This window comes from Arthrobacter sp. NPDC090010, from assembly GCF_044748305.1.
Lineage (GTDB): Bacteria > Actinomycetota > Actinomycetes > Actinomycetales > Micrococcaceae > Arthrobacter_E.
The window spans coordinates 1-111,962 of record NZ_JBIVFT010000010.1 but is presented as its reverse complement, the minus strand read 5'-3'; the positions used below and the strand labels follow the sequence as shown (position 1 = coordinate 111,962).

106 protein-coding genes, 1 tRNA gene, 1 other RNA gene and 1 pseudogene (1 of these 109 running past the window's edge) are annotated in these 111,962 nt (G+C 66.9%); 50 read left to right on the top strand and 59 right to left on the bottom strand.

The window, feature by feature from the left end:
* On the bottom strand, positions 1-954 hold the 5' portion of the coding sequence (locus ACIPXZ_RS14700) for an amidohydrolase (protein WP_400595595.1). It extends 678 nt beyond the left edge of the window; only the first 954 of its 1,632 coding nucleotides appear in the window; it begins with the start codon at positions 952-954; its stop codon lies beyond the left edge, outside the window.
* Positions 955-1,037: 83 nt separating this feature from the next.
* On the opposite strand from ACIPXZ_RS14700, the gene ACIPXZ_RS14695 reads away from it, so the two are divergent.
* The 3 genes from ACIPXZ_RS14695 to ACIPXZ_RS14685 all read left to right on the top strand — a co-directional run bounded on the left by ACIPXZ_RS14695 (position 1,038) and on the right by ACIPXZ_RS14685 (position 3,296).
* Positions 1,038-1,760: a TetR/AcrR family transcriptional regulator C-terminal domain-containing protein gene (locus ACIPXZ_RS14695; RefSeq protein WP_400595593.1), complete on the top strand. Its 723-nt coding sequence runs from the start codon at positions 1,038-1,040 to the stop codon at positions 1,758-1,760.
* 58 nt (positions 1,761-1,818) lie between these two features.
* Positions 1,819-2,508 carry a hypothetical protein gene (locus ACIPXZ_RS14690; protein ID WP_400595591.1) on the top strand — a complete coding sequence of 230 codons (690 nt, stop codon included), beginning with the start codon at positions 1,819-1,821 and terminating at the stop codon, positions 2,506-2,508.
* An 83-nt stretch (positions 2,509-2,591) separates the two neighbouring features.
* Positions 2,592-3,296, top strand: coding sequence for a YcnI family protein (locus tag ACIPXZ_RS14685; RefSeq protein ID WP_400595589.1), 705 nt, complete (start codon positions 2,592-2,594; stop codon positions 3,294-3,296).
* Positions 3,297-3,393: 97 nt separating this feature from the next.
* Here the strand turns inward: ACIPXZ_RS14685 and ACIPXZ_RS14680 are convergent, their stop codons facing one another.
* Positions 3,394-3,723, bottom strand: a complete 330-nt coding sequence (locus ACIPXZ_RS14680) for a hypothetical protein (protein ID WP_400595587.1) — start codon at positions 3,721-3,723, stop codon at positions 3,394-3,396.
* On the opposite strand from ACIPXZ_RS14680, the gene ACIPXZ_RS14675 reads away from it, so the two are divergent.
* From ACIPXZ_RS14675 to ACIPXZ_RS14650, 6 genes are all read left to right on the top strand, one after another.
* Positions 3,704-4,099: a DUF4232 domain-containing protein gene (locus ACIPXZ_RS14675; RefSeq protein WP_400595585.1), complete on the top strand. Its 396-nt coding sequence runs from the start codon at positions 3,704-3,706 to the stop codon at positions 4,097-4,099. The genes ACIPXZ_RS14680 and ACIPXZ_RS14675 overlap by 20 nt on opposite strands.
* A gap of 67 nt (positions 4,100-4,166) precedes the next feature.
* The gene (locus ACIPXZ_RS14670; RefSeq protein WP_400595581.1) at positions 4,167-9,137 is read left to right on the top strand and encodes an ATP-dependent helicase; all 4,971 of its coding nucleotides are present in this window, start codon (positions 4,167-4,169) and stop codon (positions 9,135-9,137) included.
* Positions 9,130-10,017, top strand: coding sequence for an Fpg/Nei family DNA glycosylase (locus ACIPXZ_RS14665; protein ID WP_400595579.1), 888 nt, complete (start codon positions 9,130-9,132; stop codon positions 10,015-10,017). The genes ACIPXZ_RS14670 and ACIPXZ_RS14665 overlap by 8 nt, the downstream gene beginning before the upstream one ends.
* 5 nt (positions 10,018-10,022) lie before the next feature.
* A complete protein-coding gene (locus ACIPXZ_RS14660) occupies positions 10,023-10,547 on the top strand; it encodes a tetratricopeptide repeat protein (protein WP_400595577.1) in 525 nt (174 codons plus the stop codon).
* A gap of 37 nt (positions 10,548-10,584) precedes the next feature.
* Positions 10,585-11,697: an S-(hydroxymethyl)mycothiol dehydrogenase gene (locus ACIPXZ_RS14655; RefSeq protein ID WP_400595575.1), complete on the top strand. Its 1,113-nt coding sequence runs from the start codon at positions 10,585-10,587 to the stop codon at positions 11,695-11,697.
* Positions 11,697-12,326, top strand: coding sequence for an MBL fold metallo-hydrolase (locus ACIPXZ_RS14650; RefSeq protein ID WP_400595573.1), 630 nt, complete (start codon positions 11,697-11,699; stop codon positions 12,324-12,326). Before ACIPXZ_RS14655 ends, ACIPXZ_RS14650 begins: the two co-directional genes overlap by 1 nt.
* 59 nt (positions 12,327-12,385) lie before the next feature.
* Here the strand turns inward: ACIPXZ_RS14650 and ACIPXZ_RS14645 are convergent, their stop codons facing one another.
* Positions 12,386-13,027: a YitT family protein gene (locus tag ACIPXZ_RS14645; protein ID WP_400595571.1), complete on the bottom strand. Its 642-nt coding sequence runs from the start codon at positions 13,025-13,027 to the stop codon at positions 12,386-12,388.
* Between the two features lie 60 nt (positions 13,028-13,087).
* On the opposite strand from ACIPXZ_RS14645, the gene ACIPXZ_RS14640 reads away from it, so the two are divergent.
* Positions 13,088-14,578: a PLP-dependent aminotransferase family protein gene (locus ACIPXZ_RS14640; protein WP_400595569.1), complete on the top strand. Its 1,491-nt coding sequence runs from the start codon at positions 13,088-13,090 to the stop codon at positions 14,576-14,578.
* Positions 14,579-14,616: 38 nt separating this feature from the next.
* Here the strand turns inward: ACIPXZ_RS14640 and ACIPXZ_RS14635 are convergent, their stop codons facing one another.
* The gene (locus ACIPXZ_RS14635; protein WP_400595567.1) at positions 14,617-15,111 is read right to left on the bottom strand and encodes a DUF4188 domain-containing protein; all 495 of its coding nucleotides are present in this window, start codon (positions 15,109-15,111) and stop codon (positions 14,617-14,619) included.
* A 55-nt stretch (positions 15,112-15,166) separates the two neighbouring features.
* Between ACIPXZ_RS14635 and ACIPXZ_RS14630 the strand changes: the two genes are divergently transcribed.
* On the top strand, positions 15,167-15,742 hold the full coding sequence (locus ACIPXZ_RS14630; protein WP_400595565.1) for a TetR/AcrR family transcriptional regulator: 576 nt from the start codon (positions 15,167-15,169) through the stop codon (positions 15,740-15,742).
* 45 nt (positions 15,743-15,787) lie between these two features.
* Here the strand turns inward: ACIPXZ_RS14630 and ACIPXZ_RS14625 are convergent, their stop codons facing one another.
* From ACIPXZ_RS14625 to ACIPXZ_RS14615, 3 genes are all read right to left on the bottom strand, one after another.
* Positions 15,788-16,480 carry an SRPBCC domain-containing protein gene (locus ACIPXZ_RS14625; protein ID WP_400595563.1) on the bottom strand — a complete coding sequence of 231 codons (693 nt, stop codon included), beginning with the start codon at positions 16,478-16,480 and terminating at the stop codon, positions 15,788-15,790.
* Positions 16,473-17,099, bottom strand: a complete 627-nt coding sequence (locus tag ACIPXZ_RS14620) for an ArsR/SmtB family transcription factor (RefSeq protein WP_400595561.1) — start codon at positions 17,097-17,099, stop codon at positions 16,473-16,475. The genes ACIPXZ_RS14625 and ACIPXZ_RS14620 overlap by 8 nt, the downstream gene beginning before the upstream one ends.
* Before the next feature lie 121 nt (positions 17,100-17,220).
* Positions 17,221-17,658, bottom strand: coding sequence for a VOC family protein (locus ACIPXZ_RS14615; protein ID WP_400595559.1), 438 nt, complete (start codon positions 17,656-17,658; stop codon positions 17,221-17,223).
* 154 nt (positions 17,659-17,812) lie between these two features.
* Here ACIPXZ_RS14615 and ACIPXZ_RS14610 point away from each other — a divergent pair, with 154 nt between their 5' ends.
* Positions 17,813-18,766 (top strand): RluA family pseudouridine synthase, encoded by a 954-nt coding sequence (locus tag ACIPXZ_RS14610; protein WP_400595703.1) that lies wholly within the window; start codon positions 17,813-17,815, stop codon positions 18,764-18,766.
* A 38-nt stretch (positions 18,767-18,804) separates the two neighbouring features.
* On the opposite strand, the gene ACIPXZ_RS14605 is transcribed toward ACIPXZ_RS14610, so the two are convergent.
* The 6 genes from ACIPXZ_RS14605 to ACIPXZ_RS14580 all read right to left on the bottom strand — a co-directional run bounded on the left by ACIPXZ_RS14605 (position 18,805) and on the right by ACIPXZ_RS14580 (position 26,058).
* Complete coding sequence (locus ACIPXZ_RS14605) at positions 18,805-20,127, bottom strand: hypothetical protein (protein ID WP_400595557.1); 1,323 nt, start codon at positions 20,125-20,127, stop codon at positions 18,805-18,807.
* Positions 20,128-20,261: 134 nt separating this feature from the next.
* Positions 20,262-20,666 (bottom strand): hypothetical protein, encoded by a 405-nt coding sequence (locus ACIPXZ_RS14600; protein WP_400595555.1) that lies wholly within the window; start codon positions 20,664-20,666, stop codon positions 20,262-20,264.
* 110 nt (positions 20,667-20,776) lie between these two features.
* Positions 20,777-22,078, bottom strand: coding sequence for a cytosine permease (locus tag ACIPXZ_RS14595; RefSeq protein ID WP_400595553.1), 1,302 nt, complete (start codon positions 22,076-22,078; stop codon positions 20,777-20,779).
* Positions 22,079-22,100: 22 nt separating this feature from the next.
* A complete protein-coding gene (locus tag ACIPXZ_RS14590; RefSeq protein WP_400595551.1) occupies positions 22,101-23,528 on the bottom strand; it encodes a DUF1116 domain-containing protein in 1,428 nt (475 codons plus the stop codon).
* On the bottom strand, positions 23,525-25,099 hold the full coding sequence (gene fdrA / locus ACIPXZ_RS14585; RefSeq protein ID WP_400595549.1) for an acyl-CoA synthetase FdrA: 1,575 nt from the start codon (positions 25,097-25,099) through the stop codon (positions 23,525-23,527). Before fdrA ends, ACIPXZ_RS14590 begins: the two co-directional genes overlap by 4 nt.
* Complete coding sequence (locus tag ACIPXZ_RS14580; protein WP_400595547.1) at positions 25,096-26,058, bottom strand: DUF2877 domain-containing protein; 963 nt, start codon at positions 26,056-26,058, stop codon at positions 25,096-25,098. The genes fdrA and ACIPXZ_RS14580 overlap by 4 nt, the downstream gene beginning before the upstream one ends.
* Before the next feature lie 109 nt (positions 26,059-26,167).
* On the opposite strand from ACIPXZ_RS14580, the gene ACIPXZ_RS14575 reads away from it, so the two are divergent.
* Together ACIPXZ_RS14575 and ACIPXZ_RS14570 are read left to right on the top strand one after the other, a co-directional pair.
* The gene (locus tag ACIPXZ_RS14575; RefSeq protein ID WP_400595545.1) at positions 26,168-27,112 is read left to right on the top strand and encodes a carbamate kinase; all 945 of its coding nucleotides are present in this window, start codon (positions 26,168-26,170) and stop codon (positions 27,110-27,112) included.
* 62 nt (positions 27,113-27,174) lie between these two features.
* A complete protein-coding gene (locus tag ACIPXZ_RS14570) occupies positions 27,175-28,047 on the top strand; it encodes a VTT domain-containing protein (protein ID WP_400595543.1) in 873 nt (290 codons plus the stop codon).
* A 461-nt stretch (positions 28,048-28,508) separates the two neighbouring features.
* Here the strand turns inward: ACIPXZ_RS14570 and ppc are convergent, their stop codons facing one another.
* Positions 28,509-31,358 (bottom strand): phosphoenolpyruvate carboxylase, encoded by a 2,850-nt coding sequence (ppc, locus tag ACIPXZ_RS14565; protein WP_400595541.1) that lies wholly within the window; start codon positions 31,356-31,358, stop codon positions 28,509-28,511.
* A 140-nt stretch (positions 31,359-31,498) separates the two neighbouring features.
* Entirely contained in the window at positions 31,499-33,031 is a 1,533-nt protein-coding gene (locus ACIPXZ_RS14560) for a sigma-70 family RNA polymerase sigma factor (RefSeq protein WP_400595539.1), read from the bottom strand.
* A 221-nt stretch (positions 33,032-33,252) separates the two neighbouring features.
* Between ACIPXZ_RS14560 and ACIPXZ_RS14555 the strand changes: the two genes are divergently transcribed.
* Positions 33,253-34,002, top strand: a complete 750-nt coding sequence (locus ACIPXZ_RS14555) for a hypothetical protein (protein WP_400595537.1) — start codon at positions 33,253-33,255, stop codon at positions 34,000-34,002.
* 210 nt (positions 34,003-34,212) lie between these two features.
* Positions 34,213-35,067, top strand: a complete 855-nt coding sequence (locus ACIPXZ_RS14550; protein ID WP_400595535.1) for a DUF1684 domain-containing protein — start codon at positions 34,213-34,215, stop codon at positions 35,065-35,067.
* A 12-nt stretch (positions 35,068-35,079) separates the two neighbouring features.
* Here ACIPXZ_RS14550 and ACIPXZ_RS14545 read toward each other — a convergent pair whose 3' ends face one another.
* Entirely contained in the window at positions 35,080-36,261 is a 1,182-nt protein-coding gene (locus ACIPXZ_RS14545; RefSeq protein WP_400595701.1) for an acyl-CoA dehydrogenase family protein, read from the bottom strand.
* 154 nt (positions 36,262-36,415) lie between these two features.
* On the opposite strand from ACIPXZ_RS14545, the gene ACIPXZ_RS14540 reads away from it, so the two are divergent.
* From ACIPXZ_RS14540 to ACIPXZ_RS14525, 4 genes are all read left to right on the top strand, one after another.
* Positions 36,416-37,471 (top strand): glycoside hydrolase family 76 protein, encoded by a 1,056-nt coding sequence (locus ACIPXZ_RS14540; protein WP_400595533.1) that lies wholly within the window; start codon positions 36,416-36,418, stop codon positions 37,469-37,471.
* Positions 37,472-37,606: 135 nt separating this feature from the next.
* On the top strand, positions 37,607-38,656 hold the full coding sequence (locus ACIPXZ_RS14535) for an iron ABC transporter substrate-binding protein (RefSeq protein ID WP_400595531.1): 1,050 nt from the start codon (positions 37,607-37,609) through the stop codon (positions 38,654-38,656).
* A 127-nt stretch (positions 38,657-38,783) separates the two neighbouring features.
* Positions 38,784-40,244 (top strand): ABC transporter permease, encoded by a 1,461-nt coding sequence (locus tag ACIPXZ_RS14530; protein WP_400595699.1) that lies wholly within the window; start codon positions 38,784-38,786, stop codon positions 40,242-40,244.
* Entirely contained in the window at positions 40,241-41,341 is a 1,101-nt protein-coding gene (locus tag ACIPXZ_RS14525; RefSeq protein ID WP_400595529.1) for an ABC transporter ATP-binding protein, read from the top strand. The genes ACIPXZ_RS14530 and ACIPXZ_RS14525 overlap by 4 nt, the downstream gene beginning before the upstream one ends.
* A gap of 64 nt (positions 41,342-41,405) precedes the next feature.
* On the opposite strand, the gene ACIPXZ_RS14520 is transcribed toward ACIPXZ_RS14525, so the two are convergent.
* Positions 41,406-42,080 (bottom strand): phosphatase PAP2 family protein, encoded by a 675-nt coding sequence (locus tag ACIPXZ_RS14520; protein ID WP_400595527.1) that lies wholly within the window; start codon positions 42,078-42,080, stop codon positions 41,406-41,408.
* A gap of 29 nt (positions 42,081-42,109) precedes the next feature.
* Positions 42,110-42,934, bottom strand: a complete 825-nt coding sequence (locus tag ACIPXZ_RS14515) for a helix-turn-helix domain-containing protein (RefSeq protein ID WP_400595525.1) — start codon at positions 42,932-42,934, stop codon at positions 42,110-42,112.
* A gap of 152 nt (positions 42,935-43,086) precedes the next feature.
* Here ACIPXZ_RS14515 and ACIPXZ_RS14510 point away from each other — a divergent pair, with 152 nt between their 5' ends.
* From ACIPXZ_RS14510 to ACIPXZ_RS14495, 4 genes are all read left to right on the top strand, one after another.
* Entirely contained in the window at positions 43,087-45,147 is a 2,061-nt protein-coding gene (locus tag ACIPXZ_RS14510) for an MDR family MFS transporter (protein ID WP_400595523.1), read from the top strand.
* A gap of 67 nt (positions 45,148-45,214) precedes the next feature.
* A complete protein-coding gene (locus ACIPXZ_RS14505) occupies positions 45,215-45,811 on the top strand; it encodes a TetR/AcrR family transcriptional regulator (RefSeq protein WP_400595521.1) in 597 nt (198 codons plus the stop codon).
* 131 nt (positions 45,812-45,942) lie between these two features.
* A complete protein-coding gene (locus ACIPXZ_RS14500; RefSeq protein ID WP_400595519.1) occupies positions 45,943-46,455 on the top strand; it encodes a VOC family protein in 513 nt (170 codons plus the stop codon).
* Positions 46,456-46,495: 40 nt separating this feature from the next.
* Complete coding sequence (locus ACIPXZ_RS14495) at positions 46,496-47,038, top strand: DUF4916 domain-containing protein (protein ID WP_400595517.1); 543 nt, start codon at positions 46,496-46,498, stop codon at positions 47,036-47,038.
* Between the two features lie 13 nt (positions 47,039-47,051).
* On the opposite strand, the gene ACIPXZ_RS14490 is transcribed toward ACIPXZ_RS14495, so the two are convergent.
* Both ACIPXZ_RS14490 and ACIPXZ_RS14485 read right to left on the bottom strand, forming a co-directional pair.
* Entirely contained in the window at positions 47,052-48,002 is a 951-nt protein-coding gene (locus ACIPXZ_RS14490) for a trypsin-like serine peptidase (protein ID WP_400595515.1), read from the bottom strand.
* Between the two features lie 68 nt (positions 48,003-48,070).
* Positions 48,071-49,555 (bottom strand): aminopeptidase P family protein, encoded by a 1,485-nt coding sequence (locus tag ACIPXZ_RS14485; protein ID WP_400595697.1) that lies wholly within the window; start codon positions 49,553-49,555, stop codon positions 48,071-48,073.
* A gap of 174 nt (positions 49,556-49,729) precedes the next feature.
* Between ACIPXZ_RS14485 and ACIPXZ_RS14480 the strand changes: the two genes are divergently transcribed.
* From ACIPXZ_RS14480 to tgt, 3 genes are all read left to right on the top strand, one after another.
* Positions 49,730-50,710, top strand: coding sequence for a LysR family transcriptional regulator (locus tag ACIPXZ_RS14480; protein ID WP_400595513.1), 981 nt, complete (start codon positions 49,730-49,732; stop codon positions 50,708-50,710).
* An 87-nt stretch (positions 50,711-50,797) separates the two neighbouring features.
* The gene (locus tag ACIPXZ_RS14475; protein ID WP_400595511.1) at positions 50,798-51,811 is read left to right on the top strand and encodes a DUF6707 family protein; all 1,014 of its coding nucleotides are present in this window, start codon (positions 50,798-50,800) and stop codon (positions 51,809-51,811) included.
* Between the two features lie 204 nt (positions 51,812-52,015).
* The gene (gene tgt / locus ACIPXZ_RS14470; RefSeq protein WP_400595695.1) at positions 52,016-53,182 is read left to right on the top strand and encodes a tRNA guanosine(34) transglycosylase Tgt; all 1,167 of its coding nucleotides are present in this window, start codon (positions 52,016-52,018) and stop codon (positions 53,180-53,182) included.
* A gap of 409 nt (positions 53,183-53,591) precedes the next feature.
* Here tgt and ACIPXZ_RS14465 read toward each other — a convergent pair whose 3' ends face one another.
* A complete protein-coding gene (locus tag ACIPXZ_RS14465; protein WP_400595509.1) occupies positions 53,592-54,905 on the bottom strand; it encodes an MFS transporter in 1,314 nt (437 codons plus the stop codon).
* Between the two features lie 325 nt (positions 54,906-55,230).
* Between ACIPXZ_RS14465 and ACIPXZ_RS14460 the strand changes: the two genes are divergently transcribed.
* Genes ACIPXZ_RS14460 through ACIPXZ_RS14450 form a run of 3 tightly spaced genes read left to right on the top strand, consistent with a single transcriptional unit; the run spans position 55,231 to position 58,535 of the window.
* Positions 55,231-56,667, top strand: a complete 1,437-nt coding sequence (locus ACIPXZ_RS14460) for an MFS transporter (protein ID WP_400595507.1) — start codon at positions 55,231-55,233, stop codon at positions 56,665-56,667.
* A gap of 1 nt (position 56,668) precedes the next feature.
* Positions 56,669-57,865, top strand: coding sequence for an amidohydrolase family protein (locus ACIPXZ_RS14455; protein ID WP_400595505.1), 1,197 nt, complete (start codon positions 56,669-56,671; stop codon positions 57,863-57,865).
* 37 nt (positions 57,866-57,902) lie between these two features.
* Positions 57,903-58,535: a hypothetical protein gene (locus ACIPXZ_RS14450; RefSeq protein WP_400595709.1), complete on the top strand. Its 633-nt coding sequence runs from the start codon at positions 57,903-57,905 to the stop codon at positions 58,533-58,535.
* Here ACIPXZ_RS14450 and ACIPXZ_RS14445 read toward each other — a convergent pair.
* Positions 58,503-58,718, bottom strand: a pseudogene (locus tag ACIPXZ_RS14445) (cation transporter); the annotation flags it as partial. The gene ACIPXZ_RS14450 and the pseudogene ACIPXZ_RS14445 overlap by 33 nt on opposite strands.
* Before the next feature lie 168 nt (positions 58,719-58,886).
* Between ACIPXZ_RS14445 and ACIPXZ_RS14440 the strand changes: the two are divergent.
* A complete protein-coding gene (locus tag ACIPXZ_RS14440) occupies positions 58,887-59,294 on the top strand; it encodes a DUF6264 family protein (protein ID WP_400595503.1) in 408 nt (135 codons plus the stop codon).
* 78 nt (positions 59,295-59,372) lie between these two features.
* On the opposite strand, the gene ACIPXZ_RS14435 is transcribed toward ACIPXZ_RS14440, so the two are convergent.
* A complete protein-coding gene (locus tag ACIPXZ_RS14435; RefSeq protein WP_400595501.1) occupies positions 59,373-59,978 on the bottom strand; it encodes a flavin reductase family protein in 606 nt (201 codons plus the stop codon).
* A 66-nt stretch (positions 59,979-60,044) separates the two neighbouring features.
* Here ACIPXZ_RS14435 and ACIPXZ_RS14430 point away from each other — a divergent pair, with 66 nt between their 5' ends.
* Positions 60,045-60,731 (top strand): ArsR/SmtB family transcription factor, encoded by a 687-nt coding sequence (locus tag ACIPXZ_RS14430; RefSeq protein WP_400595499.1) that lies wholly within the window; start codon positions 60,045-60,047, stop codon positions 60,729-60,731.
* 84 nt (positions 60,732-60,815) lie between these two features.
* On the opposite strand, the gene ACIPXZ_RS14425 is transcribed toward ACIPXZ_RS14430, so the two are convergent.
* The 4 genes from ACIPXZ_RS14425 to ACIPXZ_RS14410 form a co-directional block, all read right to left on the bottom strand.
* Positions 60,816-61,241, bottom strand: a complete 426-nt coding sequence (locus ACIPXZ_RS14425) for a hypothetical protein (protein WP_400595497.1) — start codon at positions 61,239-61,241, stop codon at positions 60,816-60,818.
* A 146-nt stretch (positions 61,242-61,387) separates the two neighbouring features.
* Complete coding sequence (locus ACIPXZ_RS14420) at positions 61,388-61,720, bottom strand: transcriptional regulator (protein WP_400595495.1); 333 nt, start codon at positions 61,718-61,720, stop codon at positions 61,388-61,390.
* Positions 61,713-62,150 (bottom strand): hypothetical protein, encoded by a 438-nt coding sequence (locus ACIPXZ_RS14415; RefSeq protein WP_400595493.1) that lies wholly within the window; start codon positions 62,148-62,150, stop codon positions 61,713-61,715. The genes ACIPXZ_RS14420 and ACIPXZ_RS14415 overlap by 8 nt, the downstream gene beginning before the upstream one ends.
* 207 nt (positions 62,151-62,357) lie before the next feature.
* Positions 62,358-63,056 (bottom strand): queuosine precursor transporter, encoded by a 699-nt coding sequence (locus ACIPXZ_RS14410; RefSeq protein WP_400595491.1) that lies wholly within the window; start codon positions 63,054-63,056, stop codon positions 62,358-62,360.
* A 220-nt stretch (positions 63,057-63,276) separates the two neighbouring features.
* On the opposite strand from ACIPXZ_RS14410, the gene ACIPXZ_RS14405 reads away from it, so the two are divergent.
* The 3 genes from ACIPXZ_RS14405 (at position 63,277) to ACIPXZ_RS14395 (ending at position 66,624) form a co-directional block, all read left to right on the top strand.
* Positions 63,277-64,071, top strand: a complete 795-nt coding sequence (locus tag ACIPXZ_RS14405) for a hypothetical protein (RefSeq protein WP_400595489.1) — start codon at positions 63,277-63,279, stop codon at positions 64,069-64,071.
* An 11-nt stretch (positions 64,072-64,082) separates the two neighbouring features.
* Positions 64,083-65,684 carry a hypothetical protein gene (locus ACIPXZ_RS14400; protein ID WP_400595487.1) on the top strand — a complete coding sequence of 534 codons (1,602 nt, stop codon included), beginning with the start codon at positions 64,083-64,085 and terminating at the stop codon, positions 65,682-65,684.
* Between the two features lie 88 nt (positions 65,685-65,772).
* The gene (locus ACIPXZ_RS14395; protein WP_400595485.1) at positions 65,773-66,624 is read left to right on the top strand and encodes a hydroxymethylpyrimidine/phosphomethylpyrimidine kinase; all 852 of its coding nucleotides are present in this window, start codon (positions 65,773-65,775) and stop codon (positions 66,622-66,624) included.
* 76 nt (positions 66,625-66,700) lie between these two features.
* Here the strand turns inward: ACIPXZ_RS14395 and ACIPXZ_RS14390 are convergent, their stop codons facing one another.
* The 3 genes from ACIPXZ_RS14390 to ACIPXZ_RS14380 form a co-directional block, all read right to left on the bottom strand.
* Positions 66,701-67,183, bottom strand: a complete 483-nt coding sequence (locus ACIPXZ_RS14390) for an SRPBCC family protein (RefSeq protein WP_400595483.1) — start codon at positions 67,181-67,183, stop codon at positions 66,701-66,703.
* 66 nt (positions 67,184-67,249) lie between these two features.
* Complete coding sequence (locus ACIPXZ_RS14385) at positions 67,250-68,236, bottom strand: TIGR03086 family metal-binding protein (protein ID WP_400595481.1); 987 nt, start codon at positions 68,234-68,236, stop codon at positions 67,250-67,252.
* A complete protein-coding gene (locus tag ACIPXZ_RS14380) occupies positions 68,233-68,577 on the bottom strand; it encodes an ArsR/SmtB family transcription factor (protein WP_400595479.1) in 345 nt (114 codons plus the stop codon). Before ACIPXZ_RS14380 ends, ACIPXZ_RS14385 begins: the two co-directional genes overlap by 4 nt.
* A 240-nt stretch (positions 68,578-68,817) precedes the next feature.
* Here ACIPXZ_RS14380 and ACIPXZ_RS14375 point away from each other — a divergent pair, with 240 nt between their 5' ends.
* A complete protein-coding gene (locus ACIPXZ_RS14375; RefSeq protein WP_400595477.1) occupies positions 68,818-69,090 on the top strand; it encodes a helix-turn-helix domain-containing protein in 273 nt (90 codons plus the stop codon).
* A gap of 101 nt (positions 69,091-69,191) precedes the next feature.
* Here the strand turns inward: ACIPXZ_RS14375 and ACIPXZ_RS14370 are convergent, their stop codons facing one another.
* The 14 genes from ACIPXZ_RS14370 to ACIPXZ_RS14305 form a co-directional block, all read right to left on the bottom strand.
* Positions 69,192-70,679, bottom strand: coding sequence for an aldehyde dehydrogenase (NADP(+)) (locus ACIPXZ_RS14370; protein ID WP_400595475.1), 1,488 nt, complete (start codon positions 70,677-70,679; stop codon positions 69,192-69,194).
* Positions 70,680-70,748: 69 nt separating this feature from the next.
* Positions 70,749-72,182, bottom strand: a complete 1,434-nt coding sequence (locus ACIPXZ_RS14365) for an NAD(P)/FAD-dependent oxidoreductase (RefSeq protein ID WP_400595473.1) — start codon at positions 72,180-72,182, stop codon at positions 70,749-70,751.
* Entirely contained in the window at positions 72,179-72,466 is a 288-nt protein-coding gene (locus ACIPXZ_RS14360; protein ID WP_400595471.1) for a (2Fe-2S)-binding protein, read from the bottom strand. Before ACIPXZ_RS14360 ends, ACIPXZ_RS14365 begins: the two co-directional genes overlap by 4 nt.
* Positions 72,463-73,644 (bottom strand): NAD(P)/FAD-dependent oxidoreductase, encoded by a 1,182-nt coding sequence (locus tag ACIPXZ_RS14355; RefSeq protein WP_400595469.1) that lies wholly within the window; start codon positions 73,642-73,644, stop codon positions 72,463-72,465. The genes ACIPXZ_RS14360 and ACIPXZ_RS14355 overlap by 4 nt, the downstream gene beginning before the upstream one ends.
* Before the next feature lie 8 nt (positions 73,645-73,652).
* Positions 73,653-74,339, bottom strand: a complete 687-nt coding sequence (locus ACIPXZ_RS14350) for a GntR family transcriptional regulator (protein ID WP_400595467.1) — start codon at positions 74,337-74,339, stop codon at positions 73,653-73,655.
* Positions 74,340-74,359: 20 nt separating this feature from the next.
* On the bottom strand, positions 74,360-75,304 hold the full coding sequence (locus ACIPXZ_RS14345; protein WP_400595465.1) for an ornithine cyclodeaminase family protein: 945 nt from the start codon (positions 75,302-75,304) through the stop codon (positions 74,360-74,362).
* Entirely contained in the window at positions 75,301-76,302 is a 1,002-nt protein-coding gene (locus ACIPXZ_RS14340; protein WP_400595463.1) for a proline racemase family protein, read from the bottom strand. The genes ACIPXZ_RS14345 and ACIPXZ_RS14340 overlap by 4 nt, the downstream gene beginning before the upstream one ends.
* A gap of 86 nt (positions 76,303-76,388) precedes the next feature.
* The gene (locus ACIPXZ_RS14335) at positions 76,389-77,294 is read right to left on the bottom strand and encodes a dihydrodipicolinate synthase family protein (RefSeq protein WP_400595461.1); all 906 of its coding nucleotides are present in this window, start codon (positions 77,292-77,294) and stop codon (positions 76,389-76,391) included.
* A 146-nt stretch (positions 77,295-77,440) separates the two neighbouring features.
* Complete coding sequence (locus ACIPXZ_RS14330) at positions 77,441-78,316, bottom strand: substrate-binding periplasmic protein (RefSeq protein WP_400595459.1); 876 nt, start codon at positions 78,314-78,316, stop codon at positions 77,441-77,443.
* A 48-nt stretch (positions 78,317-78,364) separates the two neighbouring features.
* A complete protein-coding gene (locus ACIPXZ_RS14325) occupies positions 78,365-79,018 on the bottom strand; it encodes an amino acid ABC transporter permease (protein ID WP_400595457.1) in 654 nt (217 codons plus the stop codon).
* Positions 79,015-79,659, bottom strand: a complete 645-nt coding sequence (locus ACIPXZ_RS14320; protein ID WP_400595455.1) for an amino acid ABC transporter permease — start codon at positions 79,657-79,659, stop codon at positions 79,015-79,017. The genes ACIPXZ_RS14325 and ACIPXZ_RS14320 overlap by 4 nt, the downstream gene beginning before the upstream one ends.
* 1 nt (position 79,660) lies before the next feature.
* The gene (locus tag ACIPXZ_RS14315) at positions 79,661-80,446 is read right to left on the bottom strand and encodes an amino acid ABC transporter ATP-binding protein (RefSeq protein WP_400595453.1); all 786 of its coding nucleotides are present in this window, start codon (positions 80,444-80,446) and stop codon (positions 79,661-79,663) included.
* Positions 80,447-80,721: 275 nt separating this feature from the next.
* Entirely contained in the window at positions 80,722-82,146 is a 1,425-nt protein-coding gene (locus ACIPXZ_RS14310) for an amino acid permease (RefSeq protein ID WP_400595452.1), read from the bottom strand.
* Between the two features lie 536 nt (positions 82,147-82,682).
* A complete protein-coding gene (locus tag ACIPXZ_RS14305; protein ID WP_400595450.1) occupies positions 82,683-84,185 on the bottom strand; it encodes a helix-turn-helix domain-containing protein in 1,503 nt (500 codons plus the stop codon).
* A 144-nt stretch (positions 84,186-84,329) separates the two neighbouring features.
* Here ACIPXZ_RS14305 and aceA point away from each other — a divergent pair, with 144 nt between their 5' ends.
* Both aceA and aceB read left to right on the top strand, forming a co-directional pair.
* On the top strand, positions 84,330-85,646 hold the full coding sequence (aceA, locus tag ACIPXZ_RS14300; protein WP_400595448.1) for an isocitrate lyase: 1,317 nt from the start codon (positions 84,330-84,332) through the stop codon (positions 85,644-85,646).
* 30 nt (positions 85,647-85,676) lie between these two features.
* Positions 85,677-87,302: a malate synthase A gene (aceB, locus tag ACIPXZ_RS14295; protein ID WP_400595446.1), complete on the top strand. Its 1,626-nt coding sequence runs from the start codon at positions 85,677-85,679 to the stop codon at positions 87,300-87,302.
* Positions 87,303-87,498: 196 nt separating this feature from the next.
* Here aceB and ACIPXZ_RS14290 read toward each other — a convergent pair whose 3' ends face one another.
* Both ACIPXZ_RS14290 and ACIPXZ_RS14285 read right to left on the bottom strand, forming a co-directional pair.
* Positions 87,499-88,821: an MFS transporter gene (locus ACIPXZ_RS14290; RefSeq protein WP_400595444.1), complete on the bottom strand. Its 1,323-nt coding sequence runs from the start codon at positions 88,819-88,821 to the stop codon at positions 87,499-87,501.
* 27 nt (positions 88,822-88,848) lie between these two features.
* Positions 88,849-90,264: a M20 family metallopeptidase gene (locus tag ACIPXZ_RS14285; RefSeq protein ID WP_400595442.1), complete on the bottom strand. Its 1,416-nt coding sequence runs from the start codon at positions 90,262-90,264 to the stop codon at positions 88,849-88,851.
* 112 nt (positions 90,265-90,376) lie between these two features.
* Between ACIPXZ_RS14285 and ACIPXZ_RS14280 the strand changes: the two genes are divergently transcribed.
* On the top strand, positions 90,377-91,273 hold the full coding sequence (locus tag ACIPXZ_RS14280) for a LysR family transcriptional regulator (RefSeq protein ID WP_400595440.1): 897 nt from the start codon (positions 90,377-90,379) through the stop codon (positions 91,271-91,273).
* Positions 91,274-91,379: 106 nt separating this feature from the next.
* Here the strand turns inward: ACIPXZ_RS14280 and ACIPXZ_RS14275 are convergent, their stop codons facing one another.
* Positions 91,380-92,663 (bottom strand): CynX/NimT family MFS transporter, encoded by a 1,284-nt coding sequence (locus ACIPXZ_RS14275; protein ID WP_400595438.1) that lies wholly within the window; start codon positions 92,661-92,663, stop codon positions 91,380-91,382.
* A 119-nt stretch (positions 92,664-92,782) separates the two neighbouring features.
* Between ACIPXZ_RS14275 and ACIPXZ_RS14270 the strand changes: the two genes are divergently transcribed.
* Both ACIPXZ_RS14270 and ACIPXZ_RS14265 read left to right on the top strand, forming a co-directional pair.
* A complete protein-coding gene (locus ACIPXZ_RS14270) occupies positions 92,783-93,502 on the top strand; it encodes a DsbA family oxidoreductase (protein ID WP_400595436.1) in 720 nt (239 codons plus the stop codon).
* 71 nt (positions 93,503-93,573) lie between these two features.
* Positions 93,574-94,227, top strand: coding sequence for a TetR/AcrR family transcriptional regulator (locus ACIPXZ_RS14265; RefSeq protein ID WP_400595434.1), 654 nt, complete (start codon positions 93,574-93,576; stop codon positions 94,225-94,227).
* 28 nt (positions 94,228-94,255) lie between these two features.
* On the opposite strand, the gene ACIPXZ_RS14260 is transcribed toward ACIPXZ_RS14265, so the two are convergent.
* Together ACIPXZ_RS14260 and ACIPXZ_RS14255 are read right to left on the bottom strand one after the other, a co-directional pair.
* Positions 94,256-94,903, bottom strand: coding sequence for a LytR C-terminal domain-containing protein (locus ACIPXZ_RS14260; RefSeq protein ID WP_400595432.1), 648 nt, complete (start codon positions 94,901-94,903; stop codon positions 94,256-94,258).
* Positions 94,904-94,907: 4 nt separating this feature from the next.
* The gene (locus tag ACIPXZ_RS14255) at positions 94,908-95,207 is read right to left on the bottom strand and encodes a type II toxin-antitoxin system VapB family antitoxin (protein WP_400595430.1); all 300 of its coding nucleotides are present in this window, start codon (positions 95,205-95,207) and stop codon (positions 94,908-94,910) included.
* 116 nt (positions 95,208-95,323) lie between these two features.
* Between ACIPXZ_RS14255 and ACIPXZ_RS14250 the strand changes: the two genes are divergently transcribed.
* Entirely contained in the window at positions 95,324-96,277 is a 954-nt protein-coding gene (locus ACIPXZ_RS14250; protein WP_400595428.1) for a hypothetical protein, read from the top strand.
* 21 nt (positions 96,278-96,298) lie between these two features.
* Here ACIPXZ_RS14250 and ACIPXZ_RS14245 read toward each other — a convergent pair whose 3' ends face one another.
* The 7 genes from ACIPXZ_RS14245 to ACIPXZ_RS14215 all read right to left on the bottom strand — a co-directional run bounded on the left by ACIPXZ_RS14245 (position 96,299) and on the right by ACIPXZ_RS14215 (position 101,868).
* Positions 96,299-96,784, bottom strand: a complete 486-nt coding sequence (locus ACIPXZ_RS14245; RefSeq protein WP_400595426.1) for a glutathione peroxidase — start codon at positions 96,782-96,784, stop codon at positions 96,299-96,301.
* A 25-nt stretch (positions 96,785-96,809) separates the two neighbouring features.
* Complete coding sequence (locus tag ACIPXZ_RS14240) at positions 96,810-97,622, bottom strand: hypothetical protein (protein WP_400595424.1); 813 nt, start codon at positions 97,620-97,622, stop codon at positions 96,810-96,812.
* Positions 97,623-97,803: 181 nt separating this feature from the next.
* Positions 97,804-98,970, bottom strand: a complete 1,167-nt coding sequence (locus ACIPXZ_RS14235; RefSeq protein ID WP_400595422.1) for a M23 family metallopeptidase — start codon at positions 98,968-98,970, stop codon at positions 97,804-97,806.
* 155 nt (positions 98,971-99,125) lie between these two features.
* A complete protein-coding gene (locus tag ACIPXZ_RS14230) occupies positions 99,126-99,563 on the bottom strand; it encodes a DUF4383 domain-containing protein (RefSeq protein ID WP_400595420.1) in 438 nt (145 codons plus the stop codon).
* Positions 99,564-99,703: 140 nt separating this feature from the next.
* On the bottom strand, positions 99,704-100,531 hold the full coding sequence (locus ACIPXZ_RS14225) for an anti-sigma factor domain-containing protein (protein WP_400595418.1): 828 nt from the start codon (positions 100,529-100,531) through the stop codon (positions 99,704-99,706).
* Entirely contained in the window at positions 100,524-101,102 is a 579-nt protein-coding gene (gene sigK, locus ACIPXZ_RS14220) for an ECF RNA polymerase sigma factor SigK (RefSeq protein ID WP_400595416.1), read from the bottom strand. Before sigK ends, ACIPXZ_RS14225 begins: the two co-directional genes overlap by 8 nt.
* Before the next feature lie 103 nt (positions 101,103-101,205).
* Positions 101,206-101,868: a fasciclin domain-containing protein gene (locus ACIPXZ_RS14215; RefSeq protein ID WP_400595414.1), complete on the bottom strand. Its 663-nt coding sequence runs from the start codon at positions 101,866-101,868 to the stop codon at positions 101,206-101,208.
* 126 nt (positions 101,869-101,994) lie between these two features.
* Between ACIPXZ_RS14215 and ACIPXZ_RS14210 the strand changes: the two genes are divergently transcribed.
* The gene (locus ACIPXZ_RS14210) at positions 101,995-103,731 is read left to right on the top strand and encodes a cytochrome c biogenesis protein CcdA (RefSeq protein WP_400595412.1); all 1,737 of its coding nucleotides are present in this window, start codon (positions 101,995-101,997) and stop codon (positions 103,729-103,731) included.
* A gap of 95 nt (positions 103,732-103,826) precedes the next feature.
* Here ACIPXZ_RS14210 and ACIPXZ_RS14205 read toward each other — a convergent pair.
* A tRNA-Ser gene (locus ACIPXZ_RS14205) sits at positions 103,827-103,914 on the bottom strand.
* 323 nt (positions 103,915-104,237) lie between these two features.
* Between ACIPXZ_RS14205 and ffs the strand changes: the two genes are divergently transcribed.
* The 5 genes from ffs (at position 104,238) to ACIPXZ_RS14180 (ending at position 109,916) form a co-directional block, all read left to right on the top strand.
* An RNA gene (gene ffs, locus ACIPXZ_RS14200) (signal recognition particle sRNA small type) lies at positions 104,238-104,334 on the top strand.
* 69 nt (positions 104,335-104,403) lie between these two features.
* Entirely contained in the window at positions 104,404-107,145 is a 2,742-nt protein-coding gene (locus ACIPXZ_RS14195; RefSeq protein WP_400595410.1) for a DNA polymerase III subunit gamma and tau, read from the top strand.
* A 25-nt stretch (positions 107,146-107,170) separates the two neighbouring features.
* Positions 107,171-107,764 carry a recombination mediator RecR gene (gene recR / locus ACIPXZ_RS14190; protein ID WP_400595408.1) on the top strand — a complete coding sequence of 198 codons (594 nt, stop codon included), beginning with the start codon at positions 107,171-107,173 and terminating at the stop codon, positions 107,762-107,764.
* A gap of 47 nt (positions 107,765-107,811) precedes the next feature.
* The gene (locus tag ACIPXZ_RS14185; RefSeq protein WP_400595406.1) at positions 107,812-108,399 is read left to right on the top strand and encodes a GNAT family N-acetyltransferase; all 588 of its coding nucleotides are present in this window, start codon (positions 107,812-107,814) and stop codon (positions 108,397-108,399) included.
* Positions 108,400-108,542: 143 nt separating this feature from the next.
* On the top strand, positions 108,543-109,916 hold the full coding sequence (locus ACIPXZ_RS14180; RefSeq protein WP_400595404.1) for an aspartate kinase: 1,374 nt from the start codon (positions 108,543-108,545) through the stop codon (positions 109,914-109,916).
* 190 nt (positions 109,917-110,106) lie between these two features.
* Here ACIPXZ_RS14180 and ACIPXZ_RS14175 read toward each other — a convergent pair whose 3' ends face one another.
* Positions 110,107-110,334, bottom strand: a complete 228-nt coding sequence (locus ACIPXZ_RS14175) for a hypothetical protein (protein ID WP_400595402.1) — start codon at positions 110,332-110,334, stop codon at positions 110,107-110,109.
* 113 nt (positions 110,335-110,447) lie between these two features.
* Complete coding sequence (locus tag ACIPXZ_RS14170; RefSeq protein ID WP_400595400.1) at positions 110,448-110,672, bottom strand: hypothetical protein; 225 nt, start codon at positions 110,670-110,672, stop codon at positions 110,448-110,450.
* A 90-nt stretch (positions 110,673-110,762) separates the two neighbouring features.
* Between ACIPXZ_RS14170 and ACIPXZ_RS14165 the strand changes: the two genes are divergently transcribed.
* Both ACIPXZ_RS14165 and ACIPXZ_RS14160 read left to right on the top strand, forming a co-directional pair.
* Positions 110,763-111,218: a MarR family winged helix-turn-helix transcriptional regulator gene (locus ACIPXZ_RS14165; RefSeq protein ID WP_400595398.1), complete on the top strand. Its 456-nt coding sequence runs from the start codon at positions 110,763-110,765 to the stop codon at positions 111,216-111,218.
* A 27-nt stretch (positions 111,219-111,245) separates the two neighbouring features.
* The gene (locus ACIPXZ_RS14160; protein WP_400595396.1) at positions 111,246-111,827 is read left to right on the top strand and encodes a serine protease inhibitor; all 582 of its coding nucleotides are present in this window, start codon (positions 111,246-111,248) and stop codon (positions 111,825-111,827) included.
* The last annotated feature ends 135 nt before the right edge of the window (positions 111,828-111,962 follow it).

The following is a 111,962-nucleotide window of genomic DNA, read 5'->3' as shown; positions in this document are numbered from 1 at the left end:
GTCCTGGCCCCAACTGGGCAGCCCCTTGTCGTCCGGAGAGTCGGCGTAGGGGCTGAGCATGCACGCCGTGTGGCTCTCGATGATGCCGTCGGCGAAGAACTTCACAGTGTTCGCTGTGAGCATCCCGCCTTCCAGCGACTGCACGGCCGCGCGGGCGGCGGCGAAAGCGTCGAGCGTGTCCTTCCAGCGGCCGGGTTCAGCCAGGAATGCCAGGTTCATCCGGGTCCGGAGACGCCCCTGACGCGCGGCTTCAAGGTAGACCTCGAGGTGTTCCTGCATGACCCAGGCGTCCTGGACCCAGCTCACGCCGGAGGCTGCCAAGGTGCCGGTGGCCGCCTCCAGGGCCGCGACCCGTCGTTCGAGGGAATAGCGAGGTGCGACACTCTCGACGAGTTCGAGGGCGCCGTACTCCTGGAGTGTCCCCAGGGGGCTGCCGTCCTCCCGGCGGACGATCCGCCCGCGGTCCGGGTCCGGCGTCCCGGCGTCGATGCCGGCGGCCTTCAGTGCAGCGGAATTGACCCAGACGGTGTGGTAGTCCCAGGCCTTGAGCATCACGGGACGGTCCGGAACGGCGGCATCCAGCCAGGCGGCGTCGAACAGGCCTCCGGGTGCGAGCGTGGCGTCGTAGCTGGCACCGATGATCCATTCGTCTTCCGGGTGTGCGTCGGCGTAGGCGCGCACGGCCGCGACGATCTCCTCCACGGAGTGGCAGGACCGGATGGCGGGGCCCAGATCCTCCATGCCGCCGAAGAGCGGATGGGCATGCCCATCAGCGAAGGACGGTCCGAGATAGCCCCCGTTCAGGTCCACGGTGTCATCGGCGCTGGCGAGCAAGGCTTCAGCGCCGGCGCCGATCGCCACGATGCGGCCACCCTCCACGGCGAGCGCGGTGGCCGTCCCGGACTCGATGGACTCGGAGGCCAGCACGCCACCATGGAAGACTGTCAGGGCCATTGCAACTCCAGATATTTAATGCCATTAAATAAATCTGGATCACACTAACCTGTGACGTGGACAACACGCAAGAGGGGTCAGTCATGTCAACAGCCGCACCACGCCGCGCCGGTCGGCCGAAACGAAGCGTCCTGGATCGCGAGTTGATCGTGCGCACCGCCTTTGACGTGCTCAAACGGACCGGGCCGGACGATTTCACCATGGCCGCCCTCGCCGAAGAGCTCGGCGTGAAGACCCCCGCGCTGTACCACCATGTGGGCAACAAGAGCGCCGTGCTCAGCTCCATGCGGGAGCTCATCACGGACGGAATCGACGCCTCCGGCTTCGGGAGGCTCCCGTGGCCCGAGGCCACCAGCGTCTGGGCGCGCTCCTACCGGACCGCGTTCGCAGCCCACCCCCACGCCATCGCCCTCCTCGCCACCACCCCGCTGACCGGGGCCGATCCCACACTCGCCATGTACGAGACCGTCACCCAAGGCTTCCTCGCCGAGGGCTGGCCGGAGGATTCAGTGGTCAGCGCGATCGTCTCCCTCGACAATTTCGTCCTGGGCTCGGCCCTGGATGCCGTGGCACCCGCCGACATCTTCGAAGCGGGCGACTTCGCCCCGCAGGTCCCGGGCTTCACCAAGGCCCTCGCAGCACGCGCCGGGAGACTCCAGGCGCCGGATCTCGCCGCCTACGCCCAGGCCGTGGCCGACGAGTCCTTCGAGCTCGGGCTTCAAGCGCTCATCTCCGGGCTGCAGCACTCGCTCGCCCGGCTCCGCGGGCAACGCGACGACGCCCTCCCGCCGGCCGGCACCACGTAGACTGGACGGGCGCGATCCATCCGCGCCCGCCGTATTCCGACACCCGCGAGGAGGGACCGTGCTGTCTCAGCGCCCAGCGTCCCCCTTTGCGCACCATCGCAGCGTCGCGTCTGAAGCGGCCTTCTCGCGCCGGCCGGCCCCGTTCCACCTGCTGCGGGCCGGGATCGTCGCCGTCGGCATGCTCTCCCTGGGCATCGCCGCCCACAGCTTCTCCGGCGGGGCATTGCCCCCGGAGCCCTTGCTGGCCGCGATCCTCGCCCTTGTGCTCCTCGTCGCGGTCTTCGCAACCCGCTTCCGGCTCCGCCTCCCGGCCATGACGTTGCTGCTCGGCGTCGGCCAGCTCGCTCTGCACGAAGCGTTCTCCTATCTCTCGGTGGGCGCACCGATGACCATGCCGGGCATGTCCGTCGCGCATCAGCACAACGACAGCGCCGCGTTGGCCACGGCGCTGCAGCACCTGGGCGGCACCGCCACGATGGACATGCACTCGGCCGGCGGGCACTCGCCGTTCATGCTGCTCGGGCACATCCTCGCAACGGCCGCCATGGCCCTGATGCTGGCCAAGGGAGAGGCGACACTCTGGGCCCTGGCTTCCTGGCTGCGCCCTCTTTTCAAACTCCTCCGCCTCACGGTCCCGCAGACTTTCCGGGCGCCCGAGGCTCCTCGCGAACGGCCGCTGCCCCGGCTGCCGCTGCGCTCGCTTCGCCGTGACAGGCTGCGGGGTCCGCCACACGCCGTCGTCCTCTGACGACGGAAATTGCGACCCTCCCGGTATATACGCCGGATTTCATATACTTCTGCGCGCCCTCACGCGCGCTCCGAAAGGCCACCATGTCACGCGTTCTCAAGTCCACCCTGTCCGTCGCCGGTGCCGGCGCTCTCCTGTTCGCCGGCGCCGCGGCCGCCAGCGCCCACGTCAGCGTCACCCCGGATGTCACCGGTGCGGGGCAGTACGCCCTCCTCACCTTCGGGGTCCCCCACGGCTGCGATGGCCAGCCGACCACCAAGATGACCATCACCCTCCCCGAGGAACTCGACGACGCCACTCCCACGGTGAACCCGAACTGGACCATCAGCAAGGTCACGGAGAAACTCGCCGCCCCGAAGAAGCTCGACACCGGGAACTCCATCACCACGCGCACCAAGGCCATCGTCTACACGGCGAAGACCCCGCTGGACGCACATCAGCGGGACACCATGGTGCTCTCGGTCAAGGTCCCCGACGCGGCCGGGAAGACCCTGTACTTCCCCACTCTTCAGCAGTGCGCCACCGGTTCCACCGACTGGAACCAGATCCCGGCGGCCGGTCAGGACGAAGATTCGGTCAAGTCCCCGGCCCCGGCATTCACCGTCACCCAGGCGGTCGCGGGTGGTGAGCACGGCGGACACGGCGCCGCCACCCCGGAAGCTGCGCAGGCCTCCTCCACCACGGACGACGGCGCTTCGGCCCGCTCCTGGGTCGGCCTCGGTGCCGGTGTGGCCGGCCTGGTACTGGGTGGCGTGGCGCTCGTAGCCACCCGCCGTTCCGCCAAGTAGTCGGTTCCGCCCGGCGTTCTCGCCGAGTCCGCTCCTGAGGGCGTGGGTCCGCTGTCCGGGACAGCGGACCCACGCCCTTTCCAGCTGACTCGCGGAATCAGTTTCCCCAGCTCAGCCGGTACAGGTCTATCGTGGGACTCATGAGCACACAGAGGACGTTCCTGACATCACGAACCATCCCTCTGGGAGCTGCCGCCGCGGCGCTCCTGCTGGGACTGGCCGCCTGCAGCACCCCGAGCGGGGACAGCAGCCCCTCCTCGAGCCCAAGCCCGAGTCCGTCGAATTCCAGTTCGTCAACGCCTTCGGAGAGCCCCACGCCGAGCATGACCTCCGAGCCGACGACGCCGAGCACCGCGCCGACGTCGAGCGCACCGGTCGCCGGTCCCCAGCCCTGCGACGGCGCCTCCTTGTCCGCGTCACTCGACACGAGCGGGGGCGGGGCGGCCGGAAGCGTCTACGGCAAGCTCCTGCTGAAGAACACCGGCACCGCGGCCTGCACCATCCAGGGCTTCGCCCGCGTGGAGCTGACGGCCGGCGACTCCGGCCCCGCCATCGGCGCAGCAGCGGAGAAGGAAGGTGGCGCCGGCGTCCCGGCCACGCTCCGGCCAGGACAGTCCGCAGCCGCCGTGCTGCGGTACTCGCAAGCCGGCCTGCATCCCGATTGCCAGCACGTCCCGGCCACTCGCTACCGGGTTTATGCGCCGGGCACGAACACCCCGATGTTCATTCCCGTCACCGAGGACGGCTGCTCCAACGCCGCCGTCAAGCTCCTGACGATTCAGGCCTTCGCCCCGGCCGCCTGAGTCTCTCGCGGAGCGGGTTCCGGCGCCGCCGCAAATTCCTGTCGGGGCCATGGGGCAAGATGGTCACATGGCAGAGAAACCGGTGCTGAACGGCGCCGAAGCGGGCGGCGGCGGCGTGCTGGCGCGCTTCGGCCGGGCCACCCGCGAGTGGTTCGCCGGAGCCTTCGCAGCACCTACCCGTGTCCAGGAGGAAGCCTGGGACGCCATCTCCCGGGGACAGCACGCCCTGGTGGTCGCTCCCACGGGCTCCGGGAAGACCCTCTCAGCCTTCCTCTGGGCACTGGACCGCCTCATCCAGGGCAGCGGCTCGGGCGTCCAAAGCGTCGGCGGGCGCACCTCGGTTGCAGAACCGCCCGCACCTCAAACGGTTCCGGCGCCGGACACCTTGGACATTCCGGGCCTTGCGGAGACCGAACAGATCGCCCCAGCCCCGGCGCGACGTCGTTCCGGCGCACCTCGCAGGGAGAAGACTCATACGAGGGTCCTCTACATCTCGCCGCTCAAAGCACTCGGCGTGGATGTGGAGCGCAATCTTCGGGCTCCGCTCATCGGCATCACCCAGACGGCCAAGGGACTCGGACTCGCCGCGCCGTCCGTCACGGTCGGAGTCCGTTCCGGAGACACTCCGGCCAATGAACGCCGCCGGCTGCTGACCCATCCCCCGGACATCCTGATCACCACCCCCGAGTCCCTTTTCCTCATGCTCACCTCCAGCGCCCGGGAGACCTTGCGGGCCGTGGACACGGTGATCCTGGACGAGGTGCACGCCGTGGCCGGGACCAAACGCGGAACACACCTCGCGGTCTCCCTCGAACGGCTCGATGCACTCCTGGACAAGCCCGCCCAGCGGATCGGGCTCTCGGCCACCGTGGAGCCCCGGGAACTGGTGGCCCAATTCCTGGGCGGCGAATCCCCCGTCACGGTGGTCGCGCCACCGGCCGCCAAGACCTGGGAACTGAGCGTGAGTGTCCCGGTGGAGGACATGTCGGACCTTCCGGCGGCCGCCTCGGCCCACGACCTCGGCCCCGCCTCCGGGCTTCAGCCCCAGGCTTCGATCTGGCCCCATGTGGAGGAGAAGATCGTGGACCACGTGCTGGCCCGGCGCTCCACCATCGTCTTCGCCAACTCCCGCCGTCTGGCCGAGCGCCTGACGGCGCGCCTCAACGAGATCTACGCCGAACGCCAGCTGGCCGATGTCTGGGCCGAAGAGGGCACGGACGACGACGGCGCCCCGCAGCTCCCGCAGGCTGCGGCGGAGGCCCTCGCCGACGTCGTCGGGCGTCTGGCGCCGGTTTCTACCTCGACGCCCGCCCACATGATGGCCCAGGCCGGCCAGACCTCCGGGGCTGAGCCGATCCTGGCCAGGGCCCATCACGGCTCGGTGTCCAAGGAACAGCGGGCCCAGATCGAAGACGACTTGAAGTCCGGCCGGCTGCGGTGCGTGGTCGCCACGTCAAGTCTTGAGCTGGGCATCGACATGGGCGCCGTGGATCTGGTGATCCAGGTGGAGTCGCCGCCGTCCGTGGCGAGCGCCCTTCAGCGCGTCGGCCGGGCCGGGCACCAGGTCGGAGAGGTCAGTCAGGGCGTCCTCTTCCCGAAGCACCGCGCGGATCTGGTCCACACGGCCGTGACGGTCGAGCGCATGACGGCCGGACGGATCGAGAAACTCTCGATCCCGCAGAACCCCCTGGACATCCTGGCCCAGCAGACCGTCGCGGCCTGCGCACTTGGCCCGGTGGACGTGGAGGAATGGTTCACAGTGGTCCGGCGCTGTGCTCCGTTCGCGAGCCTGCCCCGCTCCGCTTTCAACGCCACACTGGATCTGCTCGCCGGCCGGTACCCCAGCGACGAGTTCTCCGAACTCCGTCCCCGCATCATCTGGGACCGCAACGCCGGGACCATCGAGGGACGCCCGGGTGCGCAGCGCCTCGCGGTCGTCTCCGGTGGCACCATCCCGGACCGGGGCCTCTTCGGGGTCTACCTGGTGGGTGAAGAGGACTCGAAATCCAGCAAACGCGTCGGTGAGCTGGATGAGGAGATGGTCTACGAGTCCCGCGTCGGTGATGTGTTCGCCCTTGGTGCCACGAGCTGGCGGATCGAGGACATCACCTTCGATCGCGTCCTGGTGACCCCCGCCTTCGGTCAGCCGGGGAAGCTCCCCTTCTGGAAAGGGGATTCCCTGGGCCGTCCTCTCGAATTGGGCCAGGCGCTCGGGGCCTTCGTCCGGGAGCTGTCCGGAGCGGACACGGACCAGGCGGTCGCCCGCTGTGAGGGCATCGGCCTGGATCCTTTCGCAGCGGGCAACCTCGTTGCGTATTTGCGGGAACAGCAGCAGTCCACCACCGTGGTCCCGAACGACAAGGCGCTCCTGGTGGAGCGCTTCCACGATGAGCTGGGCGATTGGCGCGTGGTCCTGCACAGTCCCTTCGGCATGCCCGTGCACTCACCCTGGGCGCTGGCCGTCGGACGCAGGCTCCAGGAACGCTACGGCCTGGACGGTTCCGTCATGGCGGCGGACGACGGCATCGTGCTGCGGGTCCCCCTCATGGAGGACGAGCCTCCTGGAGCCGAGCTGTTCCTCTTCGAGCCCGAGGAACTTGAACGGATCGTCACGGAGGAGGTGGGCGGGAGCGCACTGTTCGCTTCGCGGTTCCGGGAATGTGCGGCGCGTGCTCTCCTCCTCCCCCGGCAGACCCCGGGCAAGCGCCAGCCGCTCTGGCAGCAACGGCAGCGCGCGGCCCAGCTCTTGGACGTCGCCAAGAAGTACCCCCAGTTCCCCATCGTCCTGGAGACCGTGCGCGAGTGCCTCCAGGACGTCTACGACCTGCCCTCCCTTCAGGACCTCGCCGGGCGTATTCAGCGCCGTGAGATCCAGATCTCCGAGACCACCACGGCGCAGCCTTCGCCCTTCGCCCGCAGCCTGCTGTTCGGCTACGTGGCCCAGTTCCTCTACGAGGGCGACTCGCCGCTGGCCGAACGCCGCGCGGCCGCGCTCTCCCTGGACTCCGGCCTGCTGAACGAGTTGCTGGGCAGAGTGGAACTGCGGGAACTCCTGGACCCGGCGGTCGTGGAGCAGACCGAGTTGGAACTGCAGCGCTTGGCCCCGGACCGCAAACTCCGCGGAGTGGAAGGCAGCGCGGATCTGCTGCGCCTCCTCGGGCCGCTCAGCGTGGAAGAACTCGCGGCACGCCTGGAAGAACCCCTCGGCGCACCCGACCACGCGGCCGAGTTGGTGTCTGCAGGCCGGGCATTGCGCGTGAACCTTCAGGGCGTCGAGCGATTCGCCGCCGTCGAGGACGCGGCACGTCTGCGCGACGGCCTGGGCGTCCCACTCCCCATGGGCGTCCCCTTGGCGTTCCTGGAACCGGTGGCGGATCCGCTCGGCGATCTGGTGGCCCGTTACGCCCGCACGCACGCACCTTTCACGACGTCGGAACTCGCCACCCGTCTGGGTCTCGGCACGGCCGTCGTCCTCTCAGTCCTCAAGCGGCTCACCTCCGACGGCAGGATCGTGGAGGGCGAGTTCCGGCCCCATCCCACCGAAGCCGGCACCAGCGCCGAGATCGGTGGCATCCCGCAGCCCGAGAGCACGGCACAGCCCGGACTCGTGGGCGGGCAGGAGTGGTGCGATGCCGAGGTGCTGCGCAGGCTCCGCCGTCGTTCCCTGGCAGCGCTGCGGGCCGAAGTAGAACCGGTCGATGCCTCCGCTTTCGGCCGTTTCCTGCCGATCTGGCAGAACGTGGGAACCTCCCGGAGCCCTGCCCAGCTCAAGGGTCTGGACGGGGTACTCACGGTGGTGGACCAGCTCAGCGGAGTGCCGGTTCCGGCATCCGCCTGGGAGACCCTCGTCTTGCCGTCGCGTGTGCGGGACTACTCGCCCACGCTCCTGGACGAGCTCATGGCAGGCGGTGAGGTGCTCTGGACCGGGACTTCATCGCTGCCCGGCAACGACGGGTGGGTGAGCCTTCATCTGGCCGAGTCGGCGGCTCTGACCCTGACACCGGATGAGGACTTCGCACCGAGCGCCGCTCAGCAAAGGATCCTGGAGCAGCTGGACGGCGGCGGGGCGTTCTTCTTCCGGCCGCTCAAGGAGAGCGCCGGGGGAATGGACGCGGTCCTGACCGACGAGGAGATGCTGGCCGAGCTGTGGGGACTCGTCTGGGCCGGCCGCGCCACCGGGGACACTTTCGCCCCTGTCAGGGCGCTGCTGTCCGGTGGCGGGACCGCGCACAAGCAGACGCCACGGCCTTCGCGGGCCCGGTCTCTGAGACGGCCCCGGCTCGGAAGCAGCCACACCTTCCCCGGTGCCGGGCTCGGTTCAGGCATGGAGGCCGCCACGCTCGGTTCGACCCCGCCGCTGGGTGTGGGCCGATGGTCAGCGGTGCTGCGGCAACCCCTGGACCCAACGGTCAGGGCACATGCGCTGGCCGAGCTCCTGCTGGACCGTTACGGGGTGCTGACCCGAGGCTCCGTCATGTCCGAGCAGGTCCCCGGCGGTTTCGCGCTGCTCTACAAGGTGCTGAGCAAATTGGAGGAAAGCGGAAGAACCCGCCGCGGCTACTTCATCGAGAAGCTCGGCGCAGCGCAGTTCTCCGTTCCCGCCACGGTGGACCGGCTCCGCTCCTTCGCCGAGGACGGAGCCGCCCGGGCGCCCGAGGACCGAGTGCACAGCACGGTGACCCTGGCGGCGACGGACCCCGCCAACCCTTATGGCGCAGCACTGCCGTGGCCGCTCCTGGACGGCGCGTCGGGAGGACACCGGCCAGGACGCAAGGCCGGAGCCCTGGTGGTACTGGTGGACGGCAGGCTCGTGATCTACATCGAACGTGGAGGCAAGACCCTGCTGAGTTTCACACAGGACGAGGTACTGCTCGCCGAATCCGCGGCATCCCTGGTCGCCACCGTGCGCCGTGGAGCCGTGGACCGCCTCGCCATGGAGAAGGTCAACGGCCAGGACCTTCTCGGCACCCCGCTCGCAGCCGCACTGCTGGAGGCCGGCGCGTACTCGACACCCCGCGGGGTGAGGCTCCGTGCCTGAAGGCGACTCCCTCTGGCAGCAGGCCTCCTTGCTGCACGGTTTCCTGGCCGGGAAAGCACTGCTCTCCAGTGACTTCCGCATCCCCCGGCACGCCACTCTGGATCTGGCGGGCTGGCACACGGAAGAAGTCGTCTCGCGGGGCAAGCACCTCCTTCACCGGCTCGTCCCGCCCGCTGGAACCCCGCGTCCACCGCTGACCATCCATTCGCACTTGAAGATGGAAGGACATTGGGAGATCTACGGTCCCGGTGCGCGCTGGAAACGACCCGGCCACACGGCCCGCTGCGTGCTGACGGTCCAGGACGGGACGGCGGTCGGGTTCTCCCTGGGCGTACTGGAGGTCCTGCCCACCCAGGAGGAGCCCCGCGTGGTCGGACACCTCGGACCCGATCTGCTCGGCCCGGGATGGGACCCGGCGCAGGCGGAAGCGAACCTCGTGTCGGACCCGTCCCGGCCCATCGGTCTGGCCCTGCTGGACCAGCGCGTCATGGCCGGGATCGGCAACATCTACCGCAACGAACTGTGTTTCCTGGCCGGCCTGCATCCGGCCGCCCCGGTGCGCGCCTTGAGCTTGCCGCCCGCCCGTCTGGACGCGGCCGGCGTCGTCGCTGAAGCGTTCCGTCTGCTCGACCTCAACCGGGACCACCCCGGCCGCCGCACCACGCCATCGGAGCCCCTGGGCCGTCCGTCCTCCGGCGGCCTCTGGCCGCGCTTCTTCGTGTACGGGCGTACCCGCCAGCCGTGCCTGCGCTGCCGGACCCCGATCCGGCAGGAGACGCTGAGCGAGCCGGGATCCGCGGGGAGAGCAGCCCAGGATCGCGCCGTCTACTTCTGTCCGCGCTGTCAGCAATTCCCCGGCGATTCCCCGAAACGAAAGTAGGAGCCATGCAGGAACTGGAACAACGGCTCGACGCGATCTTCGCGGCCCGGGACCGCGAGAACATGCAGCCCACCATCGACGCGTATCGTCAGGTCCTGGCGGAGTATCCGGACGAAGCACTGGTGCTGTATCACGTGGGCGGCGCACACGACACGGCCGGCGAGGAGGAAACCGCCGCCGGTTTCTATGAGCGGGCCCTCGCCGCCGGTCTGGACGGTGAGACGCTCCGTAAGTGCTTCCTCCAGTACGGCAGCACTCTGCGGAACCTGGGCCGTCTGGAGGAGTCGGAGAGGGTCTTCGGCGTGGCCCGGGAGCGGTTCCCGGACTCCGTCTCACTAGGGATCTTCGCACTGCTCACCCTGCATGCCCAGGGCCGTCACGACGCCGCACTGGCCTCCGCCCTGGAACTGTTCGCAGACCATCTCCGAACACCCGAACTGCTTCGCTACGAGGCCGCGATCCGGGGCAATGCCGCGTACTTGCACGAGATCGACGCACGACGCCCTGACAGCCCGGACCACGCCGCGTAGGCTGGCAGAACTTAGATATATCACTGGAGGTAGTTTCATGACCGCAGCCGTCCACGAAGTCCAGGCCGTCGTCGTCAAGGCGAAAGGCGCGCCCGCCACCCTCGAGACCATCCTGGTCCCCGAACCCGGCCCCGGGGAAGCCCTGGTGGATGTCCTGAGCTGCGGTGTCTGCCACACGGATCTGCACTACAAGCTCGGGGGGATCGGCAACGAGTACCCCTATCTGCTCGGTCACGAATCCACCGCGGTCGTCAGCGCCGTCGGCCCGGACGTCACGGACCTGGCAGTCGGGGACCGCGTCATCCTCAACTGGCGGGCCGTCTGCGGGAACTGCCGCGCGTGCGCCAAGGGCCAGCCGCAGTACTGTTTCGCCACGCACAACGCCACGCAGAAGATGACTCTGAAGGACGGCACGCCGCTCTCCCCCGCGCTCGGCATCGGCTCCTTCGCGGAGAAGACCCTGGTCGCCGCCGGCCAGTGCACGAAGATCGACGACGACGTCGATCCGGCCGCCGTCGGCCTCCTCGGCTGCGGCATCATGGCCGGCATCGGCGCCGCCATGAACACCGGAGAGGTCAAGCGCGGGGAGTCGGTGGCGGTCATCGGCTGCGGCGGCGTGGGCAATGCCGCGATCGCCGGGGCGAAGCTCGCCGGCGCGACGACGATCATCGCCGTCGACCGCGACCCCGCCAAGGTCGAACTCGCCAAGACGCTGGGGGCGACCCACGGTGTGGTTTCCGGTCCGGAGGACGTGGTGGAGGCGATCCGCGCGCTCACCGGTGGCTTCGGCGCCGACGTCGTCATCGATGCGGTCGGCCGCCCGGAGACCTACAAGGAGGCGTTCTACGCGCGCGACCTCGCCGGACGCGTCGTTCTGGTGGGCGTGCCGACGCCTGAGATGACCCTGGACCTTCCGCTGCTCGACGTGTTCGGGCGGGGAGGTTCGCTGAAGTCCTCCTGGTACGGCGACTGCCTGCCGAGCCGGGACTTCCCCATGCTGGTGGACCAGTACCGCCTCGGCCGTCTCCCACTGGACGCCTTCGTTTCCGAACGCATCGGCCTGGGAGACGTGGAAGCCGCTTTCGAGAAGATGCACCGCGGCGAGGTCCTGCGTTCCGTCGTCGAGATCACCGGGGCGGTGGCGCGCTGATGGCCGCGCGGATCGAACGGCTCGTCACCTCCGGCACGTTCTCCCTCGACGGAGGAACCTGGGAAGTGGACAACAATGTGTGGATCGTGGGCGACGACACCGAGGTCGTGGTGATCGACCCGGCGCACGACCCCGAGGCGATCGTCTCAGCAGTGGCCGGACGCACGGTGCGGGCCGTCCTGCTCACCCACGGTCACGACGACCACATCCGCCATGCCCGGGCTTTCGCGTCCCGGGTGGGCGCCCCGGTCCATCTGAATCCGGCGGACCGGATGCTCTGGGAGGACGTGTATCCGGACACCCGTCCCGATGCGGACATCGCGGACGGCCAGCGCTTCGAGGTGGCAGGCACTGAATTGGCGGCGCTTCACACCCCCGGGCACTCCCCCGGATCCGTCAGTTTCCATGCTCCCGGGCTCGGCGTCGTCTTCACCGGTGACACCCTGTTCCAGGGCGGGCCCGGTGCGACAGGACGCTCCTTCAGCGACTTCCCGACCATCATCGAATCCATCCGGGAGCGCCTCCTCACCTTGCCCCCGGAGACGGTGGTGAACACCGGACACGGTGACTCCACCACCATCGGCGCGGAGGCTCCCCAGCTCCAGGAATGGATCGACCGGGGTCACTGAGCCATGCCCTTCCCCATCGATTGCTCCGCAGCTGTCGTTTTGAGGCCCGAAAAGGACGTTTACGGAGCAGTCGATGGGGAGCGCTCGGCGGCGGGCACTTCCACCCCGGCACCACCGCGGCGCACGCCCGGGATCGCGAAGAACGGCATGAGCCACTGGACCAGGGGCCCGATGCACAGCGCGTAGGCCACGGTCCCCACCCCGAGCACGCCACCCAAGGACCAGCCGATGGCGGCCACGGTCACTTCGATGAGCGTCCGGCACAGACGCAAGGACCAGCCCGTGCGGCGCGCCAGCCCGGTCATGAGACCGTCCCGGGCTCCGGGTCCGAAGGAGGCCGCGATGTAGCAGGCCGTGGCCACGGCGTTCAAGAGCACGGCCGCGAGCAGGAACACGATCTGCCAGACGAGGCCCTCGACCCTCGGAATGAGCGGCATGGACAGATCCACGAACAGCCCCACCAGCACGGCATTGGCGAGCGTGCCCCAGCCTGGCTTCTGCCGCAACGGGATCCACAGCAGCAGGATCAGGAAGCTCAGCACGATGATGACCACTCCCGTGCTGATCCCGCTCAGGCGGGCGACGCCCTGATGCAGGATGTCCCAGGGAGACGTTCCCAGCCCGGCCCGGATGAACAGGGCGATGGAGAAGCCGTAGAGGGCCAGGCCAGCGAGCAATTGGGAGATTCTGCGGAACATCATGACCCAACATTCGCAGAAAAGTGGCTATGAAAAACATAGCCACTTTGAGATACTGGCTTGATGAACCAGGCCACTTCGGGAACCGCCTTCGTCCGGCTCCTCGGCGAGTGGCGCCGTGGCGCGGCGCCCGTCTACCGGGAGCTGGCCGACGTCGTCCGCCTGCTGATCCTGGACGGACGCCTCCCTCTCGACTCGTCATTGCCCAGCGAACGCGCTCTCGCAGTGGCACTGGGGGTCAGCCGCACCACCGTCACCACGGCCTACAACGAACTGCGCGAGGAGGGCTTCCTCTCAGCCGGCCAAGGCACCCGGGCCCGCAGCTGCATCCCGAGCCAAACCCGTGATCTGGAGCTCCTGACTCTAAGGCAGAACTACGCGGCGGGCTTGCGGGCACCGGACGGCGTGGTCGACTTCGCGTACGCCTGCCTGCCTGCGAACGGGGCGGTGGTACACCAGGCGTACACCGCGGCCCTGAGTGAACTGCCCGCCCTGTTGCCCGGCTTCGGCTACGACTCCGTCGGCCTGCCCGAACTCCGGGAGGCGATCGCGGCGCGCTTCACCGCCGAGGGCCTGCCCACCACGGTGGACCAGGTCATGGTCACAGCGGGCGCGCAGCAGGCCATGTCCCTCGCCCTTTCAGCCTTCACTTCACCGGGACAGCGAGCCGTCATCGAGCACCCCAGCTACCCGCACGCTTTCGACGCGATCGCCGCGCACGGCTGCAAGGCGGTTCCGATCGCGTTCCCCGAGGACGGCCCCTGGGACACCGAGGCCCTCGAAACCGCACTCGCCCGGCACCGCCCGGCCGTGGCGTATCTGATCCCCGACTTCCACAATCCGACAGGACGGCTCATGCCGGTGGAACAACGACGCCGCGTGGCCCGGGCGGCATCCGCCTCCGGAACGGTGCTGATCGCGGATGAGACGCTGCGGGCCATCGGCTTCGACGGCGCCGCGCCCGCGCATCTCGGTTCCTTCGCGCCCGGCGTGGTGACGATCGGTTCGCTCAGCAAGACCCATTGGGGAGGTCTGCGGATCGGCTGGGCACGGTCCAGCACTGAGAACATCCGACGGATGAGTCAGGCCCGGACGGCACTCGATCTGGGAGGCCCGGTGGCCGAACAACTGGCGGCTCGCCATGTGCTTCAGCGAGATCTCGTGGGACTTCCGGAACGACTCGTGGAATTGCGGGAACAGCGCGACGTCCTGACCGGACTGCTTCGGGAGCATCTCCCCGATTGGCGCTTCACTCTGCCCGAGGGCGGGCTTTCGCTCTGGTGCGCACTCCCCCGCTCCGCGCGGTCATCCGCTGAAACGCTCAGCAGTTCAGCCCTGACCATGCTGACCGCACCGCGCGGGGTGCGACTCGCCGCGGGCCCGCGCTTCGGAGTCGGCGGCGCCTTCGACTCCCACCTTCGGCTGCCCTTCACACAGCCTCCCGAGCTGCTCGAACGCGGGATACTGGCGCTCCGGGACGCCGTCCGGGAGTTGCGCACGACGCCGGGACTGCGCCGGCGGCTGCCGGAACCGCCCGCCGTCGCCATCGCCTGAGGCGGGCCGTCCGGGCTTCGGGCCGTCCGGCTTTCGATTCAAGCGCCGTGGGCGATTCGCTCCCGGGCCGTTCCAGTCCCGCGCCCCACACGGACGTGCCCCAGCGCGCCTGCCAGGCCGAAGCGGGGCATGTCGCTGTAGACGGTCTCGAAGTCGCCAGGGCGGATGCGATACGTCTCATGCCAGACTCCGACGTCGCCGCTGCCCGCCGCCTCCTTCATGAAGCGACGCCACGGCTCCAGATGAGGCGCATCGCGGTCGGCCGCGAAACGGTTGAGGTGCTCCGGACTCTCCCAATAGCTCAGGAGCACGGTGGTTCTCCCGAACCATGAGTGAGATCCCAGCAACCCCGCCTCGGGATGCCCTTGCAGATGCGCCAGCATGCGCGGCATCGCGGACGCGACCCGCCAGGTCCTGCCGAGCTTCCACCAGCGATTGGCCCGCATGCCGATGAGGAACACGGTGACTTCGGCACGTTCGCCCTTCTCGTCCAGAGACGCGGTGTAACGCCCTGGGAAAACCTTCGGAACCATGATTCCTCCGTTTCATAACGTTGTTACAAAACAACGTTATGAAACAATGGGTCACATGGCAAGACCTGTGACCCATGACGCCGCTCTGAGGCAGCAGCTTTTGGATGCGACCGCCGAACTCGTCGCCGAGCGCGGCCCCTCGCAAGTGACCCTCCGGGAGCTGGCGTCAGCAGCCGGCACCTCGACCACCGCGATCTACGCCCTCTTCGGGGGCAAGGCACAGCTCCTGCGCGCAGTCGTCGATCACGGATTCGCCTCATTCGGCGCAGCCCAGCACGCTGCGGCCGCCGGAGGTCTGAAGAAGCTTGGCCGCGCCTACCGGGAATGGGCCCTGGAGCACCAGGCTCTGTACCGGCTCATGTTCGGAGGACTGCTGAGTCTGCAGAGCGAATGCGAAGGCGGTTCCCCCTCCTCCGACATCACCCAGCTGCCGCTGCTGAACGCCATTCGCCAGGGTCAGGGGGCGGGCATTCTGCTGCCCGCCCCCGCCGAAGAAGTCGCCGCGATCATCTGGGCCCAGGTCCACGGCATGGTCAGCCTGGAGATGGCCCGCCTCGACGCGCCCGACACCGATTGGAACACGCGCTACGAGACGGCCCTGGACTCCATCGAGCGGGCCTGGGCCGTCTGATCTGCAAGGCCCGCCAGACCGCCTGATCCGCCCGGCCGCCCCGCTTCAGGCGTAAAGCCCATGGAAGTAGGCGCTCCACGACGACGCAGTGGCCTCAGAGTCCCCCGAACCGGAGAAATCGTGCACCGTGAGGCCCACCACGGAACCGAAGCTGTCCCGGCCGAAGAAGCGGTACATCGCGTCGGCCGTGCGGATGCCGAAGAACCACTGGTTGCTGAAGTCGAGTTCACCCTCCAGAACACCCACTCCCGGCACGTCGACGGACACGGCGTCCCCCGCCGTCGCACTGGAGATTCCGAAAGCCGACTTCAGCGCGTCGAAAGAACCCTGCACACCAGAGCCTTCCGGCCCCTGCACATCGGTGAAGACCACGGGCTTGCCGTCAAAATACGTGAGGTACTGGTTCAGGCTGTGCTGGTAGAAGACCGTGTGCTTGGACGCCCCGTCGTACTGGCCTTCCCAGTTGTCGGTGAAGATGCCACTGTGCACATAGTGCAGACGGGAGCGGCCATCGGGCAGCGCCTCGATGGTGTTCTCCAGCTGGTTGAACCAGCCATCCGGGCCGTCCATCCTCGAGATCACATGACTCGGGTAGTCCTTGACGGGGTACTCGGCGGGCCACTGGTCCGTGGGGAACATCCACGCCTGCGTCGCGTTGTTGATCGCCTCCCAGACGCGCTCCGGGGTGGCGTTCAGTTCGCCGACGGATTCGATGCGGAATTCGCGGTTCTCACTCATGGTCCTGCTCCTTGCTGTCATGGGGTTCGGTGATGACGGTGGTGTCTTTGAGAGTGGGGTGCAGCGCCACGACCAGACGGTGGCGACGCGCCCCGGGCACGTCGTCGTGATATTTCTTCACGAGTCCATCGACGACGGCGGAGAGCTCCGCCGCGAAGGCCGCACGATCGCGGGCATTGGCGAAGTCGAGTTCGGCGTCGATGGCGAAGGTCGCCAGAGGTTTCCGGGCAGCCACTGCCCCGGCGAGCAACTTGCCCACCTCCGCGACCAGCCTCCCGGCGAGGGCGAGAAGCCAGAAGGCGGAGAACCGGTCGCTGTACTTCTCGGGCTTCGGCGCCATGGACGCCAGAGCCTGGGGCGAGATGAGATAGGAGGCCGCACTGGATTGCATGACCTTCTCGGTCATGTTGCCCTTGCGACGCTCCTCGATCAGCTGCACCAGACCGGCGGCCTCGAGAGCCTTCAGATGGTAGTTGACCTTCTGCCGCGGCGCACCGATCCTGCCCGCCACCATGGAGGCCGAGGCCGGTTCCACCAGGGCTTCCAGGATCTGCGAGCGCATCGGGTCCAGCGAGACTTCGGCGACGCGGGGGTCTTCGATGACTTCGATGTCCTTCATGGCTCCATCGTGTCACCGACAACTTTTATTGTCAAGAATAATTTTGCTTCCTTGCATCGACTGCTCCGTGGTTGTCGTTTTGAGGGTCCAAAACGACAACCACGGAGCAGTCGATGAAGGCCTAGAGCGCCTCGGCGACCTCGACCAGCAAGCCCTCCGGCCCCTTGAGGTAAGCCATGAGGTAGACGTCCTCATAATTCACCAGCTCCCGGACCAGACCGTAACCGGCCGCCTCGGCGCGGGCCACGACGTCGCGCACGTCATCCACCTGGTAGCAGATGTGGCTGAAACCGTAGGCGTTGACGGGACGGCCAGTGGATTCCCCCTCGGCGGGCGGCGATATGAAACGCGTGAGTTCGAGTTTCCCTTCCCCGCCGCCGGGAGGCCGCATCATGGCCATCTCCACTTGAGTGCCGTCCAGGCCGTTGACCCGGTCCGCCCAGGGGCCTCCGACGTCGGCACGGCCCTCCACCTCAAAGCCGATGGCCTCGAAGAAGGCGATGGCACCCTCCAGATCCTGCACGGTCACACCCACATGGTCCAGCCTGAAAGCAGTCATGGCGCCAGCCTACGCGCGTCCCGTATCCGCGGAGCCCTCGAATTCAGATTGCACTTTCTCGGGACTCCACGCCGGGAAACCCCGAGAAAGTGCAATCTCGCCAGAACCGGCGCGGAGCACGGAAGCCCGGCCCGGCCACTAAACTGACCCGGTGATGCAATCCCCCCTCCCTGTCCGCGACGGCGTCAACGCCACCCGCCTCCGGCTGCCGCAGGACGGACCATGGGAGACGGCGCTCGATTACATGCTGCACCGCTGGGGACACGTCGACCCTCAGGGAATCCTGGACCGTTTCGACGCGGGCGAGATCGTCGGCGAAGGCGGCGTCCCGCTGAACCGTTCCACTCCCCTGAGCGAACACGTCTTCATCTGGTATTACCGCACCTTGCCCCCGGAGGAGCGCCTGCCCGTCGAGCTGTCCATCCTGCATCAGGACGATGACCTTCTGGTGGTGGACAAACCGCACTTCCTGCCGACCACTCCTGGAGGGACATACATTCAGGAATCGGCCTTGGTCCGGCTCCGGAAGCAGCTGGATCTCCCGGATCTCATTCCGATGCATCGCCTCGACCGCATGACGGCGGGTGTGCTGCTGCTCTCCACGAATCCGGCGACCCGTGGGAAGTACCAGGTGCTCTTCGAGAAGCGGAAGGTTCAGAAGGAGTACGAATGCGTCTCCGCCGCGGTCCCGACGCAGGGCTTTCCGCAGCCGGAGTTCCCGGCCCTGGTGCGCAACCGGATGACCAAGTCCCGGGACTATCTGCTGGCTCAAGTGGTGGATGGAGAGCCGAACACCGAGACGCGCATCGAGCGTCTGACCGTCGTCACGCCAGGGAACGACGACGGCGAATCGCCGCTTCGCGCCGGCGGCCGCGCGTTGTATCGCCTGGAACCGCACACCGGTAAGACACACCAGCTGCGGGTGCACATGGCGTCACTCGGACTGGGCATCCTGAACGACCCGTTCTATCCGGTGCTGCGGGATAAGGCACCGGACGACTTCGGCAAGCCGCTGCAGTTGCTGGCCCGTGGCATCCGCTTCGTGGACCCGCTGTCCGGCAAACCGGTGGAGTACCGGAGCGGGCTGACACTGTCCGAGGCTCACTGAGACTGGGTCCCCACCATAGGCATCTCCAGTGGACGATGTCAGCCTTCGCGGACGGTCTCGCCATCCGCGGCGGAAATCCGAAGCCCCTGCAACGAAATCGAACCGCCGTTCAGGTGCACCGCGTCCGAGCCCTCGCCGTGGGCCTCGATTCCTTCTCCGACGGTGAACGATGCGACCTCACCGCCGACTTCCAGGGTCACCACGCGGTCACCCCTCGTCGAGAGCCGTCCTCCGATCTCGATCGATTCGACGACGCCGCCCCGCTTCACGCTGAGCGCCACGGCCTGAAGCAGCACCTGGACTCCCTTGACGAGGCTGAGCCCCTCCCCGCCTTTCGTCGTCACGTCGCCACGGACGGTCAGAGAACCCATCGGCTTGCTGATCTGGATGCCGACCGATCCGCCACCCGTCGTGACGATGCTGTCGAAAGTCGCCGCCTTGAGGCTGCCGTCGTAGAGGTTGAACCCGCGAGCGCCCTTGCCGGTCGTGGTGATCGGCGCCCTGACGTCCAGGACGCCGAGGCCTCCGAAGTTCACGAAGCCGATGCCACTCGGACCATGGGAGGTCACCGGCGCGGACACCTCCCAGAGGGAGACCTCGCCCCAGTTGTCCAGGACCATGTCGTTCTGGCCGTAGGTGGTCACCGCCCCGTCTGTGGCGACGCGCTCCACTTCAGCGCCCGAGATCACGAACACCCCACCCGAAATCAGATCCGGCGTGCCCGGCGGGATGGCACCGTCTGTGTGGATCTCCCCGGTGCGAAGCTCACTCACCTGGATCGTCCCGCCGTCGGACTGACCGTTCCAGTCTCCATGACCGCCTACGAAGACCCCCGAACCTCGGACCGGTTCCTCGGCACTGCCCGCCGAGACGCCCCGCAGTTCAGCGGTCAGGACCACCTCAGGGTCGGATTGCAGATTCCAGAGCGTGAAAGCCCCCTGCAGTGCCTCGACGCCGAAACCGTGGGGGCGCAATGCTCCTCCCCGGACATCCGCGGTCGTCACCACGACGTTCTCGGCATTCACGTGGCCTGAGCGGACCGCCTGGTCCGCCAGGAGAAGAATCTGACCCCGCGTGGTGACGTTCCGGAGCACCAGGGTTCCCAGCCGCTCCACGGACGTGTCGTTCAGCAGTGCCACCTCGTCCCGGGAGGTCAGGATCGTGACATCTTCAAGGGTGTTGTCCGTGGTCAGTCTGACCCCCTTCGCACCGAAGCGAAGCGTCCCGCCGCGCAGTGCCGTACCGGGCGGGAGCGTGATCATGGGCATCCCGTGCAGTTCGCCCTGAACTTCGATGTTCACCGCTCCGCCGCTCAGCGCGTCGAGCAGTTCCTGTGGGGTGGAAACTTTCACTGTCGTCATGGCCGCTCGTCTCCTGTGCCTGTCATCGGTGATGAATGACTTCGTAATCCCCCAGGACGCCGGCTCCCTGCTTCCTCGCGTAGTGTGAAGCACCGGCTACTGACAAAGTACTCCGCACGTCAAGGGCCCGGCCTTCAGGAGGGCAATGAGCGCCCCAGCATCGCCATGAACACGATGACGCCCAGAATGGCCAAGGCCACGCAGATCCAGCCGAGCACCTTACCCGCCGTCGCGGCGACCCCCAGCGCCTCGGCTCTGTTTGCCTGGACCAGCGCAAGCGGTCCGAAGACGACACCCAGCACGAACAGCCCGATCACCCCGAACAGCGCTGCCTGAGAGCGATGATTCACACCCTGGAGATATGCCGCCTGCTCCTCCACCGGAAGCTGCCCGGCACGGAGCCTCGCCAGATAGGCCGCATCCTGCCGTCCCGTCCCGGAAAGCAGCAGCACGAGAAGCACGACTCCTGCCACAACGGCGATCCCGATGCCGAACATCATCATCACGATCGGCCACGGCCCGTCGAACAGCCTGCCCATGCGTTCCCCCTCACGTCGTCGTTGTCCACACCTTAGACCGTTTGACCAGAGGCTTAAAGCGGCGAGGGTGCGGAAGAACTCCTTCCGCACCCTCGCCGTGCCATCGACAGCTACGCCGTCGCGACGCTCCGCGAGCGCGTTTCGAGTGCCAGGTACGCCAGCAGACCCACCACCAGGCCCACTACGGCGTCCGACAGGAACGGCGCCGCGAAATGGACGACGACGGCGGCTGCCGCACCGATCCCCCAGGCGATGAACGCCGTGCCGCGGAACGTCCGTTCCGGGCGGCCTGCGTTCTTCCTGGCCAGGATGATCTGATCCGCGATGAGCACCGCGCCCAGCGGCGGGACCAGGACGCCGAGGAAGGCCAGCCAGTTCACGAAGTAGTGCCATGCACCGACCAAGGCCACGATCACGCCCACCACACCCAGGATGAGCGTCAGCTTACGCATGGTGGATCTGGTCAGGTGGGACCAGCCCAAGGCCCCGTTGTAGAGGCAGTGCGTGCACACGGAACCCAGGTTGATGACCACGAAGACCAGCACGAGGATCTGCAGAACAGGGTTGCCCGGCCCGGTGAGGATCGGGGTGAAGTCGCCACCGGCGCTCGTCGGATTCGCGATGGCCCCGGCCGCCACCAGCACGGCACCGCTGAGCTGCGCCACGAGGGAGGCGAAGGGGAACGCGGTGGCCGTGGCGATCACGGCCTCCTTCCCGTTCCTGGACCAGCGCGTGAAGTCCGCCGTCATGGTCCCCGAGTCCGCGAAGGTGGCCATGATGGAGGTGACGGCCACGCCGAACGTCATGCCTCCGGCGCCCTGGAAGCTGGTCAGCGCGCTGAAGTCGTGCTCCTGAGCGGCCAGGATCATGGCGGTGGCGGCGGCCACGATGAACAACGGGGCCGCCACGGCGCCCAGCCAGGACAGGGCCTTGATGCCCAGGTAGGTGATGCCGATGAAGGCGACACCCGCCAGTGCCGCCACCAGGGTCTCGTTCCAGCCGAAGGCGGCGTTGAGGCTGGCCCCGGTGGCACCGGTGTTGAAGGCGAACCATCCCACCACCACGGTGGCCAGCAGACCGGAGGCGAAGGCGTAGCCCTTGCTCCCGAAGGTCTCCGTCGCCTGGAGCGCGAAGCTCTTGCCCGTGCTGCCGGCCCGGTGACTGAGCAGGCTGACGTAGACGAACATGATCAGGTTCGCCACCAGGATGGCGGCCACACCGGGCCAGAATCCGAGCATGGCCACCACCAGGCCGCCGGGCACGGCGTTGGTGAGGATCATGGGGAATCCGAACCAGACGGAGGAGACCGTCAGCAATGACTTCCGGTGGCTCTGGGGCACCGGAGAGTGCTCGAACTCCGATTCGAGTTCCGAACCTGCGGCCTTCTGCGCCGCGTCAGGGGTTGTGCTCATGTGTTGTCCTGAGGGGAAGCCGTCAGCCGAGCCGATCGGCCAGCGCGATGATGGCCTTCTCGAAGCAGTCGACGGGTGGGTGGGTGATGCCGGCGCCGATCATGCCGATGCCGGCCTCCTTGTGCGCGATGGCGGTGTTGATGATCGGCACGATGCCGGTCTCCAGGACCTTCCGGACGTCGATCCCCGTAGGAATGCCCTGGAAACCCAGAGCGGGAATGGTGACGTTCGGGTTCTGATCGGTGGTGATGAGCGCCATGTCCCGGGTGTAGGCCATGGCTTCCTCGACGGTGCCTCCGACGAGCGCCACGATGGCAGGGGCGGCCGCCATGGCGAAACCACCGAAACCATAGGTCTCCGTGATGGCGGAGTCTCCGATGTCCAGGCCGGAGTCCTCCGGCCTGTATCCGGCGAACATGGGGCCGATCACCTTCTGCGCCGGGCCCGTCAACCAGTGATTGCCGGGCAGACCGGAGACCCGGACGCCGAACTCGACGCCGTTGCGTGCCATGGTCGTGACGATGGTCGATCCTTCGATGCCGTGAGCCGCGTCCAGTGCCGCCTTGGCCGTGGCCATCCACGTGGGCCCGGAGAAGTAGTCCGAGCTCGCGATGAAGTCGAACACCTCCTTCTTCTGGGCCTCGGTGAAGGAGGACTGCAGCAGTCCGGGTGCCAGCGCCTGGAACAGCAACACGGTTCCGGCGATGTTGCGGTTGTGCGCCTCGTCTCCCATGTGCAGGGCCTGGGCGAGCATGAGCCGCAAATCGATGGGACCCGTGAGCTCCACGGCTTCCTTGAGCATGGGTCCCAGGACATCCCGCATCCAGACCAGGCGGTCCACCACGCTCTGGTCGTTCGCCCCCATGCGCAGGATCTTTGCGAGCTGCTCGGAGAGGTTGGTGAAGGCATAGTTCCCGTGCGTCTCGTTGCGCACCACGTGCATGTACATGGACGGGCTGGTCACCCCGGCCATCGAGCCCACGCACTGGTGCTCGTGGCACGGCGAGAAGGTGATCGACCCGGAGGCGGCCACCCGGGCGGCGTCGTCCAGATCCTTCGCGAGGCCCTCGAACACCAGGGCACCCGTCACGGCACCCTTCATCGGGCCGGACATGTCCTCCCAGGCCACCGGCGGGCCTGCGTGCAGGATGGTGGTGGGAGTCATGCCGGGAACGACGTCGAGTGCCCGCCCGAAGCCCACGAGCATCGGCTGCGCGCTCTTGATCCGTTCCACGGCCTCGGCGTTGGCGGCCTCGATGCGGGCCGCGATGGCCGGTTCCGAGAGCTTGTCCAGGGCCGCGATGACCTCCGGCTTGCCGCCGCCCGGCGGGGTCCAGTCCAGGGTGCGCACCGGCGCCCCCTGACTGCGGATGTCGTCCTCGAACATGCTCAGGCCGATGTTGACCACATTGAGCCGTCCACCGAAAAGTTGTGATGCTGCCGTGCTCATGCTCCGGCTCCCTTCTGTGCGGCCGTGCTCCGTGCCATGGAGTTCCTGGCGATGGCACGGGCGAGCTCGCCCGTGACGGTACTGCTGCTGGTGACCGTGACTCCGGCCTCGGCCAGGGCGGCACGCTGAGCGTCCAGTGTCGGGGTGTCGAGTTCGGTCCCCAGGACGTAGGCGATGATCTCCAGGTGACGGCCATCCTCGGCCGCGATGCGCTGTGCCTCCCGGATGGCCGGCAGTGTCACACCGGCCGGGTCTTCGTGGGCTCCGAAACCGAGCACGAAGTCCATGACGATGGCCGCCACGCTGGGATCCTTGGCTTCCTCCACGATGCGGGCCAGGCGATTGGACGGGTCGATCATCGGGTGGGGGCGTCCATTGGTGAACTCGTCGTCGCCGAAGTCGAGGAAGCTGTGACCTCTGCTGGAATCCGCGGCACCGATCCGGAACGCCGGATCCTTCTGGATGTTGCTGTACACCTCCTGCCCGTCGTTCAGCAGCGCGTACATGGACTCATCGCACAAGGTGCCTCCGCAGAAGAGTCCGCGGACGTTCATCTGCCCCTCGCCGAGGCGCCCGACGACGGCGTCCACCTCCGCGGCGTCGAGCGTGTCCGGGGCGCTCGCGGCGGCGGAGGAAAGCTCCACGGCCTGGCGTGCTGCGTCGACGCTGCTGGCGGCGAAATGGCCACCGGCGGCGACGACGGCGTCCTGGGAGCCTCCGATGAAGTAGACGACGACAGGCTTGCCGGCATTCGCGATCTCCGTGAGGACCTTCGCCTCCGTCGCGGCTGCAGGCGGCTTGGACACGAGAACGATCACCTCGGTGCCCGGGTCAGCGGCGAGGGCACGGATGCCGTCGATCATCATGATGCCGCCCGCCTCGGCGCTGAGGTCCCGGCCACCGGTGCCGATGAGCTGGGAGACCCCGCCCCCGAGAGCGTGGACCTGGACGCTGACTTCTTGGGAACCGGTGCCGGAGGCGGCCACGATGCCCACCGTGCCGGGGCGCACCGCGTTGCCGAAGCAGAGGGCCACGCCATTGAGGATCGCGGTGCCGCAGTCCGGTCCCATCATGAGAAGACCGGCGTCGTGCGCCTGCGTCTTGAGCGCGATCTCATCCTCCACGCTCACGTTGTCGCTGAACATCATGACGTTCAGGCCGGCGTCGAGCGCCTTGCGAGCCTCGCGGGCCGCGAAGGTGCCGTTGACGGCGATGACGGCCAGGTTGATGTCCGCATCCTCCTCGACGGCGGAGGCGATGGTCCGGTGTGAGACCTCCGCCGCTCCTCCTGTGGGGGCCTTGCGCACCAGGAGGTCCTCGATCTGCGGAACCAGGGCACCGCCGTCGGCGCCCTCCGCCGGCACGACGACGATCATCAGATCGCTGGTGCTGGCCGCCCTGAGCTCGTCGGAGAGCAGCCCCAGATTCTCCAGGACCCCCTTGTTCATCTCGGTGGCCATCGCCACGAACGCCTGTTCGACGCCGTCAAGCTGATTCGCCTTGGTGGAGATCGACATCAGGGACACTGAGTCGAAATAGCTGTTCTTCTTGATCACTGTTGTGACACTCACACGGAACCTCTCAATTCCCTTTCCACGTGAAGTCCGGCAGACAAGCCGGACAGGATATCCGTCCCCGAGGTCCGTCCGATCGCCCGGACACGGACCAGTTGGGCTTGGACGTGCTCGAGCGGCTCGCCATCGCGGGGTGCGACGGCGAGCATTCCGTTCAGGAGTTCGAGCAGGCTTTGGCGTGCACGGCCTTCGGCGGCCTCACGCAGGGTGGCCTCGGACACGGCGGTGGTCCGGGCGGGATGGGAGTCGAGGACGGCCAGGAGACGCTCTCCGAGGCCCCTCATACGGCTCCCGGGACGTGCCGCCAGCAGAGCGAGCCCGCAGAGATGATCGTCACCCGCAGGGGTGAGGCCGGAGCCGAGACCGAGCAGTTGAAGGATCGCCTGATCCAGGACGTTCTCTTGGCCTAAGAACTCCTCTTGACCAGTTTTGGAATACCAAATAATCGCTTCAGAAAGCGCTTCGGAACCTCGCGCGAGCCGCTCGTGCACGACCGCCTCAAACGGCCCCGAGGATGACGAGCCCAGCATTCCACCCGCCACTCCATGCCGGGCCAGCCAGTCGTCCAGAGACTGCGCAAGGACATCGAAGGCCGCACCATCCCCTGCGACGAGAGGCGCCGCGGACCACGGTTCCGACGCTTCCCAGTCGGTGAGCAGCGGAGCGCCCGAGGGAAGCGTCAGCGTCGATCCCGTAATGCGAATCCGATCCCCCGCAGCGAGCAGAATGCTTGACCAGTCCGCCACGGCGGCGCGCAGAGTCCATGGAGCGTCGTCAGCCCCCTCCGCAGCCAAGGTCACCAGCCGGCCCGCATCACTCAGAAGGTTGATCGCGCGGGCGAAGACGGAGTGAACGGTCAGACTCTCGCCTCGTCGGCGCGATCGTCGCAGAAGGTCCAGCAGCCGCCCGTCGGCGCTGAGTGCGACGGCGGGTCGCGCCTCGGTCCGAAGAATCACCAGACCTCCCTCGTGTCCACTTTGTTGTTTCAGCGAATCATTGTCGCCTCAGGCGAAATGGTATACCTTTGTGCTCTCAGTATCCATGCTTACGAACGAAGGAAATCCCATGCGTGTAGTGGTGGCGCTCGGCGGCAACGCTCTGGCCCGTCGAGGGGAACCCATGACGGCGGACCGGCTGCGTGCCAATGTCCGCGGGGCCTGCCGGGCGCTCGCGTCACTTGCCCGGGAACACGAGATGGTCATCACGCACGGCAATGGCCCTCAGGTGGGCCTGCTCGCGCTGCAGAATCTGGCCTACCAGGACGTCGCGGCCTACCCGCTGGACATCCTGGGCGCTGAAACACAGGGCATGATCGGCTATGTCATTCAGCAGGAGCTCAGTAACGCCCTTGCCGGGGAGCGGGAGGTGGCCGCCGTCGTGACCACGACCGTCGTCGCCGAGGACGACCCGGCCTTCCATTGGCCCACCAAGCCGATCGGCCCGCAGTACTCGGCGGCTGATGCCGCCGGAGCCGCGGCCGAGTACCGCTGGACCATCGCCAAGGACGGCAACGCCTTCCGCCGTGTGGTCCCTTCCCCGGATCCCGTGCGCATCGTGCAGACCCCCCTCATTCAGCTGCTGCTGGAGAACGACCGGCTGGTGGTCTGCGTCGGCGGAGGCGGCGTCCCGGTCAAGGTGGATGCGAAGGGCCGCCAGACCGGCATGCAGGCCGTGGTGGACAAGGACCTCGCAAGCGCGGCACTGGCGGCGGACCTCGGCGCCGACACCCTGCTGCTGCTCACCGACGGCGACTACGTCAGCGAAAACTGGGGCACCCCGGAACAGCGGGACATCCTGACCGCCTCCCCCGAAGCGATCAGCGAGCTCTCCTTCGCCGAAGGGTCGATGAAACCCAAGGTCGACGCCGCGATCCGGATCGCCAAGGCGGGCGGCCGATGCCTGATCGGCCCCCTGGACCGCCTGGACGATCTTCTGGCCCGCAAGGTCGGCACCGAGATCCGCCCGGATGTCCCGGAGGGAATCGTGTTCGTGGAGCGCACGAAGGGCTGAGCGGACTTTTCCTCCACCCGTGGCCCGATGCCGTGAGCCACCCTGTGTCGTAGCGTTCTCCCATGGACATCAACGACCCCACCACATGGAGCACCGCGCTCTACTGGTGGATCGTGCCTCTGGTCATGGCGGACACCGTTTTCCCTCCTCTGCCGTCCGAAGCGCTGGTCATCACTGCGGGAGCCCTGGCCGCCGAGGGTCATTGCTCTGCGCCCTTGGCGCTGATCCTGGCTGCACTCGGGTCATTCCTCGGGGAACTCGGGCTCTTCCTGCTGTTCAAGCGCCGCCTGAGTCACCTCATGGACCGCTGGACGGTCACGGCCGCCGTCCACCGCGGAATCCGGCGGGCCTTGTCCAGGGCAGGGCGGACTCCTACCTATGGAGCCATCATCGGGCTGAGGTTCCTGCCAGGGGGACGCCTGGCGCTCTCCGCCGGTGCGGGCATCGCCGGGATCCGGACCCGTACCTTCGCCGCATGTTCGGCCGCGGGCAGCGTGCTCTGGTCCGTCTGGATGGTGGGGCTCGGCTACGTCACAGGCCAGACGACCCGCTTGCCGTTCTGGGCCAGTTCCCTCTTGGGGCTGGGCGTAGGCGTGGTGGTCGGCTCGGTGCTGGGTGTGATCGTGACCTGGCGTCGCCGTCGTCGCAGCCCGCAAGATGGTCCTGACCCTGGTTCTGGTTCCGAGTTCGGCGGTGGTTCTGAGCCTGGTCGTGATTCTGAGCCTGGTCGTGATTCTGCGCCCGACCCTGATTCCAGGCCTGGCCTTGGTCCGGAGTCAGACCCTGATTCTGGGCCTGGCCTTGGTCCAGAGTCAGACCCTGGTTCTAGGCCTGGCCTTGGTCCGGAGTCAGACCTTGATTCTAGGCCTGGCCTTGGTCCGGAGTCAGACCCTGATTCTGAGTCAGGCCGTGATCCTGATTCCCACCCCCGCTGAACCCGCTACCAGCGTGCCAACTCGCTCATCAAGACCACGATCTCGCAAGGAACCAGCGACCTCGACCGAAGTAACGAACCCAAGAAGCGAATTCACCAGGGTCCAGACCCCGACCCAAGCAGGACAACACAGGCCCAAGCAGGACAGCCCAAAACCAGCGAACCCAGCCAGGCACACCCCGTGAACCCGCTACTCACGTGCCAACTCGCTCATCAAGATCACGATCTCGCAAGGAACGAGCGAGTTCGCTCCCCTCGGACCCCTGAACTCGCTGCTCACCAACCAACTCGCTGTTCCGACCCCGGCAAACCCGTGAGCTCGCTACTTCGGTGCGAACCCGCTCGTTGAGTGAGCGAGTTCGCACCGAAGTAGCGAGCTCGGCGGCAGGACAAGACAGGCCATGCCGCACCGCAGCCAGGAGTGGCCGCCCCACCGCGGTCAGGGCCCACCGGCACACCCGCTCAGCCGGTGTTGCGCAGGCCTGCGGCGACTCCGTTGATCGTGATGAGCATGGCCCGTTGCAGGGTCTCCGCGATCTCAGAGTTCCCGGCACCCTGGGCTGCCTTGTCCTCTTCCCGGACCCGGCGCAGAAGCTCCACCTGGAGGTAGCTGATGGGATCCAGGTACTGTTCCCGTACCCGCAGGGAACGCTGCAGGGTGGGCTGAGCCTCCAGCAACTCGTTCTCCCCGGTCAGCCGCTCCACCTCGCGGACCGTGAGGTCATGTTCGGCACGGATCGCGTCGAAGAGATGGTGCAGTTCCCGCGGCACCAAGGTGTTCACGTAGTGCCCGGCGATGTCCATGTCCGTCTTCGCCAAGGTCATCTCGACGTTGGACAGCACGGAGGCGAAGAAGTTCCAGTGCTGCGCCATCTGCCGCAGCTCACTCTCCAGCCCGGCCTCCCGGGCCGCCTTGAGCCCGGACCCCACGCCGAACCAGCCCGGCACGATCTGCCGCGACTGTGTCCAGCCGAAGACCCATGGGATGGCCCGGAGCCCGCCCAGACCAGCCCCGGAATCGGGGCGCTTGGACGGCCTGGACCCGATGTTCAGCTGCCCCAGCTGCTCCACCGGTGTCGAAGCCAGGAAGTAGGCGGGCAGATCGGGATGGTCGATCAGGGAGCGGTACCTGGCGAAGGCCTCGTCCGAGATGACGTCCATGACCTGCCCATAGCGTTCCCGCTCCTCCTCGGTGGTGCGCGGCGCCCTGTGCAGCGCAGAACCCTGCATCACGGCGGCAAGGGAGAGCTCCAGGTTCTCGCGGGCCAGCTCGGGCAGCGAATACTTGTCGCTGATGACCTCACCCTGTTCGGTGAACTTGATCTCGCCTTCCAGCACACCGTTGGGCTGAGCCAGGATCGCATCGTACGTCGGCCCGCCGCCGCGCCCCACGGAGCCACCCCGGCCGTGGAAGAGACGCAGGCGGACGCCGTGTTTGAGCGCCACGTCCCGCAGCTTCCGCTGCGTCTTGTGGATCTCCCACTGGCTGGTCATGACACCCGACTCCTTATTGGAATCCGAGTACCCCAGCATGATCTCCTGAACATCACCGCGCAGCCTGACCAGTTCGCGATAGGACGGTTCGGACAGCAGCTGGTCCACGATCTCCGCGGATGCCCTCAGCTCGTCCACCGTCTCCAGCAGCGGAGCGAAACCGATCTTGGCGTACCGGTTCTCCCCGTGCAGCTGAACAAGCCCCGCCTCCCGGGCGATCACGGCCGGAGCGAGAACATCGTCGGCGCCCCTGGTCATGGACACGATGTAGGTCTCGATGACGTCCGGACCGTATGCCTTGAGCGCCTGACGGATCACCCGGAACACGTTGTAGGTGTTGTCAGCCGTTCCGTCGAGCACGATCGGGTGGCCGGACAGCGGACGATGCGAGGCCAGCTCGGCCCGCAGCACATCCCAGCGCTCGGCCCTGCTCAGCTCGGCGTACGGGCGTGCCAGCTCACCGAGCCTGTCGAAGAGCTGTCCGACGGCGTCGTGATGGTGATCCGCATGCTCGCGGATGTCCAGCGTGGCCAGCTGCAAACCGATGGAGGCGACCGCCCGCTGTACCCGCGCGAGCGCGCCGTCGGCGGCCAGAGAAGCGGAGTGCGCCCGCAGCGACTCCTCGATGAGCCGAAGATCGGCGAGCACGGCCGACGTGCCGATGTAGTCGCGTCCCGGCTCGTGCGGTCCGCCGGAGGCGATGCGCCGCCCGGTGTTCAGAAGCCTGGCCTTGATGCAGGTCAGCTTGAGCCGGTACGGCTCCTGGGCATTGAGTTCCAGCACACGCTTGTCGAGTCCCGGGAGCCTACGAAGATCCTCCCGCAAGGACGCCTGCAGCTCGTCGCTCGCGCCGGCCAGGGCGGTGGAATTGGACAGAACCGAGATCAGTTCGTCCAGCAGAGTGATGACGATCCTGATGGCGTTCTGATTCTGGATCTGAAGGATCTCCCGCGTGACGTCGGCCGTGACGTTCGGATTGCCGTCCCGGTCGCCGCCGATCCAGGAACCGAAGCGGATGGGCGCAGCCTCGTTCGGCAGCCTGACCCCGTGTTCGGCGAGGAGCCCGCCGAGTTCGTCCATCACATCGGGCATGGCACCGGTGAGAATGTTCCCCAGATAGTAGATCGCGTTGCGGGCCTCGTCGATCGGGGTGGGACGCACCTGCCGGAGTTCATCGGTCTGCCACATCTGGTCGATGATCTCCGAGAGACGGCGGTCCTGCCGGCTCCGTGCTGAGGTCCCTTCCTCGCTGGGCTCCGCGAGCACGTCGCAGATGGCGCGCAGCTTGTCCAGCACGGACCGTCGCGAGGCCTCCGTGGGGTGGGCCGTGAACACCGGGCGGACGTCGAGTTCGTTCGCCAGGTCCTGGAGGGCTTCCGGACCCGCCTGCTCGGCGATCCGGCTGACGGCCTGGGCCAGCCAGCCGTCCTTCTCCTCGCGGCTCCGCAGGCCTCGGACCCGGTGGACCTGTTCGGCCGCGTTGGCGAGGTGGAAGTAGAAGGCGAAGGCCCGCACCAGGCGGGTCGCGTCCTCCAGCGGCAGGGAGGCGAGCAGCTCGCGGACCTGTTGCGCGACGTCGTGCGCGGCCCACGGGCCGGTGGCCTCGCCGAGTCCTCGGGCGGCCTCCTGCGATTCCTTGGTCAGCAGGCGCACCTGCTCGACCAGCTTGAGCAGCTCCGGACCGTGCTGTCGCACCAGGGATTGGCCGAGGAGCGTGGAGACCCGGCGGACGTCGGCCCGCAGCTCGGCGGCGAGTTCCTCGCCGGGTTCCGGGACGGCTCCGTCAGGGGACGAGGGCACAGGGGCGTTCAACGGCATGGGCGGTTCCTTGTGGTGTGGGGACGGCCAGTACACGTCGCTGGATACTGTGAGCCAGATTACCTAGTGGTTGAGTAGGGATCTTACCCGCAGCCCACCCGCAGGGGAACTTCATGTCATCCGGCCGGTGCCGGGCCGGATCACGGTTTAGGCGGGAACCAACAGTTCGGGTGCCACCACGGCTGGCACGGCGTCACGGTCGGTGACGGCGTGGGGGTCGCAGTCTCCGTCGGCGGAACGGTCGCCGTCGTCACGGTCGGGGTGGGCGTGGCCGTCTCCGTCGGTGATGGCGGGACGGTCGCCGTGGTCACCGACGGGCTCGGGCTCCCCGTGGTCGTGGGGGTCACCGAGGGCGACGGCGTGGCCGTACGACTGGGAGTCGGAGTGCTGCTGGGCGAGGCGGTGCTCGCCGGCGTCGACGGCACCGGCCTGGCCGGGAGAGGAACCGATGCGATCGGCGGAGCCCACGGCAGAATCACCGGCGGCTGGGGAATCATCACCGTCTGTTGAGACTGGGAAGGTGCCAGCGTCACCGACGGCTTGGAAGACTTCGCGGGCGCGGACGACGACGCCGAGGGGGTCGCCGCTGCACCGTCGGAGAACGGGGAGGCTGGGTCGGACGCGGTGGGGGCCGGCGCTGCGGCGGGGGCCTGCTGGCGCCAGCTGGCGGCGATGGACGGTGCCAGGACCAGACCGACGGCGACGACGGCCGCGGCGGCGACCGCAGCCACCGACCCGACAACGCCGGCGCCGGCCGCGGCCGCACCGCCCGCCGCTCCGGTGGCCGTGCCCCCTGAAGACGCAGCCGAGGACGCCGAGGATGACGCAGCACCTCCGGCAAGGAGTCCCGTAGCCGCCGGAACCCCGCTCAGCGAACTCAGCACTGCACCCTGGCCGGCGGAGCTGAGCCACCAGGCGGCAGGGCCGATCCCGATCACGAGCGGCAGCAGAACGGCCTTCATGGACGCGCCGACGTCACCCAGCTCGACCACGATCGCGGTGCAGCGGGCACATTCGTCAAGGTGTTCGCGGACCTTGCGCTCAGCCCGGGTGGAAAGGTTTCCGTGCACATACCCGCCCAGCTTGTCCGCGTACGGACGGCACCTCTCCGGGACGTCCTCGGATACGTGCGCCTGCAGGTATTCACGGCGCAGGGCGTCACGGGCACGGACCGCCAGGGCCGAGACGGCATTGGGGGCGAGGCCCATGACGGGAGCCACCGCGCCCGGCTTCTGACCTTCCACGTCGAGGTACCAGAGCACCTCCTGCCAGCGCTGCGGCAGCGCGCGGAAAGCCTTCGCCGTGGCCAGGTTCTCGAACTCGCCGATGGCGGGATCGTCGAAAGTCTCCGAACGGTCGAGGCTCTGCTGATCACCCGTCGGCAGGGCGCGGCTCGCGCTTCGGTTCCGGGCGTAGGCGGTACGCCGGACCACCTGGAGCAGATAGGCACGGAAGAAGGTGTCCGGACCGTCGCCATCGCGCAGCTTCGTCAGGACCGCCTGGAAGGCGTCCGAGACGACGTCTTCGGCGTCGTTCTCGTTGTCGACGCTCTGGCGGGCGATCGCCTTGGCCAAAGGCGCGTGACGTTCATAGAGCACGCCGAACGCATCCGCGTCGCCTTCACGGACGAGCAGACACAGCTCACCATCACTCACAAGTGCGTCGTCGGACACACGGACCCCCCATACACAAGACCGGAATCGCCTGAAGCCATCCCCAATAGCGTTAAGTGGCCTCAGTCTTGTTTTCGTGACGCGAAAACCCCTCCCGAATTTTCGGCGTCGTGATCCTTCTCACCGCAGGCCCATTCTTCCGTCACGATCGGCCTGCCTCGCACACTAAAGTTTACGTGAAGCAAGCTCAAAGGGGACCCCAAGGCAAGGGAGGCGTCAGCATGCACCGGCCCGGGCCAGAAGGCGACAAGGACGGCGAGTCCTGGGACCGTCTTGTGACCGCTTGGCGGGATGCCAGCGTCCAGGACGGCTGGCGGCACCCCGCTGACTGGGATCTCGCGCCGGTGACGGCCGTGGCCCGGGAACTGAGCGGGTCCCCCACTCTCTCCTCCGCGCTGGCGGCTGAGCTCGGCCTGGCCCGGGCAGAGGCCGGGGTCGGCATTCAGGAGACCCTGCAGGATCTGCACTCTCTCTACGAGACGGTCGGCATCGCCCCGGAATTCGACGTCGTGTCCGCGCTCGCCGCCGCCTGGGCTGAGGGCGTGCAGTCCGTCGCCGAGCTGGGCTGCGTGGACATCGCGACAGGCCTGTTCACCTCAGCCCACTTCCAGCATCGCCTGCAGGAACTGCTGCAGGACGACGCCGAACAGGCGGCCGAAATGCTGGTGGCCCGCTTCACCCTGCAAGCCGACGCCCCGGAACCGGCACGGCTCGGCTGGGCCCTCCTCGCCGAACTCGGGGACTGCGTCCGGCGGACTCTCGGCCACGGCCCGTGCGCCGCGCATCTGCCGGGAGCAGTGGCCGTGCTCGTGCAGGACTCCCCCGAGTCGCAGCAGCGGCTGGACAGCTGCCGGGGCGCTCTCGAAGCACTCCGCGACGGCGTATTGCGCCCCGTGGTTCTGACTCAGCACCGTGCGACCCAGAACGAGCCGATTCCGCCCACTGCGGAAGCCCGCAAAAAAATTTCCTGAAACCCGCGTCACGTTCCCCGGATCCCCGGTACTAACTGACCGGGAGTCTCCGGGGCACGCCCCCATCGTTCCGGAGCTGGCACCGTGGTCCGCCACGGTGCCACCCACTTAAAGCCTCCCGGCGGAGCCATCCAGCCGGGATTCATGCGGGGAATGGGGTGGACGACATCGTGGTTAGAGAAGGTGAGTTCTCTATTAGGAGGAACCACGATGTCGTCCAACCCCATTCCCTCCCCGCCTGTCACCGACCCTCAGCTTCAGCGCTGGCAACGTTTCCGGGACAACCGCAACGCAGCCCTGGCGAGCCCGCACGGCTGGCTGACACTGACGTCCTTCCACTGGCTGCCTGAGCAGCCCAGCTCACTGGAGGGCCTTCCCGGTCTGTGGTGGACCGATGGGGTGAGCGCTTTCGTCACCGTCACCGCGCAGGACGGCCTCTCAATGGTGGCCGATTCGGACGACGGCGCGGCCCCGCCCGCCGTCGTCGGCACGGTGAGCGCGGTGGTCGCACCAGATGATTCGCTCCTGTGGGTCCAGTTCGGGGGCGACGACGGCCGCCAGGTGGCGGTGGAACTCGCCGTCCGGGGTGGCCGCTACGCGATCCGCACGCGCGACGACGCGTCCCCCGTCTATACGGGATTCTCCGGCGTGCCAGTCTTCGACTACCGTCCCGAGCTCGCCGTGACGGCCCACTATGAGCCGTACCCGGAACCGCGCGATGTCCCCATCTCCACGGCCAATCCGCTCGTGGATGCTGTGCACCGCTCGGTGGGGGAAGTGGCCTTCACCCTCCCCGGCTCGGAAACCGAATATCGCCTGCAGGCCGAGGAGGAGAAGCTCGGCGCCCTGGTGATCACGTTCCACGACGCGAGCAACGGCGAGAGCACCGATGAGTGGCGCAAGCTCGCCACCGCCCGCCCGAGGCCGGATGGCAGCGTGGTGCTCGATTTCAACCGCACCATCAACTATCCGAGCGCCTTCACCGACTTCGGCACCTGCCCCGCGCCCGTCCCAGGGAACGCTCTGCCCGTGCCGGTCGAGGCCGGAGAACGCAAGCCGCGCTGAGACGCGGCCCGCTCAGTGGATGGCGGAGACCCCGGTGATCTCCCGCCCGACGATCAGGGTGTTGACCTCGTAGCTGCCTTCATAGGTGTAGATCGCCTCGGCATCCGCGAAGACCTTGGCGGCGCCGAAACCGGTGACGATCCCATTGCCTCCGAGCACCGCACGCGCATGCCCGACGGACTCCCGCATGGCCGAGGTGATGTGCGCCTTGGCCAGGGCGATCTGGGGCATGCCTGCCAGGCCACGTTCCTCGAGCTGAGCGACCCGGGTCATCATCGTCGCGCCGGAGACGGCATTGCCGAGGATCCTGACGAGACGGTCCTGGACCATCTGGAATGACCCGATCGGCTTGCCGAACTGGCGGCGCTGCACGGCGTAGGACCGGGCGACGTCGAATGCCGCGAGCTGCTGGCCTACCGCTTGCCACGCGACGAGAGCACGCGAGCCACGCAGGAGTTCATTGGTGTCGGCGAAGCTGGCGATGCCGGCGAAGCGGTCCTCTTCGGGGACCCGGACGCCGTGCAACTCGATGTCGGCGTTCTGCACGGTGCGCAGAGCCGTCTTCCCCTCGATGCGGGTGCGTTTGAGCCCCGGCAGGTCTCCGGCGACGATGAACCCCCGGATGGCTCCCACCGAACCCGGGGTCTCGTCCCGGGCCCAGAGCAGCATGTGGTCGCAGAATGTCCCGTTGCCGATCCAGCGCTTGGAGCCGTTGAGGACCCACTCGTCGCCATCCCGCACGGCGGTGGTGGCCAGGCCTCGCGCCACGTCCGAACCGTGGTCCGGTTCGGTCAGTGCGAAGGCGCCGGTCGTACGCAGCGACGCCGCGTCATCGAGCAATCGCGCGCGCTGTTCCGCCGAACCGAAGCGGTGCAACGACTCCACGAAGAGGTCATGGTGGACCATGAAGAAGGTCGCCAGCGAGACATCGGCCCGGCTGAGTTCGGCGATCAGCAGGCCGGTGAAGAGGTGGCTGTAGCCGCGGCGCACCGGCGTTCCGATCTCCAATGCGGCCAGCTTCGGCAGGATCTGGAAGGGGAACTCGGCGGCGTCCCACCAGGCAGCCGCGTGCGGACGGATCTCGGCATCGAGAAAGTCACGCACCTCGGCGAGCTTCCCACGCTCGCGATCGCTGAGGAGATCCTCCACCCCGTAGAAATCGGCGGTGGGCAACTCGCGGGTCAACGGCTCCATGGTCACGACGGCCTTCCTGGCGCCCCGTGATCGACCGGGCACCCTCCTGGTCTTGGCATCACGTCCGGCCGGTGGGCCGATTGCGTTAATGCATGTTAACTAAATCACATTCCCCGCCAGGCATGGAACACCCCGCTCCACTACTCTGAGGCCCATGGATGCACAGCAGCGGGCGGCACAGGCCGCCGCCTCCGTCATCGCCCGGCACGGGCGGCGCCTGGCCGGCCTGCCAGGCACCCACCTGGGCCGGATCAAGGCGCCGAGCCGGGCCTTGAGCGAGCTCGGCCCATGGCACTACTGGTGGCAGGCGCACTATGTGGACGCGCTGGTCGACGCCGCGCTGCGCACCAAGGAACCCCAGGGATCCCACGCCCGCCTGGCCCGCCGGGTCATCCGCTCCATCCGCCTGCACAACGCCTTCCGCTATGTGAACTCCTATACGGACGACATGGCCTGGCTCGGCTTGGCCGCCCAGCGGCTCGAAGCTCTCGATCCGGAGGTGCGAAGGCTCGGCGCCCTGCATCGCGCGATCACCCGGCGGCTCATTCTCGCCAGCACCGAGGAACTGGGTGGTGGAAGCTACTGGAGCAGCGCCCGGGACTTCAAGAACACCCCCGCCACCGCCCCGGTCTCCCTCTATTTCGCACGCGGCGGCGACGTCGAGCGCGCCTCGGCCCTGGTCCGCTGGCTCGACCACCATCTGCTGGACCCGGACGCCGGCCTGTTCCTCGACGGCATCCACCTGCACCGCGACGGGAGCACCACGGTGGCCCGGGAGGTGTACAGCTACAACCAGGGCCCGGTCCTCGGCAGTTACCTGGCCCTCGGCTCGGAGGAGGACCTGGACCGGGCGGAGTCGCTCGTCCTCGCGGTAGCGGCGCACCTCAGTCACGACGACGGCAGCCTCAAGACCCACGGGCCGGGCGACGGCGGCCTCTTCACCGGCATCCTCGCCCGATACCTCGCGCTCGCCGCCCGGGACGGCAGGCTGACGACGACGGCGCGCAGCACGGCATCCACACTCGTCGAGGCCAGTGCGGACGCGTTCTGGTCGGGCCGGCGAGGCGCTGCAGGCGAGTGGATCTTCCCGCGCCACACCGATGCAGCCGAAGACGCCAGCCAGAGCGGCGCCGTCGTCGAGCTTTCCTCGCAGCTTCAGGCGTGGATGACCCTGGAAGCCGCCGCGACACTTCCGCAGGAAATTAGATAAATCTTTCATGACGCATTGACTGTGATTTGTCTCACACTTAAGCCTTAACGGACGACCCCTTAGGGACGCCTAACCTAAAGTCGAGGCGTAGCCCTCTGCGGGCTGCCCTCCCCGGAATTTTCACGAAGGACATCCATGCTGAAGCGTAAGCCCGCTCTTGCCGGCCTCGCCCTGCTCGCCAGCGCCGCCCTCGGCCTGAGCGCCTGCAGCGGCTCCCCCGCCCCCTCCGGCTCGGCAGCCGGCAACGGCGGATCCGGGGACGGCATCACCGTTTACAACGCTCAGCACGAGTCGCTGACGAAGGAATGGGTGGACGAGTTCACCAAGGAGACCGGCATCAAGGTCACGCTCCGCAACGGTGACGACTCGGAATTGTCGAACCAGATCATCCAGGAGGGCGCAGCCTCCCCGGCGGACGTGTTCCTCACGGAGAACTCACCGGCGATGACCCAGGTGGAGAACGCGGGCCTTTTCGCCGATATCGACAAGGCGACCCAGGACCAGGTTCCCGCGAACTTCCGTCCGTCCACCGGCAAGTGGACGGGCATCGCCGCCCGTTCCACCGTGCTGGCGTACAACAAGGACAAGGTCAAGGAAGCCGATCTGCCCAAGTCCCTCATGGACCTTTCGCAGCCCGCCTGGAAGGGCCGCTGGGCCGCCTCCCCGTCCGGAGCCGACTTCCAGGCCATCGTCTCGGCCATGCTGGAGCTCAAGGGCGAGAGCGCAACGCTCGACTGGCTCAAGGCGATGAAGGACAACTCCAAGGCCTACAAGGGCAACAGCACCGCGATGAAGGCGGTCAACGCCGGCGAAGTCGACATGGCCGTGATCTACCACTACTACTGGTTCGGCGATCAAGCCAAGACCGGTGAGAACTCCAAGAACGTCGCCCTGCACTACTTCAAGAACCAGGATCCCGGCGCCTTCGTCTCGATCTCCGGCGGCGGCGTGCTGAAGTCCTCCAAGCACTCGGCCCAGGCGCAGGAGTTCCTCAAGTTCGTGACGGGCAAGAAGGGCCAGCAGATCCTGCAGACCGGCTCGTCCTTCGAATACCCGGTGGGTTCCGAGGTCGCGGCCAACAAGGAACTGGTTCCGCTCAAGGACCTCCAGGCTCCCGATGTGGACGCCGCCAAACTCAACTCGCCCAAGGTCACCGATCTGATGACCCAGGCGGGACTGCTCTAAGGCCTTGCCAACACTGCTCGACCGAGGCGCCTCCGGCGCCCAGGCCGGCCGGGGATCACACCCTGGCCGGCCTTCCGGCGTTCCCGGGCTGACCGTCATCGCCACCCTCGTGGCGCTCTTCGCCCTCATGCCCCTGGGCTACGTCGCATACATGACGGTGTCCACGGGCTGGAGTACCGCCTCCGCCCTGATCTTCCGGCCCAGAGTCCTGGAACTGCTCGGCAACACCTTCTGGCTGGTGGTCTGCACCGTCCCGGTCTGCCTGGTGCTCGGGGTGGCCGCCGCCTGGCTGGTGGAGCGCACCTCGCTGCGCGGCCGCAAGATCTGGGCCGTGCTGCTCGCCGCGCCGCTCGCGGTCCCGGCCTTCGTGAACAGCTACGCCTGGGTCTCCGCCGTCCCGTCCATGGCCGGCCTCGGTTCGGGTGTCCTGATCGCCACGCTGTCCTACTTCCCGTTGACCTACATCCCGGCCGCGGCCACCCTGAGCCGCCTGGATCCAGCCATCGAGCAATCCGCGGCGGCACTCGGGCTCGGCCCCTGGGCGGTGTTCTTCCGCGTGGTTCTGCCTCAACTACGGATCGCGCTCACGGGCGGCGGCTTGCTGGTGGCCCTGCATCTGCTGGCCGAATACGGCGCATTCGCCATGATCCGATTCGACACCTTCACGACGGCGATCATGGAACAGTTCCGCTCGACCTTCAATGGCCAGGCGGGCAATATGCTGGCCTCCGTCCTGGTGCTCGCCTGCCTGGTCCTGCTGCTCGTGGAGGTCCGCAGCCGGGGCTCGGCCCGCTATGCCCGGATCGGTTCAGGAGTCCAGGCGTCGCCGGCCACCCTGCGCCTCGGCCTGTATCAGCTCCCCTCCCAGCTGTTCCTGCTTGCGTTGACCGCCCTGGCCCTGTTCTTCCCGCTCTGGTTCGTGATCCGCTGGATGGTGATCGGCGGCACCGCCATCTGGGACCTTTCGGAGTATCTCCCGTCCCTCGTCCAGACTCTGGGCTACGGCCTGGCCGGCTCGCTGGTCACCATCGTGGCGGCCTTCCCGCTGGCCTATCTTGCAGTCCGCCGCCCGAATTGGTTCAGCAAGGCCCTGGAGCTGTCCAACTACGTGACCAGTTCCATGCCCGGCATCGTGGTCGGCCTCGCCTTCGTGACGGTCTCCATCCGCCTGGCGCCAGGCCTGTATCAGAGCAATGCCGTGCTGATCGCCGCCTACGTCCTGCTGTTCATGCCGCGCGCGCTCGTGAACCTCCGGGCCGGGCTGTCCCAGGCTCCGAAACAGCTCGACGAGGCGGCGCAGGCTCTCGGGGTCTCCCCGTTCCGGGCCTTCCTGCGGGTGACTCTGCCGCTGAGCGCACCGGCCGCAGCCAGTGGCGCCGCCCTGGTGTTCCTCGCCATCACGAATGAACTGACCGCCACCCTGCTCCTCTCCCCCAACGGCACCTCGACCCTGGCGACCTACTTCTGGTCCTACAGCAGTTCCATCGACTACGCCGCGGCCGCACCATACGCCTTCACCCTGATCGTGCTTTCAGCACCCATGACCTACCTTCTCCTGCAGCAGTCCAAGAAAGCAGTCGGACAGTGACAGAACCAGTCCCCTCGCGGCTCCCGGCCCCCACGGTGTCGCCCAGCGTCGCACCCACCACGGACAGCCATCTCGTGTTGGAGAGCCTGACCAAGGACTTCGGACAGCAGGCCGTGCTCAAGGGCATCGACCTGAGCGTCCGGCGGGGTGGCACCACCGCCATCGTCGGCCCCTCAGGCTCCGGCAAGACGACCCTCCTGCGCATCATCGCGGGCTTCGAGGCACCCACCACCGGGAGTCTCGCCCTGAACGGCGAGAAGGTGGCGGGACCGGGCGCCTGGGTGCCCGCACACCGCCGCCAGATCGGCTACGTGGCCCAGGACGGTGCACTGTTCCCGCATCTGAGCGTCGGCCAGAACATCGCATTCTCCCTCCGTCACCTGCCGCGCGCCCAGCGTCGCGAGCGGGTGGCCGAACTCATGACCATGGTGCGGCTGGACCCGGACTACGCCCGCCGTCGTCCGCACGAGATCTCCGGCGGGCAGCAGCAGCGCGTGGCGATCGCCCGGGCGCTGGCCCACGAGCCGCAGCTGATGCTGCTGGATGAGCCGTTCTCGGCGCTCGACGCCGGACTACGCGTCGCCACTCGCCGTTCCGTCGCCGAGGTGCTCAAAGAGGCCGGGGTGACCACCATCCTGGTGACCCACGACCAGGCCGAGGCCCTGTCCTTTGCCGATCAGGTGGCCATCATGCGGGCGGGAAAGCTCGCCCAGGTGGGCAATCCGTTCGTCGTCTACACCCGTCCGGCGGACCGCGCGACCGCCGAATTCCTGGGCGATGCCGTCATCCTGGACGCCTGGCTGGAGGGCTCCCTGGCCACCTGTTCGCTGGGCGCCATCCCGGTCCGCCGGCCTCCGGCGCAGGGCAAGGTGGTGGTCATGCTGCGGCCGGAACAGATCCGCATCACCGAGGACGGCCCCATCCGCGGCACCGTGCTGGACACCGACTATTTCGGACCGGAGACCACCGTCCGCCTGCTGCTGCCGGAAGGCGGCGAGGTGATCAGCATCCGCCACTGGAACGCGGCCATCGCCCGCCCCGGCACCGAACTCAGGCTGCGCGTGGTCGGCGAAGCCGTCGCGTTCCCGTCGGCCTGACCTTCCGCCCCTGCACGTTTCGCGAGTGCGCAGCTGAGACCCCTAAAACACCGCGATAAGGGCGTCAGCTGTTACTTCGCGAGTCATCGAGCCATGCTTCGGCCACCGTCGCCGCGGCGAGCACCACGAGGGCCAGACCCAGCGAGGCGAGCACGTCCGTCAGCCAGTGGTACCCGAGGTAGATGCGGCTGAACCCCACAGCCAGCGGCAGCAACGCGGCGAGCCCAAGGCCGACGACGGCGCGACGACGGCCGGTGTGCACGGTGAGCAGATACGCCAGCACGAGCGCGAAGACTGCGGATCCGAGCGTGTGGCCGGATGGGAACGCCGGGCTCGCTTCCGGGCCGAGGACCATGAAGGCCGGATCGGGCCGGGCACGGCTGAGCTCGTGCTTGATGAGGCTTGAACAGAGCACGGCCACGAGCATCGACGCCAGGAAGACCAGAGGACGACGCCATTCACGGCGCCACAGCATCCAGCCGAACCCCACCACGGCACTGATCGCCGTCATCCATGTCGGCCCGGTGACCGTGGTCAGTGCCGCGAGCAGCGCCGTGGCGAACGGCGTACGGATCCCGACGGCCCAGTCGTGCACGGGCTGATCGGCCGCCCCGAAGCCCCAGTGCCCCTGATACATGGCCATCATGAGTACGAACCACGCGGCACCCGGAACGGCCAGGAACAAGGCGCGACGGAGCGTTGTCCGGATCGTCGGAGCGGGCGGGCGCACAGAACTCATCGGACCAGCCTAGGCGGTGCGCACCCTGCTCACCTCAACCGGGGTGGCGCGGTGCCCGCCGCCCGGGCCTGTTCACCGGCCAGCCGGGTCTGGGCGGGCGTCTCGCCGATGACCTTGCGGTACGCCCGCGTCAGGTGGGCCTGGTCGGCGAAGCCCAGGCGCTCGGCCAGTTCGGCCAAGTGGACAGCGGAGTCCGCGTAGAGCGCCGTGGCGGCCTCCTGCAGCCGTCGGCAGTCGATGAGCCACTTGGGCGTGACCCCCACATGCTCCTTGACCAGACGGTCGAGTGTTCTGAGGGGCAGGTCGACCCGCTCGGCCAGCTCGTCGACGCGGGTCAGAGAACCGTCCTCCTCGGCGATCCGGCAGACCTTGTTGCACAGCCGTAGGCGCTCATCGATACGTTCCGTGAACGGCCCCAGCCAGGCACTGACGATCTCCCTGAGCCGCTCCGGATCGCCGCCGTCGTCGACGGCCCGCGCAATGTCGCCTACGGGGACCTGCGTGAGCGGCAGTTGCCGCCCCACGAGCCGGGCAGGGGTTTCGACGCTGAAGAGCCGCGTGGCCCCGGGCCGCAACAACGCCCCGAGGACCCAGGACCGGCCGCGCAGCTCCTGGACGGCGACGGCGGTGCCGAGCCCGGAGACGATGGCCCCTTCGGGCCCGATCACCAGATTCGAGGCGGGATAGCTGAGCACGCGTTGTGGGCGGACGACGCCGGCGGGCAGCTCCCAGCGCACGAACCAGAGGTGCCGGACGATCTCGGAGAGCGCTTCTCCCGGGGCGGCCAGGGCGAAACGTTCCATGCGCACTCCGGCGGAGCCGGGGTTCAGATGTCCTTTGGAGACGACGCCCATCCATTCCCTCCCATTGAGTGTTAGTTGTCACAAGCAACTTGCTTGCCATAATTGTTGCAGGCTCTGTAATCTTGCAGAGTCTGCAAATTTCTCGCCGCTTGTTGCGGCACAGCACTCCCCGAACCATCACGCACGGAAAGTCCTGTCACTCCATGAGCACCAGTACCACGAGTACGGCCACGGCCGGGAATCCACCATCGGATTCCGGCTCGCCCATCATGACCCACCGGCAGATCCTGTTGGTCATCTACGCCCTGATGGCGGGCATGTTCCTGTCCTCCCTGGATCAGACGATCGTCGGCACGGCCATCCGTACCATCGGCGACGACCTGCACGGGCTGGATCAGCAGGCGTGGGTCACCACGGCCTACCTGATCACCTCCACCATCGCGACCCCGATCTACGGCAAGCTCTCCGACATCTTCGGACGCCGGCCGCTCTACCTCTTCGGACTCGGCGTCTTCCTCCTCGGATCCCTGCTTTCGTCCTTCTCCACCTCCATGATCATGCTGGCCGCCTTCCGAGGCTTCCAGGGCATCGGCGCCGGCGCCCTCATGTCCATCCCGCTGGCCATCATGGGTGACATCCTCGCTCCCCGTGAGCGCGCCAAGTACCAGGGTTACTTCCTGGCCGTCTTCGCCGTGTCCTCCGTGGTGGGCCCGCTCATCGGCGGCGTCTTCGCCGACGCGAGTGAGATCCTCTGGATCCCGGGCTGGCGCTGGGTGTTCCTGATCAACGTGCCGATCGGCCTGGTGGCCCTCGCCATGGTCCTCGCATTCCTGCACCTGCCCAAGTTCCACGAGCACGGCAAGGTGCGCATCGACTGGTGGGGCGCCACAGCCGTGGTCGCAACCCTGGTCCCGCTGCTGCTGGTGGCCGAGCAGGGCCGCGAATGGGGCTGGGGCTCCGCAGGTTCGATCACCTGCTACGTGATCGGCGTCGTCGGCCTGATCGCATTCATCATCATCGAGAACCGCATGGGCAAGGACGCGATCATCCCGCTGCGGCTCTTCCAGTCCGGGACGTTCTCCATGGCGACCATCCTGGGCTTCCTGGTGGGCTTCGCGATGTTCGGCGCCATGCTGACCCTGCCGCTCTACCTCCAGCTCGTCACGGGGCTGTCCCCGACCGAGTCCGGCTTCGCCACGCTGCCCATGGTCGCGGGCCTCATGCTCGCCTCCATCATCTCCGGCCAGCTGATCGCCCGGACGGGCCGCTACCGGATCTTCCCGATCACGGGCACCTTCTTCACGGCCTGCGGCTACGTGGTCCTGACCTTCATGACCATCGACAAACCGCTGTGGTTCCTGATGATCGGCATGTTCCTGATCGGTCTCGGCCTCGGCCAGCTCATGCAGACGCTGACCCTGGCCTCGCAGAACTCGGTGGAGCCGCGTGACATGGGTGTGGCCACCAGCTCCTCCACGTTCTTCCGCCAGATCGGCGGCACCTTGGGAACCGCCGTGCTGCTCTCCGTCCTGTTCGCCGTGATGCCGAACAACATCACCACGGCCATGCAGAACGAGAACGACCTGCGGACCTCCCTGGATGCGGCACTCACGCCCTCCGTGGCCACCAACCCGTCCAACAAGGGCGTGATGGACCAGCTGTGGAACCCGATCGTGGGGCCGGTCAAGGACGAGATCCAGAAGGGTCTGGACCAGGGCACCGCCGCGGCCAAGAAGGCCGCCGACGACGCCGTGACCCAGCAGGTCACGGCAGCGGTCCAGGCGAAGGTCACCGCAGGCCAGTTGCCCGCCGAGATGGCCCCGGCCATCATCGAGCAGCAGGTCGCCGCGGCCAAGCCGACGGCCGAACAGAAGGCACTGGAGGCCGCGTCCCAGAAGGCCAACGCCTCCGTGGTGAACGGTAAACTGAGCATCGACTACTCCAATGAGAGCCAGCGTTCCGCCGTCGTCGACAAGCTCGTACCGACCATGGTGGAGAAGCTGAAGGAGCAGAAGTCGCAGGACAGCGGCAGCAGCGCCTCGACATCGGACACCTCGTACCTCAAGGGTGCCGATCCGCGGCTGACCCGCCAGTTCATGACCGGGTTCAACAACTCGGCTGTGAGCATCTACTGGGTGGGTCTCGGCGTGATCGTGGTTGCCTTCATTCTGAGCTGGTTCTTCAAGGTGCCGCCGCTGCGTCAGCGCTCGGCTCTGCAGGAGCAGGCGGACAAGAACAACGCCGCCCAGGCCGCCGAAGCCTGAGCAGCACAGGACTGAACCGCTGCCGGCCTCTCACCGGGCCGGCAGCGGGCAGACCGGAGGAAGACCCATGAACAGCGTTCCGGCCTCACCGGCCACCCCTCCCGCGCCCTCCTTGCGCGAGCGGAAAAAGCAACAGACCCGCCAAGCGATTCACAACGCCGCCCAGGAATTGGTCCTCGAAGAGGGGCTCGCCCAGGTGACCATCGCGGACATCTGCGCCCGCGCGGGCATCTCGGAACGCACCTTCTTCAACTATTTCCCGTCCAAGGCGGCAGCCTCGCTCGGCCTGCCGAACACGCCGCTCTCCGAGTCGCGTACCGAGCTGTTCCTCGAAAGCCGGGGACCGATCATCAGCGATCTGTGCGTGCTCATTGGAAGCCTGTCCACCGGGCCGGACAGTGTGCCCCGGCTGAAGAAGCTCGTGGACAACGAACCGGAGCTCATGGCGGCAGTGCACCACTGGATGTCAGGGCTCCGGGCGGAGATCATCTCGCTGGCAGAGGAGAAGACCACTCCCCTCCGGGCCCGTGCCGCCACTTCGCTCGTGTTCGCAGCGCTGTTCCTGCACTCGGACAGCAGCCACGCAGGCATCGAAGACCGTCCCTCGGCGGAGGATCTTCAGGCCATGGTGAGAGTCCTGGCCGAGGTCGCACAGGGGCACTGAGTCCGCCGTCCGGCGAGGCTCGTGCTCCGACAGGCGCACCAGCGCCGAAACCGGCACTGGCACTGGCACTGGCACTGGCACTGGCCGATTTGTTCAAGACCCGCCGCCCGGGCGCGCGTCATCATGGTGTCATGACTGAGACACCAGAACAGCAGAACACCACCGCCGTCACCGGGCAGTACACCACGGACGGCCTGCCCCACGGCCGCACCTCCATCACCCCTCACGTCGTGGTCTCCCCCGCCGCCAAGGCATTGGAGTTCTACCGCGATGTCTTCGGCGCCGTCGTCGTCTCCGACACCCGCATGGGCGAGATGATCGGCGAGGCCGAGCTGCGCTTCAGCTCCGGAAGCATCACCGTCGGGGATCCGCTGCCCGAGTACGGGCTCGTCGCCCCGCAAGCGGGCGGCATCAGCATGTCCCTGGCCCTCTACGTCACCGATGTGGACGCCGTCACGGCGCGTGCCGAGGCCGCCGGCGCCACCATCCGGGAGGCCCCCGCGAACTTCGTCTCGGGCGACCGCTACGCCTCGATCCTCGACCCCTTCGGCGTCCGCTGGGCCGTCATGACCCGCATCGAGGACCTCTCCGTGGAGGAGGCGAAGCGGCGCGTCGACGAGTGGGCCGCGAGCTTCTCCGGCTGAGCTGCCCGGATTGGGGCGCCCGGGCGGTGATAATGGGTTCATGAGCGTGCGCACACCGGACCCCTACCCCGGCTGGCTGTCCGATGAGGACCTGTACGAAGCGAGGAACCGCCTCCCCATGGTGTATGTGGAGGCGGTTCCCGTGCGTCTGGACCCCCTCGGCTTGGTGATCGAGGTGGGGACGCTGCTGCAAGGCGATGCCGAGGGCAATATGGCGCGGTCCCTGGTCTCCGGACGGGTCCTGTACCGGGAGACCATCAGGGCTGCACTGCTGCGGCATCTGGAGAAGGACCTCGGCAATCTGGCGCTGCCGCTGCTGCCGCCGAGCCCCGTGCCCTTCACGGTGGCCGAGTACTTCCCGGCCCCTTCCCAGACCGGCTTCACGGACGACCGCCAGCACGCCGTCTCCCTCGTGTACCTCGTCCCGGTCACGGGCGAGTGCAGCCCTCGACAGGACGCGCTGGAACTGACCTGGATGTCACCGGAGGAGATGCTGAGTCCAGAAGTCCAGCAGGAGTTCGACGGCGGTCGCGGCCACCTCGTGCGGCAGGCGCTGGCCTACGCGGGGGTCGGTTCCTTCTAGCCTTGCCCGACCGTCAGCTCAGGTAGGAGTTCACGGTGGTCAGGAAACTCTGGTCCCAGTAGCCCGTGTACTGGATGCCGGGCGCGTCGTTGTTGTCGAAACCGTTCACGCCCACCAAGGCCCATCCGGAGGACGAGTTGCTGTCCTCGGCCAGCCAGCCGCCACCGCTGGATCCGCTGCCCAGACGGCACGGAATCCCCACGGCCGGCTGGGACTGCCACTTGTCCGCGGGACGGGTGCCGGAGCTGGACACGAAACCGCAGGTCTGCAGCAATTCGCCGTTGCTCAGCGCCGTCCGTTCGGCCGTGGAACGCAGAGGGTCACCGTTGTGGGAACGGATGGAGTTCCACTTCGAGCTGGTGTCCATGTCGACGTAGGGGTAGCCCATGTTGATGTAGCTGGACGGGGTGAAGGACTTGTCCCGCACCGCCGGGTACTTGCCCGGGCCGAGCGGCGCGAGATTGCACGATCCGAGGTTCGCGATGGCCCAGTCATAGGAGACGTCGCCGTCGGAGCTCGCGTTGTACTTCGGGTTGATGTAATACGGCGCGAGCGTACTGGTCCCCGCGACATTGCAGCTGGCGAAGTCTCCCGACGATCCGTTGTTGTACTGCAGATAGAAGGTGTAGGTGTAATCAGGGTCAGGCAAGCAGTGCGCGTCCGTGATGATCGTGTGCGGACCCACCAGGGTGGCGCTGCACGACTCCATCAGCGTGCCGTCGCTCGTCGCCTTGAGCTTGCCGGCCCAGGCGAACGGTGCCACCGATTGATCGGACGGCCGGTAGCCATCCACGAGCATGCCGTAGGGATCGTCCGAGGCGCTGGCCGGCGGTGCGATCGCCAGCGTGGCGCCCAGGCACACGAGACCGGCGACGGCGGCGGCCAGGCCCTTCTTCCGTGCGGTTCGGCTCCTCACGGTGCTGTGGCCTGCACCGGTGTTCTTGTTCTTGAGGGTGCTGTTCATCGAATCTCCTGTGTTCAGAGCCGGTCTCCCGGCGTTTTCCTGTCATTCGATTTCTTTCTTCGGACTGCTCACCCCAGGACTGCGGCCATCCAGCGCTCGATGCCGTCGGCCGTGCTCGGGAGGGCGTCGGAGAGCACCTCGTGCCCCGCGCCCGTGACCAGTACGTTGTCCTCGATACGAATGCCGATGCCCCTCAGTTCGTCGGGGACGGTCAGATCGTGCGAGTGGAAATAGAGGCCGGGTTCCACGGCCAGGACGTTGCCCGGTTCGAGCGTGCCCGCCTGATAGGCCGCATAGCTCGCTCCGGCGCAGTCGTGCACATCGAGCCCGAGATGATGGCCGACTCCGCAGACGATCCAGCGCCGATGCTGCTGGCCGCCCGGAGACAGTGCTTCGTCCACGGAGACTGGAAGCAGATCCCAGTCATGCAGGCCCTGCGCGATGACTTCCAGACTCGCCGTGTAGAAGTCGGAGAACCGTTTGCCGGGGCCGACGGCGGCCAGCGCCGCCCGGTGAGCCTTCTCCACCAGTTCGTACACCCTCCGCTGCTCGGGGCTGAAGGTGCCTGACACCGGAAAGGTCCGGGTGACGTCGGCGGTGTACAGCGAACGGAGTTCCACACCCATGTCCAGGAGCAGCAGCTCGTCCGCGGTGACCGCACCGTCGGCCTTGCTCCAGTGGAGCGTGGGTGCGTGTCCGCCGCAACCGACGATCGTGGCGTAGCCGGGCCCGTTCCCGAGCGTGCGCGCCGCGCGATCGAAGGTTCCCTGGAGCCATCTCTCGCCACCGGCCGTCAGACTGCGCGGGACTTCGCGTATCACCTGGGCGAAGCCTTCGACGGTGGCATTGACGGCCTCCCGGAGCTGGCCGATCTCCCACGCGTCCTTGACCAGCCGGAGTTCGGCGAGAACCCGGTCCAGTTCGGCGGACCGTTCCATGCCTCGCAGTGCGGCCGGAGCCTCGTGGTGCCCGGCACGCAAGGCAGGCACTACGGCGTCGACCGCTTCACCCAGGCGGGACAACGGCCGGACGGTGATCTGCAGCGCGGCCTCCCATTCCGCGAGACCGGGGACCGGGCCGGCCCACAGTTCCCCGTGTTCCGTGTCCTCGAAGAAACCCCTGTCCCCGGGGCCGAAGGGTTCCGGGATGTAGAGCACGGAGTCGTGACCCGTCCCGCTGGGGCTCATGACGAGCACAGCGTTCTCGGTCTGGCACCCGGTCAACCACACGAAGGCGCTGTCCGGACGGAACTCGTAGAAGCAGTCGCCGGATCTCAATGGCGCACTGCCTGCGGAGATGAGCAGCGGCCGGCCCGGGAAGTGCTCGCTCAGCCGTTCACGGTGCAGCATGGCGGCCACCCCGGTGCCCGGCGCCGTTCTGACCGGCCGCTCAGGGGAACCCCAGCCCGTGGCGATGAAAGAGCGGAAGCCTTCAGCGTCGGCGGGCCGGGGTACTGAGGGCCCCGCGAGCGCAAGGCCCGCGCTGCCGGAGTGTGAGCCATTCGGGGCAGGGCTCGGCATCGAACGCGGGGACGGCGGCCGGACGGTTGACATGGTCACGTGTTCCTTCTTCCTCCCGGCATCCGGGAGCCGATTGGCGGTCCGGGCCGAATGCCGCCCGGGCTGGTGGCACGAGTCTGGCAAGCCCTCGATGACCGCGCCTATGGCACGGGGGTATTGACCGGTGCTATATCCACGTACCCTTGACTCCGCGAGTAGCCTTGCCTCGTGGGCCTCGAAATACGTCATCTGCGCGCCCTGCGGGCTATCGCCTCGGCCGGCTCTCTTTCGAGGGCCGCGGCCGAGCTGGGCATGTCGCAGCCCTCCCTGACCTCGCTGTTGCAGCGGATCGAGGCACGCGTAGGAAGCAGGCTCTTCGTCCGCGATCACACGGGGGTGGCACCGACCGCGTCCGGCGAGCAGTTGCTCCGGCGAGCCCTGGTCGCGCTGGCCGAGTTCGATCTGCTGGAATCGGAACTGGGCCGGAGCACCGCGGGAAGCCGGCTCCGCGTCGGGGTGTCCCGGATGGCCTGCACCGAACGTTTGCTGTGCGGTCTGGACGACCGCCTGTCCGGGCTGGATCCGCTGTTCTCCGTCGACTCTTCGACGGCGGCACTTGCCCAGGCGTTCTCTCATCGTTTCCACGATCTGTCCGTGGTCATGCTCTCCGACGACTCGGCTGCCGAGCTTCCGCCTGAGCTGAGCACCAGGGTGGTGTTCGCGACGCTCCCGGTGTTCGTCGCGCTCGCGGCGGACCACCCGCTGGCGTCCGAGGAGGAGATCGACTTACGGGATCTCGCCGCCGAGTTCTGGATCGGGCCGCCCGGGGCGGACGACGGCTCGCTGGCGGAACTGCGCGCGGTCTGCGGAGCCGCGGGGTTCGAACCACGGGTCCGTTTCATGTTCCCGCAGGGCGGTGGACGTGGATTGATCAGTGCCGGGCGGGCGGTCCAGCTGGTCGATCCCGCCTCCACGGAGCTTCCGGGCCTGGTCACGAGGCCTCTGCGCGGGGTGCCTGTGAGGCTGCGGCTGGTCCTGGCCTGGCACCGTGACCGTGCGCAGTGGGCGACCGTCGAACAATGTCACCGGGTCACCGTGGACAGTTACTCGGCTCAGGCCCGTGAGTCGAAAAGCTACGCAGCCTGGTGGCGACGTCACCGGCTGAGCGATCCGTGGGTCCGTCAGCTCGATCAGGTCTTCCAGCCCTGAGCGTGGATCCGCTCCCGCCTGGAATTGTCAGCTGCGCTTTGTAGACTGTGCTGCGAGCTGCACCGGACACCGGGAGGTAACCCACTCATGGAACGAAGCGAAGCGCTGCAGGTCGAACTCGCGGCCAGCCTGATCACCAAGGGAGTCCGGCTGGTTCTGCCGGATGGTTCCCTCAGCCCCGTGGTGGGCACGGTGAAGGCCGAAGAGGATGATCTCGGCAATCCGCTGGCGAATCGTCTTGAGTTCGACGACGGCGGCCACCTTCGGGTGGCCCTCACGGCCACCGTGCGCGTGGTCGGGTCCTCACACGTGCTGCCTTCGGCTGAGACCGAGGCGGCGGGCGGCAACGGTCACGTGACCGGCTCCGAGGACGACGTCGCGACGCACCTCAAGGCTCAGGAGCAGACCGAGGAGCCGACGTCGGGCTCGCTCCCTTCCCTTCCTGTGCAGCCACCGCTCCCGGAGGAGGACTCCGCGGTGCGGAGCGCCCGGGAGAGCATTCCCGAGATGGATGGCACACCGGAACAACTTGTTCAGGACATCGCACAGGGGTACCCCGGGCGAGGCGGCTTGCAGAATCTGGCGGACCGACTGGTCAAGGGCATCAACGTGAAGTCCGGCAGCTGCCTGGCCGATCTCCGGGCCTTCGCGCAAGACCTGTTCCTGGAGCACCAGGATCGCGAGGCGTCCCTGGCGGTGGCCGACCTGCTCAATGTCCTGCCCTTCGACGGGAATCCGGCCCGATGGACCCACACCGAGGCAAGCCTCGCCCTGTCCAGTTTCGTCGCTGAGGAGCTCGGCGAGCGGGACCGTGCCGAGGCGTACCGCGTGCTGATGAAGGCGCCCGAAGGGCAGAACCTTGACCCGTTCCGGTCCCGGCTGGAGGCCAAGATCCGGCAGCGCCGTCTCAACGAACCGAATCTCTACGACAAAGAGGTCTTCCGGGCCATGGACGGCGGACATCACGAGGCGGAACGTGAGTGGCGCATCCTGCGGCTGGAGTCGTTGCTGCATCTCATGGCACACGGTGGTTCCCAGACCCTGGCACCGGACGAGGTCGAGCGGCGCGTGCGCCTGGAAGTGGACCTCATCCGCGGCTGAGCCGGACCGTCCGCGGCCGGCCGTTCCGCCGGTCTCCGGCGGATCGGCCGGCTTTGGCAGAAGAGCAGCCTTTGGCAGAATGGCCGAGTGCCTTCCACCAACGAACCCGTGATCGACTCTGCCGTGCCCTCTTCGGCCGCGCCCGCCCGTCAGGAGGATTTCGGCTTCAGCGTCGGGACCCGCCTGGACGACTCCGAGCCCGGGATGCACGGCCGCACCGGAATCATCCGGACGCCGCACGGTGAGATCCAGACCCCGGCGTTCATCGCCGTCGGCACCAAAGCCACGGTCAAAGCCGTGCTGCCCGAGTCGATGAAGGAGCTTGGCGCCCAGGCCCTCCTCTCCAACGCCTATCACCTGTACCTACAGCCCGGGCCGGAGATCCTCGACGCTGCGGGCGGGCTGGGCCGGTTCATGAACTGGCAGGGCCCGACCTTCACCGACTCCGGCGGCTTCCAGGTCATGAGTCTGGGTTCGGGATTCAAGAAGGTCATCAACATGGACGTGGTGGACACCTCCGGCCCCGACGACGCGGTCGCCCCCGGCAAGGAGCGCCTGGCCCATGTGGACGAGGACGGCGTCTGGTTCAAAAGCCACCTCAACGGGGACAAGCACCGTTTCACCCCCGAGATCTCCATGCAGGTGCAGCATCAGATCGGGGCCGACATCATGTTCGCCTTCGACGAGCTGACCACGCTCCAGAACTCCCGCGCCTATCAGGAGGAGTCATTGGAGCGCACTCGCCGCTGGGCGGAACGCTGCGTCACGGAGCATTTCCGGCTCACGGACGAACGCGTCGGCAAGCCGTATCAGGCCCTCTTCGGCGTGATCCAGGGCGCCCACTACGAAGACCTGCGCCGCAAGGCCTGCCAGGACCTGGGCGCCATGAACTTCGACGGCTTCGGGCTGGGCGGTGCGCTGGAGAAGGAGAACCTGGGGACGATCGTCGGCTGGTGCGCCGAGGAGCTGCCGGAGGACAAGCCCCGCCACCTGCTCGGGATCTCCGAACCGGACGACATCTTCACGGCCATCGAGAACGGAGCGGACACCTTCGACTGCGTCTCCCCGACGCGCGTCGCCCGGAACTCCGCCTTCTACACCCCGGACGGCCGCTTCAACCTCACCGGGCGCAAGTACAAGACCGATTTCGGCCCGCTCTTCGAGGGCTGTGATTGCTACGCCTGCGCCAACTACACCCGGGCCTACATCCATCACCTCTTCAAGGCCAAGGAGATGGTGGCCTCCACCCTGGTCTCGATCCACAACGAACGTTTCATCGTCAAACTCGTGGACGACGCCCGCCTGGCCATGGAGTCCGGCGACTTCCGTGCGTACAAGGAAGAGACCCTGGGGCGGTACTACTCGGTCTGAGCATCCGCTCTCCCTCGTTCGCGGAGCAGGACGGACCCTAGCGGTGCGAAGATGAGCGCGAGGAGGTACGTGAACACCTGTCGATGCGATCCGGGCGGATGGTCCTCGGTCTCGCGGCTGCACTGCTGGTGACCTGTCTGCTGTGGTTCGCGCTCGCATGGTCTGTCGGCGAGCCGTGGTCCGCCACCTCCGCCGCACCGCTGAAAGGTCCTCTCCGCTCCCCGAGTAGGCACTTGTTCACAATGAAGCTCCCCCACACTGTGAACAAGTGCCTACTCGCGAGGGTGTCAGAGGACTGCGCCCCGGATACGACGACGGCGCACGGACACCCAGCTGCCGTTGGATCGGATGATCCGCTCAGCTGGGCGCCGCACGCCGTCGTCGTCAAACGCTGCGGGGGGAAGCAGCGCTAGTCGAGGTCCTCCGGCCGGTCCTTCGGCAGGAAGAAGATATACACCACCAGCGACAGGGCGATGGTGATGGTCACGTAGGTGAAAAGCCACTCCTTGTGCCCCTGGGCGGAGAGCCACTCGCCGATGAGCGGAGTGGTGCCGCCGAACAGCGAGTTCGCCACGGCGTAACCGAGACCGACGCCGAGGGCCCGGATCGAGGACGGGAACAGCTCGGCCTTCATGATCGCGTTGACCGAGGTGTAGTTGACCACGATCAGCAGCGCCGCGAACATGAGCAGGAAGGCCAGGAACGGGTCCTTGACGGTCGCCAGGGTGGACATGATCGGCCAGGTCAGCAAGGTGCCCAGAACACCGAAGACGATCAGCAGCGTCCGGCGTCCCACCCGGTCTGAGAGCAGTCCGAAAAGCGGCTGGATGAGCATGAACAGCAGCAGCGCCCAGAAGTTGATGACCGAGGTCTGCGCCTTCGGGATATGCGAGACGTTGTTCATGTAGCTCAGGATGTACGTGGTGTACAGGTAGAAGGCACAGGTGCCTCCCATCGTGAAGAACACGACCACCAGGAATTGCTTCCAGTGCTTGGTGAAGAGCAGCTTGAGCGTGCCCGGCTGCGCGCCCTCGGCCCGGGTGGCCTGACGCTGTTCACTCGTGATGGTCTCGTCCATGGTCCGCCTCAGCCACAGGACGAGGAGCGCCGCGACCGCGCCGATGAAGAACGGGATCCGCCAGCCCCATTCCTTCAGGGCGTCCTCACCGAGCGTCTGCTGCAGGATGACGAGCGTCAGGAGCGCCAGGACCTGGCCGCCCACCAGCGTGACGTACTGGAAGCTGGAGAAAAACCCCCGTTTGCCACTCACGGCGGCCTCGCTCATGTAGGTGGCGCTGGTGCCGTACTCCCCGCCGACCGAGAAGCCCTGGAGGAGGCGCGAGGCGTACATGATGATGGTCGCCGCGGCGCCGATCTGGGCCACCGTCGGCAGGACGGCCACGATCAGGGAACCCAGACCCATCAGGCTGACGCTGAGGGTCAGCGCCGCACGACGGCCCTTGCGGTCGGCGTAACGCCCGAAGAACCACGAGCCCACGGGTCGCATGAGGAACGTCAGGGCGAAGGTCAGATAAGCGTCGATCTGGGCCTGGACAGGGTCCTTCGAGCTGAAGAACGAGGTGGCGAAGTAGGAGGAGAAGGAGGCATAGACATAGAGGTCGAACCACTCGATGAGGTTGCCTGCCGAACCCTTCAGGATGTTCGCCACGGCACGCCCCATGGCGGGGTTCCGTTCCGGGGCGGAGACTCGGGTCCCTGACATTGCTCTGCACCTTTCCGCTGCCACGCGCCGATGCGCCGCAGCCCGCGCCACGATACCGCCGCGAGGTGGCGCGCCTGCGGTATTGGTCATACTGTTCACGCGCTCATCGGGCTCGCCTGTGCCGCTTTCGGTATCCCAAAAAGCGATACCTCTTGAGGCCTCCCCCGTGCCCCTTGTCCGAAAATCGGGGGATTTCTTGGAAGATCGCTCGGAAATTCTCCCAAGAACAACGTGACATTGCACACAAACAATGAGAATCTGTATACCAAAGTACTCGCGAGGTATCCCTTTCCCCCTTCCTTCAGAAGAAAGGTCCGTGATGGCAATGACGCGGTCACTCCTCGAGCGCATGGACAACATGCCGGTCAAGAAACCTCATATCCAATTGGCCGTCATCGGAGGGCTCGGACTGCTCTTCGATGCGATGGACGGTTCTCTCATCTCCTATCTCATGCCGATCATCAAGCCGCTGTGGCATCTGGACGGCGCCCAGACGGGCCTGATCGGCAGTTCGCTCCTGATCGGCATCCTCATCGGCGCCATCTCAGCGGGCGTGCTCGGAGACCGGATCGGACGCCGCAAGGTCATGATGTACGCGCTTCTGGTCTACACCTGCGCCACCATCGTGGCGGCCTTCTCCCAGGATTGGCAGTTCTTCTTCGTCATGCGCGTCATCGCCGGTATCGGGCTGGGCGCCGAAGGCGCGATCGTGCCGACCTTCATCGCGGAGTTCATCCCGAAGAAACGCCGCGGGTTCTTCGTCGGCGCCGTCGCGGGCTTCTTCGCCCTGGGCTATGTGGCCGCGGCCATCATCGGAACCACCGTCGTGGTGAACGTCCACGAAGGCTGGCGCATCGCCCAGCTCATCACAGCCCTTCCGGTGGTCATGCTCATCTGGTGGCGCCGGGTTCTCCCCGAGTCCCCCCGCTGGCTGCTGACACGCGGGCGTGAAGCAGAGGCCGAAGAGATCGTGCGCGGGCTCGAAGCGGGCCGGCTCGTACCGACGAAGGCACGCCCCTCCGACGCGGCGACGTCGACGGCGGTCAAGGCACCGCCGCTGTTCCAGCACCTCGATCTCTGGCGGCACGGCAACGCCCGCCGCACCGCGGTGATCTGGCTGCTCTGGCTGTCGGTGACGTTCTCCTTCTACGGCTTCTTCACCTGGATTCCGTCCCTGCTGGTCGCCCGCGGGATGAACATCACCACGAGTTTCACGTATTCGCTGATCATCACCCTCGCCCAGGTCCCCGGCTACTACAGCGCCGCCTATCTCAACGAGCGGCTGAGCCGCCGCATCACGATCGCCGCCTACCTCATCGGCGGTACGGTCTCCGCGTTCCTGCTCTCACAGTCGTCCTCCGAAGGGGCGGTGCTGGCATTCGGTTCGATGCTCTCCTTCTTCATGAACGGTTGCTACGCCGGCCTCTACGCCTACACGCCGGAGGTCTACGGCACCCGCTTGCGGGCCACCGGCATGGGCAGCGCCTCGGCATTCGGCCGGATCGGCGGTATCACCGCACCGATCCTGATCGGAGCCGCCTATCCGTCGCTGGGCTTCGGCGGCGTCTTCGTGATGGTGATGTCCGTCCTCGGGGCGGCCGCCGTGGTGGTCCTGGTCTTCGGCGTCTCCACCAGCGGCCGCTCCTTGGAGGAGATCGACTCCGCGCCCGGCGGACCGGCCGCTCCTCCGGAACCTGTCAGCTCCGGTCCGGACACGGCCCTGCTGTCCACCGAACCACCCCTTCAGAACGAAAGAGGCTGATATGGCCGTCCGACTCGAACCACACCGCTCCATCCCGGAGGCCGTGGTGCTGCGGAACGCCCGGATCCTGGATCCACGCAGCGGCGACATCGCAGCTCCCCAGAGCATCATGACCCGCGACGGCCGCATCGAGGAGATCTCGTCCTCAACCCGGACCGTCTCCGGGGCCGTGGAGGTGGATGCCGGCGGGTTCACCGTCCTGCCCGGTCTCATCGACTCCCACGCGCACGTCACCCAGTCCTCCGGCGACTTCCAGGAGATCCTGTCCTGGACCCCCGACTATCACGCGGCACGCACCGCGAGGGTGCTGCACGAGATGCTGTTGCGAGGCTTCACCCTGGTGCGGGACATGGGAGGGGCCGACAACGGGCTCGCCCGGGCCGTGGACGAGCGGCTGCTCACGGCGCCCCGTCTCAAAGCGGGCGGACCCATCTTCGCCCCGACAGGCGGCCATGCACTCACCGAGGTGGTGGACGGCGAGGTGGAGATCCGCCGCGCGTTCCGGGCTCGGTTCCGCGACGGGGCGGACCACATCAAGATGACCCTCTCCGGCGGTGTGATCTCCAAGATGCGGCTCGAAGCGCTGGCGTTCTCCGAGGAGGAGATCCTCGCCGCCGTCGACGAAGCCAGACTCGCCCAGCGTTACATCGCAGCCCATGTCTACACCGCCGAAGCCGTCTCGCGGGCGTTGCGGCTGGGCGTCCGCACCATCGAGCATGGAAATCTGCTCGACGAGGAGTGCATCCGCCTGTTCCTGGAGAAGGACGCTTACTACGTCCCGACGCTCGCCACCTACTGGGCGATCCTCAGCGGCGCCACCGGCCATGGGCTGGCCCCGGAGAAGCGGGCCGCCGTCCAGGACATCTTCGAGCGCGGACTCGAATCGATCTCCCTGGCAGCGTCTGCAGGAGTGAAAATCGGCTATGGCACCGATCTCCACGGCGAAGGACTGCCGTTCCAGTTGGAGGAATTCCGGCTCCGGGCCCGCGTACAGGAACCGCTGGAGATCATCCGTTCAGCCACGATCGTGGGCGCGGAGATCGTCGGCGAGTCCGGAAAGGCCGGCATCGTGGAGGAAGGCGCCTACGCCGACCTCATCGCGGTGGACGGTGACCCGCTCTCCGACATCGGAGTCCTCGCTGATGCCTCCTCGCGCAGGATCATCATGTCCGGAGGCGATCTGCTCCCCTTGCCCTGAACCGGCCCACCGCGCCCCCTGCCGCTAGGCTGCCCTCATGGGGAACATGGCGTACGACGGCGGGGGCGCGGGTCAGGCGCCGGTCATCCCGGGTCTGCATCCGGAGACTCAGGAGTTGCTGGCCAGACGATATGGGCGGCCGGACAATAGATACGGACGACGACCCGCGGTGAGGTACCCGGTCAAGACTTTCGTGATCGGCTGGCTGGTCTCATACGGAACGCTCCTGGCCCTGTTGTTGATCTTGTGGTTCTTCTGGTCCGTGGCTCCACCGGAGGCACTCTCGCCTGGCCAGGCCCCGTCGGCCACAGCTCTCCTCGGCAGCAGCCTCATGATGTTGGTGTACATCCCGCTCTTCGCGGCGTTCCCCGCACTCTTCGTCGGGGTACCGGCCGCGCTGGGCGTCGTCTTCGCACTGCGCAACGTGAGAAATCAGTGGTGGCACATCCTCGGATTCGCTGTCGCTGGGTTCCTCACACCGGCACCCATGACGCTGCTCGCCGCCGTTGGTGGCGGCGGCGACTCGTTCGGCACCGGGGTCCTGTTCGGCAGCGCCGGGGCGCTGTGCGCCGTCGTCGGCCGCCTGGCGATCTGGAAGCTGGTCGAGGTGACGCCGCCCGCGGCTCCGGTGCCCTGGCCACCACCAGCCGAACAGGCTGTTGAGAAGTAGCCCCCTGTGAAGGACTGCAGACAGGTAGGTGCACAGCAGTGTCCGGTGGGAGTCGACCACCGCAGCCCGAGATCCCAGCTCTCGGCCGGGCCGCCGTTGCAACCAGGACGGAACCGGCATGATCGCCAGACTCAGCGCGACGGTCACGATCCCTGCCGCCGAGTGCTGCGCCTCAACGCCGCCCGTCGACTTCCTTCCACCCAGATTCCCTTGCATCTTCCCAGGGGGTGGTGCGTTGGTGGATTGAGACCGCCACCGTTAGTGGCATGGCGATTGCAGCCACACAGCGGACGACGAGGTCGGGCCGGCGTATTCCCTCGAGGGCGTGAGGGGCCATGTAATACTCTTGCCATGACGACCCAGCCACCACCGGAATTCTCTGGCCCCGTGGGGGCAGGGTCTTGGCCGGGCGTTCTCAAGCCGACCAGGTCAGGTGCACAGATCGCAGACTTGATCGCAACGATCATCTTGATCGTTGTCGGCGTCGTCGGATTCGCTTTCCTCGGATTCCTGACTCTTTTTCTCTCGATGATGTCTGACGGGTGCTACGCGGACCGATGTAATACAGGCCTGATGTCGGCCGGGTGGTTGATAGCTCTTGCCGTACCGCCCGCAGTCTTTGTTGGAGCGGTCATTTGGACAGTCATCCGCCTCGCCCGTCGCAAGACCGCTTGGTGGGTCACCCTTGCCAGCGCCGGCCTCTCCATCCTGATCTGGGCAGCGGGTGCCGGCCTCATGCAAGCGGGCCTTGGACGCTAAGAGGTGTTCCGCCGCCTTTTGCCCAGCCTCCCAGACCCCACTCGCCGGAAGGGATTAGCCGGCCCGCCGTCAGCCGGTTCAGGCTTCGGCTCTGAAGTTGACGCCCACGCTGGGCCCCTGAGCGAAGTAGTGCCGAAAGGTGTAGTACAGCGGAGTCCATCGCTCAACGTCGATGTGGGATGTGCCCGGGATGATGATCGGCTCATGGGCATGCGTTCTCAGGATCCGAGCGTGAACGACCACGGCGTCGTCGGTGTCGTCGAGCGGCGCCGAGCGGATGACTCTCGCCTCGATCTGGACCGGACACTGCGCTATGCGGGCAGGTTTCACGCGCTCACTCGGCAGAGGGTCGAAGCCGCCGAGCCCCCATTTGTCAGGCTCGTGGCGGTACGCACGTCGTTTGGCCTCAGGCACGATGGCGGCTCCGGTGGTCGGGGCGATGCGTTCAATGGCGGCGGCCGCATCATGTGACGGCAGGTTGATCACCAGTTCAGGGTGCTCTTCCAGATTACGCAGTGCCTGCCCGCCGCGACCCAGGCCTAGAACATAGGTGTCGCCAAGGGCCCATCCGGACGAGACAGGGGTGATGTTCGTCGTCCGCCCATCGGGCATCAGAGTGCTCAAGAGCATCACCGGCGTTCCGAAGTAGTGCACTGACGGCGAAATCACGACTGAAGAATCCATGGTCTGAAGTCTGCTGCCGGAACACTTCGCGGTGCTCCGAATCGTGATCGGCCTACACTCGGTGACATGAACAGCGTCAGCAGGCCGGGCCTCGCAGGCACCGCGGCTCTCCTGGCGAATGAAACACGGGCGTCCATCATGATGAGCCTGCTGGATGGCCGGGCGTGGACGCCCACTGAACTCGCCGACTCCCTCACGATAGCCCGCCCCACGGCCACCGAACAGCTCCACCGCCTGGTCGACGCCGGGATGCTCACCGAGGTCCGGCAAGGCCGGCACCGGTATGTACGCCTTGCGAACCCCGCCGTGGCGGATCTCGTGGAGTCGCTCGCGGCCTTCTCCCAGATGTCAGTCCCGGCTGCCGCGACTCTTCGCTCGCAGCGTGCGGACAAGGCCCTGCGTGAGGCGCGCACCTGTTATCGCCACCTGGCCGGACGACTGGGTGTGGCCCTGACCGACGGCATGCACCGCTGCGGATATCTGCACCCCACGTGGACCCTGACGGCGGCCGGCCACAGCTGGTTCGAGATACTCGGGGTGGACCTGCCAAGGACGTCCATTCGGGCTTTCACCCGCCCCTGTCTGGACTGGACCGAACGGAGGGACCACCTCGCCGGCACCGCCGCGGAGGCGCTGCTGGCTACTCTCCTCCGCAGACAATGGCTCGTACGCCTCGGCGGCACTCGAGCGCTACGACTCACTCCCGAGGGATCTTTGGCTCTCGGCCCCGTGCTGAACGACCCCGACCACTGACGGCGGCCCGGAGGCTGCGTCCGCATTCTGAAGGCGTCCAACACCGGATGTCCACCAGTGGCACTTCCAGCGGCTCAGGGCCGCCTACCCCCGGACATATCCTTCCGCATAGAAATTGCCACCATTCTTACCTTCCACGTGCGCGTTGAAATAGATGGTGTGGTCCGGCGCATAGATGCGGAGCGCGTCGGTCCGGTAAAGGAAGTCCCCGAAGTCCCATCTGAAGCCCCCGTCACGGGACTGAATGTCCAGCTTCACGTAGGTGCGCACGCCGTATGCGGGACCCGCTTTGATGAGGATCGCGCACATGTAGTTGCCTTCGCGGTAGACACCGACCCGGCCGATGACCGTTCCGGATCCGTTTTTGACGTACTTTGTGGAGACATAGCTGCCCGAGCATGAGCTCGAGGACGTCGCGGCATTGGAGGCTGCTGGCATGGCGACGATCAGACCGGCGGCGATGAGAAAGGTACTGAGGAGAGCGGCGAAGCGCTTCTTGATGGATTTCATGGTTTCCCTGATCACTTGAGAGTACGGGGGCGGACGCCCCCAGGGGCGGTTCTCGTTGTCTCCAACAGTGGCGGTGAACCACCGGTGAGGCACCGAGCATCGGACAGGAGCGAGAGAGCTCGCTCCTGTGTGGCTTGGGCAGAGCTTTACCCGGTGCTCGTCTGAGCGGCGGGCTGCATTCCGGCCTCAGGTGCGTTGATGATCTCCCGCAGCGCTGCCAGGTGGGTCAGGTAGGCGTGGCGGCCGACGTCGGTCATCGATAGGCGGACTCGCGGGCGACCACCGCGGGTGATCCGTTCCTCGCTGAGGTAACCGGCGTCGACAAGCTGGGAGAGTTGTTTGCTCAGCGCGGACTTGGAGATCTCCAGCCGCCGTTGAAGTTCGCCGAATTCCACATGTGTCGCGGCACTGGCGATCGCGCAAATGCGCAGTCTCTGAGGGGCGTGGATCAAGTCGTCAAAGCGAGGTTCATCAGGCATGGAGGAACGCCTGTCGGTACTGGCGGCCCATGCCGAGAGTGACGACGGCGGCAATCGCCCCGGCGATCACCCACAGCCAGGCAAGACCGGTCCCCAGAGCCACTGCGGCGGGGATCCCGGCGCCCAGCACGATCAGGCACAGGTAAGGGAACGCCCGGCGCAGGTCCGGTGCGACGAATCCGTACCCTGGCCGCAGGAAAACCCAGCGGGCGCCGACGGCGATGATCGCAGCGGCGCACAGCAACGCAGCCCCACGCACGTACTCCGCCGGCAACAGCTGGACCCAGAACAGCAGTGCCAGGAGGGCGGCTTGGAGCGCGAAAAACACCCACGGCAATGGAGGGTTACGAGTGGCGTTCTCCGCGTCTGCGGCCTCATCAAGCCACCGGCGAGCCTCGCTGTCGTCCGGGAAGTCATTGTAGGTTTCCATGTCGGAAACTCTACCTGAGAGTTTCCGACATGGAAACCTATATTTGGATGGACGATCGGGACTCAAGTAACGATGGCTCAGTGGCCCGGAGGCAGGAAAGCACCCCCGGCCCGTGTTACAGATCCGCGAACGACTCGCCTTCCCTGAAGCGCACGCCGTCGTCGTCCGCCTGGCGATCTGGAAGCTCGGCGGCGACCCCGCCCCGGTTCAGGCGCCGTAGCTCGGTTCCCGGCGCTTGATCGCCCTGATCACCAGTGAGGTGACCGGGACCAGGACGTATTCCACCAGGGTCTTGTAGAGGAAGCCGACCAGGACGTAGTTGATGAAGGTCGGGGCGTCCGTGATGCCGATGACCGGTGCCGCGATGGAACAGAAGATGAGCGTGTCCACGAATTCACCGGCGCCCGAGGAACCCATGAGTCGTGCCCAGAGGCTCTTCTCACCGGATCTCGCCTTCATCTTCACGAGAATCCAGGAGTTGATGGTCTGGCCTGCCAGGAACGCGACCAGGGAGGCCAGCACGATCTGCGGGACCGGGCCCAGCGCGCCTTCGAGCGCGGCCTGCTTCGAGCGTCCGTAGTCGTCGTCGAAGCCGGGCAACAGGATGATGACCCAGTAGCAGAGCGACGCGAAGATCGAGAGGACGAAGGTGCTGATGATGGCCTTGCGGGCCACCTTGAAGCCGTACACCTCGGAGATGACGTCACCGAGGACGTAGGCGAGCGGGAAGAGGAAGAAGCCTCCATCGGTCACGATCGGCCCGAACACCACACCCTTGGAAGCGCCGATATTGGACAGGATCACGATCACCGCCATGACCGCCAGCAAGATCCCGAAGAAGGGGCTGCCGGTGGATGCGTAGTGGGCCTTGCCTGCGGGCGCGGGGGCCTGCGTGTTCGCGCTCATGAAGTTCTCATTCCTAGTGGTTCGCCAAGGCCGGACGGCCCCGCTGTATTAGCACTAATGGCGATGGTTCCGGAGAATCACCGCCCACCATTGTTTCACGGGCCATGTTGGACATATGCATGGGGAGGACTCACCATGGTCAGTACGGCAGACACAAGGATATTTTGTCCTCACAACCTCGGCATCATTCCGTCGTTGTCACCGTGGAGACAGGATGGACATGACACAAGGACAGAGAACACTCACTCTGAGCGCCCCGGCCTGGAGGCTGGCTGTGCACCACGCCTCCTCATCAGATGACCGGAGCGAGCCGATCGAACAGCGCCTCGGGATGCGGGAAGCAACAGCACTGGCCGCCCTCCCCCTCGACGTACGCAACCGGCTGGACACCGAACTCCGAGAAGCCGGCATTCTGGATTCCGCTGGAGAGCTGACCACCGATTGGCTGCGTGCTCTGCGCGCCGCGATTGAGGCACCGATCAAAGCGAACCTCATCAGCACCGGAGACGGCATCAGGACTCACTGCGAGCTGGCGCTTTTCGACGGCCTGGGGCTCTCCGTCGATGCTTCCCAGCCCGTCCCTTCGAACGATGGCGCCGCCCTTCCGGGGAGCACGCCTGTAGTGGTGACACTTTTCACGGGCGAAGAAGCATGGGAGGTTGTCGAGCGCACCCTCCCCCCGTTCCCTGAATTGACGTCGACAGAGAGCGGGGGTGCTCGCGAACTGGGACGCCGCGAGATCGGGGAGGACGCGATGGAGGCCCTGGAGCAATCGGCCCGAGCGACCGTTCAGTTCTCCCTGACGGCTCCCGGCTACCAGGCGCTTCATCTGTGGTTGCTTGACGAACACCTGGAGGAGGCGCGGGTTCGCCGTACCGGGGACGGCGAGCAGCCTGCAACCGTCTTGATCAGACACCAGCCCGGGGCCATCGCTCGCCAGTTCGTCTGGGACGTGTTGGGCGGCTATCAAGCAGTCGACCACCTCGCCGGGGATGAAAGCGAGGTGTCCCGATGAGCATGTTCGGAATGGATATCGAACAGGGTAAAAGCCTGAGCCGCTCGTTCCGCGTCGCGGCGGAACGGCTGGATTTTCTGGGGCGCGAACTGACACCCATCATCGCGTCCAGTCCGTGGAGCGGACCCGACGGACAGCGTTTCAAGAGTGACTGGAACGGACACCGCCAAGTTCTCATGAGTACGTCCAGGGCCTTGCGCGAAGCGTCACAGACTCTGCAGCACAACATTGACGAACAACAGTTCGCCAGCAGCGCTGCCACCAGTGGGGTCAATGCGCCGCTACCGGGGGAAAGCCCGTGGCAGTGGTATGGCAGGCTCCTGGCCTCGGGTGAGTCCAACGGTTCGGAAGCAAAGTCCAGTCGCGGGGTCGTCGGCGGACTGCTGCACGGAGCCAAAGACAAAGTCGGCGGGTTGCTGCACGGGGCCAAGGACAAAGCCGAAGATGTCGTCGACGGCGCCAAGGACACCGCCGAGCATGTCGCAGACGGCGCTCAGGACGGGTTCTCCTGGTTGAGAGACCGGGGCGTGGATGTGGCTGAGGGAGCCAAGGACGGGGCGGGGAACGCCTGGGACTGGGCTAAGAACGGATCTCATTCGCCCCTCAACAACATTCCGGATGCCGTCGGGGATGTTCTAAACGACTCCCTTGACCTCGCCAAGCTGCTGCAGTGGGACCCTCTCGTCCACGGTGAGCTTCCATCGATCTCTCAAGTCCTCGCCGGTGCGACAAAACTTACAGGTTCGGGACTCAACCTTGGTTCCGTACTCTTCTCAGGAGGCATAAATCACCCCCATATTCTCGACGACGGCCATCCGACTGCCGGTCCACCAGTCCCTGTCGGGGTGGGTTCCGGGGGTTCCAACACTCCTGTTCCCGAGCACCTGGAGGACATCCTAGGAGGGGTCACCAAGGCTTACGGGGACGAGAAGAATGACGGGTCCACCGTCCGCATCACCGAGGTAAACAAGCCCGGACAGGGCCCGGCTTACATCGTGAGTATCCCTGGCACCGAATCATGGGATCGGCAGACGGGTGACAATCCGCTTGATCTCACGGGAAATCTAACAAGCGTCGCCAACGGCGAGTCGACCGCCACCAAATCGATTGAATTGGCTCTGGACCAGGCAGGAATTCCTCGCGACGCTCCTGTGCTTTTGGTCGGTCACTCACAGGGAGGGATTATCGCCGCCGACCTCGCCTCGAACGATGAATTCACCGATAAATACAACGTGACGAACCTGATCACCTATGGGTCTCCTATTGACTCCGTCAGTGTTCCGGACAATATCGACGCGGTAGCCATCCAACACGATAAGGACGTAGTGCCACGACTTGACCTAGGGAACCACAAGTTCAGTACCGTGGCTGGCGTGCCTCTAATACCCTTCGGTAGCGAGAACAACGCGACCGTCGTCGATCTGAAAAGTCCCGCCGGAATTGGCGACCCCAAGGCCAATCACGACTACGGAAAGTACGCTACCTCCGTTGGTGAGGCAGAAAAATCCGGGCCGCTGAATGACTACAAGAATCTTCCCTCAACTCAGCGCTTCCTCACGGACGACCCCGCTCAGGTCTCCTCCACCAAATCCCAGATCGGCCGCAAGCAGTAAGCACCACTGCCCGTCCGCCTCACCGCCGTCGTCGTCCACTGTTCTTCCGCACAACGCCGCACCCGGACAGGAATGGGAGGATGGTCACATGACGTCGTCCGAACTGCACTCCTCGTCCCCCGCCATCGCGCTGACCATCGCCGGTTCCGAAGCCACCGGTGGCGCAGGCGCCCAGGCCGATCTGAAGACCTTCCAGGAGCTGGGCGTCTTCGGGATCGCGAACCTGACCTGCATCGTGTCCTTCGACCCGAAGGACAATTGGAATCATCGCTTCGTGCCGGTGGACCAGCAGGTGATCGCAGACCAGCTGGAGGCGACGACGGCGGCGTACGGCACCGGCTCGGGCGCCGACAGCGTGCTGGACACCGTCAAGATCGGCATGCTGGGAAGCCCGGCCACGATCTCCACCGTGGAGAAGGCCTTGCAGGACGGCGGATTCCGCAACATCGTGCTGGACCCGGTGCTGATCTGCAAGGGCCAGGAACCGGGGCACGCCCTGGACACGGATCAGGCCTTGAAGTCGCAGATCCTGCCCTTGGCGACTTTTGTCACGCCGAACCACTTCGAGTCCGAGTCCCTGTCCGGGATGACGATCTCCACCGTCGAAGAGCTGGTGGCGGCGGCCAAGAAGATCCACGAGCTCAGCGGAGCGGCGGTCCTGGCCAAGGGCGGGGTCCGGCTCTCCGGTGACGAAGCCGTCGACGTCTTCTATGACGGGCAGACCCTGGAAGTGCTGGCAGCTCCGAAGATCGGCGAAGTGGCCGTCTCCGGCGCCGGCTGTTCACTGGCCGCGGCGGTCACCGCCGAGCTGGCCAAGGGCGCCACTCCCCTGGAAGCGGCTCGCACCGCCAAGGCGTTCGTGACCCGGGGCATCCAGAACCGCGTCGCCTCCGGCGCCCCGTTCACCGCCCTGTGGCAGGGCGGGATCGCAAAGGCCTGACCCCCTTCGCGAAGTTACAGCTGGTGCCCCTAAAACCAGTTCATAGGGGCACCAGCTGTAACTTCGCGGGCGCAGACTAGCGGCTCGTCGCCACGGTGCTCAGATCGGCCAGACCCTTTTCGAAGTCCTTGCCCACCATCTTGTCCATGCTGAAGACCTTGGCGAAGATCTTGGAGAAGAGGGTCTTGTTCTCGCCGCTCATGGTCCAGGTGACCTTGGTGCCGTCCCGCTCGGGGACGAAGGTGAAGAGCGTGTGATTGTTGTTCTTGAAGGGCTTCAGGAAGTGCAGATCGATGTCGATCGAACCCGCCCCGTCCGTGGAGGACTCCGGCGCGGTGGCCGCCTCAATGGTCATGTTCCCCGAACCGGCCTTCTTCCCCTCCCAGGAGTAGTGGGCGCCAGGCCCTGATTCCGGGCCGCTGTAGTTCTTGCTCATCGCCGGGTCCAGCTTCTCCCAGGGAGACCAGGCTCCCCACAGGTGGAAGTCGTTGACATGGGCGAAGACGTCCTGGGGCGCGGCGGGAATGAAAGCGCTGCGACTGACGGCGAAGGTGCTCATGGGTTCAGCCTAGGCCGGTCCAGGCCCCGCGTCACGGGGTGTCTTTCCGTGACGCGGGGCTCCGGCTCACACACCGAGCGGTTCACGGCCGGTGAACGCGATCAGCCGTTCAAGACTCCCGGCCGCTTCCGCGACGGGCACGGCGTCCGTGAAGCTTCCGCTCTTGCGCACGCCGTCGGTGATGAGGACGTGAGCGGTCTTCTCGACGGCTGCACTCAGTTCATCCGCCACCTGGATCGGCAGCTCGCAGGCCGTGGCGAAGTCCCAGGCGTGGACCAGGAGTTCGATGTTGAGAATACGGGCCGCGATCTCGGCGGGCACCTCCCCCACCCGCAGGGTGACCGTTCCCTCCAGACCGCGATGGGAGTAGGCCTCCAAAGCGGTCTGGGCCAGGCCTGCGATCCGGGCCTCCAGCCCTGCCTCGGCGCGGTCCACCGGATCCGCCCCGGCCGCGGCACCCACGGTGAGCAGCGATCCCGCGAGATGATCAGCCAGCTGGGAGACCGTGAAGTCACTGCACGGAGTCGGCCGGTCCAGATCGTCCGTACCGATCCGGCGCAGCACATCCAGGAGTACCGCCAGCGCGGACTCCGCAGTGTTCACGAGGGCGAGGTCCTGGGGATAGGCGGCCCACGGGTCGGGGCCGGCACCCACTCCGTCGGCGGCGACCGCTTCGAGCCGCTCCATGAAGTGGTCCCAGCCTTCGGTGTGCCCGGGGAGCTCCTCGGCCGTGAGCCCGTCGTGTTCGAAAAGCACCTCCGTGCCCGCGCCGGACGGCGTGAAGGTCACGGTGACGGTGGAACCGTCCGCGGAGGGGCTCATCCCCTCGCCTTCCCAGCCGAAGCCGAAGACCACGCGGCGGCCGGGTTCGATCTCCTTGAAAGTGCCCACGGCATGATGGCCGGGGGTCACGGTCCAGCGATACTCCCCGCCCACCCTGAGATCGACGCGGGCCACCACGGTCTGCCAGCGCCTGAGCCGGTCCGGTTCCGTGACCAAGGCGAAGGCTTCGTCGGGAGTGATCGGAAGAAGAAGGGTCTTGCTGTATTTCATGGCGAATCCTTTGTGAGGTCTTCCGCAGCGGAAGCGGTCTTCCGGGCGGCGAGGAGTTCCGCATCCCGGGCCAGTAGCTCCAGTTCCGCGTTCCAGAACTGTTCCACCAGGGCACGGAGCCGGGCCATCCCGGCGGGGTCGAGGCTGTAGTAACGGCTCCTGCCCTCTTTACGCGCCACCACCAGATGGACGGTCTCCAAGAGCAGAAGATGCTGAGAGATGGCCGAGCGGGTCACGGTGAAGTGCCCGGCCAGTTCAGTGACGGTTCGCTCGCCGGACGCAAGAAGTTGCAGGAGCCTGCGTCTATTCGGCTCCGCTGCGACCTCCAGTGCATCCGGCATGTTCAATACGTTAGTAATCACTAACTCATTAAGTCAAGACCCCGCAATGCCCAGCCCGGTCCACGCGCAATACCCGCGCGCAAACAAGAGCACTAGGCCGCCGCCGGCACTGGACCACCGCCTCGCCTGTGGACGAAAAAACACCCACTTCACCACGCTGGCGAATGAGAGTGATCAAGCTCGCATACATTGACACATATATATGTCATCATGGTGGAATATTCATTCTGTCATGGAGGAATGTCCTCCCACACGAAGATCTCCTCGGAAGCCGCCAAGGCCCTCGGCCAGCGTTTACAGGCTCTCCGGGCGGACTTCGGTTGGACTCAGGCCGAGGTGGCGGACTTCGCAGGAATGTCCCGCCCTTATTACCGCACCCTGGAACTCGGCTACCGCGACTACGGCGACCGCTCCGCGTCGAACCCGACCGTCGCCAACCTGCTCGCACTGGCCCGCGTCTTCAAGGTAGACGCCCGGGAACTCATCGACGTCGTGCAATCGAACGATTCCTGAGCACCTCTCCATGACCGCAGCCTAACGGTCCCCACTGACAGAAATTTCGGGCCCCGCAGGAGACATCCTGCGGGGCCCGAACTGTCAGTGAGACACAGCGCTCAGTCTCTCCGGCCGTCCACCAGGCGCGGCACACCCAAGGGGTTCTCGTCCCGCAGGGCTTCCGGCAGGAGGTGCTGCGGGAAGCCCTGGTAAGCCACCGGACGCAGGAAACGCTCGACCGCGGCCGTGCCCACCGAGGTGCTGCCGGACGCTGTGGTGGCCGGGTACGGCCCGCCGTGCTGCTGGGCGTACGTCACCGAGACGCCCGTGGACCACTGATTCCACAGCACCCGTCCGGCCTTGCGGGCCAGGATCTCCACCAGCCCGGCCACCTGGCAGGCTTCGGTGCCATGGATCGTGGCGGTCAGCTGTCCCTCGAAACTCTCCGCCAGCTCCAGCAGCTGCCGCTCGTCCGTGTACGTCACCACGACGGCGGTCGGCCCGAAGCACTCGGCCTGCAGCGCGTGCGGATCGGCCAGCATGTCCTCCGCAGTGGTGAGAAGCAGAGTGGGCGAGGGCGGATCGGCCAGCGGCTCCGGACCCTGAACCAGGACACTCAGGTGCGGATGCCGCTCCAGATCCTGCAGAACCTCGGTGTATCCGCCCTGGATGCGGTCGTTCAGCAGAGGGGCCGCATCCGGCAACGCGGTGTCCCGGAGCCGCTGCACCAGATCCGAGCCCGCCGGGACGAAGAGCGTGCCGGGCTTGGTGCAGAACTGGCCGGAGCCGAGGGTGAAGGATCCCACGAAGCCCTGGACGATCTCCTCCCCGCGCTCAGCTGAGGCCGCCTCCGTGACGAACACCGGGTTGTTGCTGCCCAGCTCCCCGAAGAACGGGATGGGCGTGGGGCGGGACGCCGCGATGTCGAACAGCGCACGACCGCCCGGGATGGACCCGGTGAAGGCCCCGGCCGTGATCCGGTCATCCCGCAAGGCCGCGGCACCGGCCTGGGTGCCGAAGAGCAGGCCGAAGGTCCCGTCCGGGGCACCCGCCCGGCGCAGTGCACCGGCCACCACCTTCGCCGTGAACCGGGAGAGCTCCGGGTGCCCCGAGTGGGCCTTGACCAGGACCGGGCAGCCCGCGGCCAGTGCCGAGGCGGTGTCTCCTCCGGCCACGGAGAAGGCGAAGGGGAAGTTGCTCGCGGAGAACACGAGCACGGGGCCCAGCGCGGTGCGGAACCGGCGCAGATCGGGGCGGGGCGCGCCCATGGGCCATTCCGGGTCCGCGTGGTCGATCCGGGCATCCAGATAGGCGCCGTCACGCAGCAGTTCAGCGAACAGCCTCAGCTGGAAGGTGGTGCGTTTGAGCTCCCCCTTGAGCCGGGCCGCGGCCAGCCGGGTCTCGGACTGGGCCACGGGGATCAGCTCCGGACCGGCGGCGTCGAGGTCGTCCGCCACCGCCTCCAGGAGGGTGGCCCGCGCGGCCGGGCGGAGGGCCGCCAGCGGTGCGGCCGCAGCGTGGACACCGGCGAGCAGGCGTTCAAGCTCCGCATCCTGGGTGGGTTCCGTCGTGCTGAAAGTCGTGCTGAAAGGGGTGGTGACGCTCATGGAGAATCCTTTCCGGGGAGTTCCACGGCCGGGCCGCGGAGAGGGAAATCGAAGAGGTGAAAAGCAGGTTCAGTCGCCCGGGGTGTCCAGCAGGGCGAGTTCGCCCAGCGGCACCGGGACCGCCAGGGGCCGCTTGGCACTTGATGCGAGGGAATCGGCGGACGCATCCCGTCCGGGGCCCGCCCCCAGGCAGGACGCGGCGAATCCGCAGACCCTGCCCTGGCACCAGCCCATGCCGGCACGGGTGAAGGATTTCAGGCTCCGGGAGTCATCCGCCCCGAGCCCGGTGCGGGCCTCGCTCACCTGTTCCACGGTGACCTCTTCGCAGCGGCACACGAGGGTTTCCGGGGTGAGCCATTCCTGCCATGCCTCCGGGACAGGGTGAGCCCGGTGCATCGCCTGGGCGAAGCGCCGGTGCCGGTCTCGGCGGGCGGTGTCCTGGGAGGAGAGCACGACGGCGCCCGCCGCCGCGGCACCGGCCGCCCGGCCCTCAAGGACCGCCAGCACGGCGCCACCGACGCCGGTGACCTCACCGGCCAGGTACAGGCCGGGCACCGAGGATTCCTGCTGCTCGTCCACGACGGCCACGAGGGAACCGTCGGCGTCCACCCGCGTGGCCACACCGAGTGCAAGCGGCAGTTCCATCTGCGGAGTGAAGCCCCAGCCGAAACCCACCACGTCGACGTCGTCGTACTGCCCACCGCTGCCGGGAATCGCGCGGCCCTGACCGTCCACCCGTGCCCAGCGGACGGACTCGACGCCGCGTTCCCCCTCGATCGAGGTCACGATCCTGCGGGTCTTGTACGGGATACGGTGCCGCGCGAACACGGCGGCGTATTCGGCCCCTTCCAGCGCCTTGCCCGGCACACCGAGCGCGGCCCGCCACTGGGGCAGCCAACCGCTCAGGCTGGAGGATTCCAGCACGGCGAGCACCTGACCGCCCGCCTCGGCGATGTTGGCCGCCACCGGCAGGAGGAACGGCCCGGTCCCGGCCACGACGAAGCGGCGGCCCGGAAGGGCACCGTTGGCCTTGAGGAAGGCCTGGACACCTCCCGCCGCCATGACACCGGGCAGCTCCCAGCCGGGCACGGGCAGTTGGCGGTCGTAGCCGCCCGGGCACAGGACCAGGCGCGACGCCCGCACCGTCTCCCCCGGCCCGCCCTCAGCCGAGGCCACGGTGTCCGTGGTCCGCAGCACGTAGCCGTCCTCGTCCCGGGAGGCCATCCAGACCTGGCGGCCCGCCAGGTAGGTGATCCGGCCTGACGCCCGGGCGGCGGAGAAGCGGCGGCGCAGCTCCAGGAACACCGACCAGTCGTGATGACCCTGACCGTCCGGTTCCACCCCGTCCTGCTCGGGGCGGTGCCTCCAGAACTGACCGCCGGGCTGCTGGCCCGCATCCACGACGGCGACACTCGCCCCGGCCTCCACCGCCTCCACCGCGGCAGCCAGCCCCGCGGGGCCCGCTCCGACGACGGCGACGTCCACGGTGAACTTTCCGCTCATGAGGTCTCCTCCGCCTCGGTGTCCGGCAGACTGCCGCGCACCTCCATCCCCTCGCACAGCGGAACCAGGCACGCCCGCTGATTGCTCACACCGTCCACCTCCACGAGACAGTCGAAACACACGCCGATCCCGCAGAACAGCCCCCGCGGGCGTTCTTCCTTCCGCGTTCCACGCCAGGCCGTGATGCCGTTGCCGACCAGTGCCGCTCCGACGCTCTGCCCTTCCGGGGCGCTCAGCTCGCGGCCATCGAAGGTGAAGCCGATCTCTCGTCCGGGGGAATTCACTGTGCCGCCTCCTCAAGGCTCGGATGCGCGGGGCTCCGCTCGCCGAAGCGCGCGGGCGCGAAGGGTGTCAGGTCCACGTCGGTGGGTTCCCCGGTCAGCGCCTGGGACAGCAGCTTTCCGGTGCCCACGGAGAGGCCGATGCCGGCGCCCTCGTGACCGGCCGCATGCCACAGCCCGGGAGCCCGCTCGTCCGGCCCGATCACGGGCAGATGGTCCGGGCAGTACGGCCGGAAACCGTGATAGTGCCGGATGGCCCGGACCGTGGAGAGGAAGGGGAAGAGCGCGGTGGCATTCCGGGCGAGCAGCCCCAGCGCCTCCGTACTGACCCGGCGGTCGAAGCCCACCCGTTCCCGGGTGGACCCGATCAGGATCGTCCCGCCCGGGGTGCCCTCCACCACCGGGGACCCCTGGAGCCCGGCATCGGAACTCCCGACATTGTCGATGTACTCGGCGGCGTAGACCTTGTGGTGGACCAGGGGCGGGAGCGGTTCGGTGACCATCACGAAGCCGCGGCGCGGCATGACGGGGACATTCACCCCCGCGAGCGCACCGATCTCCCCGGCCCAGGTGCCCGCGCAGTTCACGACGGCGTCCGCCCTGAAATCGCCACGCGTCGTGCGCACTCCGGTGACCCGTCCGCCGTCGCGCAGCACCTCGGTCACGGACGCTCCCGCGTGGAAGCGCGCCCCGCCGTCGACGGCCAGCCGGATCAGCTGGGCGGCCACGAGCATGGGCTGGACCTGGCTGTCTTCGGGATAGTAGGCGCCGCCCAGGGCGGCCGGGGTGATGTGGGGCTCTGTCGCACGCAGGGCGGCGGGATCCAGCTCTTCCACGGCGACGCCGAAACCACGCTGCACAGTCATGACCCGGTGCAGGGATTCCAGGCTGCTGGGCCGGGAGGCGACGATGATCCCGCCCTTCGCCTCGAACTCCCAGAGATGCCGGTGCTCCGCCAGCTCACCTTTCCAGACGGAGAGGGAGTACCGGGTCAGTTCGAGTTCCGGGCCGAGCTCCTTGTCCGAGACGAGGATGTTGCCCTCACAGGCCGACGATGTCCCGCTCCCGGGAGACCCCTTGTCCACGATCGTGACCGACAACCCCGCGCGGGTGGCGAAATAGGCTGTGGCCGCGCCCATGACGCCGGCGCCGATCACCAGGACATCGCTGGCCCTGCTCATGTGCTCTCCTAGGTCTGTGGTTCCTGATCGCCCGTGGCCCAGAGGCCGCGGGCGTGGCCGAGATGGCGCCGCATGAGGGCTTCCGCGCCCCCGGCGTCACCGGCCTCGATGAGGTCCAGGAGCTCGTGATGCTCCTGGGCGGAGTCCGCCAGCTTGTTCGATTCGCTGAGGCTCCGCAGGCCGTACATGCGGGTCTTCATGCGCAGCTGGGTGGCGAGTTCCACCAGCTGGCCGTTCCCGTAGTGGCGCAGCAGCTCCGCATGGAAGGCGCGGTCGGCTGCCAGGTACTCCGCGAGGTTGCCTTCCCGGGCCGCGCTGACGATCGCCTCCGCCAGGGTGTGCAGGCGCGGGAACGCCGTCTCAGGGATGCGCCCGATCAGCCGTCCCACGATGGGTGGCTCCACGAGAAGACGGATCTCGGTGATCTCGTCCAGCTCGGCGTCGCTCATGCCGGTCACCCGGAAGCCCTTGTTCTTGACCGTCTCCACCAGACCTTCGCGTGCCAGGTCCATCATCGCCTCCCGCACCGGGGTCGCGGAGACCCCGAAAGCGGTGCCGAGGGCCGGGGCGGAGTACAGCGTGCCCTCCTCCAGGGAACCCGCGATGATCGCCGCGCGAAGGGACTCGGTCACGGTCTCCCGCAGGCTCCGCTGCGGGCCGAGAGGGGCGAGGGGCAGGCCGGGGTTCGCGGTCATGGCAGACACTCCTAGGGCAGTCACGAGGTGTTACCCCCTTCATACACCACCGCCGCCACCACGAGGTCCTCCCAGGCCATGCCCACCCCGGCGTAGAGACACGGCTTCCCGGGTGTCCGGGTGACCTGGCCCAGCACCAGATCACGGAGGTTGCCCGGGGCGATCCGTTCCCAGTCGGCGGCACTGCGCGCCGGAATCAGATCGCCCGCCTCGCGCAGAGCCGAGGCCCGCCCTTCGACCACGACGTCGCTGCGCAGCACCAGCGCGGCATCCACCTCGCGCGCGTCGAGGCCATGCTGGCCCACCGCCGCGACCACCGCACCGGGGGCGACGCGCGCTCCGTCGAACAGCGGCGTGGCCGAGGTGGTGGCGCAGAGCACGACGTCGGCCGTCCCGACGTCGTCGGCCGTCTGCTCCCTGACCTCGACGCCCTCTGCGGCCAGGGTCTCGATCAGCCGGCGGGTGCGCTCCGGAGTGCGTCCGGCGACCCCGAAGGTGGCTCCGGGGATGAGAGCGTGTGCGGCGCGCAGATGGTTCAGGGCCTGCACACCGGCCCCGAACACCAGCACGTGCGGACGCTCCGGGGCAGCATCGGGGGCTGCTGCCAGCAGTCTCGTAACCGCCAGCAGTGTCGTGGCGGGGGTCCGGACGGCGGTCAGTTCGGTACCGTCCAGCACGGCGAGCGGAGCGAGCGTGTCCGAGTCGTAGAGAACATAGACGCCCTGGATCTTCTCCAGGCCGCGGGCCGGGTTCCCGGGAGCGACGGTGAGCGCCTTGACCCCGCTGTAACGGCGGTCCGCAGCCGGCATGATGAGGAACTCCCCGCCCGGAGCGGGCGCGAAGATCCGTGGACTGTCCGACTCCGGGTCGGTCCCGTCACGGAGGGCCTGGGCGAGCGCTTCCACCGCCGTCGTCCATCCCGCGGCGGCACGGACCGCGGCGTCGTCGAAGTACGGAAGGCTCACAGCAGGAAACCTTCCGGGAAGGGGTCCGTGGGGTCCAGGAAGTACTGGGCGGTGCCCGTCACCCAGGCCCGGCCGGTGACCGTGGGAACCACGGCCGGGCGGCCTGCCACCTCGGTCTCCTCGACCAGACGGCCGATGAAACGGGAGCCGATGTAGGACTCGTTCACGAAGTCCGTGTCCAGGGCGAGCTCGCCACGGGCGTGCAGCTGGGCCATCCGGGCGCTCGTCCCCGTGCCGCAGGGCGACCGGTCGAACCAGCCCGGATGGATCGCCATGGCGTGCCGGGAAAGCTCCGCGGTCGAACCGGGCGCCTTCAGATAGACGTGGTGGCAGCCGCGGATGTCCGGCCGCTCCGGGTGGACGGGCTCGTCGGCCGCGTTGATGGCCTCCATGATCGCCAGGCCGGCCTTGAGCAGATCGTCCTTGCGGGAACGCTCGAACGGCAGGCCCAGGGCGTCCAGCTCAACGACCGCGTAGAAGTTGCCCCCGAACGCCAGATCGTAGGAGACCGTCCCGTACCCGGGAACCTCCACCTCGGCATCGAGCCGGTCCACGAAGGAGGGGACGTTGCGGATCGTCACCGACTCCGCGTGCCCGTCCGTGACAGCGACTTCAGCCACCACCAGTCCGGCCGGGGTGTCCAGCCGGACGGTGGTGACCGGTTCCACGACATCCACCATGCCCGTTTCCACGAGCACCGTGGCCACACCGATCGTGCCGTGACCGCACATCGGCAGCAGGCCGGAGACCTCGATGTAGAGCACACCGAAGTCCGCGTCCGGCCGGGTGGACGGTTGCAGGATGGCCCCGCTCATGGAGGCGTGGCCCCGGGGCTCGTACATCAGGAGGGTGCGGATCCAGTCGCTGTGTTCCATGAACCAGAGGCGTTTCTCCGCCATCGTGGCCCCGGGGATGGTTCCCACGCCGCCGGTGATGACACGCGTGGGCATCCCCTCGGTGTGGGAGTCCACGGCGTAGAAAATCCTCTTCGTCCTCATGCTGCGCTCCCTCGTTTCATCGAGTGCTCCGTAACTGTCCTTTTAAGGCTCCATAACGACAGCTACGGAGCAATCGATGTCCGGTCCTACTTGTAACCCTTGGCCAGGACGGCTTCCGTGTCGCGGGTGATGGCTGCGACGGTTTCCGGGGACAGCGGGCCGCGCGGCGGACGGGTCACGCCGCCGCGCTGGCCCACGATGTCCTGGGAGAGCTTGATGGCCTGGACGAACTCGGTCTTGCTGTCCCAGCGCATGAGCGGGTGCAGTTCACGGTAGATCTCCCGGGCGCGGGCAAGGTCCTCACCCTGATCGGAGATGGCGAGCCGGTACAGCTCCATCGAGATCTCCGGGATGGCGTTCGGGTAGCCGGACACCCAGCCGACAGCACCGGCAAGGCCCAGTTCCAGCACGGTGTCGTCGGCGCCCATGATGATGTCGAGCTCCGGGGCGAGTTCCTTGATCTCGTAGGGACGGCGGACATCTCCGCTGAACTCCTTGACGCCCACGATCAGGCCCTCGCCGTGCAGTCGGGCGAGGAGCCGCGGGGTCAGATCGACCTTGGTGTCGATGGGGTTGTTGTACGCCACGATCGGCAGGCCGGCTTTGGCCACCAGACGGTAGTGCTCCACGACCTCGTCGTCGTTGGCACGGTAGGTGTTCGGCGGCAGGGCCAGGACGGACTGGGCGCCGGCTTCCGCGGCCTGCTCGGCCCAGCGGAGGGATTGCAGACCGCCATAGGCGCCGACGCCGGCCATTACGGTGAAGCCCTCCGGTGCGGCCTCGATGGCCGTGGTGATGACGCGGGCCCGCTCCTCGTCGCTGAGGGTCTGATACTCCCCCAGGGAGCCGTTCGGTGCCACGCCATCGCAGCCGCCGGCGGCGAGGAAGGCGATGTTCTGGGCGTACGCCTCGTAGTCGACGCTCAGGTCCGCGTTGAACGGGAGGGTGGTGGCCACGTGGACTCCGCGCCACGGCATACGGGTTTCGGTCATTTCCGGTTCCTTTCGATGAGGCGGCTCCGCGCCGGATGGGCGGCCGCGCTGTGAGTCACCTCACAGTATTTATATTACCATGTGACATTGCACAGGAGCTGGAGAAGATGCCGGGGCTTCCGCCCCGGCATCGGAAACGGGTCCCGTCAGCTGGCGGGAACCACGTACTGCGTGTCCGCGACCTTGCCGAGGCCTTCGGTGAGACCGGCCCCCGTGAGGAGCTTGGTGATGGACCCGTCCTTGCGCTGGGCCTCGATCCCGTCACTCAGGGCCTGCTTCAGGCTCGTGTTGCCCTTCGTGAGAGGGAAGGCGGCCTCCGGCGAGTGGGTGATCGCACCGACCCGGGGGTCCGGCTTGTCGTTCGCCAGGGACACCGTGATGCCCTTCGCGTCCTTGAACTGGAGCACCTGGACACCGTAGGCGTCCACATCGGCGTCGAGCCGACCGGCGTCGAAGTCGGCCTTGAGTTCGACGCTGCTGGGGTAGGTGACCAGCTTGTCGCCCAGGATCTTCTTCAGGTCCTCCACCCAGAGGTAGCCGTCGATCGTGCCCACCTTGTTCAGCTTCTCCAGATCGGCAACGCTTGTGGCTCCGCTCTTGGTGGCGATGCCCATGCCGTCCAGGTAGGTGGAGGCGGAGAAGTCCACCGCCTTCATGCGCTTCTCCGTCGCGTCGATGGTGCCGACCGCGAGATCGATGTTCCCACCGGAGATCGACTGGACGGCGTCCGCGTAGGTAGCCTGCTGATAGGCGGGCGTCAGGCATTCGTCCTTGGCGATCTTGTTGACGATGTCGATGTCGATGCCCGTCGGCTTGCCGCTGTTGTAGCTGCTGAAGGGCGGGATGTCGATCACGCCGATGGTGAGCTTGCCCGGCGAGACGGTCTGGACGTTCTGGTGTTTCGGTGTGCAATCGGACTGCGCCGCCGTCGAACCGGAGCCGCTGCAGGCCGTCAAGCCGGCCCCGGCCAGCAGGACGACGGCGGCCAGCACGCCGGGGCGCTTGAAGTTACGGATTTCCATGGGGTTTCCTCTCGGGAAAGGGGTTGGGAAGAGAAGCGAACGGATGTCTCAGGCGTGACGCGAGAGACGCTTTTCGAAGAAGACGGTGATCCAGGTAGCCGGGATGGAGATCACGGCATAGCAGAGACCGGCCAGCGTGAAGATCTGGAGGTAGTTGAAGTCCTGGCTGCCGATGTTGTAGGCCGATTTCATGAGTTCCGGCACGGCGATGGCGTACGCCAGGGACGTGCCCTGGAACATCTGGATGGCCACACCCATCAGCCCGGGGATCGCCGAGCGCATGCCCTGCGGCATGATCACCCGGAGGAAGGCGTCCCTGGTGGAGAGCCCCAAAGCCTGCGAGGCCTCCGTCTGCCCGCGGGCCACCGATTGCAGTCCGGCGCGGATGATCTCGCTCGAATACGCCGCCGCATTCCAGACGAGAGCGATGCAGGCGGCCTGGATGCTCTCAAAGGCGATGCCGAACTTCGGCAGGCCGTAGTAGACCAGGTAGAGGATGACCAGTGCCGGAGCGCCGCGACCCACCTCCACCACGACCAGGCCCAGGGTGCGGATCACCAGGTTCCGGTGCTGGACCATGAGGCTCAGCAGGAGCCCGAGGGGGTAGCCGAGCACGATCGCGACCGCGGCGATGAAGAGACTCACGCCAAGCCCGGACATCATCTGGGGAAGATAGCCGCCCCACTGTTCCAGCCAGCTCATGCGAAGACCGCCTTCCTCATACGGGCGTCCAGACGACGGGACAGATAGGCCACGGGCAGGCTCAGCGCGATGTAGATGATTCCGACGATCACGTACGGAAGAATGCCCTCCACCGTCGGATGCTGTCGCGCATAGGACTGCGACTGGAACACCATCTCGGCGACGATGATGGTGGACGCGATCGAGGAGTCCTTGAGCAGGCCCACCAGGTAGGTGGCGATGGACGGGGAGACGATCCGGAAGGCCTGCGGGATGACGACCCCGAAGAACGTGACTCCGCCGGAGAGGCCCAGAGCCTTGGAGGCCTCAAGCTGGCCCCGGGGCACGGCCTGGATTCCACCGCGGTAGATCTCTGCGAGATAAGCCACCGAGACCACTCCGAGGCCGACGATCGCGGCACTGATCGGGCTGAACTTGAAGGCGCCGAAATGGATGCCGAACTTCAGCAGGAAGAGCCAGACGATGATCGGCACACCCCGGATGAGATCCACGAGGAGGCGGGCGAGCCAGCGCAACGGCGCGAAGGGCGAGGTCAGGGCCAGGGAGACGGGAACCGCACCCACGATCCCGATCGCGAAGGCGGAGAGGGTCAGCAACAGGGTCATGGGCAGACCCTGGACGACCGCGATGAGCGCGTCCATCTCAGCGCTCCAGGACGGCGCGCAGGAAGCGCCGGGTGCGGGCCTCCTGCGGATCGCTCATGATGGCCCGCGGGTCACCCTGTTCGATGATCTTGCAATCGGCCATGACCACCAAGGTGTCTGAGACGTCGCGGGCGAACTGCATCTCATGCGTGACGACGACCATCGTCATGCCGTCCGAGGCCAGCTCCCGCATGACCGCGAGCACTTCCAGGCCCACCTCGGGGTCCAGTGCGGAGGTCGGTTCGTCGAAAAGCATGATGCTCGGATCCAGCGCGAGCGCCCTGGCGATGGCGATGCGCTGCTGCTGACCACCTGAGCAGCGGCCGGGGTGCTGGCCCGCTTTGTCGGCCAGTCCCACGCGCTCCAGGAGCTGGATGGCCCGTTCGTCCGCTTCCTCCTTGCTGCGGCCGAGAACACGCTGCTGAGGGAAACTGATGTTCTTCAGCGCGGTCATGTGCGGGAAGAGATTGAAGGACTGGAACACCATGCCGACGGCGCTGCGCAAGCGGGCCAGATCGCGGGGGGCGATGTTCTTACCGGGCTCGATGGTGTGGCCGGCCACGCGGATGGTGCCGCCATCCGGCTGTTCCAGCAGGTTGATGCAGCGCAGGAAGGTACTCTTCCCCGCGCCCGACGGGCCGATCAGAGCCGTCACGGTGCCCGGTTCGACGTCCAGCGAGACATCGTCCAGGACCACATGGTCTCCGTAGTGCTTCGAGATGTGCTCCAGCTGGATACCGAGCCGAGGCACTCGGTGCGCTTCGGTGGGGGTAGTTTTCGCCATGCCCGTCTTCCCTGTCAGGGCCGGGTTGGGTTCCCGGCCTCTCAGCACTTTGTGATGTCCATCACGTGCTATGTGCAATGGTACATGTCACATTGATGAGGTCAAGGGTTTGCTGCTGAAGAATTTCCGGCCCGGCACCACCAGCGGCCGATACCAGCCGGACAGCACCGCCCAGGACGGCGTGAAACCGCGGGCTTTCTGCGAAAACAGTGGGCTTGATGCACTGTTTCGCAGAAGGCCCGCGGTTTCACGGGTACTGCGGGACGGGCGGAGACTCAGTGACCGGCGACCTCCACTGGTGCCTCCTCGTTCGCGAGGCCCGCCGCGCGACGGGTCTTGAGCTTGCGGCGCACCAGTGGCCAGAACACGGCGAGAACCGCCACGGAGACGAGGGAGGTCCACACCTGCGTCTGCCCGGACTCGCCAGAGAACAGCATGACGACGACGATCCCGAGTACCGCCGCGATCAGCAGTATCGCGAGCCATGGGTGCAGCCACATGCGAAGCTTGAGTGCCGCAGCCTCCTCGGCGGTCATCCGGGAGCGCAGGCGCATCTGGGTGAGCGCGATGAAGGCGTAGACGAAGAGCGCGACAAGACCCGCGGAATTCATGATGAAGTCGAAGATTCCCGAATCGGGAGCGGCGAAGTTGATGATGACCGCGGCATAGCCGCCGAGCGTGGAGGCGATGACGGCGGCCACCGGGACGCCCGAAGCCGATTTGCGCGCGATGATCTTCGGCGCATAGCCCTGTTCGGCGATGGAGGAGAACATCCGGGCCGCGGAGTACAGGCCCGAGTTGAGCACGGAACAGACGGCCGTGAGGATGACGGCGCTCATGACGACTTCAGCCCCGGGCAATCCGTAGAGACCGAAGAGGTAGGCGAACGGAGCCCGCTCCTTGGGATCGGGCAATTGATTCCAGGGAACGATCGTGACGATGAGCAGTACCGCTCCGACGAAGAAGATGAGGATTCGCCAGATCACCGTGCTGGTCGCCTGGCGGACACCCTTGGCAGGATCTTCGGACTCCGATGCCGCCATGACGGCGATCTCGGTGCCGAAATACGAGAAGATCACGATCGCCACGCCACCGATCACAGCCCCCGCACCGGCGGGCATGAATCCGCCATGCTCCCACAGATTGGGAATCGCGAAGTGGGAGTTCGGCCAGAGCCCGAAGGCGAAGAGGATGCCCACCAGAAGGAAGACCACGATGGCCGCCACCTTGATACTGGCAAGCCAGAATTCGGTCTCACCGAAGGACCGCAACGACACCAGATTGGAACCGGTGAAGATCAGCAGCAGGAGCACTGAGAAAACCCATTGCGGCACGCCGGGCATCCAGCCATGCAGGATCGATCCGCCCACCACGGCCTCATAGGCGATCACGCCCACCCAGAAATACCAGTAGAGCCACCCCACGAAGTACGCGGCCCAGTCCCCCAGGCCGACGCGCGCATACTCCATGAAAGAGCCGACCGCCGGCCGGGCCGCGGCCATCTCACCCAGCATGCGCATGGCGAGGAAGACCAGCAGGCCACCGATCAGATAGGAGATCACCGCCGCCGGGCCGACGGCATGGATCACATTGCCCGAGCCCACGAAGAGACTCGAACCGATGATCCCGCCCAGGGTGATCATCGTGACGTGCCGTGACCGGAGTTTCTTTCCGCCGCCGTCTGCTGGAGCCGCTGACATGGTGACCTCTTCCCTCTGTACGGATGCTGCGCCGAGCGGAAGCACGGCCGGCACAGCATCCTAGTTGAAGAGCGCTGTCGGGAGAGCACTGTTGAGAGAGCGCCGCTCAGAGATCACCATTGAGAGTCCACCCGGAGGACACGGACCCCCGCTCAGCCGTGTCGCGAGCGTTCAGGCTCGGGGCGGCGGGGCAGATCCGCCCAGACCACCCGCGCGATCCCGAAGACCGGACCCGGGGGCGGGGACCCATCCGTCGGGATCGCACGAGTGGCCCGGGAGGGCAGGCCCGGCCTCTGACCCAGCGACAGCCTGCGCGGTCCAGTCGCGCCCGTCGCGTCGGCGCGCCCGTTCCGGCCTTGATCATCCATGGCTCCACCCATCCATCGACGAAGACGGGAGATGTCCCATCCAGTTGTAGGACATTTATATATGTCATAGTGATGAATTACCAGTCCCCCGGATGATCTGGGGATGCTTCCGAGCATAAAAGCCCGCCCCGACAGGAATTCCAACGGCCAGGAATCCCCCGGAGCCTCTTACTCGTGCGCCGCCAGGAAGCTGTACACCTCGGTCTCGTCAACCCCGGGGAAGGCGCCCGGCGGCAAGGCCGCCAGCAGGTGCGAATGTGCCCGCGCGGATGGCCAGGCGTTGCCGGACCAGGCCTCGGCGAGGTCTCCGGGAGGCTGCTTGCAGCAGGACGGATCGGGGCAATTGGAGACCGAACGGACCGTCGTCTCCCGCCCACGGAACCACTTCACGTGGGCGTACGGGACCCCGACGGACAGGGAGAATTCACCGCCGGCGGATCTCTCCGTGCGAGCCGTGCACCAGAAGGTGCCCGCCTTGGTGTCGGTGTACTGGCTGTACGGGCTGAATTTGTCCGGCACCGTGAAGACGACCCTGCTGGTCCAGTTCTTGCAGCTGGGCTGTCCCTCGATGGAGCCGGTGTGATCCTTCGGGAAGATCACTCCGTCGTTCTCATAGGCCTTGTAGATGATCCCGCTCTGATGGGTCTTCTGGAAGTGCGTGGTGATGCCCAGATGATGCGTGGCCAGATTCGTGAAGCGGTGCGCCGCCGTCTCGTACGACACCGCGAAGTGGTCCCGCAGATCCTCGATGGCGATCTCCTTGGCCGCCTTGGCGTGCTGCAGGAATTCGACGGTGGCATCCTCCGGGAGCATGAGGGCCGCGGCGAAATAGTTGGTGGCGACCCGCTGGTGCAGGAACTCCCCATAGCTGCGGGGTGTCTCATGCCCCAGCACATAGTGCCCCAGGGCCTGCAGGAGCACGGAGCGCGGGTCGTGATCCCCGGACGAGCCTTGCGTGAGGTAGATCCGGTGATTCTTCAGATCCGTGACGCTGCGCGTTGAATGCGGCAGGTCCCCCACATGGTGCAGCGTGAACCCCAGATGCGCAGCAATGTCCGAAATGACGTACTGACTCAGAGGGCCGCCCGTGTAACCGACCCCCGTCAGCACCTTCTTGGCCTCGGCCTCGTACTCCGGGAAGTAGTTCCCCCGTTCGCGCATCATGACGCGCAGTTCCGTGTTCGCGCGGCGCGCCTCCTCCGGCGTCGCCAATTGCTCATTGAGCCGGCGTTCCAGCTCTTTCAGCAGCCCCAGCTGGGCTTCCAGCACATCGCTGGGCAAGCGCGGCCCGATCCGGATCGCCGGCAGGTTCAGCGACTCGTACAGCGCGCTGCGCTGGTAGCGCTCCAGCTCGATCTCCATCGCCGCCCTGCGGCTCGGCGGCTCCGCCCCGAGCAGATCGTCCAGTCCGACGCCGAGCGCTGCGGACAGTTGCTGAATGGCGCCCAGACGGGGCTCGCGTTTTCCGTTCTCCAGGAGGCTGAGCTGGCTCGGGGCCATGCCGACGACGGCGGAAAGCGCCTCCAGCGTCAGCCCGGCCTTCTTGCGCAGGTGCCTCACCCGGCGCCCCAGGGCGATGACATCCACCCCGCCGCTGTCCGCCAGCGGCACCGGCCGCTCGCGGTCCGCACTCCAGCCGCCGTGGACCTTCCGCTGCTCCATACCCGTCATTTTTTGAGAATACGCGAAGAAGTGCATTTCTTTCCACCACTTTTCTCTAGAGCGGGCGTGGAAAGTGCGGAAATCTTGAAGCACAGGAAAGAACGGCCCATCCGTTCATGAGCTCAGCGAAGAGCCCTATATGAGGAGACAGACATGACCGCAGAATTCAGCGCAGCACAGGGCACTCCCGAAGAGATAGCAGCCGCCCTGCAGCTCGAATGGTCTGCCAACCCGCGTTGGGAGGGCATCCAGCGCGACTACACGGCCGCCGACGTCGTCCGCCTCCGTGGTCGTGTCAGCGAAGAGCACACGCTCGCCCGCCGTGGGGCCGAGAAGCTCTGGGCACAGCTCCAGGACCAGAAGAGCCGTGGCGAGTACACCCACGCGCTCGGCGCCCTGACCGGCAACCAGGCCGTGCAGCAGGTGAAGGCCGGCCTCAAGGCCATCTACCTCTCCGGCTGGCAAGTCGCCGCGGACGCCAACAATGCCGCCCAGACCTACCCCGATCAGTCGCTCTACCCGGCCAACTCGGTACCGCAGGTGGTCCGCCGTATCAACAACGCGCTGCTCCGCGCGGACCAGATCGAGTTCTCCGAGGGCAAGCAGAGCGTTGAGGACTGGCTGGTTCCGATCGTGGCCGACGCCGAGGCCGGCTTCGGCGGCCCGCTGAACGCCTACGAACTCATGAAGGGCATGATCGCCTCCGGCGCCGCCGGCGTCCACTGGGAGGACCAGCTCGCCAGCGAGAAGAAGTGCGGACACTTGGGCGGCAAGGTTCTGATCCCCACTCAGCAGCACGTCCGTACGCTGAATGCGGCCCGTCTGGCCGCCGACGTCTCCGGCGTTCCGAGCGTGATCGTGGCCCGGACCGATGCCGAAGCAGCCACCCTCATCACAAGCGATGTGGACGAACGCGACGCCGAATTCATCACCGGCGAGCGCACGGCGGAGGGCTTCTACAAGGTCCGTAACGGGATCGAACCCTGCATCGCACGGGCCAAGGCCTACGCCCCGTACTCCGATCTCATCTGGATGGAGACCGGCACTCCCGACCTCGAACTCGCCCGCCGCTTCGCGGAGGCCGTCAGGTCCGAGTTCCCGGACCAGATGCTCGCCTACAACTGCTCCCCGTCCTTCAACTGGAAGAAGCACCTGGACGACGCCACGATCGCCAAGTTCCAGCGCGAGCTGGGCGCCATGGGCTTCACCTTCCAGTTCATCACCCTGGCCGGCTTCCACGCCCTGAACTACTCCATGTTCGATCTCGCCCACGGCTACGCCCGTGACGGCATGAGCGCCTACGTGGAGCTCCAGGAGCGCGAGTTCGCCGCCGAAGACCGCGGATACACCGCAACCAAGCACCAGCGCGAAGTGGGCACCGGCTACTTCGATCTGGTCTCCACTGCCCTGAACCCGAACGGCAGCACCCTGGCCCTGGTGGGATCCACCGAAGAAGGTCAGTTCCACTGAGGTTCCCTCGATATTTCTAAGGACAGTGACATGACCACCACCTTCGAGCTGACGGCTCAGCCGATCCGGCGCCAGGGCGAGATCCTGACCCCGGAGGCACTGCACTTCATCGGACAGCTGCACCGCGCCCTGGGCGAACGCCGCACCGAACTGCTGGACGCGCGGCACGGCCGCCGGGCCCGGATCACCCGGGGCGAGGACCCTGGATTCCTGCACGGCACCAGCCACATCCGGGAGGACTCGGCCTGGCGCGTCGCCCCGCCGGCCCCCGGCCTGAACGAACGCCGCGTGGAGCTCGCGGGCCCTACGGACCGCCGCACCACCATCAGCGCTCTCAACTCGGGCGCCTCGGTCTGGGTTGCGGACTTCGAGGACTCGCTCACCCCGTCCTGGCGCAACATCATCTCCGGTCAGCTGAACCTGGTCGACGCCCTGGAGCGGAGGATCGACTTCACGGCGTCCGATGGGACGGAGCTGCGCCTGAACGAGGGTCAGTTGCCCACCATCGTGATGCGGCCCCGCGGTCTGCACCTGCCGGAGAAGCACATTCTGGCGGCCGGCGAACCGGTCTCCGGTTCCATCGTGGACTTCGGGCTGTACTTCTTCCACAACGCCCACCGGCTCCTGAGCCAGGGACGCGGCCCGTACTTCTACCTGCCGAAGGTGGGGACCCATCAGGAGGCCCGCTGGTGGAATGACCTGTTCATCCTGGCCCAGGATCTGCTGGGCTTGCCGCAGGGCACCATCCGCGCAACGGTCCTGATCGAGACCATCACGGCGGCTTTCGAGATGGAGGAGATCCTGTACGAGCTGCGAGACCACGCCTCCGGGCTGGCCGCCGGCCACTGGGACTACATCTTCTCCCTCATCAAGACGTTCCGCACCCGCGGCCCGCGCTTCGTCCTGCCGGACCGATCCCAGATCACCATGGCCCAGCCGTTCATCCGGGCCTACTCGGAGCAGTTGGTGCACATCTGTCACAAGCGGGGTGCCATGGCGATCGGCGGCATGTCGGCCGAGGTTCCGAGCCGGCGTGACGCGGCTCAGAACGCCCGCGCCACCGCGGCGGTCCGGGCGGACACCACCCGCTTCGCGGTGGACGGCTTCGACGGCACCTGGGTGGCGCATCCGGACCTGGTTTCCTCGGCCCGTGAGGTGCTCGACGCGGCCCTCGGCCAGCGCCCGCACCAGATCGACCGCCGGCGCGACGACGTCGTGCCGGACGCCCGGGCTTTGATCGATCTGTCCCAGACCACCGGGACGATCACCGAGTCCGGTATCCGTTCCAATGTGGAGGTGGGCATCCGCTACATCGAGTCCTGGCTGCGGGGCAATGGCGCGGTGACCATCCGGCGGAACATGGAGGACGCGTCCACGGCGGAGATCTCCCGATCTCAGCTCTGGCAGTGGATCCACAACCAGGCCATCACGGACCAGGGCGAGGTGATCACGAGGGAATGGGTGACGGAGATCTTCGAAGAGGTGTACGCGAGCCTGGAGCGCTTCGAAGGCGATCGTTTCCGTGACGCCCGGGAGATCTTCGAGGAAGTGGCCCTGGCCTCCTTCTTCCCGACCTTCCTGACCATCCCGGCCTACGCCCGCTTCCTGTCGACCTCCACCGAGGATGCGAGAGAGCGCCGGCTGGTGGCCGCCTGAGACCTCCTGTCGGCGCCGGGCCGCGACGGACTCGCAACACGTACCCCGAAGGACGGGGGCGGCCCGGTGAGGAAGGGAAGAACCGCCCGGCTCCGCGAGAAGCAAGCAGGCAGGGCACGGCACCCCGAGAAGCCAGTTGAGCACAGTGTTCGTTACGAACACTGTGCTCAACTGGCTTCTCGCGTGCAGGACATCGTCACCTGATACCGCGGTACCTGAACCCGGCACCGAGTGCGGCCAGGCTCAGGCAGGCGACGGCGGCCAGATAGTATCCGGGTGACTCGTCCTGGCCCGTGGCGTCAACCAGGTACGCGGCAATCGCGGGAGTAAAACCCCCGAACGCTGTCACCACCGCGTTGTAGCTGAAAGAAAGGCCTGTCGCTCGGGACCTGGCATCGAAGGCGTCGGACATGACCGAGGGCAAAGCCCCGAAATAGGCGGCCTTCAGGCTACCAAGGATGACCATGGACACCGCCAATACCCAGAATGACCTCCCTGCCACCAACCAAAGGAAGAGTGGGACCACCACGGCCGCGGTGACGACCACCGTGGGCACCATGATCTTCAGCCGTCCGAAGCGATCGGAGAGGTGTCCCACCACCGGCGTACCGAACGTCAAGATGACGCCCGCGATCACCAAGCAGAAGAACGACGCCGAAGGCTCCAGTCCCAGTTCCTTGATGCCGAAAGTGGGCAGGTACTGCAGGATGTAGTTCAGCGCGGTGGAGATCGCCAGGGCGCCCGCCGCAATGAGGATGCCCATCTTCTGGGTCTTGAAGATGTCCAGCATCGGGGAGACTTCAACCTTCTCGGATTCCCGGATGATCGGAGCTTCGTCCACGTGTTTGCGGATGAAGTATCCGGCCGGACCCACCAGCAGGCCGAAGACGAACGGAATCCGCCAGCCCCAGGCTGTCATGTCGGCGTCCGAGAAGATCGCCGTGAGAACGGCCGCGAAGCCGGCAGACATGAGCGATCCGAGCCCCTGGCTGGCGAACTGGAAGCTGGCGAAGAATCCCCGGCGGCAGGGGTCCTGGGCGATCAGGAATGAAGTGGCTGCGCCGAACTCGCCACCGGCGGAGAAACCCTGGATGAGGCGAGCCACGATGATACCGATCGGCGCGAGCATGCCGATCTGGTCGTACCCGGGCATGAAGGCGATCAGAGCCGTGCCGAGCACCATGAGCCTGATGGTGAGCATCAGACCCTTCTTCATCCCCTTCCGGTCTGCGTAGGAGCCCAGGATCAGGCCGCCGAGCGGGCGGACCAGATAGGAGGCACCGAACACGGCGAGGGTCTGGATCAGTTCCACCGCGGGGTTCTCTGAGGGGAAGAAGTTCCGTCCGATGTAGATCGCGAACAGCGCGTAGATGCCGATGTCGAACCATTCGAGAGCGTTCCCGATTGTCGCGGCGGCGATGCCACGGGCATTCGCCCGCCGCTGTCCGGTGGGAGTGGCTGTGGAGAACACCGCTTCCGGCGCATCCGGATTCCGGGGGGATTCAGGGGAAAGTGACATGGGGTTTCCTCAGGGTGAAGGGGATCATCAGACGATTGAGGCGTTGCCCCGGGCTGCGAAGGGCAGGTTCACGCCCTGACCGAGGTCGTGAAACAGCCCACACGCGATCTGGAGACCCTGCACGGCGATGGAACCGAGGAGGTGCTCGTTCGGAGCGTGCTGGAGACAACCGGGGTAGGAGTGCGGAATCCAGAGGGTGGGAAGCCCCAGGATGTCCTCAAACACGTGGTTCGGCAGCGACCCACCGATGTTCGGCAGGACGGCGGGGGCCCGTCCGACGGTTTCCTCCACGGACCGCGTGGCCCAGTCCACCCAGGGATCATCAGGGTCAAGTCGACTGGCGGGGAACACCGTGCCCAGTTTCACCTGGACCATTCCGTAGCCGTGAGCGTCCAGGTGATCCTGAATGGCCTGAGCGATCCCGGACACCGGGGTTCCAACTACGTAGCGGAGCTGGAGCATAGCGCGTGCCGTGCCGGGAATGGCGTTGACGGGGGCAGCGATGTCCCCCGCGTTCATGGCAAGGACTTCCACAGTGTTCCAGCCGTACACGCGCTCGGCAGCGGTCAGCTCTGGAGCACCCCACAGGGGATCCCGGTCCGGACCATCGGGCTGGACCTGAAGGACGACCTTCGCGAGGGACCGCCGGACGGACTCCGGAAGCGACTCCGGGAGGAGAGCGGGAAGCTGGATCCGGCCGTGCCCGTCTACCAAAGTGCCGATCGCCCCCGCGAGAGTGGTAGCCGGGTTGCGCAGCACCCCTCCCCAATTGCCGGAGTGGTATCCGCCGTCCCGGAGATCGACGGAGAGCTCGAAGTCCGCTCCACCCCGCGCCCCCAGGAAGATCGTGGGAGTCCCGGCATCGAGCCTGGGCCCATCGGAGGCGATGAACACATCCGCGGCCAGCCGTGGGCGCTCGGCCGCTGCGAACTCCGACAGGGAGGGGGAACCGATCTCCTCACCGCATTCGATCAGGAACTTCAGGTTAAAGCCCAGCTGCCCCTTCTCGGCCAGCAAGAGGTGGAGTGCGGCCAGGTTTATGAGATGTTGTCCCTTGTTATCCGCCGTGCCGCGACCGTACCAATGTTCACCCTCCACACTCAGGACCCACGGGTTCCGTCCCTCGCTCCACTCCGACTCCTGGCCGCTCACCACGTCCGCATGCGCGTAGCAGAGCACCGTAGGCAGGCGGGAGTCCTCGGCCCTGCTACCCAGGACGAAGGAGTTGTTTCCCCCACCCCAGCTGTCGAAGCGGGTGACGACGCAGCCCAGCTTTTCCAAAGACGGAACAAGAAGATCATTCAGGTATGCGTTAAGTGCAATACGCCCTTCAGGACTTCCACTCACGGTCGCATAGGCAACCGCCTCGCGAAGCTCGGCAATGAAACGTCCGGATTCGACATATTCCCTGGATTTTCGGCACAGTTCAGCCCTAAGGCTCATCAAATTACTCCTAGAATCGTGATTGATTTCACGAGCCTAGAGGTGTTGGAACTCACATCCCAGTATCATTTTCTCAAATGGCTTTGACTTTCATGCATATCGAGGAGGCGTGATGCACCTGCTGACCCCACCCGTCATCTATTTCAAGGAGGTGGCGGGCAGCGGCTCCATCACCGAGGCGGCCGAGGCTCTGCACGTCTCCCCCTCGGCCATCAGCCGTCAGATCGGCCGGCTGGAGGCCGCAATCGGGGTTCCACTTTTCATCCGGCATCCACGCGGGATGCTGCTCACCGAAGCTGGCCGGCTCCTTTTAGCGCATGCCCGCCGCAGCGAAACCGAAAGTGGCGCCCTCCTGGAGGAACTGAGAGCTTCCACAGCAGGAAGAACTCGTCTCATCAAAGTTGCGAGCGCCGAGGGGCTGGCCAGCAGCAGGGTGGCCGTTGCCATGGCGAAGATCAGCGCAGCTCACCAGGATGTGGTGTTCAAGCTTGCGGTCACATCCTCGTCAGACGCGACTCGCCAGGTCATCGACGGACGGGCAGATGTCGGCGCAGCATTCACTCTCGGTCCACAGAAGGACGTCGCGGTGGAGTTCTCCAGGCCCGCCCCCTTGTATGCCGCCATGGTGACCTCACACCCGCTCGCCGCGCGATCCAGCATCACCCTCGAAGAATTGTGCGAGCACAAATTGACGCTGGCGGGGGCTGGGATCACTCAGCGAGAACTCTTCGACATCGCGCTGCAACGTGAGGGGCTGGCTGCCGAGATAGCACTCGAGACGGACCAGGTGGCTTCAGCCCTGGAGTTCGCGCGGAACGGGGCAGGGATCGCGCTCGCGAGTCGGCTGGCGGTACCCGCAGATGCCCTCACTGGCCTGGTATTCGTCGCGGTTGATCACAGTGTGCTCAACCAGCGCGAAGCACAGATCCACACGATGTCGAGACGACGGAAATCCGCGATCATCTCGGCGTTCCTCGTAACCCTGTCCGAAGTCCTGACCTCGGACTAAACCATCCCTCGGCAGCACGAGAAGTAGCTTAAGGCGCGGGCACCCTGCACCGACCCTGAAGTCCTCGACGCGGTCCGGAGTGGCCGCCGCTCCTAGATTCCCGCCGCTACTGGCCCTGCTGACGTTCGGCGGCAATCCGCCCGGCGCGGGCCACCCCGAGGGTGGTGCAGACGAGGAAGGCGAGCGTCGTGAAGAGAGGGACGAGAAGCGCAAGCTGCCAGTTCTGCGCCGCGACGTGCACAGAACCGATGACCGTCGGGGCGATGCCCGCGAAGATGTAACCGATGCCTTGGACGAGCGCGGAGATCCGGGCCGTCTGCCCCTGGCTCGAACCCGCTTTGATGATGGCCGAGAGCACCAGGGTGAAGCCACCTCCTTGCGCGAAACCGCCGGTGACCGACCAGAGCCACCAGGCCTGCGGGGCCAGGAGCAGGCCGAGCGGAACGGTCACCCAGAGCAGACCCACCACGATCGAGGAACGTGTCCCGCCGAACCAGCGGACCAGAAGGGGTGTGCCGATCGCCCCGACGATGCCCATCAGCTGGAAGATCGAGGATCCCGCTCCCGCCGCCGTGGGTGCCAGCCCGATGGTGTCGTGGAGATAGCTGGGCAGCCAGGCGGTGATCCCGAAGTAGCTGGAAGACTGCCCGGCGAATCCGATCACCAAGGCGACAGTGACACCCAGCGCTCCTCCGCTCAGCTTGGCTGCGGCCTTCGCGGCAGCCCTGCTCTCGGCGTCCGAACGCGCCGGGCCACCCCCGTCGACGGCTGCCGGTCGGAGCGCCACCGCGGCGCCCATCGTTCTGATCCAGAAGGCGAGGACGACGACGGCGAGGAGGCACGCCAGGGCCAGGGCACCCTGCCAGCCCAGCCACTGGGCCAGTGGCGCCGTGGCCACGGAGGCGAGGAAGGCGCTGAAGTTCAGCGTGCCGGAGTAGACGCCCATGGTCAGGCTCTGGCGCTCCAGTGGGAAGTCCCGGCGCACGATCAGAGGCATGACGATGTTGCCGATCGTGATGGCCGCGCCGATGACGGCAGTTCCGGCGAAGAGCGCCCATTCCGGTCCTGCCGAGCGCAGTGCCGCGCCGAGCGCCACACCAGCCACCGTGAAGGACACGGCCAGCTCCGCACCGACCTTACGGGCCAGCCAGGAGGCTGCGGGAGAGAACGCGGCGAAGCAGAGCACCGGGATGCCGGTGAGAAGTCCGAACTGCACCTCGGTGAGGCCGACGTTCTCGCGGATGACGGGGGCCAGCGGGGCGATGCCGATGAACGGGCCACGCATGGTCAGTGCGATGCCGATGATCGCGAGGAGCAGGAGCCAGGCCGGCTGGCCGTGCGTGGTGGCGTGCCCCTTTCGCGAGGCGAGGGGCGTGGGGGTACGTGTCATGGTTCCGCGCTATCCGGGCGGCTTCACCGCCCTGTTTCGAACATACCAATACGGTATACCGTTCGTGGCCTTGGCTCGGGCCGTGGAATATCCCGGGCCCAGGAGGGGTTGCTCACACTGTGAAGATTGAGATCTGGTCAGACGTCGCCTGCCCCTGGTGTTTCATCGGTAAACGCCGTTTCGAGAAGGCCCTGGAGGCTTTCCCCCATCGCCAGGACGTGGAGGTCCACTGGCGAAGCTATCAGCTGGACCCCAGTATCCCCGAACACTATGACGGCACGGAGCTCAGCTACCTCAGCGAGCGCAAGGGGATGGCCCCTGAGCAGGTCCGCGGCATGTTCCAGCATGTCACCGAGCAGGCCGCCGGCGAGGGACTCTCCTACGACTTCGACTCCGTGGTGGTGGCGAACAGCTTCACCGCGCACCGTCTCATCCACCTCGCCGCAGGATCCGGCAAGGCCGACGAGGCCAAGGAACGGCTGCTCAGCGATCACTTCGAACACGGCGAGGACATCGGCAGCCACGAGTACCTGCGCGCTCTGGGCGGAGAACTCGGCCTGGACACCGCGGCCGTCGAGGAGATCTTCACCACGGATGCCTACAGCGATGCGGTCCGCGCCGACATCGCAGAGGCTCGCGCTCTCGGCGTGAGCGGGGTTCCCTTCTTCGTCTTCGAACGCAAGTACGGGGTCTCCGGAGCGCAGTCCAGCGAGACGTTCGCCCAGGTCCTGCAGGATGTCTGGCAGGAGAGCCACCCCTTGCTGGTACCGGCCGCCGTCGCCCAGGGCGCCACGGATTCCGGGCTGAACGGGGAGGTCTGCGGCCCCGACGGCTGCTGACCCGAAGGATCCCCAGCCAACTCCCAGCACAGCGTGGCGCATTTAGTGACACTCTCCGGTAAAGTGTCTCTATGCCCAAAATCTCCGCGGCCACGAATGTGGCCCAGCGCGCTGAGACCCAGCGGAAGATCCTCACCGCGTTCGGCGAGCTGCTCTTCACTCAAGGCCTGCCCGGCCTGACCATGACCGATGTGGCCCGTCACGCGGGGATCGGCCGTACCGCCGTGTACAACTACTACGCGGACATGGAAGAACTCCTCGTGTCCTACGCCCTGACCGAGACGGAGAAGTTCGTCGCCGAGCTGCGGGACGGGCTGAACACCCTGGAGAATCCGGTGGACCAGCTGGCCCTCTACATCCGGGCCCAGGTGGAGGACCTCACGCGCCGGCACCTTCCACCGGGGCCGGCGATGGCGGCAGTCCTCTCCCCCAAGTCGTTCTCCCGCCTGGCGGACCACGTCGGCGAGCTGAACAGTCTGCTCCAGCAGATCCTCCGTTCCGGCATGGCGCAGGGCTTCCTGCCGCTGGGTGACGTCGACGCCCTCGCACGTCTCATCCTCGGAACACTGTCCTCGACCGCCTCTCGCGCAAAGGCACAGGAACCCGGCTCGCCCGAGCTCGAAGGGCAGATCGCGGCGACCGTCCGCTTCGTCGCGAGCGGCGCGGGCGCCGTGTTCGACGACGACGGCCGGCCGCTCGTCGTCGCACCCGTCCAGTCCGTCTGACCAGCCGGGCCTCCCGGAGGCTTCGCGGTCAGCCCACGGCGGGCGTGGTGGGAACGGTGCTCGGCGTCGCGTCCTCGCGAGGGCAGAGAAGCGGTCCAGGGGTCATCGCCGGAGCGGTCTGGGTCAACGCGGCCACCGGCGAGTACAGCACCACGTCAACGGTCGAGTCCTTTCGGGCGTCCTGGACATAGTCCGCCCCCTGGAACTGCCGTTGCACCGCAAGCGCAGCGCCATGCCCGGCCGGTCCGGAGATCACGGCCACGCTTCCAGCGAAGGTCCCCATGCGGTTGTCGATCTTCCCGATCACGAACCCCCGGGCCTTGAGCCCGGCCGCCGTCCTCGCCGCGAGGCCCTGCGTGTCCGTCGCGTTGAAGACGCCCACGGTGACGGATGCGGCGGGAAGAGGCGTCACGGCACCGGCAGGGCAGAGCGAACTCTTGCTCGGCGACGGAGCCGCCGCTTGGGGAACGGTGAGGAAGCCCCTCTGGATGGCGACGGACGCGACCACGCCGCTCACCAACAGCAGCACCAGGAGGATCAGGACCACCGCGTGACGAAGCCGGACCCGGAAGCGCCGCCGGCCGGAACCGTCATCGGGTTCATGCGCGAAGGCCCGGTCCAGCTCATCGCCGGAAACCACATGACTCCCATGCAGCCGTTCGGGATCCTTCGCCACGGTGTCAGCCCTCGATCACCAGAACACGGGCATGGATCGCGGTCCTCTGATGCAGGGCCGTCCGGACGGCCCGGTGCAGGCCGTCCTCCAGGTACTTCACACCCTTGTACTCCACGACGTGCGGGAACAGATCACCGAAGAAGGTGGAGTCCTCGGCGAGGAGCGCCTCGAGGTCCAGAGTCCGCTTCGTCGTGACCAGCTCATCCAGCCGGACGGGACGAGGTGGCAACGCCGCCCAATCCTTGGGTGTGTTGTGCCCGTGTTCCGGGTACGGACGTCCGTCGCCGACTGCTTTGAAGATCACCTTGCAAGCGTAGGCAAGATTGGCCGCGGCCGGAATTGCCGCGCCGCACCACCGGGCTCTTCGTAGCGAAACAGTGACCATTTGGCGGCCCTGAAGCCCCGGTGTTGAATATTTCCATGAGCGAGATCAGCAAGCCCCGACGCCGTGCCACCATCCCTGTGGAACCCGGCGACGGCGTCCAGCCTCCGCTCGCGCTGCTGCTCGACGTCGACGGCCCGATCGCAAGCCCCGTCACCCGCACCGTGGACGCCGAGGTGATCTCAGAATTGCTCTGGCTGGCGGGCACAGGGGTCCCTGTCATCTTCAATACGGGCCGTTCCGCCGAGTTCATCCGCGAACAGGTGGTGGAACCCATGCTCGCCGTGGGCATTCCCGAGGGACTGGAGTTCCTCGCGGTCTGCGAGAAGGGGGCCACCTGGTTCACATTCGGTGCGCACGGGCCCTCGGAGGTCCAGGTCGAGGAACGCTACGTGGTTCCGCGGAGCTACGCCTCGGCCATCCGGGAACTGGTGGCACGGGCGTACTCGTCGTGGATGTTCTTCGATGAGACGAAGCTGGCCATGGTGTCCGTGGAACAGCATGTGGACACCCCGAGCGCCGACTATCTGGCCCAGCAGCCCCGCTTCGACGCGGATGCACTCTCGCTGATGCCGGCCCACGCGATGCGAGGCGTGCGCCGGTCCTCCGCTCCGGAGCAGTCAAGCGGCATCAAGGACAGCCGGGCGGACCACTTCCTCATCGACCCGACCATCATCTCGACGGACATCGAGCATGCCAGGCTGGGCAAGGATCTGGGAGCCTGGCGGGCTCTGCGCTGGCTCGAGGAACGTGGGGTGGATCCGGCCCAGTGGCGCACGGTCGGAGACTCCGGCACGGACTATGCCATGGCCGATTGGCTGGAGAGCCAGGGACATGCCGTGGCCCATGTGGATGTCCGTCCGCCGGAGGACCTTCCGGAGAAGCCGTACCGCATCCTCACGTCCGTGGAAGTGGGGCTGGGGCGGGACGTCGTCAACGACGACGCCGGGCTGGCGTTCCTGAAGGCCTGGCACGAGCGCCTGGACGCCTGAGGGCCGTCCTCTCCTCACACCTCAGGCGAGGGCGGCCTCGACGGCTGCGATCAGCTCCGGGGCATCCGGCTCGGTGCGCGAGCCGAAGCGCTCCAGAACCCGGCCGTCGCGGCTCACCAGGAACTTCTCGAAGTTCCACTTCACCAGGCCGGGCAGGATGGAGTGTTTGAACTTCACGAGTTCGGTGTACAGCGGATGCTGATCCTTGCCCCGCACGTTCGCCTTGATCGTCAGGGGAAAGGTCACCCCGAAGTTGACGCTGCAGAACTCGGCGATCTCCTGATCCTCGCCCGGCTCCTGACCGGCGAACTGGTTGCACGGCACCCCGAGGACCACGAGGCCCTGCTCGCGGTAGCGCTCATAGAGAGCCTGCAGGCCCTCGTACTGAGGAGTGAATCCGCACTTGGACGCCACGTTGACCACGAGCACCACCTGGCCTTGAAAGCGTCCGAAGGTGGTTTCAGTGCCGTCGTTGAGGGTCAGCGGGATCTCATGGAGTGCAGTCACCCTTCAAGCCTAGAGGGCCGGAGCGTCAGCGGAGGATCGAGATGCAGATTCCCAGCACATTGATGGTGCAGCTCTTCGGCGGAGTCACCGGCGTGGGGTCGGGTGTGGTCGCGGGCGGTTTCGGGGTTCCCGTTCCAGGCTGGGTGACAGGGGGCTTGACGACCGGTGGCTGAACCACCGGCGGTGTGCCGGTTCCTGGCTGAGATCCGCTCCCGGTCCCGCCCGTAACCGGAGGAAGCACCGGAGGCTGGGACTGGGTAGGCGGCTGCGGCTCTCCCGTGCCCGGGGCACCCCCTGTCGAGGGCATGCCGACGGGGGAACCGCTGCCCTGTTCACCGATTGCCGACGGCTGCGTGGTCCCTGAGGACTGAGGCTGGGTCGAGGCAGGTGGCAGCTCATCGGGGGAAGCGGCCGTTCCGGAGGAGACTTCCCCGTTTTCAGTCGAGGAAGTGCCGTCGGAGACACCGGTCCCGGAACCCACTGCAGTGACGGTTTTGGCCCGCGGTCTGGAGGCCTCTGGGACTTGAGTGCCAGATTTCAGGGTGCCGGGCTTCAGGGGGACGACCGGAGCGGAGGACGCCGAGGTTCCGGCCTGAGCGGGAACTGGACCACTCGACAGCGGGGCGTTCGCCCGCGCCTGATCCCCCTGGGTCTCCGGGGAGACGAGCACGGTCGAGACCACCAGCAGCGCCGCCACGGCCGAGACCGTGGCCACCCTGCCCGCGGGCTGCACGGACACACCCATCGATGTCAGCAGGCTCGACTGAGCCCGGCGCGAGCCCCGGCTCTTGGACCGGTGTCCTCCGCCGGAGCCCTGGGCGACCCTCCGGCCGCTCATGGACATCCCGTCAGCGAAAAGTTCTTCATGATGTACTGCTCCCCCATCACTCGTCCCCGGCCATGAGCCGGTTCCTAGTGATTGTCGCGTACGCCACGCCTTGCGGCCAAGCCCTCGCCGCTGGCCATCCGCTCGTGACGCCCCGCCGACACCGGCGACACCGTTCCCGGGAAAGCCGGCTTCAGGCCGCGGGCGACGAAAGCCCTGGCAGAAGCAGCGGCAGCAGAGGCGTGACCGAGTCAGCCGGAGCGCTCGGTGCAGGAGCGGGTGGCTCAGTCGCCGGCGGCGTCGTGGGGTCCGGCGGCGGGCTGCTGGGCGTCGGAACCGGTGTGGTCGGCGTTGGTGTGGGGGTCGGAGTGGGTGTGGGAGTCGGGGTAGGTGTTGGTGTGGGGGTCGGCGTCGGTTTGGGTGTGTCTGGTGTCGTCGGGCTCGGTGTCGGATTCGGGTGGGACGGTGCCGGGCTCGGCGACGGTGTGCCTGGTTTCGGGGTGGGAACCGTGGAGCCGTCTTTCTCCGCGTCCTGAGTGATGACACCTGGGGTTCCCGGACCGGTCCCCGTCCCACCGCTCGGCAGGCTCCAGCTGCTCCCGTCCGACGTGCTGTGAGAGTAGTCAGTGAAGTTCAGCGACACCGGTGGCGCTTCCTGATGAATCGGGTCCAGGATCCAGCCGTCCGGATTGACGTAGGTGCCGTTCTTGACGGTCTCGAAATGCAGATGACAGCCGGTTGAAGCGCCGGTGGTGCCCACCTTGGCGAGGATCTGGCCCACCTGCACGTGCTGTCCGCGGGTCACCGCGATCCCCTGAAGGTGGTTGTACGTGGTGACCAGGCCATTACCGTGATCGATCTCCACCCGGTTGCCGCCGCCCCAAGGGTGCCAGCCCACACTGCGGACCACACCGGCGTCGGCCGCGTAGACGAGGGTCCCGCAGGGTGCCGCATAGTCCTGACCCCAGTGGAACTCATCCACCTGCCCCGTGATGGGGCTGATGCGGGGCCCGTAGGGCGAGCTGGGCACGAGGTGTTCAAGGGGCGAGGAAAGGTGGCCCGCAGCCGGCCGGCGCCGCCCGGCTTCCGCCACATCGATACCGTCCTTGGCGCCTTTCGGCCGGGTACGGACGCTGGGCCATTCAAAGGCCAGTTGGGCTCCCCAGGAGGCGGTGACCGGAAGGCTGCTCTCAGGATGGTCCACTTGCCCGGCGGCAAGAACCGGGGCCGGCGCTCCGCCCGGCGCGTGAACCGGCGGAGCGGTACCCAGGGCCAATGAGGCCAGGACCACGAGGGTCAGTACTGCTCCACTTGTGACTGAGGTTCTGCGACGGCTACGCGGCGCACGGTAGCCCCTCATGATTTTTCGTGCCGCATGATGTACACGGTGCTTTCTCCCCCGGATTTCCGTGCCGGCCGCCCTGAGTAGACGACCACTCCTCAGTTTCCTCCTGGCCCACCGCCAGTTCAAGAGTTCTCCGGGAGATTCCTTGCACGGATCCGGGGGACCGCCTGTCAGGCCCTCTGCTGAGCCGGGGAACGACCGAAGATCAGGCCCAGGACGAGCATTCCCGCACCCAATGCAAGGTGCAGAACGTTGTCAGCCATGTTGACGGGTACGAAGTTCCCTGCCGATTCCTCACCGAAGAAGAGGCCGTAGACGAACAGCACCAGATAGATCACGCCGCCCCAGACCAGGAACGACTTCGCACCGGCGGCGTTCCTGCCGAGAAGCAGACCCGCCACGCCGAAGAGCAGGTGCACCACATTGTGTAGAACGGAGACCTGGAATATCCCCAGGAGCATGGCATGCGAACCGTGCCCGGCCATCGCCATGCCGTCAGAGGTGATACCCGGGACGAATCCCAGAACGCCGACCACCAGAAAGACGGCGCCGACCGCAAGGGCGATCACTTGCACAGGAGACTTGCCTGCGAACACATTGCTGGACATTTCGAACTCCTCACCTTCTCAGCGCGACGCAGTGTCGCACCCTGCGGCGGACGACGCCGCCGACGGGACCATCCCGTGACAGTGATTCGGAGCGGGGCGGACAACGGATTGGGCCCCGGAGAAATCTCCGGGGCCCGCCGTCATCCGAGTGCCTCCACCAGTACCGGCTTGGTGGTGGGTTGCGGCGAGCCGCCGGCAGGTTCCACGGTCATGCCGAGGAAGGCGGCGTCGCCGATACCTCCGGGGAGCTCATTCCAGGTGGATGTCGTCCCCGAGGCGCTGACCAGCCCCGCCGCTTTGGCGGACCCCGCGGAATCGATGAGCCACAACTCGTAGCTCTTGCCCTGCGGCGCGGGTTTCATCCCGAGCGTCATGACTCCCGCCAGCGACTCCGCACGGGAGTGGGCGATCAGAACCGTCGACCCGTCCGGTCCCTTTATCTGCCGCACTGAGGCATCCGGAGCCGCGACGATCCTGCTCAAGGCCTCGGCCGGCGTCCCCTGGCTCGCCGCCAGTTGCCGCACGGCTTCGTCGCGCTGCCCACGCATCTGGATTCCCCAGACGCCGGCGCCGACCGCGGCGACCGCCAGCAGGGCGGCCGCCGCGAGCAGCCACGGCGAAGACGAACGACGTCGGCGGTCAAGCTCGACGACGGGTGCCACGGCCGGAGCGGGCACCGCCTCCGGGTCCGGGGCTGCGGGCGCTTCGTGCACCTCGGAAACCTCCGACACGGCGGCCTCCAGCTGGGGGGTCACGGCGATCTGCGCCATGAGACGGTCCTTGAGACCGGACGGCGGGGCGACCGGCGTGGTGCCCGCGGCCAGCAGCGCCGCAACCTGACTGAGTTCCCTGGCTTCCTCCGTCAAAGGCAGGCCGGGAGCCGCGGCCGCTTCGAAGCGGCGGCGCTCGTCGTCGTCCACGGCATTGAGCGCATAGGCGCCGGTCAGCAGATGCAATTGATCATCCATGGCCAACTCCTAACGTGTCTCTCAGACGGATCATGCCGTCACGAATTCTGGTCTTCACAGTACCGAGGGGCAGGCCCAGTTCCTGGGCCACCTCCCCGTAACTGAAACCGCCGTAGTACGCGAGTTTGATGGCCTGACGCTGCACCTCGGTCAACGACTCCATGGCCCGGTGGACCCGCTCGCTCTCCAGGGCCACCTGCACCTGGTGTTCCACGTCGTCGTAACTCTCGCGGAACTCCTTGATCCCCTCACGCAGCTCGCGTTCCAGCGTCGCCTGGGCCGAGCGGACCCGGTCCACGGCCCTGCGATGGGCCATCACGGTGATCCAGGCGCGGGCCCGTCCACGGTCCGCATCGAAGCGCTTGGCCTGCTGCCAGACCTCGAGGAACACCTCCTGGGTGACCTCCTCGCTTTGCGCCGGGTCCCGAAGCACCCTGAGCACGAGTCCATGGACCTGTGGCGCCAGGGCATCATAGAGACGCCCGAAGGCCGCCTGATCCCCTCGCGCCACCTTGCCCATCAACTCATCGACGTCGTCTCCCGGCGTCGCCCCGCTTCCAGCATGTGGCATGTGCACCACTGTCTCACGCCTGGTCATGGTCCCGACTCATGTCTTCTTCCTCACGGCTCGGATCCGGGTGATGGCCGTCCGTCCGGCCATCACCCGGCGGGGATCACTTGGCCGGGGGCATCAGCACGGAGTCCACCAGATACACGGTGGCGTTGGCGGTGCGGACACCACCGCAGATCACGTTGGCGCCATTGACCTTCAGGCTGTCGCCCGAGCCGGACACGGTGAGCTTCTGACCCTCCACCGTGGTGTGGGTGCCCGCGATCGAGGCCGGCTCGATCTGGCCCGGGACCACGTGGTAGGTCAGGATCTTGCTCAGCGTGGCGCTGTCCGTCTTCAGCCCGTCAATGGTCTTCGCATCGATCTTGGCGAAGGCGCTGTCCACCGGCGCGAAGACGGTGAACTCGCTCGAGTCAAGCGTGTTCACGAGGTTCACCTTCGGGTTGAGCTTCCCGGAGACCGCCTGGACCAGGGTCTTCAGCAAGGGATTGTGTGAGGCCGCGACCGCCACCGGATCGGCCGACATGCCTTCCACCGACGCCGGACCGCTCGGGTTGGCGGCGGCGTAGGCCTGGCAGCCGGGGCCGACGAGGCCTGCGGACGGGTCCATGGAGGACTGGGTGGCGCTCGGGCTCATCGAGGGCATGTCCGGCATGGATGAGGACGACGACGATGCCGTCCCGCCACCACCTCCACAGGCCGCCAGGCCCAGGGTTGCGGCCATGCTCAGGCCGATGAGAACCGTTCCGCGCTGGATCTTCTTCATGACGTGCTCCTTGTCCGGGTGCCCGGTCCACGACGTCTTCGTGGCCGGTGTGTGCAGATACTTCGGAGCGGGAACCTGTTCGGATTGGCGGCAATCCGGATCGAGTGTCCGCGCCGAACCCTGGACATGAATGCGAACATCCTCATCGGCTTCCTGGGCGGGCTCATCACGGGCATCTCCCCCTGCATCCTGCCGGTCCTGCCGGTCATTTTCGTCTCGGGCGGCGTGGACAGCGCACGACCAGGCCAGAGCGCCGGGCCTCCGGACGGGAAGGCCGCGGCGCTGACCTCACGCTGGCGGCCGTATCAGGTCATCGCCGGGCTGGCGCTCAGCTTCAGTGTCTTCACCCTGCTGGGTTCGCTGATCCTCGGGTTCCTCGGCTTGCCCCAGGACCTCTTCCGCTGGGCCGGCATCGCGGTGTTGTGCCTGGTGGGCCTCGGCATGATCATCCCGAAGCTGGAGGAATGGCTTGAGCGGCCCTTCTCCTGGATCCCTCGGAGGCAGGTGGACGCCCGGCGGCGAGGAGGTTTCGGGCTCGGCCTGGCCCTGGGCGCGGTGTTCGTGCCCTGCGCCGGCCCGGTGCTCGCCGCCATCGCGGTCTCCGGCGCGACTGGACGGATCGGACCGGAGACGCTCGCACTCACCCTGTCCTTCGCCGTCGGTGTCTGCATTCCTTTGCTCGCCTTCGCCCTCGCCGGCCGCCGGCTGGGCGAGCGGCTGAAAGCCTTCCGCCGTCGGCAGCGCGGCATCAGGATCACCGCGGGCGCGCTCATGATCGCCCTCGCAGCAGGCCTCGCACTCGATCTTCCGGCCGCCGTCCAACGGCTCATCCCGGACTACACGGCCGGCATCCAGGAGAAATTGAGTCCCGTGTCCGGCACTCCCCTGGACCTGGGCGGGCTCGTGACCGATCAGAACAAGGACCTCTCCCGCTGCACCCAGGGGGCCACGGAACTGGAGAACTGTGGTCAGGCCCCGGCGCTTCAGAACGTGACGGCCTGGCTCGGATCCGCACCGCTCAGCCTGCAACAGCTCAAGGGCAAGGTGGTCCTGCTCGATTTCTGGGCCTATTCCTGCATCAACTGCCAGCGGTCGCTCCCCCACATCATCGCGCTGGACAAGGCGTACCGCGCGGCGGGGCTGCAGGTGATCGGCGTGCACACCCCCGAGTACTCCTTCGAACGGGAGCAGGGGAACGTGGCCGCCGGGATGAAAGCCCACGGCATCGAGTACCCGGTGGCCATGGACAACTCCTATGCGAACTGGACCGCCTACCGGAACCGCTTCTGGCCGGCGCAGTACCTCATCGACGCCGAGGGCACCGTACGGCATATCCAGCAGGGCGAGGGAGGCTACGCGACCACGGAGAAGCTGATCCGCTCGCTGCTGAGCTCGGCGCAGCCCGGGGTCTCCCTGCCTGCTGCGGTGGAAAACGGCGCGGATGCGTCGGCCGTTCCGGCCGACACGACGCGCGAGACCTTCCTCGGGGTGGCCAAACAGGTCAACTATTCCGGTTCGCAGCCCTACCGGTCCGGCGTCTCGGCCTTCTCCTACCCTTCCGCCCAGCCCGCGGATTCCTTCGCTTTGACGGGCAGCTGGCTCCTGGAATCACAACGGATCACCGCCCGGCCCAGTGGGGGCATGCCGTCGGGCGTCCGCTTGAACTATCACGCCCGTCAGGTTCAGCTCGTGGCCGGAGGAACCGGCAGTCTCACCCTGACGACGCCGGCCGGGACGCAGCGCATCGCGGTGGACGGCCCGCCCGGATCCAAAGTTCTCGTCAACACGGATTCTCTGAGGAGCGGCACACTCGAAGTGGCTCCGAGCGCCGGAGTCCAGCTGTACTCCTTCACCTTCGGCTGAGAGGAGCCCCGGGAGGGCCTTGTGGTTGCTCAGACCTGAGCGACATGGTTCCCAGGAAACGACGAAACCCCCGGTCCGAAGACCGGGGGTTTCTCTGGCGGAGAATGGGGGATTTGAACCCCCGAGGGCGTTAACCCAACACGCGTTCCAGGCGTGCGCCATAGGCCGCTAGGCGAATTCTCCATTGCAATCGGCTCGAAACGAACCAAAAGCAGACTCAACTATATCCGAGTTTCACCGGAGATCCCAATCGGGGTTCCTTGTGCACTTTCAACTTGTCTATACAGGTGGGAGACTGACGGCGGGAACCGCCGTCGCATACGGCCACCCGGCACCTCGACCCCTCCCGAAATGAGCCTCATGAGCATCCCAGGACCTCCCCGCAGGACCGATCTGATCGTCGTCGGCGCCGGCATCGCAGCCGACACCATCTCCGGACTGTGAGGCTCCCCCACGGAGGGGACTCCCCCGGTTCGATTCACCCCGTGACATCGGGTAAACTTCTTGACGACCCCTCACGTGGCGTCATCCTGCTGAACTCCCCCAGGACCGGAAGGTAGCAAGGGTAAGTGGGCTCTGGCGGGTGCGTGAGGGGTCTTCTCATACCCCCAGGCGTCCTGCGGGACCCTGTGCGCCGTCTTCTTTGTCAGCCTCGATTGGTAGGGTTTCTCTGTGACCCAAGCCAGCGCCCTCTACCGCAGATACCGGCCGGACAACTTCGCGGACGTGATCGGCCAGGAGCACGTCACGGTCCCCCTCATGACCGCCCTGAAGAAGAACCGCGTGAACCATGCGTACCTCTTCTCCGGCCCGCGCGGCTGCGGCAAGACCACTTCCGCCCGTATTCTGGCGCGCTGCTTGAACTGCGAGCAGGGCCCTACGGACACGCCCTGTGGCGTGTGCCCCAGTTGCGTGGAGCTCGCCCGGGGCGGTGCCGGCTCCCTCGACGTCATCGAGATCGACGCCGCCAGCCACGGTGGCGTCGACGACGCCCGTGATCTGCGCGAGCGTGCCACCTTCGCACCGGCCAGGGACCGCTACAAGATCTTCATCATCGACGAGGCCCACATGGTCACTTCGGCGGGTTTCAACGCCCTGCTGAAGATCGTGGAGGAACCGCCGGAACACATCAAGTTCATCTTCGCCACCACGGAGCCGGACAAGGTCATCGGCACCATCCGTTCCAGGACCCACCACTATCCGTTCCGCCTGGTCCCGCCCGAGCCTTTGCTGGCCTATCTGGAACAACTCTGCGAGCAGGAGAACGTGCCAGTGGCCCCGGGCGTCCTTTCGCTCGTGATCCGTGCCGGCGGTGGCTCGGTCCGTGATTCGCTCTCCGTGCTGGACCAGCTCATGGCGGGTGCCGGGCCCCAGGGGCTGGACTACGAACTGGCGGTCTCGCTGCTGGGCTACACGCACGCCTCGCTGCTCGACGACGTCGTCGACGCGGTCGCGGCGCACGACTCCGCCACGGTGTTCCGGGCTGTCGACCGTGTCCTGCAGACCGGTCACGATCCCCGCCGCTTCGTGGAGGATCTCCTGGAGCGTTTCCGGGATCTGATCATCGTGCAGGCCATGCCGGACAGCGCGGCCACGATCCTGCGGGGGATGCCGCAGGACCAGATCGCCCGGATGCGCCAGCAGGCACTCTCTCTCGGTCCCGCCGAGCTGTCCCGTGCCGCCGACGTGACGAATGCCGCGCTGAGCGAGATGACGGGAGCGACTTCTCCGCGCCTGCACCTGGAACTGTTGTGTGCACGCCTCATGCTCCCGGCTGCCGACTCCACGGAGCGCGGCGCCGCGGCCCGGCTGGACGCCCTGGAACGCCGTCTGACGCTCGGCGGCGCACCGCAAACGGCCCCACAGCCTTCCCGAGCAGCAGAGCCTTCCCGAGCACCACAGCCTTCGTCCGTCCCGCGCGAGAACATCGCCCGCGAGACACCGGCCAGCGAGGCACCGGCGGTCCGCGTCCGGTCATCCGAGGAACCGCTGCGGCAGGAGCCCTCGCGCCAGGAGTCGGCCCCTCAGGAGACCGCGCGCAACGCCGACGCCGAGCCGGCACCCGATCAACAGCGGCAGCCCCAGCAGGCACCGCCCCAGCAAATACCAACGCAGCAAACGCCGCCCCAGCAAACGCCGTCGTCGGACGCTCCGCAGCCATCGGACGTCCGGCCCTCACAGGACGTCCCGCCGGCGTCAGTCCCCTCAGCGCCCCGGCCGGCACCCGCCGGGGGCGGCGATGTGGAAGCTCTCCGGCGGTCCTGGCCCCAGATACTGGACAGGCTCGGCAAGATCAAGAGGAGCACCTGGGCTCTCGTGGCCCCGAATGCGACGGTCGCCCGGCTCGACGGCGACGCCCTGGTCCTCTCCTTCACCACGCCCGGCCTGGCCGGTGCGTTCGGACGCGGGGATCACAAGCTGCATCTCCAGACAGCGGTCAAGGACATTCTGGGAATGGACTGCCGTGTGGAGGCCGTCGCGGGCGACGCGGCGGCCCCGCCGCCCTCCTTCCAGCCGTCGGCGCCCCGGGAGGAGGACGCACCGCCTCCGGCACCCCGAGCCGCGGAGGAACCGGCGGGTTGGGATGATTCCCCAAAAGCGCCGGCTAGCCGAGTAAGCACCCCACCGGCTGGCGGCCCCGCGGATCGGAACGAGGCACGGGTGGCCTCCCGGGAGGAATCCCATCCCCTGGACGCTCCGCGCGATGAGGATGCCCCTCCGCTGGACGAGGAACCGCCGTACGACGACGGCCCCTCGGGCTGGAGCGGTGCCTCACCGGCCGCATCACGGCCTGCCGCGACGAAGGCACCACGGACGGCGCCGGTTGAAGCCGCCGTCGAGCCGGCTCCGCTCCCGGTGGACGATCCCTGGTCCCGTGCCCGGGAACAGTCACCGGGCCGCTGGACCGTCGGGACCGAAAGCAACGTCAGCGCCGGGAACACCGGTGTCGTCGACGCTGCGGCCGGCACCCCGGCCGAACCGTCGGAACCGGTCGACGACGACGCCGAGCAGGAACCAGGAGACGCCGAGGCGCCGTCCGAGGATCCGTGGGCGGCACCCATGCAGGAGACGGTGCCTTCTCCTGCGGCGCCCGCCGATGCACCGTCTCCCGGCATGCCCTCCCACCATGCTCCGGGCGAGTCCGAGGACCGGGGCGGGCAGAGTCTGTACCAGAGACTCTCCAGCAGTCCCCAGGCCCAGCGGGCCCGAGAGGAAGCGCGTCATCAGCAAGGCGGAGCGACGGCCGCGCCTGAAGCGCCACCGTCTTCGGGCTATGCCGAAGACGAGATCAGCGCCGATGATGAGACCATCGAGGAATCGACGACGTTCGGCCGCAAGGCCGTGGAACGCCTGCTCAATGGGACCCTCATCGAGGAGACCACCCTGGACGGGCAACCCATCATCCGTCGCTGACCACCATGTTTGAAGAGAGGACGCCGTGTACGAGGGCGCAGTTCAGGAGCTGATCGACGAGCTCGGCCGTTTGCCGGGGATCGGCCCCAAGTCCGCTCAGCGGCTGGCATTCCACATCCTCGAGGCCGACGCCGGGGACATGCAGAAACTCGCCGAAGCCATCACCGCGGTCAAGACCCGCGTGAAGTTCTGCAGCATCTGCGGCAACGTCTCCGAACAGGACACCTGCAGTATCTGCCGCGACCCGCGGCGCGATGCGAGCGTGATCTGTGTGGTCGAGGAGTCCAAGGACGTCATGGCCGTTGAGCGCACCCGGAGTTTCCGGGGCCGTTACCACGTGCTGGGTGGCGCCATCAGCCCGATCGACGGGATCGGGCCGGAGAAACTGCGGGTTCGCGAACTCCTGACCCGGCTCTCGGACGACACTGTGCAGGAGATCATCATCGCGACGGACCCGAACGTCGAAGGTGAAGCCACCGCCACCTACCTGATCCGGACGCTCAAGCCTCTGGGCATCACGGTGACCCGGCTGGCTTCGGGCCTGCCCGTCGGCGGAGACCTGGAATACGCGGACGAGGCCACCTTGGGCCGCGCCTTCGCCGGGCGCCTGTCGGTCTGACGCAGACCACGCCGAAGCCGGCCCAGGCCTGCGGCTAGGCTGGCCGCATGGACCTCAACCCCATCCGCACCGAACGACTCCTGTTGCGACCGGTCGTTGCGGCCGACGAAGCCTGCATCGCAGCACTCCGCAGCAGCGAAGAGGTGACCCGCTACCTCTCCCACGGTCCGCTGGATCACGACAGCGTCAGGGAGCGGCTTGCCCGCGTCATCGAGTCCGCCCGGGCATCCACGGTCACCGTATTCCAGCACAGCTGGGTCATCGAACGCCGGGATGGCGGCGAGATGATCGGCGAAGGCAACGTCTGGACCAGCAGGAACCCACCCGAGCCGGGCCGGCTGGAGCCTGGTCAGGCCATGCTCGGCTACGTCCTGAGCCCGGCCCACCATCGGAAGGGATACGGCCGCGAGGCCGCCCGCGCCCTGGTGTCCTGGCTCTTCACGGAACGGGACATCCAGACGGTCTTCGCAGCGGTCTTCGCCCCCAATCTGGCCTCGCAGGCGCTCCTGGCGGGCCTCGGGTTCGCCCCGGATCTGCACTTCACGGCGGAACAGGATCAAAGTGGCAAGGGCCTGGCCTCGATCCGTTTCCGGCTGGACCGTGCGAACGCCGACTGGTGGCCGTCCACTATCTGAGTCATATTTTCCACCCTTCGAGACGACGGCGATAAAATGGCTCCAGACGGCCTGTGCCCGCACGCGCCGCAATCGACGGACGCAGAGGTCCAGCCACCCGCAGAAACCGGCGCCACCGGTGCCCGACCAGTAAGGGTCCATGCATGAGCCTGCCCACCAGTGAGCTGCCCGCAGCAGAACTGACCACCGAGCCCGGAGCTGCTCAGCAGAGCGCCGGAGCCGGGATCACCAAGCAACTCATCGTGCAGAAGTTCGGAGGCTCTTCCGTGGCCGATGCCGCGGGCATCAAACGTGTCGCGGACCGGGTGGTGGCAGCACGCGAGGCCGGCAACGACGTCGTCGTGGTCGTATCCGCCATGGGCGACACCACCGACGAACTGCTGGACCTCGCCGGTCAGGTGACCGACGGCGCCCCGGCGCGCGAGATGGACATGCTCCTCTCGGCCGGCGAGCGCATCTCGATGTCACTGCTCTCCATGGCCATCAACAACAAGGGGGCCGTGGCGCAGTCGTTCACGGGCTCTCAGGCAGGCATGTACACGGACGCGATCCACGGCAAGGCACGGATTATCGACGTCGACCCGCACCGTGTCCGGACCGCGCTGGACAAGGGCCACATTGCGATCGTGGCCGGTTTCCAGGGCATGAGCCAGGACACCCACGACATCACGACGCTGGGCCGGGGCGGCTCGGACACTACCGCCGTCGCCCTGGCCGCCGCGCTCGATGCGGATGTCTGCGAGATCTACACGGACGTGGACGGTGTCTTCACCGCCGACCCGCGCGTGGTCTCCGCCGCCCAGAAGATCGGCACCATCTCCAGCGAGGAGATGCTGGAACTGGCCGCATCCGGTGCCAAGATCCTGCACCTGCGCTGCGTGGAGTACGCCCGCCGTTTCGGTGTGCCGCTGCACGTGCGTTCATCCTTCAGCCAGAACGAGGGCACCTGGGTCCTGCCCAGCCCCGATGACAAGATCACCATCAAAGAGGGAGTTGCCTTGGAGCAGCCAATCATCTCCGGCGTCGCGCACGACCGTTCCGAAGCCAAGGTCACCGTGGTGGGCGTCCCGGACATCCCGGGCAAGGCCGCTGCGATCTTCCAGGTGATCGCGAAGGCGCACTCGAACATCGACATGATCGTGCAGAACGTGTCCACCAAGGGCACCGGCCACACGGACATCTCCTTCACCCTCCCGATCGTGGAGGGCGCGGACGCCCTGGACGCGCTCCGGGCGGCGCAGGGCGAGATCGGCTTCGAAAGCATCGACTACAACGCCGAAATCGGCAAGCTCTCCCTGATCGGCGCGGGCATGCGTTCCCACCCCGGCGTCTCCGCGACCTTCTTCAAGGCGCTCTCGGATGCGGGCATCAACATCGACATGATCTCCACCTCGGAGATCCGGATCTCCGTGGTCACCCGCGCGGATCTTCTGGATGACGCGGTGCGCGCCATCCACAAGGCCTTCGAGCTCGACGGCGACGCAGCGGCCACCGTCTACGGCGGCACCGGCCGCTGAGGCTCCCCCGCGCAGCCCCTCTGCCGAGCCCGCTAGTTGCGTGCCGCCCCGCTCACTTCGTGCGCGGTCTCGCACCCGGCTAGCGGGCTCGGCTCATTCAGCGGCTCGGCTCAGTGGGCAGGTCGGCACATTGGGCGGACCCGGCACATTGGGCAGGCTCAGCTCAGTGGACAGGTCGGCCACCGGACAGTCAGGAGTGTTCTCGCCGGCCGCCCTCTTCGTGGCCCCTCCGGACCGCATAGTGATGCCCCAGGGAGTCCGTCTCGATCTCGAAAGTCCGGAGCTCTTCCTCCGAGGCCTCCTCGAAGGCGTCGTGCTTGTGAACCACCGGGGTGTCCGCATCGCTGCGGTTCGCCGGGCCGAAGAGCTTCTTGGCCTTCTCGGTCAGATGCATGAACTTGTCGGTACGCGTGGTCATGGCAACCACCTCCTGTGAGCGCCGGACGGTCTTTCCGCTCCTGCGCCTGACAACTATTTTAAGTCCGGAGCCGCCGGAAAGACCCTGCCGTCAAAGGATTCAGCGTGCCCGGCTCAGCGCAGGGAGTGGTCTTCAGGGTTCCTGGAGACCACATAGCTGCTGCCATCCGGCCGCGTCACGGTCTCCCATTGGCGGGTCTCCGCTTCACGCTGGATCAGGAGAGCCTTGTTCTCCTCGGTCATCTCATGGTCCAGAGCGCTTCGATTGGCAGGGCCGAACACCACCCTGAGTTTGCCCGTGGCGCGCATGAAACGCTGTGCGAAGTTGTCCTGAGCCATCATTTCTCCCCGGTTCGCGGATGTCCTGACTCATCCAGCATAGCAATATACTTAGTGCACTAAGTAATTGTCGATGCGCCGGCCGATAGGATGAACGCTGTGGATGTGGCTGCGGACGAGGATCTCACCCTCGAGAACCAATTGTGTTTCGCCCTCACGGTGGCCTCCCGAACCGTGGTGCAGGCCTACCGCCCCGTTCTGGAGCCCCTCGGCCTGACACATCCCCAGTACCTGGTGATGCTGGCCCTGTGGGATCACAACCCTCTGAGCGTGAAGAAGGTCAGCGCCCAACTGCTGCACGAACCGGCCACCATCTCTCCTCTGCTGAAACGCCTCGAGGACATGGGCTACGTGCGCCGGACCCCCAACGTCCAGGATGCGCGCGCCCTCGACGTCGAGCTGACGGCGGCAGGCGCCGCCCTCAAGGAACGCGCCCGGGCGGTCCCACCCGCCATGCTGGCCCGCCTCAAACTCAGCCGCGAAGAAGTCCGGGTACTCAACAAGGCCATGCACAACCTCATCGAGGCCGCCACCTCCGAGGACTGAGTTCCCCTCCGGGCTTACGCTGGGGGTATGGAATTCCGCAAAGGCACGCGGTCCCTGACGGCCGCTTCACGCGCCCTCACCATCGGCGCGCTCCTGATGCTCGGGCTGTCGGCCTGCGGCTCACCCGCCACGAGCCCATCCCCTTCGTCCGGAGGCACGGCACCGGACGTCACCGGCTCCCCGACGCCTACGCCGTCGTCGGCCGCTCCCTCCATGCCTGAGACGTCGTCCTCGCCCGGCACCTCCACCTCGCCGGGTACCCCGAGCGGCGCCGACGCCATCAGTCTCACCGTGGCCCGCGTTGATCAGCCCGGAGCGGCCACCGTCACGCTGCGACTGGAATGCCGGGCGGGCAAAGCCGCCGCTGGGTCCACGGTTCCGGATCCAGCCGCAGCCTGCGCGCTCCTGAACAGCCAGCCCGGCCTGCTCGGCCCGGCGCAGAAACCCGGCACCGCATGCACCGATCTCTACGGTGGTCCGGAGACCGCCAGGGTCACGGGCACCCTGAACGGCAAGCCCGTGGAAGCGAAGCTGTCCCGGACCAACGGTTGCAGCACCGCCCAATGGACCGCCCTGGCTCCGCTCCTCGGCAGCTCCGGCGGCGTATAACCTCGGCCGAGTTCGTGGGGTTGGGGGGGGGGGGGGGGGGCAACCCCCCCCCCCCCCCCCCCCCCCCCCCACACCCGGGGCCGCCGGCCCGCCCCCCCCCCGACCCCCCCCCACGCCCCGCGCGGCGGTATGGGG

Bases quoted from the DNA above. Each gene is read 5' to 3' on its own strand.
- aceA (WP_400595448.1), top strand. From the start codon at position 84,330: ATGACCGCAGAATTCAGCGCAGCACAGGGCACTCCCGAAGAGATAGCA.
- ACIPXZ_RS14485 (WP_400595697.1), bottom strand. From the start codon at position 49,555: ATGTCAACCGTCCGGCCGCCGTCCCCGCGTTCGATGCCGAGCCCTGCC.
- ppc (WP_400595541.1), bottom strand. From the start codon at position 31,358: ATGCCGTTGAACGCCCCTGTGCCCTCGTCCCCTGACGGAGCCGTCCCG.
- ACIPXZ_RS14610 (WP_400595703.1), top strand. From the start codon at position 17,813: ATGCAATCCCCCCTCCCTGTCCGCGACGGCGTCAACGCCACCCGCCTC.
- ACIPXZ_RS14210 (WP_400595412.1), top strand. From the start codon at position 101,995: ATGAATGCGAACATCCTCATCGGCTTCCTGGGCGGGCTCATCACGGGC.
- ACIPXZ_RS14595 (WP_400595553.1), bottom strand. From the start codon at position 22,078: ATGAGCACAACCCCTGACGCGGCGCAGAAGGCCGCAGGTTCGGAACTC.
- ACIPXZ_RS14400 (WP_400595487.1), top strand. From the start codon at position 64,083: ATGGATATCGAACAGGGTAAAAGCCTGAGCCGCTCGTTCCGCGTCGCG.
- ACIPXZ_RS14425 (WP_400595497.1), bottom strand. From the start codon at position 61,241: ATGAAATCCATCAAGAAGCGCTTCGCCGCTCTCCTCAGTACCTTTCTC.
- ACIPXZ_RS14685 (WP_400595589.1), top strand. From the start codon at position 2,592: ATGTCACGCGTTCTCAAGTCCACCCTGTCCGTCGCCGGTGCCGGCGCT.
- ACIPXZ_RS14320 (WP_400595455.1), bottom strand. From the start codon at position 79,659: ATGGACGCGCTCATCGCGGTCGTCCAGGGTCTGCCCATGACCCTGTTG.
- ACIPXZ_RS14370 (WP_400595475.1), bottom strand. From the start codon at position 70,679: ATGAGCGTCACCACCCCTTTCAGCACGACTTTCAGCACGACGGAACCC.
- ACIPXZ_RS14380 (WP_400595479.1), bottom strand. From the start codon at position 68,577: ATGCCGGATGCACTGGAGGTCGCAGCGGAGCCGAATAGACGCAGGCTC.
- ACIPXZ_RS14175 (WP_400595402.1), bottom strand. From the start codon at position 110,334: ATGACCACGCGTACCGACAAGTTCATGCATCTGACCGAGAAGGCCAAG.
- ACIPXZ_RS14695 (WP_400595593.1), top strand. From the start codon at position 1,038: ATGTCAACAGCCGCACCACGCCGCGCCGGTCGGCCGAAACGAAGCGTC.
- ACIPXZ_RS14615 (WP_400595559.1), bottom strand. From the start codon at position 17,658: ATGACTGCTTTCAGGCTGGACCATGTGGGTGTGACCGTGCAGGATCTG.
- ACIPXZ_RS14185 (WP_400595406.1), top strand. From the start codon at position 107,812: ATGGACCTCAACCCCATCCGCACCGAACGACTCCTGTTGCGACCGGTC.
- ACIPXZ_RS14630 (WP_400595565.1), top strand. From the start codon at position 15,167: ATGGCAAGACCTGTGACCCATGACGCCGCTCTGAGGCAGCAGCTTTTG.
- ACIPXZ_RS14325 (WP_400595457.1), bottom strand. From the start codon at position 79,018: ATGAGCTGGCTGGAACAGTGGGGCGGCTATCTTCCCCAGATGATGTCC.
- ACIPXZ_RS14385 (WP_400595481.1), bottom strand. From the start codon at position 68,236: ATGAAATACAGCAAGACCCTTCTTCTTCCGATCACTCCCGACGAAGCC.
- ACIPXZ_RS14635 (WP_400595567.1), bottom strand. From the start codon at position 15,111: ATGGTTCCGAAGGTTTTCCCAGGGCGTTACACCGCGTCTCTGGACGAG.
- ACIPXZ_RS14620 (WP_400595561.1), bottom strand. From the start codon at position 17,099: ATGAAGGACATCGAAGTCATCGAAGACCCCCGCGTCGCCGAAGTCTCG.
- ACIPXZ_RS14465 (WP_400595509.1), bottom strand. From the start codon at position 54,905: ATGTCAGGGACCCGAGTCTCCGCCCCGGAACGGAACCCCGCCATGGGG.
- ACIPXZ_RS14505 (WP_400595521.1), top strand. From the start codon at position 45,215: ATGAACAGCGTTCCGGCCTCACCGGCCACCCCTCCCGCGCCCTCCTTG.
- ACIPXZ_RS14340 (WP_400595463.1), bottom strand. From the start codon at position 76,302: ATGAGGACGAAGAGGATTTTCTACGCCGTGGACTCCCACACCGAGGGG.
- ACIPXZ_RS14350 (WP_400595467.1), bottom strand. From the start codon at position 74,339: ATGACCGCGAACCCCGGCCTGCCCCTCGCCCCTCTCGGCCCGCAGCGG.
- ACIPXZ_RS14315 (WP_400595453.1), bottom strand. From the start codon at position 80,446: ATGGCGAAAACTACCCCCACCGAAGCGCACCGAGTGCCTCGGCTCGGT.
- ACIPXZ_RS14265 (WP_400595434.1), top strand. From the start codon at position 93,574: ATGCCCAAAATCTCCGCGGCCACGAATGTGGCCCAGCGCGCTGAGACC.
- ACIPXZ_RS14225 (WP_400595418.1), bottom strand. From the start codon at position 100,531: ATGGATGATCAATTGCATCTGCTGACCGGCGCCTATGCGCTCAATGCC.
- ACIPXZ_RS14365 (WP_400595473.1), bottom strand. From the start codon at position 72,182: ATGAGCGGAAAGTTCACCGTGGACGTCGCCGTCGTCGGAGCGGGCCCC.
- ACIPXZ_RS14440 (WP_400595503.1), top strand. From the start codon at position 58,887: ATGACGACCCAGCCACCACCGGAATTCTCTGGCCCCGTGGGGGCAGGG.
- ACIPXZ_RS14395 (WP_400595485.1), top strand. From the start codon at position 65,773: ATGACGTCGTCCGAACTGCACTCCTCGTCCCCCGCCATCGCGCTGACC.
- ACIPXZ_RS14645 (WP_400595571.1), bottom strand. From the start codon at position 13,027: ATGATGTTCCGCAGAATCTCCCAATTGCTCGCTGGCCTGGCCCTCTAC.
- ACIPXZ_RS14250 (WP_400595428.1), top strand. From the start codon at position 95,324: ATGAGCGAGATCAGCAAGCCCCGACGCCGTGCCACCATCCCTGTGGAA.
- ACIPXZ_RS14390 (WP_400595483.1), bottom strand. From the start codon at position 67,183: ATGAGCACCTTCGCCGTCAGTCGCAGCGCTTTCATTCCCGCCGCGCCC.
- ACIPXZ_RS14540 (WP_400595533.1), top strand. From the start codon at position 36,416: ATGGATGCACAGCAGCGGGCGGCACAGGCCGCCGCCTCCGTCATCGCC.
- ACIPXZ_RS14235 (WP_400595422.1), bottom strand. From the start codon at position 98,970: ATGAGGGGCTACCGTGCGCCGCGTAGCCGTCGCAGAACCTCAGTCACA.
- ACIPXZ_RS14280 (WP_400595440.1), top strand. From the start codon at position 90,377: ATGCACCTGCTGACCCCACCCGTCATCTATTTCAAGGAGGTGGCGGGC.
- ACIPXZ_RS14410 (WP_400595491.1), bottom strand. From the start codon at position 63,056: ATGAGCGCGAACACGCAGGCCCCCGCGCCCGCAGGCAAGGCCCACTAC.
- ACIPXZ_RS14405 (WP_400595489.1), top strand. From the start codon at position 63,277: ATGACACAAGGACAGAGAACACTCACTCTGAGCGCCCCGGCCTGGAGG.
- ACIPXZ_RS14420 (WP_400595495.1), bottom strand. From the start codon at position 61,720: ATGCCTGATGAACCTCGCTTTGACGACTTGATCCACGCCCCTCAGAGA.
- ACIPXZ_RS14555 (WP_400595537.1), top strand. From the start codon at position 33,253: ATGCACCGGCCCGGGCCAGAAGGCGACAAGGACGGCGAGTCCTGGGAC.
- ACIPXZ_RS14570 (WP_400595543.1), top strand. From the start codon at position 27,175: ATGGACATCAACGACCCCACCACATGGAGCACCGCGCTCTACTGGTGG.
- ACIPXZ_RS14355 (WP_400595469.1), bottom strand. From the start codon at position 73,644: ATGAGCAGGGCCAGCGATGTCCTGGTGATCGGCGCCGGCGTCATGGGC.
- ACIPXZ_RS14670 (WP_400595581.1), top strand. From the start codon at position 4,167: ATGGCAGAGAAACCGGTGCTGAACGGCGCCGAAGCGGGCGGCGGCGGC.
- ACIPXZ_RS14275 (WP_400595438.1), bottom strand. From the start codon at position 92,663: ATGACACGTACCCCCACGCCCCTCGCCTCGCGAAAGGGGCACGCCACC.
- tgt (WP_400595695.1), top strand. From the start codon at position 52,016: ATGCACGGCCGCACCGGAATCATCCGGACGCCGCACGGTGAGATCCAG.
- ACIPXZ_RS14330 (WP_400595459.1), bottom strand. From the start codon at position 78,316: ATGGAAATCCGTAACTTCAAGCGCCCCGGCGTGCTGGCCGCCGTCGTC.
- ACIPXZ_RS14435 (WP_400595501.1), bottom strand. From the start codon at position 59,978: ATGGATTCTTCAGTCGTGATTTCGCCGTCAGTGCACTACTTCGGAACG.
- ACIPXZ_RS14375 (WP_400595477.1), top strand. From the start codon at position 68,818: ATGTCCTCCCACACGAAGATCTCCTCGGAAGCCGCCAAGGCCCTCGGC.
- ACIPXZ_RS14625 (WP_400595563.1), bottom strand. From the start codon at position 16,480: ATGAGTGAGAACCGCGAATTCCGCATCGAATCCGTCGGCGAACTGAAC.
- ACIPXZ_RS14575 (WP_400595545.1), top strand. From the start codon at position 26,168: ATGCGTGTAGTGGTGGCGCTCGGCGGCAACGCTCTGGCCCGTCGAGGG.
- ACIPXZ_RS14510 (WP_400595523.1), top strand. From the start codon at position 43,087: ATGAGCACCAGTACCACGAGTACGGCCACGGCCGGGAATCCACCATCG.
- ACIPXZ_RS14290 (WP_400595444.1), bottom strand. From the start codon at position 88,821: ATGTCACTTTCCCCTGAATCCCCCCGGAATCCGGATGCGCCGGAAGCG.
- ACIPXZ_RS14455 (WP_400595505.1), top strand. From the start codon at position 56,669: ATGGCCGTCCGACTCGAACCACACCGCTCCATCCCGGAGGCCGTGGTG.
- sigK (WP_400595416.1), bottom strand. From the start codon at position 101,102: ATGCCACATGCTGGAAGCGGGGCGACGCCGGGAGACGACGTCGATGAG.
- ACIPXZ_RS14655 (WP_400595575.1), top strand. From the start codon at position 10,585: ATGACCGCAGCCGTCCACGAAGTCCAGGCCGTCGTCGTCAAGGCGAAA.
- ACIPXZ_RS14230 (WP_400595420.1), bottom strand. From the start codon at position 99,563: ATGTCCAGCAATGTGTTCGCAGGCAAGTCTCCTGTGCAAGTGATCGCC.
- ACIPXZ_RS14165 (WP_400595398.1), top strand. From the start codon at position 110,763: ATGAACGCTGTGGATGTGGCTGCGGACGAGGATCTCACCCTCGAGAAC.
- ACIPXZ_RS14170 (WP_400595400.1), bottom strand. From the start codon at position 110,672: ATGGCTCAGGACAACTTCGCACAGCGTTTCATGCGCGCCACGGGCAAA.
- ACIPXZ_RS14640 (WP_400595569.1), top strand. From the start codon at position 13,088: ATGAACCAGGCCACTTCGGGAACCGCCTTCGTCCGGCTCCTCGGCGAG.
- ACIPXZ_RS14520 (WP_400595527.1), bottom strand. From the start codon at position 42,080: ATGAGTTCTGTGCGCCCGCCCGCTCCGACGATCCGGACAACGCTCCGT.
- ACIPXZ_RS14535 (WP_400595531.1), top strand. From the start codon at position 37,607: ATGCTGAAGCGTAAGCCCGCTCTTGCCGGCCTCGCCCTGCTCGCCAGC.
- ACIPXZ_RS14495 (WP_400595517.1), top strand. From the start codon at position 46,496: ATGAGCGTGCGCACACCGGACCCCTACCCCGGCTGGCTGTCCGATGAG.
- ACIPXZ_RS14460 (WP_400595507.1), top strand. From the start codon at position 55,231: ATGACGCGGTCACTCCTCGAGCGCATGGACAACATGCCGGTCAAGAAA.
- ACIPXZ_RS14660 (WP_400595577.1), top strand. From the start codon at position 10,023: ATGCAGGAACTGGAACAACGGCTCGACGCGATCTTCGCGGCCCGGGAC.
- ACIPXZ_RS14430 (WP_400595499.1), top strand. From the start codon at position 60,045: ATGAACAGCGTCAGCAGGCCGGGCCTCGCAGGCACCGCGGCTCTCCTG.
- ACIPXZ_RS14600 (WP_400595555.1), bottom strand. From the start codon at position 20,666: ATGGGCAGGCTGTTCGACGGGCCGTGGCCGATCGTGATGATGATGTTC.
- ACIPXZ_RS14475 (WP_400595511.1), top strand. From the start codon at position 50,798: ATGGAACGAAGCGAAGCGCTGCAGGTCGAACTCGCGGCCAGCCTGATC.
- ACIPXZ_RS14500 (WP_400595519.1), top strand. From the start codon at position 45,943: ATGACTGAGACACCAGAACAGCAGAACACCACCGCCGTCACCGGGCAG.
- ACIPXZ_RS14335 (WP_400595461.1), bottom strand. From the start codon at position 77,294: ATGACCGAAACCCGTATGCCGTGGCGCGGAGTCCACGTGGCCACCACC.
- ACIPXZ_RS14605 (WP_400595557.1), bottom strand. From the start codon at position 20,127: ATGACGACAGTGAAAGTTTCCACCCCACAGGAACTGCTCGACGCGCTG.
- aceB (WP_400595446.1), top strand. From the start codon at position 85,677: ATGACCACCACCTTCGAGCTGACGGCTCAGCCGATCCGGCGCCAGGGC.
- ACIPXZ_RS14305 (WP_400595450.1), bottom strand. From the start codon at position 84,185: ATGACGGGTATGGAGCAGCGGAAGGTCCACGGCGGCTGGAGTGCGGAC.
- ACIPXZ_RS14240 (WP_400595424.1), bottom strand. From the start codon at position 97,622: ATGAGCGGCCGGAGGGTCGCCCAGGGCTCCGGCGGAGGACACCGGTCC.
- ACIPXZ_RS14490 (WP_400595515.1), bottom strand. From the start codon at position 48,002: ATGAACAGCACCCTCAAGAACAAGAACACCGGTGCAGGCCACAGCACC.
- ACIPXZ_RS14590 (WP_400595551.1), bottom strand. From the start codon at position 23,528: ATGAGCACGGCAGCATCACAACTTTTCGGTGGACGGCTCAATGTGGTC.
- ACIPXZ_RS14530 (WP_400595699.1), top strand. From the start codon at position 38,784: ATGCCCCTGGGCTACGTCGCATACATGACGGTGTCCACGGGCTGGAGT.
- ACIPXZ_RS14285 (WP_400595442.1), bottom strand. From the start codon at position 90,264: ATGAGCCTTAGGGCTGAACTGTGCCGAAAATCCAGGGAATATGTCGAA.
- ACIPXZ_RS14180 (WP_400595404.1), top strand. From the start codon at position 108,543: ATGAGCCTGCCCACCAGTGAGCTGCCCGCAGCAGAACTGACCACCGAG.
- ACIPXZ_RS14545 (WP_400595701.1), bottom strand. From the start codon at position 36,261: ATGGAGCCGTTGACCCGCGAGTTGCCCACCGCCGATTTCTACGGGGTG.
- ACIPXZ_RS14515 (WP_400595525.1), bottom strand. From the start codon at position 42,934: ATGGGCGTCGTCTCCAAAGGACATCTGAACCCCGGCTCCGCCGGAGTG.
- ACIPXZ_RS14650 (WP_400595573.1), top strand. From the start codon at position 11,697: ATGGCCGCGCGGATCGAACGGCTCGTCACCTCCGGCACGTTCTCCCTC.
- ACIPXZ_RS14550 (WP_400595535.1), top strand. From the start codon at position 34,213: ATGTCGTCCAACCCCATTCCCTCCCCGCCTGTCACCGACCCTCAGCTT.
- ACIPXZ_RS14160 (WP_400595396.1), top strand. From the start codon at position 111,246: ATGGAATTCCGCAAAGGCACGCGGTCCCTGACGGCCGCTTCACGCGCC.
- ACIPXZ_RS14415 (WP_400595493.1), bottom strand. From the start codon at position 62,150: ATGGAAACCTACAATGACTTCCCGGACGACAGCGAGGCTCGCCGGTGG.
- ACIPXZ_RS14215 (WP_400595414.1), bottom strand. From the start codon at position 101,868: ATGAAGAAGATCCAGCGCGGAACGGTTCTCATCGGCCTGAGCATGGCC.
- ACIPXZ_RS14310 (WP_400595452.1), bottom strand. From the start codon at position 82,146: ATGTCAGCGGCTCCAGCAGACGGCGGCGGAAAGAAACTCCGGTCACGG.
- ACIPXZ_RS14450 (WP_400595709.1), top strand. From the start codon at position 57,903: ATGGGGAACATGGCGTACGACGGCGGGGGCGCGGGTCAGGCGCCGGTC.